The 112,210-nt window shown below is 73.4% G+C and carries 104 protein-coding genes and 2 pseudogenes (1 of these 106 cut by a window edge); 57 read left to right on the top strand and 49 right to left on the bottom strand.

The genetic code is table 11. From position 1 onward, the window contains the following. Positions 1-615: the 5' portion of an MFS transporter gene (locus tag ACWEPF_RS14855; protein ID WP_452172813.1), read on the bottom strand. It extends 660 nt beyond the left edge of the window; only the first 615 of its 1,275 coding nucleotides appear in the window; the start codon lies at positions 613-615; its stop codon lies off the left edge, out of view. A 64-nt stretch (positions 616-679) separates the two neighbouring features. On the opposite strand from ACWEPF_RS14855, the gene ACWEPF_RS14850 reads away from it, so the two are divergent. The 5 genes from ACWEPF_RS14850 (at position 680) to ACWEPF_RS14830 (ending at position 6,000) form a co-directional block, all read left to right on the top strand. After that, positions 680-1,636, top strand: a complete 957-nt coding sequence (locus tag ACWEPF_RS14850; protein WP_452172812.1) for a LysR family transcriptional regulator — start codon at positions 680-682, stop codon at positions 1,634-1,636. A gap of 331 nt (positions 1,637-1,967) precedes the next feature. Further along, positions 1,968-2,933 (top strand): polysaccharide deacetylase family protein, encoded by a 966-nt coding sequence (locus tag ACWEPF_RS14845; protein ID WP_452172811.1) that lies wholly within the window; start codon positions 1,968-1,970, stop codon positions 2,931-2,933. 29 nt (positions 2,934-2,962) lie between these two features. Next, on the top strand, positions 2,963-3,994 hold the full coding sequence (locus ACWEPF_RS14840; RefSeq protein WP_452172810.1) for a GNAT family N-acetyltransferase: 1,032 nt from the start codon (positions 2,963-2,965) through the stop codon (positions 3,992-3,994). Positions 3,995-4,180: 186 nt separating this feature from the next. After that, positions 4,181-5,326, top strand: coding sequence for an adenosine deaminase (locus ACWEPF_RS14835; RefSeq protein ID WP_345291051.1), 1,146 nt, complete (start codon positions 4,181-4,183; stop codon positions 5,324-5,326). Positions 5,327-5,538: 212 nt separating this feature from the next. Further along, positions 5,539-6,000 (top strand): hypothetical protein, encoded by a 462-nt coding sequence (locus ACWEPF_RS14830; RefSeq protein WP_345291050.1) that lies wholly within the window; start codon positions 5,539-5,541, stop codon positions 5,998-6,000. 230 nt (positions 6,001-6,230) lie between these two features. Here ACWEPF_RS14830 and ACWEPF_RS14825 read toward each other — a convergent pair whose 3' ends face one another. The 5 genes from ACWEPF_RS14825 to ACWEPF_RS14805 all read right to left on the bottom strand — a co-directional run bounded on the left by ACWEPF_RS14825 (position 6,231) and on the right by ACWEPF_RS14805 (position 9,916). After that, positions 6,231-6,410: a PspC domain-containing protein gene (locus ACWEPF_RS14825; protein ID WP_345291063.1), complete on the bottom strand. Its 180-nt coding sequence runs from the start codon at positions 6,408-6,410 to the stop codon at positions 6,231-6,233. 268 nt (positions 6,411-6,678) lie between these two features. Further along, positions 6,679-7,308 carry a VanZ family protein gene (locus tag ACWEPF_RS14820; protein WP_452172809.1) on the bottom strand — a complete coding sequence of 210 codons (630 nt, stop codon included), beginning with the start codon at positions 7,306-7,308 and terminating at the stop codon, positions 6,679-6,681. 58 nt (positions 7,309-7,366) lie between these two features. After that, positions 7,367-7,693: a hypothetical protein gene (locus tag ACWEPF_RS14815; RefSeq protein WP_452172808.1), complete on the bottom strand. Its 327-nt coding sequence runs from the start codon at positions 7,691-7,693 to the stop codon at positions 7,367-7,369. Further along, positions 7,690-9,171, bottom strand: coding sequence for a HAMP domain-containing sensor histidine kinase (locus tag ACWEPF_RS14810; RefSeq protein WP_345291047.1), 1,482 nt, complete (start codon positions 9,169-9,171; stop codon positions 7,690-7,692). Before ACWEPF_RS14810 ends, ACWEPF_RS14815 begins: the two co-directional genes overlap by 4 nt. A gap of 61 nt (positions 9,172-9,232) precedes the next feature. Then, on the bottom strand, positions 9,233-9,916 hold the full coding sequence (locus ACWEPF_RS14805; RefSeq protein ID WP_345291046.1) for a response regulator transcription factor: 684 nt from the start codon (positions 9,914-9,916) through the stop codon (positions 9,233-9,235). Positions 9,917-10,150: 234 nt separating this feature from the next. Between ACWEPF_RS14805 and ACWEPF_RS14800 the strand changes: the two genes are divergently transcribed. Continuing rightward, positions 10,151-11,047, top strand: coding sequence for a SigE family RNA polymerase sigma factor (locus ACWEPF_RS14800; protein WP_345291045.1), 897 nt, complete (start codon positions 10,151-10,153; stop codon positions 11,045-11,047). A gap of 477 nt (positions 11,048-11,524) precedes the next feature. Here ACWEPF_RS14800 and ACWEPF_RS14795 read toward each other — a convergent pair whose 3' ends face one another. From ACWEPF_RS14795 to deoC, 5 genes are all read right to left on the bottom strand, one after another. Next, entirely contained in the window at positions 11,525-12,160 is a 636-nt protein-coding gene (locus ACWEPF_RS14795) for an ATP-binding protein (protein ID WP_452172830.1), read from the bottom strand. 64 nt (positions 12,161-12,224) lie between these two features. Continuing rightward, on the bottom strand, positions 12,225-12,626 hold the full coding sequence (locus ACWEPF_RS14790; RefSeq protein WP_452172807.1) for a hypothetical protein: 402 nt from the start codon (positions 12,624-12,626) through the stop codon (positions 12,225-12,227). A gap of 266 nt (positions 12,627-12,892) precedes the next feature. Further along, a complete protein-coding gene (locus ACWEPF_RS14785; RefSeq protein WP_452172806.1) occupies positions 12,893-13,789 on the bottom strand; it encodes an aldehyde dehydrogenase family protein in 897 nt (298 codons plus the stop codon). Next, positions 13,782-15,269: an aldehyde dehydrogenase family protein gene (locus ACWEPF_RS14780; protein ID WP_345291042.1), complete on the bottom strand. Its 1,488-nt coding sequence runs from the start codon at positions 15,267-15,269 to the stop codon at positions 13,782-13,784. The genes ACWEPF_RS14785 and ACWEPF_RS14780 overlap by 8 nt, the downstream gene beginning before the upstream one ends. 5 nt (positions 15,270-15,274) lie before the next feature. After that, positions 15,275-16,261 carry a deoxyribose-phosphate aldolase gene (gene deoC / locus ACWEPF_RS14775; protein WP_345291041.1) on the bottom strand — a complete coding sequence of 329 codons (987 nt, stop codon included), beginning with the start codon at positions 16,259-16,261 and terminating at the stop codon, positions 15,275-15,277. A gap of 125 nt (positions 16,262-16,386) precedes the next feature. Between deoC and ACWEPF_RS14770 the strand changes: the two genes are divergently transcribed. The 9 genes and pseudogenes from ACWEPF_RS14770 to ACWEPF_RS14730 form a co-directional block, all read left to right on the top strand. Next, positions 16,387-16,767 (top strand): hypothetical protein, encoded by a 381-nt coding sequence (locus ACWEPF_RS14770; protein WP_452172805.1) that lies wholly within the window; start codon positions 16,387-16,389, stop codon positions 16,765-16,767. Then, positions 16,761-17,102: a type II toxin-antitoxin system PemK/MazF family toxin gene (locus ACWEPF_RS14765; RefSeq protein ID WP_452172804.1), complete on the top strand. Its 342-nt coding sequence runs from the start codon at positions 16,761-16,763 to the stop codon at positions 17,100-17,102. The genes ACWEPF_RS14770 and ACWEPF_RS14765 overlap by 7 nt, the downstream gene beginning before the upstream one ends. Before the next feature lie 56 nt (positions 17,103-17,158). Further along, complete coding sequence (locus ACWEPF_RS14760; protein WP_452172803.1) at positions 17,159-17,761, top strand: TetR/AcrR family transcriptional regulator; 603 nt, start codon at positions 17,159-17,161, stop codon at positions 17,759-17,761. Then, complete coding sequence (locus ACWEPF_RS14755; RefSeq protein ID WP_452172802.1) at positions 17,758-18,489, top strand: leucine-rich repeat domain-containing protein; 732 nt, start codon at positions 17,758-17,760, stop codon at positions 18,487-18,489. Before ACWEPF_RS14760 ends, ACWEPF_RS14755 begins: the two co-directional genes overlap by 4 nt. A 98-nt stretch (positions 18,490-18,587) precedes the next feature. Then, entirely contained in the window at positions 18,588-19,301 is a 714-nt protein-coding gene (locus ACWEPF_RS14750) for an ABC transporter ATP-binding protein (RefSeq protein WP_452172801.1), read from the top strand. After that, positions 19,298-20,035 (top strand): ABC transporter permease, encoded by a 738-nt coding sequence (locus ACWEPF_RS14745; protein ID WP_449797000.1) that lies wholly within the window; start codon positions 19,298-19,300, stop codon positions 20,033-20,035. The genes ACWEPF_RS14750 and ACWEPF_RS14745 overlap by 4 nt, the downstream gene beginning before the upstream one ends. A gap of 184 nt (positions 20,036-20,219) precedes the next feature. Continuing rightward, the gene (locus ACWEPF_RS14740; RefSeq protein ID WP_452172800.1) at positions 20,220-20,423 is read left to right on the top strand and encodes a hypothetical protein; all 204 of its coding nucleotides are present in this window, start codon (positions 20,220-20,222) and stop codon (positions 20,421-20,423) included. A gap of 211 nt (positions 20,424-20,634) precedes the next feature. Next, positions 20,635-21,033, top strand: a complete 399-nt coding sequence (locus ACWEPF_RS14735; RefSeq protein WP_452172799.1) for a hypothetical protein — start codon at positions 20,635-20,637, stop codon at positions 21,031-21,033. Positions 21,034-21,048: 15 nt separating this feature from the next. Continuing rightward, positions 21,049-23,337 (top strand): annotated as a pseudogene (locus tag ACWEPF_RS14730) (MXAN_6230/SCO0854 family RING domain-containing protein); the annotation flags it as partial. Here ACWEPF_RS14730 and ACWEPF_RS14725 read toward each other — a convergent pair. Next, positions 23,314-23,523 carry a hypothetical protein gene (locus tag ACWEPF_RS14725; RefSeq protein ID WP_452172798.1) on the bottom strand — a complete coding sequence of 70 codons (210 nt, stop codon included), beginning with the start codon at positions 23,521-23,523 and terminating at the stop codon, positions 23,314-23,316. The pseudogene ACWEPF_RS14730 and the gene ACWEPF_RS14725 sit on opposite strands and share 24 nt — an antisense overlap. 20 nt (positions 23,524-23,543) lie before the next feature. Beyond that, positions 23,544-24,308 carry a MerR family transcriptional regulator gene (locus tag ACWEPF_RS14720; protein ID WP_449797004.1) on the bottom strand — a complete coding sequence of 255 codons (765 nt, stop codon included), beginning with the start codon at positions 24,306-24,308 and terminating at the stop codon, positions 23,544-23,546. Between the two features lie 113 nt (positions 24,309-24,421). Between ACWEPF_RS14720 and ACWEPF_RS14715 the strand changes: the two genes are divergently transcribed. From ACWEPF_RS14715 to ACWEPF_RS14705, 3 genes are read left to right on the top strand one after another with little or no spacing between them, the layout of a single operon-like run. Then, positions 24,422-25,099 carry a PH domain-containing protein gene (locus tag ACWEPF_RS14715; protein WP_452172797.1) on the top strand — a complete coding sequence of 226 codons (678 nt, stop codon included), beginning with the start codon at positions 24,422-24,424 and terminating at the stop codon, positions 25,097-25,099. Beyond that, positions 25,099-25,770: a class I SAM-dependent methyltransferase gene (locus ACWEPF_RS14710; protein WP_452172796.1), complete on the top strand. Its 672-nt coding sequence runs from the start codon at positions 25,099-25,101 to the stop codon at positions 25,768-25,770. Before ACWEPF_RS14715 ends, ACWEPF_RS14710 begins: the two co-directional genes overlap by 1 nt. Further along, a complete protein-coding gene (locus tag ACWEPF_RS14705) occupies positions 25,767-26,258 on the top strand; it encodes a hypothetical protein (RefSeq protein ID WP_449797006.1) in 492 nt (163 codons plus the stop codon). Before ACWEPF_RS14710 ends, ACWEPF_RS14705 begins: the two co-directional genes overlap by 4 nt. Before the next feature lie 62 nt (positions 26,259-26,320). Here the strand turns inward: ACWEPF_RS14705 and ACWEPF_RS14700 are convergent, their stop codons facing one another. From ACWEPF_RS14700 to ACWEPF_RS14690, 3 genes are all read right to left on the bottom strand, one after another. Further along, positions 26,321-28,027, bottom strand: a complete 1,707-nt coding sequence (locus ACWEPF_RS14700; protein ID WP_452172795.1) for a phospho-sugar mutase — start codon at positions 28,025-28,027, stop codon at positions 26,321-26,323. 151 nt (positions 28,028-28,178) lie between these two features. Then, positions 28,179-29,000, bottom strand: a complete 822-nt coding sequence (locus ACWEPF_RS14695; RefSeq protein ID WP_345289419.1) for a purine-nucleoside phosphorylase — start codon at positions 28,998-29,000, stop codon at positions 28,179-28,181. Positions 29,001-29,148: 148 nt separating this feature from the next. Continuing rightward, entirely contained in the window at positions 29,149-29,586 is a 438-nt protein-coding gene (locus ACWEPF_RS14690; protein ID WP_345289418.1) for a gamma-glutamylcyclotransferase, read from the bottom strand. 193 nt (positions 29,587-29,779) lie between these two features. On the opposite strand from ACWEPF_RS14690, the gene ACWEPF_RS14685 reads away from it, so the two are divergent. Together ACWEPF_RS14685 and ACWEPF_RS14680 are read left to right on the top strand one after the other, a co-directional pair. Next, the gene (locus tag ACWEPF_RS14685; RefSeq protein WP_452172794.1) at positions 29,780-31,234 is read left to right on the top strand and encodes an NAD(P)H-quinone dehydrogenase; all 1,455 of its coding nucleotides are present in this window, start codon (positions 29,780-29,782) and stop codon (positions 31,232-31,234) included. Positions 31,235-31,457: 223 nt separating this feature from the next. Further along, positions 31,458-32,348 carry a DeoR/GlpR family DNA-binding transcription regulator gene (locus tag ACWEPF_RS14680; RefSeq protein ID WP_452172793.1) on the top strand — a complete coding sequence of 297 codons (891 nt, stop codon included), beginning with the start codon at positions 31,458-31,460 and terminating at the stop codon, positions 32,346-32,348. A gap of 141 nt (positions 32,349-32,489) precedes the next feature. On the opposite strand, the gene ACWEPF_RS14675 is transcribed toward ACWEPF_RS14680, so the two are convergent. Both ACWEPF_RS14675 and ACWEPF_RS14670 read right to left on the bottom strand, forming a co-directional pair. Continuing rightward, positions 32,490-34,265, bottom strand: a complete 1,776-nt coding sequence (locus ACWEPF_RS14675) for an acetyl/propionyl/methylcrotonyl-CoA carboxylase subunit alpha (RefSeq protein ID WP_452172792.1) — start codon at positions 34,263-34,265, stop codon at positions 32,490-32,492. A 234-nt stretch (positions 34,266-34,499) separates the two neighbouring features. Further along, positions 34,500-35,228 carry a hypothetical protein gene (locus tag ACWEPF_RS14670; RefSeq protein WP_452172791.1) on the bottom strand — a complete coding sequence of 243 codons (729 nt, stop codon included), beginning with the start codon at positions 35,226-35,228 and terminating at the stop codon, positions 34,500-34,502. A gap of 268 nt (positions 35,229-35,496) precedes the next feature. Between ACWEPF_RS14670 and ACWEPF_RS14665 the strand changes: the two genes are divergently transcribed. Beyond that, a complete protein-coding gene (locus ACWEPF_RS14665) occupies positions 35,497-36,240 on the top strand; it encodes an alpha/beta hydrolase (RefSeq protein ID WP_452172790.1) in 744 nt (247 codons plus the stop codon). 7 nt (positions 36,241-36,247) lie between these two features. Here ACWEPF_RS14665 and ACWEPF_RS14660 read toward each other — a convergent pair whose 3' ends face one another. From ACWEPF_RS14660 to ACWEPF_RS14645, 4 genes are all read right to left on the bottom strand, one after another. Further along, positions 36,248-36,847 (bottom strand): Maf family protein, encoded by a 600-nt coding sequence (locus ACWEPF_RS14660; RefSeq protein ID WP_452172789.1) that lies wholly within the window; start codon positions 36,845-36,847, stop codon positions 36,248-36,250. A 156-nt stretch (positions 36,848-37,003) separates the two neighbouring features. Beyond that, complete coding sequence (mmpB, locus tag ACWEPF_RS14655; protein ID WP_452172788.1) at positions 37,004-37,129, bottom strand: morphogenic membrane protein MmpB; 126 nt, start codon at positions 37,127-37,129, stop codon at positions 37,004-37,006. A gap of 53 nt (positions 37,130-37,182) precedes the next feature. Then, positions 37,183-37,404 (bottom strand): acyl-CoA carboxylase subunit epsilon, encoded by a 222-nt coding sequence (locus ACWEPF_RS14650; protein WP_452172787.1) that lies wholly within the window; start codon positions 37,402-37,404, stop codon positions 37,183-37,185. A gap of 32 nt (positions 37,405-37,436) precedes the next feature. Continuing rightward, positions 37,437-39,029: an acyl-CoA carboxylase subunit beta gene (locus ACWEPF_RS14645; protein WP_345289410.1), complete on the bottom strand. Its 1,593-nt coding sequence runs from the start codon at positions 39,027-39,029 to the stop codon at positions 37,437-37,439. Positions 39,030-39,368: 339 nt separating this feature from the next. Here ACWEPF_RS14645 and ACWEPF_RS14640 point away from each other — a divergent pair, with 339 nt between their 5' ends. The 4 genes and pseudogenes from ACWEPF_RS14640 to ACWEPF_RS14625 all read left to right on the top strand — a co-directional run bounded on the left by ACWEPF_RS14640 (position 39,369) and on the right by ACWEPF_RS14625 (position 44,047). Beyond that, complete coding sequence (locus ACWEPF_RS14640) at positions 39,369-40,229, top strand: biotin--[acetyl-CoA-carboxylase] ligase (protein ID WP_452172829.1); 861 nt, start codon at positions 39,369-39,371, stop codon at positions 40,227-40,229. Between the two features lie 179 nt (positions 40,230-40,408). Further along, positions 40,409-41,512, top strand: a complete 1,104-nt coding sequence (locus tag ACWEPF_RS14635; RefSeq protein WP_380150592.1) for an adenylate/guanylate cyclase domain-containing protein — start codon at positions 40,409-40,411, stop codon at positions 41,510-41,512. 277 nt (positions 41,513-41,789) lie between these two features. Next, positions 41,790-42,995, top strand: a pseudogene (locus ACWEPF_RS14630) (diguanylate cyclase domain-containing protein); the annotation flags it as partial. A gap of 710 nt (positions 42,996-43,705) precedes the next feature. Continuing rightward, complete coding sequence (locus tag ACWEPF_RS14625; RefSeq protein ID WP_452172786.1) at positions 43,706-44,047, top strand: hypothetical protein; 342 nt, start codon at positions 43,706-43,708, stop codon at positions 44,045-44,047. 49 nt (positions 44,048-44,096) lie between these two features. On the opposite strand, the gene ACWEPF_RS14620 is transcribed toward ACWEPF_RS14625, so the two are convergent. Beyond that, positions 44,097-44,690, bottom strand: a complete 594-nt coding sequence (locus ACWEPF_RS14620; RefSeq protein ID WP_452172785.1) for a TetR/AcrR family transcriptional regulator — start codon at positions 44,688-44,690, stop codon at positions 44,097-44,099. 105 nt (positions 44,691-44,795) lie between these two features. Here ACWEPF_RS14620 and ACWEPF_RS14615 point away from each other — a divergent pair, with 105 nt between their 5' ends. Continuing rightward, complete coding sequence (locus tag ACWEPF_RS14615; protein ID WP_452172784.1) at positions 44,796-46,004, top strand: macrolide family glycosyltransferase; 1,209 nt, start codon at positions 44,796-44,798, stop codon at positions 46,002-46,004. Positions 46,005-46,056: 52 nt separating this feature from the next. On the opposite strand, the gene ACWEPF_RS14610 is transcribed toward ACWEPF_RS14615, so the two are convergent. Next, the gene (locus tag ACWEPF_RS14610) at positions 46,057-46,926 is read right to left on the bottom strand and encodes a MurR/RpiR family transcriptional regulator (protein ID WP_345289405.1); all 870 of its coding nucleotides are present in this window, start codon (positions 46,924-46,926) and stop codon (positions 46,057-46,059) included. Between the two features lie 191 nt (positions 46,927-47,117). Between ACWEPF_RS14610 and ACWEPF_RS14605 the strand changes: the two genes are divergently transcribed. After that, positions 47,118-47,492: a hypothetical protein gene (locus ACWEPF_RS14605; RefSeq protein ID WP_452172783.1), complete on the top strand. Its 375-nt coding sequence runs from the start codon at positions 47,118-47,120 to the stop codon at positions 47,490-47,492. 167 nt (positions 47,493-47,659) lie between these two features. On the opposite strand, the gene hutH is transcribed toward ACWEPF_RS14605, so the two are convergent. Continuing rightward, on the bottom strand, positions 47,660-49,240 hold the full coding sequence (gene hutH, locus ACWEPF_RS14600) for a histidine ammonia-lyase (RefSeq protein WP_452172782.1): 1,581 nt from the start codon (positions 49,238-49,240) through the stop codon (positions 47,660-47,662). Between the two features lie 94 nt (positions 49,241-49,334). Between hutH and fdhD the strand changes: the two genes are divergently transcribed. From fdhD to hutI, 6 genes are all read left to right on the top strand, one after another. Next, positions 49,335-50,153 (top strand): formate dehydrogenase accessory sulfurtransferase FdhD, encoded by an 819-nt coding sequence (gene fdhD, locus ACWEPF_RS14595; protein ID WP_452172781.1) that lies wholly within the window; start codon positions 49,335-49,337, stop codon positions 50,151-50,153. A 96-nt stretch (positions 50,154-50,249) separates the two neighbouring features. Then, positions 50,250-50,588 (top strand): hypothetical protein, encoded by a 339-nt coding sequence (locus tag ACWEPF_RS14590; protein WP_449797013.1) that lies wholly within the window; start codon positions 50,250-50,252, stop codon positions 50,586-50,588. 121 nt (positions 50,589-50,709) lie between these two features. Then, positions 50,710-52,365 (top strand): urocanate hydratase, encoded by a 1,656-nt coding sequence (gene hutU / locus ACWEPF_RS14585; RefSeq protein ID WP_452172828.1) that lies wholly within the window; start codon positions 50,710-50,712, stop codon positions 52,363-52,365. Positions 52,366-52,382: 17 nt separating this feature from the next. Further along, positions 52,383-53,567 carry an allantoate amidohydrolase gene (locus ACWEPF_RS14580; RefSeq protein WP_452172827.1) on the top strand — a complete coding sequence of 395 codons (1,185 nt, stop codon included), beginning with the start codon at positions 52,383-52,385 and terminating at the stop codon, positions 53,565-53,567. Beyond that, on the top strand, positions 53,558-54,919 hold the full coding sequence (locus tag ACWEPF_RS14575; RefSeq protein ID WP_452172780.1) for a formimidoylglutamate deiminase: 1,362 nt from the start codon (positions 53,558-53,560) through the stop codon (positions 54,917-54,919). The genes ACWEPF_RS14580 and ACWEPF_RS14575 overlap by 10 nt, the downstream gene beginning before the upstream one ends. 87 nt (positions 54,920-55,006) lie before the next feature. Further along, complete coding sequence (hutI, locus tag ACWEPF_RS14570; RefSeq protein WP_452172779.1) at positions 55,007-56,173, top strand: imidazolonepropionase; 1,167 nt, start codon at positions 55,007-55,009, stop codon at positions 56,171-56,173. 71 nt (positions 56,174-56,244) lie between these two features. On the opposite strand, the gene ACWEPF_RS14565 is transcribed toward hutI, so the two are convergent. After that, entirely contained in the window at positions 56,245-57,753 is a 1,509-nt protein-coding gene (locus ACWEPF_RS14565; protein ID WP_452172778.1) for a peptide MFS transporter, read from the bottom strand. A 223-nt stretch (positions 57,754-57,976) separates the two neighbouring features. After that, positions 57,977-59,497 carry a peptide MFS transporter gene (locus tag ACWEPF_RS14560; protein ID WP_452172777.1) on the bottom strand — a complete coding sequence of 507 codons (1,521 nt, stop codon included), beginning with the start codon at positions 59,495-59,497 and terminating at the stop codon, positions 57,977-57,979. A gap of 153 nt (positions 59,498-59,650) precedes the next feature. On the opposite strand from ACWEPF_RS14560, the gene ACWEPF_RS14555 reads away from it, so the two are divergent. Together ACWEPF_RS14555 and ACWEPF_RS14550 are read left to right on the top strand one after the other, a co-directional pair. Further along, on the top strand, positions 59,651-60,325 hold the full coding sequence (locus ACWEPF_RS14555) for a response regulator transcription factor (protein WP_345289390.1): 675 nt from the start codon (positions 59,651-59,653) through the stop codon (positions 60,323-60,325). Positions 60,326-60,356: 31 nt separating this feature from the next. Further along, positions 60,357-61,604: an ATP-binding protein gene (locus ACWEPF_RS14550; RefSeq protein WP_345289389.1), complete on the top strand. Its 1,248-nt coding sequence runs from the start codon at positions 60,357-60,359 to the stop codon at positions 61,602-61,604. Between the two features lie 35 nt (positions 61,605-61,639). On the opposite strand, the gene ACWEPF_RS14545 is transcribed toward ACWEPF_RS14550, so the two are convergent. After that, positions 61,640-62,146: a GtrA family protein gene (locus tag ACWEPF_RS14545; protein ID WP_345289388.1), complete on the bottom strand. Its 507-nt coding sequence runs from the start codon at positions 62,144-62,146 to the stop codon at positions 61,640-61,642. Positions 62,147-62,347: 201 nt separating this feature from the next. Here ACWEPF_RS14545 and ACWEPF_RS14540 point away from each other — a divergent pair, with 201 nt between their 5' ends. From ACWEPF_RS14540 to ACWEPF_RS14530, 3 genes are read left to right on the top strand one after another with little or no spacing between them, the layout of a single operon-like run. Further along, positions 62,348-63,505 carry a 5-(carboxyamino)imidazole ribonucleotide synthase gene (locus tag ACWEPF_RS14540; protein ID WP_380150600.1) on the top strand — a complete coding sequence of 386 codons (1,158 nt, stop codon included), beginning with the start codon at positions 62,348-62,350 and terminating at the stop codon, positions 63,503-63,505. Continuing rightward, positions 63,502-64,026 carry a 5-(carboxyamino)imidazole ribonucleotide mutase gene (purE, locus tag ACWEPF_RS14535; protein ID WP_345289386.1) on the top strand — a complete coding sequence of 175 codons (525 nt, stop codon included), beginning with the start codon at positions 63,502-63,504 and terminating at the stop codon, positions 64,024-64,026. Before ACWEPF_RS14540 ends, purE begins: the two co-directional genes overlap by 4 nt. Positions 64,027-64,034: 8 nt before the next feature. Further along, on the top strand, positions 64,035-64,967 hold the full coding sequence (locus tag ACWEPF_RS14530; RefSeq protein ID WP_452172776.1) for a TAXI family TRAP transporter solute-binding subunit: 933 nt from the start codon (positions 64,035-64,037) through the stop codon (positions 64,965-64,967). Here ACWEPF_RS14530 and ACWEPF_RS14525 read toward each other — a convergent pair. From ACWEPF_RS14525 to ACWEPF_RS14515, 3 genes are read right to left on the bottom strand one after another with little or no spacing between them, the layout of a single operon-like run. Beyond that, on the bottom strand, positions 64,949-66,280 hold the full coding sequence (locus ACWEPF_RS14525; protein WP_452172775.1) for an ATP-binding protein: 1,332 nt from the start codon (positions 66,278-66,280) through the stop codon (positions 64,949-64,951). The two genes, ACWEPF_RS14530 and ACWEPF_RS14525, sit on opposite strands and share 19 nt — an antisense overlap. After that, positions 66,280-66,942 carry a response regulator gene (locus ACWEPF_RS14520; protein ID WP_452172774.1) on the bottom strand — a complete coding sequence of 221 codons (663 nt, stop codon included), beginning with the start codon at positions 66,940-66,942 and terminating at the stop codon, positions 66,280-66,282. Before ACWEPF_RS14520 ends, ACWEPF_RS14525 begins: the two co-directional genes overlap by 1 nt. A gap of 11 nt (positions 66,943-66,953) precedes the next feature. After that, the gene (locus tag ACWEPF_RS14515) at positions 66,954-68,249 is read right to left on the bottom strand and encodes an MFS transporter (RefSeq protein WP_452172773.1); all 1,296 of its coding nucleotides are present in this window, start codon (positions 68,247-68,249) and stop codon (positions 66,954-66,956) included. A 134-nt stretch (positions 68,250-68,383) separates the two neighbouring features. Between ACWEPF_RS14515 and ACWEPF_RS14510 the strand changes: the two genes are divergently transcribed. Beyond that, complete coding sequence (locus ACWEPF_RS14510) at positions 68,384-69,583, top strand: dipeptidase (protein ID WP_452172772.1); 1,200 nt, start codon at positions 68,384-68,386, stop codon at positions 69,581-69,583. A 268-nt stretch (positions 69,584-69,851) separates the two neighbouring features. Next, positions 69,852-70,661: a DUF1028 domain-containing protein gene (locus ACWEPF_RS14505; RefSeq protein ID WP_452172771.1), complete on the top strand. Its 810-nt coding sequence runs from the start codon at positions 69,852-69,854 to the stop codon at positions 70,659-70,661. Here ACWEPF_RS14505 and ACWEPF_RS14500 read toward each other — a convergent pair. Both ACWEPF_RS14500 and ACWEPF_RS14495 read right to left on the bottom strand, forming a co-directional pair. Beyond that, complete coding sequence (locus ACWEPF_RS14500) at positions 70,658-71,059, bottom strand: CoA-binding protein (protein ID WP_345289378.1); 402 nt, start codon at positions 71,057-71,059, stop codon at positions 70,658-70,660. The genes ACWEPF_RS14505 and ACWEPF_RS14500 overlap by 4 nt on opposite strands. Before the next feature lie 29 nt (positions 71,060-71,088). Then, the gene (locus ACWEPF_RS14495) at positions 71,089-72,432 is read right to left on the bottom strand and encodes a UDP-glucose dehydrogenase family protein (RefSeq protein WP_345289377.1); all 1,344 of its coding nucleotides are present in this window, start codon (positions 72,430-72,432) and stop codon (positions 71,089-71,091) included. 139 nt (positions 72,433-72,571) lie between these two features. Here ACWEPF_RS14495 and ACWEPF_RS14490 point away from each other — a divergent pair, with 139 nt between their 5' ends. The 4 genes from ACWEPF_RS14490 to ACWEPF_RS14475 all read left to right on the top strand — a co-directional run bounded on the left by ACWEPF_RS14490 (position 72,572) and on the right by ACWEPF_RS14475 (position 77,337). Beyond that, on the top strand, positions 72,572-73,675 hold the full coding sequence (locus ACWEPF_RS14490) for an LCP family protein (RefSeq protein WP_452172770.1): 1,104 nt from the start codon (positions 72,572-72,574) through the stop codon (positions 73,673-73,675). Between the two features lie 103 nt (positions 73,676-73,778). Beyond that, a complete protein-coding gene (locus ACWEPF_RS14485) occupies positions 73,779-74,942 on the top strand; it encodes an acyl-CoA dehydrogenase family protein (RefSeq protein WP_345289374.1) in 1,164 nt (387 codons plus the stop codon). 203 nt (positions 74,943-75,145) lie between these two features. Continuing rightward, a complete protein-coding gene (locus ACWEPF_RS14480; RefSeq protein WP_452172769.1) occupies positions 75,146-76,390 on the top strand; it encodes a transglycosylase family protein in 1,245 nt (414 codons plus the stop codon). Between the two features lie 71 nt (positions 76,391-76,461). Then, positions 76,462-77,337 carry a DMT family transporter gene (locus ACWEPF_RS14475; RefSeq protein ID WP_452172768.1) on the top strand — a complete coding sequence of 292 codons (876 nt, stop codon included), beginning with the start codon at positions 76,462-76,464 and terminating at the stop codon, positions 77,335-77,337. Positions 77,338-77,344: 7 nt separating this feature from the next. Here ACWEPF_RS14475 and ACWEPF_RS14470 read toward each other — a convergent pair whose 3' ends face one another. Both ACWEPF_RS14470 and ACWEPF_RS14465 read right to left on the bottom strand, forming a co-directional pair. Further along, positions 77,345-77,890 (bottom strand): Uma2 family endonuclease, encoded by a 546-nt coding sequence (locus tag ACWEPF_RS14470; protein ID WP_452172767.1) that lies wholly within the window; start codon positions 77,888-77,890, stop codon positions 77,345-77,347. Positions 77,891-77,900: 10 nt separating this feature from the next. After that, positions 77,901-78,929 (bottom strand): hypothetical protein, encoded by a 1,029-nt coding sequence (locus ACWEPF_RS14465; RefSeq protein ID WP_452172766.1) that lies wholly within the window; start codon positions 78,927-78,929, stop codon positions 77,901-77,903. 139 nt (positions 78,930-79,068) lie between these two features. On the opposite strand from ACWEPF_RS14465, the gene ACWEPF_RS14460 reads away from it, so the two are divergent. Beyond that, positions 79,069-79,632, top strand: coding sequence for an EF-hand domain-containing protein (locus tag ACWEPF_RS14460; protein ID WP_345289369.1), 564 nt, complete (start codon positions 79,069-79,071; stop codon positions 79,630-79,632). A gap of 70 nt (positions 79,633-79,702) precedes the next feature. On the opposite strand, the gene ACWEPF_RS14455 is transcribed toward ACWEPF_RS14460, so the two are convergent. The 4 genes from ACWEPF_RS14455 to ACWEPF_RS14440 all read right to left on the bottom strand — a co-directional run bounded on the left by ACWEPF_RS14455 (position 79,703) and on the right by ACWEPF_RS14440 (position 84,162). After that, positions 79,703-82,270 carry an ABC transporter permease gene (locus ACWEPF_RS14455; RefSeq protein ID WP_452172765.1) on the bottom strand — a complete coding sequence of 856 codons (2,568 nt, stop codon included), beginning with the start codon at positions 82,268-82,270 and terminating at the stop codon, positions 79,703-79,705. A gap of 17 nt (positions 82,271-82,287) precedes the next feature. Continuing rightward, complete coding sequence (locus ACWEPF_RS14450) at positions 82,288-83,019, bottom strand: ABC transporter ATP-binding protein (protein ID WP_380150605.1); 732 nt, start codon at positions 83,017-83,019, stop codon at positions 82,288-82,290. Positions 83,020-83,446: 427 nt separating this feature from the next. Next, positions 83,447-84,004, bottom strand: coding sequence for an NADPH-dependent FMN reductase (ssuE, locus tag ACWEPF_RS14445; RefSeq protein ID WP_452172764.1), 558 nt, complete (start codon positions 84,002-84,004; stop codon positions 83,447-83,449). 80 nt (positions 84,005-84,084) lie between these two features. Then, positions 84,085-84,162 (bottom strand): putative leader peptide, encoded by a 78-nt coding sequence (locus ACWEPF_RS14440; RefSeq protein WP_452172826.1) that lies wholly within the window; start codon positions 84,160-84,162, stop codon positions 84,085-84,087. Positions 84,163-84,344: 182 nt separating this feature from the next. On the opposite strand from ACWEPF_RS14440, the gene ACWEPF_RS14435 reads away from it, so the two are divergent. The 5 genes from ACWEPF_RS14435 to ACWEPF_RS14415 all read left to right on the top strand — a co-directional run bounded on the left by ACWEPF_RS14435 (position 84,345) and on the right by ACWEPF_RS14415 (position 90,855). Next, entirely contained in the window at positions 84,345-85,760 is a 1,416-nt protein-coding gene (locus ACWEPF_RS14435; protein ID WP_449797024.1) for an LCP family protein, read from the top strand. A 50-nt stretch (positions 85,761-85,810) separates the two neighbouring features. Beyond that, complete coding sequence (locus ACWEPF_RS14430) at positions 85,811-86,785, top strand: LCP family protein (RefSeq protein WP_452172763.1); 975 nt, start codon at positions 85,811-85,813, stop codon at positions 86,783-86,785. 47 nt (positions 86,786-86,832) lie between these two features. Next, positions 86,833-87,291, top strand: a complete 459-nt coding sequence (locus ACWEPF_RS14425) for a hypothetical protein (RefSeq protein WP_345284909.1) — start codon at positions 86,833-86,835, stop codon at positions 87,289-87,291. Positions 87,292-87,528: 237 nt separating this feature from the next. Continuing rightward, entirely contained in the window at positions 87,529-88,983 is a 1,455-nt protein-coding gene (locus ACWEPF_RS14420; RefSeq protein ID WP_452172762.1) for a CHAP domain-containing protein, read from the top strand. A 93-nt stretch (positions 88,984-89,076) separates the two neighbouring features. Then, complete coding sequence (locus tag ACWEPF_RS14415) at positions 89,077-90,855, top strand: hypothetical protein (RefSeq protein WP_452172761.1); 1,779 nt, start codon at positions 89,077-89,079, stop codon at positions 90,853-90,855. Positions 90,856-91,025: 170 nt separating this feature from the next. Here the strand turns inward: ACWEPF_RS14415 and ACWEPF_RS14410 are convergent, their stop codons facing one another. Then, positions 91,026-92,495: an LCP family protein gene (locus ACWEPF_RS14410; protein WP_452172760.1), complete on the bottom strand. Its 1,470-nt coding sequence runs from the start codon at positions 92,493-92,495 to the stop codon at positions 91,026-91,028. Positions 92,496-92,666: 171 nt separating this feature from the next. Between ACWEPF_RS14410 and ACWEPF_RS14405 the strand changes: the two genes are divergently transcribed. After that, positions 92,667-93,287 carry an acyltransferase gene (locus tag ACWEPF_RS14405; RefSeq protein ID WP_452172759.1) on the top strand — a complete coding sequence of 207 codons (621 nt, stop codon included), beginning with the start codon at positions 92,667-92,669 and terminating at the stop codon, positions 93,285-93,287. Here ACWEPF_RS14405 and ACWEPF_RS14400 read toward each other — a convergent pair. The 4 genes from ACWEPF_RS14400 to ACWEPF_RS14385 form a co-directional block, all read right to left on the bottom strand. After that, positions 93,275-94,822: an LCP family glycopolymer transferase gene (locus ACWEPF_RS14400; RefSeq protein ID WP_452172758.1), complete on the bottom strand. Its 1,548-nt coding sequence runs from the start codon at positions 94,820-94,822 to the stop codon at positions 93,275-93,277. The two genes, ACWEPF_RS14405 and ACWEPF_RS14400, sit on opposite strands and share 13 nt — an antisense overlap. A 134-nt stretch (positions 94,823-94,956) precedes the next feature. Continuing rightward, positions 94,957-96,603: an LCP family protein gene (locus ACWEPF_RS14395; RefSeq protein ID WP_452172757.1), complete on the bottom strand. Its 1,647-nt coding sequence runs from the start codon at positions 96,601-96,603 to the stop codon at positions 94,957-94,959. A gap of 132 nt (positions 96,604-96,735) precedes the next feature. Next, the gene (locus ACWEPF_RS14390) at positions 96,736-98,016 is read right to left on the bottom strand and encodes an LCP family protein (protein ID WP_452172756.1); all 1,281 of its coding nucleotides are present in this window, start codon (positions 98,014-98,016) and stop codon (positions 96,736-96,738) included. Between the two features lie 36 nt (positions 98,017-98,052). After that, positions 98,053-98,847 (bottom strand): TIGR03089 family protein, encoded by a 795-nt coding sequence (locus tag ACWEPF_RS14385; protein WP_449797029.1) that lies wholly within the window; start codon positions 98,845-98,847, stop codon positions 98,053-98,055. A gap of 101 nt (positions 98,848-98,948) precedes the next feature. Between ACWEPF_RS14385 and ACWEPF_RS14380 the strand changes: the two genes are divergently transcribed. Continuing rightward, complete coding sequence (locus ACWEPF_RS14380) at positions 98,949-100,013, top strand: peptidoglycan recognition protein family protein (protein ID WP_452172755.1); 1,065 nt, start codon at positions 98,949-98,951, stop codon at positions 100,011-100,013. A gap of 156 nt (positions 100,014-100,169) precedes the next feature. Continuing rightward, complete coding sequence (locus ACWEPF_RS14375) at positions 100,170-101,105, top strand: DNA-3-methyladenine glycosylase family protein (RefSeq protein ID WP_452172825.1); 936 nt, start codon at positions 100,170-100,172, stop codon at positions 101,103-101,105. Here ACWEPF_RS14375 and ACWEPF_RS14370 read toward each other — a convergent pair. The 4 genes from ACWEPF_RS14370 to ACWEPF_RS14355 are packed head-to-tail and all read right to left on the bottom strand — an operon-like array spanning position 101,077 to position 104,310. Next, positions 101,077-101,382, bottom strand: a complete 306-nt coding sequence (locus ACWEPF_RS14370) for a VOC family protein (protein ID WP_452172754.1) — start codon at positions 101,380-101,382, stop codon at positions 101,077-101,079. The genes ACWEPF_RS14375 and ACWEPF_RS14370 overlap by 29 nt on opposite strands. Next, on the bottom strand, positions 101,379-102,701 hold the full coding sequence (locus ACWEPF_RS14365) for a coenzyme F420-0:L-glutamate ligase (protein WP_452172753.1): 1,323 nt from the start codon (positions 102,699-102,701) through the stop codon (positions 101,379-101,381). Before ACWEPF_RS14365 ends, ACWEPF_RS14370 begins: the two co-directional genes overlap by 4 nt. After that, positions 102,698-103,657, bottom strand: a complete 960-nt coding sequence (gene cofD, locus ACWEPF_RS14360) for a 2-phospho-L-lactate transferase (RefSeq protein ID WP_449797033.1) — start codon at positions 103,655-103,657, stop codon at positions 102,698-102,700. Before cofD ends, ACWEPF_RS14365 begins: the two co-directional genes overlap by 4 nt. Positions 103,658-103,701: 44 nt before the next feature. After that, complete coding sequence (locus ACWEPF_RS14355; protein WP_452172752.1) at positions 103,702-104,310, bottom strand: cysteine dioxygenase; 609 nt, start codon at positions 104,308-104,310, stop codon at positions 103,702-103,704. 674 nt (positions 104,311-104,984) lie between these two features. Here ACWEPF_RS14355 and ACWEPF_RS14350 point away from each other — a divergent pair. The 3 genes from ACWEPF_RS14350 to ACWEPF_RS14340 all read left to right on the top strand — a co-directional run bounded on the left by ACWEPF_RS14350 (position 104,985) and on the right by ACWEPF_RS14340 (position 110,990). Further along, positions 104,985-105,257, top strand: coding sequence for a WhiB family transcriptional regulator (locus ACWEPF_RS14350; RefSeq protein ID WP_145790473.1), 273 nt, complete (start codon positions 104,985-104,987; stop codon positions 105,255-105,257). 258 nt (positions 105,258-105,515) lie between these two features. After that, a complete protein-coding gene (locus tag ACWEPF_RS14345; protein WP_452172751.1) occupies positions 105,516-109,277 on the top strand; it encodes a glycosyltransferase in 3,762 nt (1,253 codons plus the stop codon). Between the two features lie 9 nt (positions 109,278-109,286). After that, a complete protein-coding gene (locus ACWEPF_RS14340) occupies positions 109,287-110,990 on the top strand; it encodes a DUF5719 family protein (protein WP_452172750.1) in 1,704 nt (567 codons plus the stop codon). Positions 110,991-111,061: 71 nt separating this feature from the next. Here the strand turns inward: ACWEPF_RS14340 and ACWEPF_RS14335 are convergent, their stop codons facing one another. Beyond that, positions 111,062-111,511 carry a metallopeptidase family protein gene (locus ACWEPF_RS14335; RefSeq protein ID WP_452172749.1) on the bottom strand — a complete coding sequence of 150 codons (450 nt, stop codon included), beginning with the start codon at positions 111,509-111,511 and terminating at the stop codon, positions 111,062-111,064. 79 nt (positions 111,512-111,590) lie between these two features. Between ACWEPF_RS14335 and ACWEPF_RS14330 the strand changes: the two genes are divergently transcribed. Next, positions 111,591-112,007 (top strand): DUF3499 domain-containing protein, encoded by a 417-nt coding sequence (locus ACWEPF_RS14330; RefSeq protein WP_345284874.1) that lies wholly within the window; start codon positions 111,591-111,593, stop codon positions 112,005-112,007. Positions 112,008-112,210: the final 203 nt, after the last annotated feature.

The raw sequence follows: 112,210 nt of genomic DNA, 5'->3' as shown, positions 1-112,210 counted from the left end.
CACGGCCAGCAGGGCCAGGACGGCCGAGACGGCCAGCCCCCAGCGCCAGCCCCAGGCGGCGGCCGCCCAGCCGGAGACCAGCCGCCCGCCCATCCCGCCGATGCTGTTGCCCGCCACGTACAGGCCCATCGCGGAGCCCAGCGCGCTCGGGTGCACCTCCTCCGCGAGGTACGCCATCGCGGTGGCCGGCAGCCCGGCGAGCGCGGCGCCCTGCAGTCCGCGCAGCACCACCAGGGTGGTGAGGTCGGGGGCGAAGGGCAGCGCCACCGCGAGGAGGGTGGCGGCCAGCACCGAGCCGGTCATCACGGCGGTCCGCCCGTACCGGTCGGAGAGGACGCTGGCCGGGAGCAGCGCCAGCGCGAGCCCGAGGGTGGCCACCGAGGCGGTCCAGCTGGCCTGACCGGGCGTCAGGTCGAGGTCGGCGGAGAGGATCGGCAGCAGGCCCTGGGTGGAGTACAGCAGCACGAAGGTGGCGACCCCGGCGGCGAACAGCGCGAGGTTGGCCCGGCGCAGCGTGCGGTCGCCGGGGAGCAGGCGGGTGTCGGCGGTGGGGGACGGCTGGGGGAGGGCACCCGGCAGCTCGGCTGCGGATGCCCCGGTACTGGCAGGCGGCATGACGACGACGCTAGACCCGCCCCGTCTGATGCGTCCAATGCATGGAACGGCGAGAATCGATGCCATGGAGCATGAGCGCAGTTCACCGCCCACGGCCCTCGCCGAACTCGGCCCGGAGAGCGATGTCGCGTCGCTGGCACCGCAGTTGACCCAGTTCGCGGCGGTGGCCCGGCTGGAGCACGTGACCAGGGCGGCCGAGCTGCTCGGCATGCCGCAGCCCACCCTGTCCCGTTCGGTGGCCCGGCTGGAGGCCGAGCTCGGGGTGCGGCTGCTGGCCCGGCAGGGCCGGACGGTCCGGCTGACCAGGGCGGGCAGGCTGCTGCTGAGCTCGGTGGAGCGGGCGCTGGCCGAGCTGGAGCGCGGCGCCGAGGCGGCCCGGGCCGAGGCCGATCCGGCGGCCGGGCGGGTGGCGTTCGGCTTCCTGCACACCATGGGTTCGGACGCGGTGCCCGCGCTGCTGCGCGGCTTCCGGGCCGGGCATCCGCAGGTCCGCTTCCAGCTGGTGCAGGACTACGGTGCGGCGATGCTGGAGCGGCTGCGGGCGGGCGAGCTGGACCTCTGCCTGGTCTCCCCGCTGCCGGAGGCCCCGGACCTGACGGCCCGTCCGCTGGACGAGCAGCGGCTGCACCTGGTGGTCCCGGCCGACCACCGGCTGGCCGGACGGTGGCGGATCCGGCTGGCCGAGGCGGCGGAGGACCCGTTCGTGGTGGTGGAGCAGGGGTACGGCCTGCGGGTGATCACCGAGGGGTTCTGCGCCGAGGCGGGCTTCGCGCCCAGGATCGCCTTCGAGGGCGAGGAGGCGGAGACCCTGCGCGGCCTGGTCGCGGCCGGCCTCGGGGTCGCGCTGCTGCCGCCGGCCCTGGTCCCGAGGCCGGGCGTGGTCGAGCTGGAGGTCAGCTCGCCGCGCACCCGCCGCGCGATCGGCCTGGCCTGGGTGACGGGCCGTCCGCTGACCCCGCCGGTGGCCGCCTTCCGTGACTTCGTGCTCTCCCGCCGGGGCAGGCTGCTCGACCACGACTGACGGCCGGTCCGATCCGGCCGCGCGGCGGGGCCGGCGGCTACCCTGGGGGCCGGGGGTGGTGGGGGTGTCCCAAAGCTGGCCGGGGCAGGGCGAGTTGACGGACGGGCTCCGTTTACCGTGGCCGTTCCGTCGCACGGTCGTCACCAGGTCTTCACCGATCCGGTCCAGCCTGATCAGGCCCGGCCCGGATCGTTCCCGCACCTCAGTGCGGCGGCATCGGATTTCGGTCAGGAGCGATTGAAGTTCCCGAACTTATACCGCTCTTTACCAAACTGAGGGATATTGATGGGGGGAGGCAGCCATGCCCGCGGGGAACGGATCAGGGGGAAACGTGTCGGAGCAGGACACGGCCACGCGCCTCGGCGCCAAGGTCGAGCCGGGCGAGGCCCGGCGGCAGCGGATCGACACCGTGCTGCGGCGCTCGCCGCTGCAGCCGCTGTTCCGCGCGCGGGCCGCGCAGCGGCTCTCCGTCCTCGCCTACCACGGCGTGGACGACCTGCCGAGCTTCACCGCCCAGATGGAGCGCCTGGTGCGGACGTCCGTGCCGGTCTCGCTGGCCACCGTCGAACGGGCGGTCCGGGAGCGGCGCCCGCTCCCGCCGCGCAGCGTGCTGGTCACCTTCGACGACGGCGACCGCACCCTGCTCACCCGCGGAGCCCCGGTGCTCGCCCGGCTGGGCATCCCGGCCGCCGCCTTCGTGGTGGCCGAACTCATCGACGGGGACCAGCCGTTCTGGTGGATCGAGGCCCCCGCGCTGGCCGCCCGCGGCGGCACCGCCGAGGCGCTGGCCGGCCTGGCCCCCGGGGCCGTCGTCCGCCACCTCAAGACCCTGCCCGACGTCGAGCGGCGGCGCAGCATCGAGGAGCTGCGCGACACCGCGGCCGTCCAGGCGCCGCGCCAGCCCCAGCTGAGCTCGCTGGAGCTGCTCGACCTGCTGGCCGCCGGGATCGCCGTCGGCAACCACACCCTCGGGCACCCCTGCCTGGACCGCTGCGAGGAGCCGGTGGTCCGGGTCGAGCTGATCCGCGCGCACCAGCTGCTCACCGGCTGGCTCGGCAGCGAACCGACCGCCTTCGCCTACCCCAACGGCAACTTCGACCCCCGGGCCGACGCCGTGCTGCGCGAGCTCGGCTACCGGCTGGGCTTCCTCTTCGACCACCGGCAGGACCAGCTGCTCCCCGCGAACCCGCTGCGGATCAGCCGACTTCGGGTGAACTCCGACACCAGCCCGGCCCGGTTCGACACAATCCTCTCGGGGCTGCACCCGGCGGTGCACCGGCTGCGCGGCGGCTGCTGACGCCCCGGGGGTTCGGAGGGATCGTGGGGGTGGGGCTGGTGCCGGAGCTGTACGCGCCGGGGGATCTGTCGGGTGAACTGATCGACGGCTGGCGGGAGTTGGCCGAGGAGGATCCGGGGGCCTCGTGGTTCGCCACCCCGGACTGGGTGCTCGCCTGGTGGGAGACCCTCGGGCGTCGCGGCCCGGCCGAGATCGCCGTCTGGCGGGCCGCCGACGGCACCGTCGAGGCCGTCGCCCCGCTGCACCGCACCAGTCTGCGCCTGCACCCCCGGCTCCCCGCCGCCGTCCGCTGCCTCACCCCGCTGGGCAGCGGGCCCGGGGCGGCGGACCACGGCACCTTCGCCTGCCGGCCCGGGCGGCGGGCCGAACTGCGCGCCTGGCTGGGCGGGCTGGCCCGCCGCGAGACGCTGTGGCTGCCCGACCTCGACCCCGGCGCGGCCGACCTGCTGCCCGGCGGGGCCCGGCGGGTCGCCGGGCAGTCCTGCCCCCGGGTGGGGCTGGCGGACGGCTTCGAGGTGCTCGGGTCCAAGCAGTTCCGCTCCGATCTGCGGCGGTACGGGCGGAAGTTGGCGGCCGCCGGGGTGACGTTCCGCTGGGTGGCGCCGGGCGAGGCCGACGCTGGGCTGCTGCCCGCGATCGTGCGGCTGCACCGGCTGCGTCGCGACGCCCTCGGCAAGGGCACCACCTTCGACGAGGACCGGCTGCCACTGCACCGGCTCCTGGTCTCCCGGGCCCGCCCCGGGGCCGGGCCGGCCTTCCTGGTCGCCGAGCACGAGGGCACGGTGATCGGCGGGCTCTACGGCTTCCTCTGGCGCGACACCTTCGCCTACTACCAGATCGGCTGGGACCCGTCCTGGGCCCCGCTGCGGCTCGGCACCGCGATCATCGCGGAGGCGGTCCGCGCCTGCGCCGACCAGAAGCTCGCCGTCTTCGACTTCCTCCGCGGCACCGAGCCCTACAAGTACCGCTTCGACGCCACCGACCGCGAGGACACCACCTGGCTCGCCCCCCACGGCCCCACCGGCGCCCTGCTCACCCTGAAGCACCGCCTCAAGGGCTGACCACCCGCAGCGGGCCGGGGCGGCTCCGCGGACCCCGGAGCCGCCCTCCGGTCCGGCCGGGCGGCCCGTCGGTGTGCGGTGTCCGGTCCGGTACGGGCTCACCGCCAGGCGCTCCGCGCTGCGCCGTTCGATGGAATCCGGGATTCTGCGTGGTGAATCTACGCGCGTAGGGGCTACACTCCCGCAATGGAGAAGCAGACTGCCATCACGGGCACCACAGGCCCCCGCATCCCCACCGCCGACCAGATCGCCCGCGCACCGAAGGTGCTGCTGCACGACCACCTGGACGGCGGTCTGCGCCCCGAGACCATCGTCGAGCTGGCCGCAGCCGTCGGGTACGAGGGGCTCCCGACCACCGACCCCAAGGAGCTGGGAGTGTGGTTCCGCGAGGCGGCCGACTCCGGTTCGCTGGTGCGGTACCTGGAGACCTTCGCGCACACCTGCGCGGTGATGCAGACCCGCGAGGCGCTGGTGAAGGTCGCCGCCGACTGTGCGGAGGACCTGGCCGCCGACGGCGTCGTCTACGCCGAGGTGCGCTACGCGCCGGAGCAGCACCTGGAGAAGGGCCTGACCCTCGACGAGGTCGTGGAGGCGGTCAACGAGGGCTTCCGCCTCGGCGAGGCGAACGCCCGCGAGAAGGGTCACCGGATCCGGGTGGGCACGCTGCTGACGGCCATGCGGCACGCCGCCCGTTCGCAGGAGATCGCCGAGCTGGCCAACCGCTACCGGGACCAGGGCGTGGTCGGCTTCGACATCGCCGGCGCCGAGGCGGGCCACCCGCCGACCCGGCACCAGGGCGCCTTCGACTACCTCAAGGGCGAGAACAACCACTTCACCATCCACGCCGGCGAGGCCTTCGGCCTGCCGTCGATCTGGGAGGCGCTGCAGTGCTGCGGCGCGGACCGCCTCGGCCACGGCGTCCGGATCATCGACGACATCACCGTCAACGAGGACGGCTCCGTGGAGCTGGGCCGGCTGGCCGCCTACGTGCGCGACAAGCGCGTCCCGCTGGAGATGTGCCCGACCTCCAACCTCCAGACGGCGGCGGCGAGTTCCTACGCCGAGCACCCGATCGGCCTGCTCAGCCGGCTGAAGTTCCGGGTCACCGTCAACACCGACAACCGCCTGATGAGCGGGACGTCGATGAGCCAGGAGTTCGGCCACCTGGTGGACGCCTTCGGCTACACCCTGGCGGACATGGAGTGGTTCACCGTCAACGCGATGAAGTCCGCGTTCCTGCCCTTCGACGAGCGGCTGGCGATGATCAACGACGTGATCAAGCCGGGCTACGCCGAGCTCAAGGCCGAGTGGCTGTTCAGCGCCAAGGCCTGACATCTGCTCGGATGGCCGAACGGATGAGCGCGGAACCGTGACCACTGGTTCCGCGCTCATCTGACAAATGGGCCAAGTGAGTTACGCGTCTTTGATCCGCGTGCGACGCAGTCACTACGGTGTGCCAGTCACAGCTGACACGGCGTAGCGGTGGGCACTCCATGGGTGCGTGCCGTCGCGTCGGCCACCGACGAGGACACGAGGACCAACTCATGAAGCAGGCCACTCTGAAGGCTGCCGGGACCGCTGCGCTCGGCGTCGCGATCGCGGCCGTTGCTGCCGGTTCCGCCTCCGCTGCCGCCCCGGGCGGGCTCGGGGGCCCGACCAGCTTGCTCACCAACTCCGGTGCGCTGACCGGTGCCGCGACCAGCACCGTCGGCAAGCTGCCCGCCACCGCCCCGGTCACCGAGGCCGTCGGCAACCTCAACCCGGACGTGGCCGGCCCGGTCGCGCAGGCCCCGGAGTCGGCCCAGCCGATGACCGCCCCGGTCACCGACCAGACCGCCCCGATGGTGGACGGCGCCGCCGCGCCGGTCGCCGACGCCGCCGCGCCGCGCGCCCTCCCGGTCCCGCTTCCCGGCGCGGAGGGCCTCGACAAGACGCCCGTCGGCAGCGTGACCGGCCTCGTCGGCGGCGGTCTGCCCGGCGGCGGCCTCCCGGGCATCGGCGGCTGACCCACTCCGTCCGGCTTCCGGGCCGTCGTCCGCACCTCGCGTGCGGGTGGCGGCCTCCGGTCCGGCCCGCTCCCCGTCCGGGGCGGGCCGTTCCCCGTTTCCGAGCCCCGGCCACCGCCTGACGCCCCGTCGCACACAGGGCCCCGTCACGAGGGGAGCCCCCGGCCGGCCCGCGAAGGGCCGACCGGGGGCTCCCGGCGTTCGGTGGACGGTCGGTGCGGGGCGGGTGCTCACGGCTCCTGGGGGAGCAGCAGCCAGAGCGCCAGGTAGATCAGGAACTGCGGGCCGGGGAGCAGGCAGGAGGCGATGGCGATGATCCGGACCGTCCAGGGGGCCAGCCCGAAACGCTTGGCGAGCCCGGCGCAGACGCCGGCGATGACGCGGTTGTGGCGGGGGCGGGCGAGGGCCATTCTGATCAGCTCCGTCTGACTGGCGCCCGGTCCGGCCTCTCCGGCGGGCATGACTCCATACTCCCGTCCCGATCCCGCCGGGCCGTCCGTCTGGATGCCGATCCCCGACCCCGCCTTCTCACCGGGCAGGAGTACTCCCCGGGTCAGGGTTCCCCTCGGGGTTACCCCGAGTGCACCGGCCGCACGGCCGGGCGTCAGCAGCGCGTCGCCGTCCTCGATGGTCCGTCAGCCGAAGGCGAAGCCCGGCGGGAAGCTCCGACGAACAGGCCTAGCGGGAGGGCTGAGCCCCCGTCAGGCCGCCGCGCCGGCCGGCCTCCAGCGGCCGCAGCGGGCGCTGGCCCTGGAAAGGCGCCTGGAACGGGGTCTGGAGCGGTGCCGGCTCCGCCGCCGGGTCCGGAGCGGCGTCGGACGGGCGGCCGGGGCGGCCGAGCGCGAGGGTCCAGGCCCGGGCGGCCGGGACGACGGCCAGGTGGAGCACGCCGGCGCCGAGGGTACCGAGCATCAGGTCGTCCACGTTCAGCACGTGGCCGGGCGCCCAGCCCTTGAGGATCTCCAGCGCGGTGGCGATCAGCGCCGTGGTGCCCGCGGTCCGCAGCAGCGAGGGCAGCCAGCGGGCCCGTACCCGGCCGCCGGCCAGCGGCAGCAGCACCCCGAGCGGGGCCAGCGGCAGCAGCCCGCCGGCCAACTGCCGGGCGCCCTCGGGCCAGCCGAGTTCGAAGGCGTACCGGACCGAGCCGAAGGGCGTCAGGTTGGCCGGGCTGGTCCAGCCGACGTCCACCGGCCGCAGCACCACCCACCCGACCAGTCCGAGGTACGCCGCCAGCAGCAGCACGCCCACCAGCCGCAGCCGGGCCGACACCGCCGGCCCGCCACGTCCCGTCTCCGCCTGATCGGTCACACCCCCCACGACGTGGCCGCCGGACCGAACGGTTCCACGGCCGGCCGGGTGACGCCCGTTACGGGCAGCGCGAGGGATTCGCGGTCGGTGTGGGCGTGGGCGTCGGGGTCGGCGTCTGGCTGACGCTGAACAGCGGGGCCGGGGTCGGCGAGACCGCCGGTGCCTTGGCCGCCCCTGAGCCGGAACCGGAGCCCGAGTCGGACTCGGACCCGGCGGAGGAGACGGAGGGCCTCGGGGCGGGGGCCTCCGGGATGTGCACCGGGCTCGGGCAGGCGGTGCGGACGGCCGGGGCGCCCGCGTCGACCGGGACGGCGGTGGGGCGGATGCCGCAGCCGGTCAGGGCGAGGGCGAGGAGGGCGCCCGCCAGGAGCTGACGGGGGGTCACTGGGTGGCCTCCTCGGGACGGATCGGGAGGGTGAGGGTGAAGACGGCGCCGCCGTCGGGGGAGTTGGCGGCGGTGATGGTGCCGCCGTGGATCTGCGCGTTGGCCATCGCGATGGACAGCCCCAGACCGCTGCCCTCGGACCGGGCGCGGCCCTTGTCGGCCTTGTAGAAGCGGTCGAAGACGTGCGGCAGCACGTCCTCCGGGATGCCCGGGCCGCTGTCGGAGACGTCGATGACCACCTTCTCGCCGTCCTGGCGGACCTTCACCCGCACCGGCGAGCCGCCGTGCTTGAGGGCGTTGCCGATCAGGTTGGCGAAGACCACGTCCAGGCGCCGGGGGTCCACCACCGCGAGGATGCCGCGCGGCGCGTCCACCTCCACCGCGTCGTACCAGGCGCGGCCGTCGATGCAGGACATGATCAGATCCGCCACGTCCACCTCGTCGGCGACCAGCTTGGCGGTGCCCGCGTCGAAGCGGGTCACCTCCATCAGGTTCTCCACCAGGTCGGACAGGCGCCTGGTCTCGCTGACCACCAGCCGGACGGCGGGCTCGATCATCGGGTCCAGCGACTCGGCCTCGTCCTCCAGGATGTCCGTGACGGCGGTCATCGCGGTGAGCGGGGTGCGCAGCTCGTGCGACATGTCGGCGACGAACCGGCGGCTCTGCGCCTCCCGGGCGCTGAGCTCGGCGACCTGCTCGGAGAGCGCCTCGGCGGTGCTGTTGAACGTCCGCGCCAGGTCCGAGAGTTCGTCCGCCCCCTCGATCTCCAGGCGGGTGTCCAGGTGGCCCTCGCCGAGCCGGCGGGCGGCCTCGCCGAGGTGGCGCACCGGCCGCAGCACGGTGGCGGCGGCCGCCTGGGCGATCAGGGCCGAGCCGATCAGCGCCAGCAGGGTGGCGATCGCCAGCGACCAGCCCAGGGTGTTGAGGTCGGTCCGCTCGTTGGCCAGCGACTTGAACATGTAGGCGGTCAGATCGGTGTTCACCACCCGGCTGCCGCCGACCAGGTACGGGCCGTCCAGGTTCAACCGCTGCCAGTACAGGTGGTACTCGTACGGCTGGGCGGCGCTGACCTGGCGCGGCGTGTCGACGATCGACCGCAGTGAGGCCGGCACCTGCGCCTCGGTGAACCGGGTCGGGTTGGAGGAGGCGACGCAGCCGGTCACCTTCGGGTCGACCACCACCACGTCGTAGTTGAGCCCCGAGGCGGCCACCTGTTGGGCGAGGTAGGTGAGTTCGGCACAGGCCGGACTGCCGGAGACGGAGCCGACGTTCCGCGAGACCGATCCCCGGAAGTCGTTGAGCGCGGTGTTCTGGGCGCGCTTGAGCACGCCGTCGCGGTTCAGCCAGTAGGCGATGCCGGAGGCCGAGCAGGCGGTGGTCAGCGCCACCACGGCGAACACCGCGACCAGCCGCACCCGGAGCGAGCGCAGGTGGAGGCTGCGCCCCGGGCGGCGGGGCGCGGTCTGGGGGTCGGTCACGTCGGCTGGTCTCCGGTCGGTTCCGGTCCGGTCAGGGGGAGGAGCGGGTGCTGAGCGGCCGTCAGGGCTGGGACGGCGGGTCGAGCCGGTAGCCCACCCCGCGGACGGTGCGGATCAGGGTCGGGGCGGACGGGACGTCCTCCACCTTGGCCCGCAGCCGCTGCACGCAGGCGTCCACCAGCCGGGAGTCGCCCAGGTAGTCGTGCTCCCAGACCAGCCGCAGCAGCTGCTGGCGGGACAGCGCCTGGCCCGGCCGGCGGCTCAGCTCCAGCAGCAAGCGCAGCTCGGTGGGCGTCAGTTGGAGGTCCGCGCCGTCCTTGGTGACGGTCATCGCGGAGCGGTCGATGACCACGCTGCCGTAGGTGGAGGAGTCCGAGCTCTCGCGCTCGCCCCGGCGCAGCACCGCCCTGATCCGGGCGTCCAGCACCCGGGGCTGCACCGGCTTGACCACGTAGTCGTCCGCGCCGGACTCCAGGCCGACCACCACGTCGATGTCGTCGGAGCGTGCGGTGAGCAGGATGATCGGCAGCTGGTCGGTGCGCCGGATCCGGCGGCAGACCTCGAAGCCGTCGATCCCGGGGAGCATGACGTCGAGCACGATCAGGTCCGGACGCTGCTCCTTGAACAGCTTGAGGCCGTCCTCGCCCGAGGCGGCGGCGGCCACACGGTGACCCTGGCGGGTGAGGGCGAGTTCGAGGCCGGTCCGGATGGCGTCGTCGTCCTCGATCAGAAGGAGGAAAGGCACGGGCTCATTCTGGACCACGGGGCGCCGGGCTTCACCCACCAGGGGAGGTCGTGCAACTCCTCTGCAACCGGAACCTCCGCTTCTGGCGTCCCCCTCCGACGGGCCGAAGGTCCCGGCGGCTGTGACAGCCCTGTGACAGTCGGCGGACACCCCCATCACAACGGGACGGCAGGATTTTCCATGTCGCCGCAGTTCCCGGGCGGCAGGAACCGTACCGACCCACGGGGGTGCACGATGAACGCCACGCTCAAGACCCGCAGCAACGCGGCAGTCAACCACGCGCGTTCGTCCCGCACGCACTTCGAGGTGAGGACGGACGAGAACTCCGGTGCCGTGATCGTACGGGGGTGCGCACACAGCACCGGGTCCCGCCGCCTCGGCGGGACGAGGGGGGAGCTGTACGGAATCGGTCGCATGGGGAGTGCGACCGAGTCCGCGCAGACCCTGACGCTGCGCGGGGTGCTCCCCGTCGTCGGCGGACAGGGGCGCGAGAGCGCCGGTGCCACGCTGCTGCGGCTCGCGCCGCAGCCCGTGGCGCCCGCCCGGCCGGCCGAGGAGCCGGCGGCCCCGGCCGCCGCGTTCGAGCCGGCGAAGGCCGAACCCGGCGACAACATCGCCGAGTTCACCGCCTACGTGCAGGCCCGCCGGGCCTCGCTGTTCGCCACCGCGTACCACCTGACCGGCGACCGGTACGAGGCCGAGGACCTGCTGCAGAGCGCGCTGTTCTCCACCTACCGCGCCTGGGACCGGATCACCGACAAGGCCGCGGTCGGCGGGTACCTGCGCCGCACCATGACCAACCTGCACATCTCCGCCTGGCGCCGCCGCAAGGTCGCCGAGTACCCGACCGAGGAGCTGCCGGAGACCGCCGGCGACACCGACGCGATGGGCGGCACCGAGCTGCGCGCCGTGCTCTGGCAGGCGCTGGCGAAGCTGCCGGAGAACCAGCGCACCATGCTGGTGCTCCGCTACTACGAGGGCCGCACCGACCCGGAGATCGCCGGCATCCTCGGCATCAGCGTCGGCACCGTCAAGAGCAGCATCTGGCGCGCGCTGCGCCGCCTGCGCGACGACGAGCAGCTCAACCGCAACGGCGACACCGTGCACGCCTTCGGCGAGCTGGTGGCGTGACGCCGTAACGAGACTCCCGTCGGGGGACGGGAAAGGTCACGTCAGGGAACCGGTAGCCGACTCGGGGGAGCGGTGGCCGGAAGGAACGTGGCCGTAACGGAAGGGCCCGGTGCCGGGGAGCGGCACCGGGCCCTTCTGCATGCACGCGTACCGCGTCGTCCCGAGCGGGGCGGAGCTGACGGAGCGCCACCGCTCGGCCCGGTGCAGGGCAGCCCGCTCCGGGCGGCGCGGGGTTCGGACTTCGGACGTCGGACGTCGGTCGTCGGACGGTGGCGGGAGCCGGGCTGCGGGCGGCCTTCGTCGTGCGGCCCGCCGAGAGTCCGGCCTTCTCGGATGTTCGGGGCCCACGGGCGTGCCGTCAGGTCGTGGAGGGTGCCGGTCGGCAGGCGGCTGCCAGGGCTCGGCCCGGTGCCGGTCCGGCCGTCCCGGGTGTCGGGAGGTTCGTGTGGCCGGGCGGCCAGGGCCTCGGATCCGCCGTCAGACCGTCGCGGGAGCCGGGCTGCGGGTGGCCACCGCGCGGACCCGCTGCTCGGCCTCCGGGCCGGCGCAGGCCAGGGCGCCGAGCTCGACCTGGCGGGCGACGATGCCGCGCTCGGCGCGCATCAGGCGCCAGCCGCGCCGGATCAGCATCGGCACGGACTTGCGGCCCTCGCGGACGTCGCGGCGGAAGCGCCGCCAGGCGGTGGTGGTCGGGCGGTTGCGCAGGCAGATCGCCTCGCCGAGCAGGCCCTGGTCCGCGCAGAGGTTCGCCAGCTCGGCCGCGAATATCCCCTCGGCGATGAAGGCCGGGGCCCCGTTCAGGTCCAACTCCCGGCTGCCGGCCCGTCCGTTGGCCGGGATCGAGTACACCGGGACCTCGGCCCGCCCGGTCTCCGCCAGCCGGCGGACCGCCTCCAGGGCCTGGTCCAGGTGCCAGGAGAGCGGCGAGTCCCAGTCGGTCCCGCCGCCGGCCTCGGCCGGGAGGCGGGGCAGCGTCGGGTCGTCGCCGTCCTTGTAGAAGTCGTCGAGCTGGAGCACCGGCAGTCCGGTCCGCTCGGCCAGCGAGGACTTGCCCGATCCGGAGGGCCCGGACAGCAGGACGACCAGCGCACGCGCCGTCGGGGCGGGGTTCATGGGGGAGTCACTCACGAGACACCAGTCTGACGCACTCCCGGGCGATCCCGAAACCGACGGGACGTCAGTTCTTCGACGGGGGCGAGACGAGCGCCACACCCAGCGCGGGCAGGTACCGGCTGTGCACCTGGACGTACACCGGGCCGCCGTCGGCGGGCTCGTACCGCTTGGCCGCCCAGTCCTCGTCGTGCCAGACCCCCGGCTCCGGGTCCAGCAGCTCCCCGCCGACCGGGAACTCCAGGTACGGGTACGCCCGGGACCCGAACGCCGCCTCCGCCCGCCCGGGGGTGAACAGCAGGCTCCCGTTGGTGTACTCGGCCGGCCATCCCGGGCGTCCGGAGCGCACCGCGCAGGGCAGCCTGGTCTGCTTCCCGGCCCGCAGCCGGCGCATCGCCCGCCGCGCGCGCAGCGCCCGCAGCGGCCCGTCCCCCATCAGCACGGCCAGCTCGCCGAGGATCTCCCACATCCCGAACCCCCCAAGATCGTTTCCCTTCGACGACCCTACGACGCAGCTCAGCGCGGGTGCACCCCCGTGCGGAGGGTCCCGCCCCTAGGGGATGACAGGCAGGGATGCGACCACGGGCGGAGGAAGGACGGGGCCGGCCCGGGAAAGGGCGACGGGCCCGCGCAAGGGGGGGAGATGCGCGGGCCCGTCCGTGGCCCGTCCGGGCCCTGGGGGGGTGAGGGCACGGGGGACGGGCCAGTCTGTGTGGAGTTGTCCCTGACGGAAGGTCAGATACCCATCGGGTGCCAGACCGTCTTGGTCTCCAGGAAGGAGAGTAGCCGCTCGGTTCCGGGCGCATTGGTCCAGGCCAAGTCGGTCTCGCCGAGCTCCGGGCGGAGCACTCGCTTCAGGGTATCCGCGGCCAGCACCTCCAGCTCGGTCGCCGCGCCGGGCCCGTCCGAGGCGATCGCCCCGGCCAGGTCCAGCCCGTTGACGTCCTGGTGCGAGGCCAGCGTCGGCGCGATGTCGGCGGTCCGGCCCGAGATGACGTTGACCACGCCGCCCGGCAGGTCCGAGGTGGCGAGCACCTCGCCCAGCGAGAGCGCGGGCAGCGGGGCCTCGGCGGCGGCCGCGACCACCACGGTGTTGCCCGCCGCGATCGCCGGGGCGATCACCGAGATCAGGCCGAGGAAGGAGAAGCCCGTCCCGGACTGCGGGGCGACCACGCCGATGACGCCCGAGGGCTCCGGGGTGGAGATGTTGAAGAACGGCCCGGCCACCGGGTTGGTGTTGCCCGCGATCTGGGCGATCTTGTCGGTCCAGCCCGCGTACCAGACCCAGCGGTCGATCGCGGCGTCCACCAGGGCGGCGGCCTTCTTGGTGCCGATGCCCTCGGCGGCGGCCACCTCGGCGGCGAACTGCTCGCGGCGGCCCTGGAGCATCTCGGCGATCCGGTACAGCACCTGGCCGCGGTTGTACGCGGTGGTGCCGGCCCAGCCCTTCACGGCGCCGCGGGCGGCCTGCACCGCGTCACGGGTGTCCTTGCGGGTGCCGAGCGGGGCGTTGGCGAGCCACTGGCCCTTGGAGTCGGTCACCTCGTACACCCGCCCGCTCTCGGAGCGCGGGAACTTCCCGCCGACGTACAGCTTGTAGGTCTTGAAGACGCTCAGGGTGGTCTCAGACATCGAGGTACGCCTCCAGGCCGTGGCGGCCGCCCTCGCGGCCGTAGCCCGACTCCTTGTAGCCGCCGAACGGCGAGGTCGGGTCGAACTTGTTGAAGGTGTTGGCCCAGACCACACCGGCCTTGAGCTGGTTCGCCATCCAGAGGATGCGCGAGCCCTTCTCGGTCCAGATGCCCGCCGACAGGCCGTACGGGGTGTTGTTGGCCTTCTCGACCGCCTCGGTCGGGGTGCGGAAGGTCAGCACCGAGAGCACCGGGCCGAAGACCTCCTCGCGGGCGATCCGGTGCGCCTGGGTGACGCCGGTGAACAGCGTCGGGCGGAACCAGTAACCGGCGCCCGGGAGTTCGCACTCCGGGGCCCAGCGCTCGGCGCCCTCCAGCTCGCCGATCTCCGAGAGCTCGGTGATCCGGGCCAGCTGGGCGGCCGAGTTGATGGCGCCGATGTCGGTGTTCTTGTCCAGCGGGTCGCCGACCCGCAGGGTGGCCATCCGGCGCTTGAGGGCGTCCAGCAGCTCGTCCTGGATCGACTCCTGGACCAGCAGGCGCGAGCCCGCGCAGCAGACGTGGCCCTGGTTGAAGAAGATGCCGTTGACGATGCCCTCGACCGCCTGGTCGATCGGCGCGTCGTCGAAGACGATGTTGGCGGCCTTGCCGCCGAGCTCCAGCGAGAGCTTCTTGCGGGTGCCCGCGACCTGCTTGGCGATCGCCCGGCCGACGGGGGTGGAGCCGGTGAAGGCCACCTTGTTGACGTCCGGGTGGGAGGTCAGCGCGGCGCCGGTGCGGCCGTCGCCGGTGACGATGTTGACGACGCCCTTGGGCAGACCGGCCTGGCGGCAGATCTCGGCGAACCGCAGCGCGGTCAGCGGGGTGGTCTGGGCCGGCTTGAGCACGACCGTGTTGCCGGTGGCCAGCGCGGGGGCGATCTTCCAGGCCAGCATCAGCAGCGGGAAGTTCCACGGGATGACCTGGCCGGCCACGCCGAGCGGCTTCGGGTTCGGCCCGTAGCCGGCGTAGTCGAGCTTGTCGGCCCAGCCCGCGTAGTAGAAGAAGTGCGCGGCGACCAGCGGCAGGTCGACGTCCCGGGTCTCCCGGATCGGCTTGCCGTTGTCGATCGACTCCAGCACCGCCAGCTCGCGCGAGCGCTCCTGGACGATCCGGGCGATCCGGAAGAGGTACTTGGCCCGCTCGCTGCCCGGCAGCGCCGACCAGTCGGCGAAGGCCCGGCGGGCGGCGGCGACGGCGCGGTCCACGTCCTCGTCGGTGCCCTGGGCGAACTCGGCCAGCACCTGCTCGGTGGCCGGGTTGACGGTCTTCAGCGCCTCGCTGCCGGAGGAGTCGACGAAGGCGCCGTCGATGAAGTGCCCGTAGGAGGTGGCGATGTCACCGGCGGCGGCCGGGGACTCGGGCGCCGGGGCGTACGTGAACAGGCCGCCCTTGGGGGCCTCGGCCTGCTGCGGCTGGGGGGTGTTCTTGTTCTTGGCCACGAGGATCAGTCCACCGTCACGTAGTCGGGACCGGAGTACCGGCCGGTGGTCAGCTTCTGACGCTGCATCAGCAGGTCGTTGAGCAGGCTGGAGGCGCCGAAGCGGAACCAGTGCGGGGTCAGCCAGTCGTCGCCCAGCGTCTCGTTCACCATGACCAGGTACTTCATGGCGTCCTTGGTGGTCTTGATGCCACCGGCGGGCTTCACGCCGACCTGGATGCCGGTCGCCTGCTTGAAGTCCCGGACGGCCTCCAGCATCAGCAGGGTGACCGGGGGAGTGGCGTTGACCGTCACCTTGCCGGTGGAGGTCTTGATGAAGTCGGCGCCGGCCAGCATGGCCAGCCAGGAGGCGCGGCGGACGTTGTCGTACGTCTGCAGCTCGCCGGTCTCGAAGATCACCTTGAGGTGGGCGGCGGTGCCGTCGGGGCGCTTGCACGCCTCCTTGACCGCGACGATCTCCTGGAAGACGTCCATGTAGCGGCCGGAGAGGAAGGCCCCCCGGTCGATCACCATGTCGATCTCGTCGGCGCCGGCGGCCACCGCGTCGGCGGTGTCGGCCAGCTTCACCGGCAGCGCGGCGCGGCCGGCCGGGAAGGCGGTGGCCACCGAGGCCACCTGGATGTCGGTACCGGCCAGGGCGGCCTTCGCGGTGGCGACCATGTCCGGGTAGACGCAGATCGCGGCGACCCGGGGGGCGGTCGGGTCGCTCGGGTCGGGGTTCCGGCCCTTGGTGCACAGGGCGCGCACCTTGCCGACCGTGTCCGCGCCTTCCAGCGTGGTCAGGTCGATCATCGAGATCGCCAGGTCGATGGCGTACGCCTTCGCCGTGGTCTTGATCGAACGGGTGCCGAGGGTGGCGGCGCGGGCTTCCAGGCCGACGGCGTCGACGCCGGGCAGGCCGTGCAGGAAACGGCGGAGCGAGGCCTCGGACGCCGCAACGTCCTGAAGGCCGCCGCCCGCAGCGCCGGGGGCATTGGCTGCAACAGTGGACATGGTCACAAGAGCAGCATATCTACGCGCGTAGCAACGCGCCAGACCCAGCCACGTTCGATGCACGACCGATATCTCCCGCCAGTTCTTGCTTGACGGTGCGCGAAGGCGGCCGGGAGACTTGCTGTATGACATCTGTACGACATGATCGTGGTCCGGCGGTTGGGTCGGACAAGAAGCGGGCGAAGAAGGCGGTCGCCAAGAAGGGTGCGTCCGCCAAGGCCAAGCGCGGTCCGGTCGCGGCCGGTCCGGCCGGCAGTCAGGTGGCGCAGGTACGCCTTCGGGGTGACGAGGTGAGGGCCCTGCGGGAGGTGATGTCCGCCCTGCAGCTGGAGTCGACCTCGGATGCCCTCAGGGAGGGGCTGCGCCTCCTGGCCCGGGAGGCCGCGGAGGTGACCGCGGCCGAGGAGATCCGCGCCTTCCACGGTGGGTACCCGGCTCCCCTGCCCGATGGCGTGTCCGAGCCGACCGAGGCCGAGCTGGCGGCCGTGGACGAGATGCAGTGGTGAGCCGGGGTGCGGCACTCCGTGGCGAGGTGTGGGCCTGTGCGTTGCCGCAGCCGTTGGGGCCCCACCCCGTGGTGGTCCTGACGGTGAACCGGATCGCGGAGCCACTGGCTGCGGTGACGGTCGTGCTGATCACCGGTACCTCCGGCCCGGAGTCCACGCACGTCCCGGTCGGGCCGGAGTCGGGTCTGACCAAGTACGACGAGTCGTACGTGAACTGTGCGGACCTGCACACCGTGGCCAAGGCGCGGCTCCGCAAGAGGCTCGGGCTGCTGGCTCCGGCCGAGCTGCGCCGGGTGGAGGACGCGATTCGCCTGGTCCTGGGCCTGCGCAACTGAGCCGCCCGGTCGCGGGGCTGCGCCCGGGTCTGCGGGTGCGTGCATAGAGTTGGGCGGTGACCTCCTCAGAGAAGCCGGCGAAGCGGACCGGGCGGCGGCCCGGTGGGGCCGACACCCGGCGGACGGTGTTGGAAGCCGCGCGGGCCGAGTTCGCCGCGCGCGGGTACGAGAAGGCGAGCATGCGGGCGATCGCCCGGGCCGCCGGGGTGGATGCGGCGTTGCTGCACCACTACTTCGGCACCAAGGACCAACTCTTCCTCGCCGCCCTGGAGTTGCCCGTCGATCCACGGGCCGTGGTGGAGCTGGCGCTGGCCGGCGACCAGGCCGGCGTCGGCGGCCGGGTGGCCGATTTCCTGCTGACGCTCTGGGAGCAGCCCGGCGTGCTGGACCGTCTGCTGGCGCTGATCCGGGCGGCCGCCACCACCGAGCAGGTGGCGGCGCTGATGCGGGGCTTCGTCGCGGCCGAGCTGATCGACCGGATCGCCTCCCGGCTGGAGGTCGAACAGCCCGAGCTGCGCGCCGAGTTGATGTTCTCCCAGATCGTCGGACTGGCGATGGCCCGCTACGTGGTGAAGGTCGAGCCGCTCGCCTCCGCCACCCGCGACGAGCTGCACCCGCTGATCGCCCGCACCTTCCAGAACTACCTGGTGACGCCGTGACCGGGACGGACGAGCCGACCCTCGACCTCTGGAAGCAGCGCCTGGGTCACGTCCCCGAGGAGGTCTGGCGTCGCACCGAGCTGCGCGTCCTGATCCTCGCCGACAACGAGCTCACCGAGCTGTCGCCCGCCGTCGCCGCCCTCCGGCGGCTCCGCACCCTCGACCTCGGCCACAACCGCCTCACCGAAGTCCCGCCCGAGCTGGGCGAGTTGACGGACCTCTCGGACTTCCTCTACCTGCACGACAATCACCTCACCGCCCTCCCCGATGCCCTCGGCCGCCTTGCCGCGCTGCGCTACCTCAACATCGGCGAGAACCGCCTCTCCCGCCTCCCGGACGCCCTCGCCGGCCTCGCCTCCCTCCGCGAACTCCGCGCCGAGCACAACCGCCTGGCCGCCCTCCCCGCCACCCTCGGCCGGCTCCGCTCCCTCCGCGAACTCCATCTGCGCGGCAACGCCATCACCGAACTCCCCTCCTCCACCGCCGCGTTGGCCGACCTCCGGTACCTCGACCTGCGGGACAACCGGCTGACCGCCGTCCCGGAGCCGCTCGCCGCCCTGCCCCGGCTGCGCCACCTCGACCTGCGCTCCAACCAGCTGGCCACCCTTCCCGACTGGGTCGCCGAACTCCCCGCCCTGGAGAAGCTCGACCTGCGCTGGAACGCGGCCCGCCCCTCCCCGGCCGCCCTGGCCGAGCTCACCCGCCGCGGTTGCGCCGTCCTGTACTGACGGCCCGCCACCAAAGGGCCCGCCGCCACAAGGCCCGCCGCCACCGAAAGCCCGCCGCGCTCCTTGACGGCACCCGCCTGCGGCGCAAAACTCATCACATGATGAATTCAGCGGTCCGGGTCGCCGGACTGACCGTCGTCCGAGGCGGGCACACCGTGCTGCACGGTCTGGACCTGGACGTCCCGGCCGGGAGCATCACCGGCCTGCTCGGCCCCAGCGGCTGCGGCAAGACCACCCTGCTGCGCTCGATCGTCGGGGTGCAGAAGACCGCCGGCGGCCGGGTCGAGGTGCTCGGCCGGGAGGCCGGGGCGGCCGAGCTGCGCCACCGGATCGGCTACGTCACCCAGGCCCCGGCCGTCTACGACGACCTCACCGTGGCCGAGAACCTCCGCTACTTCGCCGCCGTGCTCGGCGCCCCGCCCACCGACCCGGCCCGGGTGATCGAGGCCGTAGGCCTCACCGGGCACCGCGACGCCCGCACCGCGCACCTCTCCGGCGGCCAGCGGGCCCGGGTCTCGCTCGCCACGGCGCTGCTCGGCAGCCCCGAACTCCTGGTCCTGGACGAGCCCACCGTCGGGCTGGACCCGGTGCTCCGGCAGGAGCTCTGGCAGCTGTTCCGCGGCCTGGCCGACGGCGGTGCCACCCTCCTCGTCTCCAGCCACGTGATGGACGAGGCGGTCCGCTGCGACCGGCTGCTGCTGATGCGCGAGGGCCGCCTGCTCGCCTCCGACACCCCCGACGGACTGCTCCGCCGCACCGGTGCCGCCGACGTCGACGCCGCCTTCCTGACCCTGGTGGGGAGCACCTCGTGAACACTGCCCGGACCTTGGCCACCGCCCGCCGCGTCCTCGCCCAACTCCGGCACGATCCACGGACCTTGGCGATGCTGCTGGTGGTGCCCTGCCTCTTGCTCACCCTGCTGCGCTACATGTTCGACGACCAGCCGCAGCAGTTCGACCGGGTCGGTGCCGCCCTGCTCGGGATCTTCCCGCTGCTGGTGATGTTCCTGGTCACCTCGGTCGCGATGCTGCGCGAGCGGACCTCCGGCACCCTGGAGCGCCTGCTCACCATGCCGCTCGGAAAGCTCGATCTCCTCCTCGGCTACGCCCTCGCCTTCGGCCTGGTCGCCCTGGTCCAGGCCGCCCTCGCGGCCGGCCTCACCCTCGGCCTGCTCGGCCTCGACGTCCAGGGCCCCACCTGGCTGCTCTTCGCGGTCGCCCTCGGCGACGGCCTGCTCGGCATGGCGCTCGGCCTGCTGGTCTCGGCCTTCGCCCGCACCGAGTTCCAGGCCGTCCAGTTCCTCCCGGCGGTGATCCTCCCCCAACTCCTGCTCTGCGGCCTCTTCGTGCCCCGTGACGCGATGGCCGCCCCGCTCCGCTGGGCCTCCGACGTCCTCCCGCTCTCCTACGCGGTGGACGCCATGAACCGCCTCACCACCACCGCCGGCACCAGCGGCGCACTCCTCACGGACCTGGCCGTGATCGCCGGCTGCACCCTGCTGGCCCTCACCCTCGGCGCGGCCACCCTCCGCCGTCGCACCGACTGACGCCCCGTTACGGTGGGCCGGTGACCGACGACGCCGCGTCGAAGACCCGCTTCCTCGTGCTGCACGACTACGGCATGGGCGGCAGCTGGTGGTGGGTCCGCGCCCGCTCCGAACGCGAGTTGGTGGAGACCTTCGCCCAGGTCGAGGTGGTCCACGCCCCGTCCACCCGAGCCGAGGCCGAGGAGTGGGACCTGGCCGAGGCCGACGTCGACGGCTGCGTCAGGTCGAGCTGGAGGAGGACGGCCGGGCCTTCCGGAGCACCCCGGACGACTGGCCGTTCAACACCCCGTGGCTGGACCGGTACTCGCCCGAGTGGCTGCCGTTCGTGATCGCCGCACCGGAGTTCGAACACGAGTGGACCCGCGCGGTGCACGACCCGGACCGCTGAGCGGGCCCGTCGCCAGGCCCGGAACCGGAGCCGCAGCCGACCCGCCGGGCCGCCGCCGTTAAATCGCTGGGCATCCACCGGGCGGCTGGTCTACGGTGGCCCGGCGGGCGGCTCCGCGGCGTGCTTCCTTCTCCACCACCCTTCGAACCCCGTAGCGCGCCCCCTCTCCGCCCGATCCCCTTCTGTCGCCTCCGTAGAGGGATCACTCCGCATGCCCCGAGCCACTACGGCTCCCTTCGACGTCCGCGTCGACCTCGATCTCGGTTCCTTCCTGCTCCGCCGGCGCGGTGGCGTCTGCGTGGCCCCCGGTGACCTGCTGGCCGCTCCCGATCCGTGGAGCCTTCGCGGCCTGGTGGCGCTCGATGCCGACCTGGCCCTGCGCGGCTACCTGCTCACCGGCGAACTACGCGCAGCCCTGGCCACGTTGGCCCCCGCCCGGCTCGCCGAGACGGGCGACGGACTGCTCGCCCGGATCGACCACCTGCTCGGAGCGGACCGCGAGCACACCCCCTTGTTCCGCCGTTTCCCGGACGCCGTGCCCGACCACGCGCACGTCCTGTACTCCCGGCAGATCCGGGCCTTCCTGCTCAACCAGCCCAACCAGCCGTGAGCCCACTGCGGCCGCCGTGGCGCCGAGGCGGGCGTCGGAGCCCTCGCGCCCTGCGCGCACCTGCTCTGCGCGGGCTGCCTGGACGGGCTGACGGCGCGGGGCCGCGGCGACCGGTGCCCGGTCTGCGCCACGCCCCTGGGGCCGAGCGGCTACCTGCCGGAGGACAGCCGGCTCGGCCGGAAGGCCGCCGAGGAGTACGGCGGCGAACGGGTGATGCGGCCGCTGCGGCTGCTCTCCGGCAGTCAACTCGACGTCGCCATGGCGGAGTTCGGCAGGCTGCTGGCCCGCCGCACCCCGCTCTCCCCGCAGGACCGCGAGGACCTGGCCGCGCTGCTGGCGCACGCTCCGGCGGACCTCGCGCGGTGGCTCCCGGAGCGGATCCAGCTGCGCGAGACCAAGGCCACCGTGCTGGCCGAGCTGCTCCGGCGGGACGGCGTGGACGCCCTCCCGGTGCTCGCCGAGCGGATCGACACCGCGACCGACGTGCTCCGGCTGCTCTGGGCCAGGTCCGGCGCCGAGCCGGACCTGCTGCGCGGCACCGCCCGCCGGCTCCGGCTGCGCAACCTCTCCCGGCCGCTCCGCAAGGGCCTGTTGGCGATCCTGGAGGGCCTGCCGCCGACGGCCCTGGCCGAGGACCTGCGCCGCCACCGCTCGGCCTGGCTGCGGGCGGGCGAACTGCTCCACCCGTACGAGCACCGGCAGCGCTTCCCGAACGTCACCACCGCCTTCCTGCTGCTCCGGGAGACCGACCTGACGGCGCACGGGCTCGCGCCGGAGGAGGTCGGGGAGCCGCTGCGGGTGGTACGGGCGGGCGGACGTACCAAGCTGGCCTTCACCGGCTTCGCCGGGCGGGTCGAGACCCTGCTCGCGGCCGGTGACGTCATGGCGGCCACGGTCGAACTGGCGTCACGACCGGGCGAGTTGGTCCGCAGGCTGCACCACGTCCTGCGGGTGCACGCCACCACCGCTCCCGGTGCGCCGCTGCCCGGTCCGCTGCTGGGGACGGTGGCGGCCGCGCTGCTCCGGGTCGCTCCCGGCCCGCTGCTCGGCGCGTACGGGCGGCTGCGCGGCAGCCGGACGGCGGGCGAGCGCCGCCTCTACTTCCCGCGCGGCACGGTCTCGCTGGCCCACGCCCGGGAGGACCACGGCACCGCCGTCCCCGCCGAACTCTCGGCGCCGGTCTGCGCGTTGATCGAGGCGGAACTGGTACGCCGCGGCGCCGACGGCGGCGAGCGGTACCAACTCGCGCTGCTGGACGAGGCCTTGGTGGACCTGATCGCACCGTTCGCCGAGCGGGCCGCCGCCCGCACCCTGGTCTCCGTCCCGCGCGGGAGCCGTCAGCCGCTGCCCGCGGGGGACCGGTTGCGGCTGTTCCTGCACTGGATGCAGCCCGAGCACCTGCGGGTCGACCTCGACCTCTCGGTCGCGCTGTACGACGAGCGGTGGCGCTTCACCGGGCTGTGCGACTACACCAACCTGGTGCACGGCGACCGGGCCGCCGTGCACTCGGGCGACTTCGTGTCGGCACCGCCGCCGGACGGCGTCAGCGAGTTCGTCGACCTCGACCTGGAGCGGCTGCGGGCGGGCGGCTCGCGGTACGCGGTGATGATCGTCTTCAGCTACAACGACGTGTCCTTCGAGCAGTTGACGGACGCCTTCACCGGCTTCATGGACCTCGGTGGCACGCCGTCGGGCGGACGGCACTACCACCCCCGGGAGGTCCGCCAGCGGATGGACCTGGTCGGCGACGCCAAGGTCAGTGTCCCGATGATCGTGGACCTGGCCGACCGCCGCTACACCTGGACCGACCTCAACACCGGTGCCGAGGGCGGCTTCCACAGCGTGTACCGCCACCACGAGGAGGTCGGCGCGCTCAGCCGCGACGTGCTCGCCCACTTCTCCCCGGACCAGCGGGCCACCCTCTGGGACGTGGCCTGCGCCCGCGCGGCGGCCACCGCGGCCGAGGTGCTGGTGCGCGGCTGCGACGGCGGCGTCCGGCCGTGGCGGCGCGGTGCGGACGAGGACCGGGAGGCCTTCGCCGCCCGACTGCGGGCCCGGCGCGATGCCGACGGCCCGTCGGCGGCGGCCGCCGCTCTCCCCGGGCAGCTCGCCGGGAAGCGGGTGTTCGCCGCCCTGGTCGACGGCGACGTCCCCGCTCCGGAAGGGCTCTCCGGGGCGCTCTACCGCCTCTACCCGGGCCCGGTCGACGCGGCACCCGAAGCGGTGGAACGTCTGACGGCCGGTGACCTGGTGGCCGCCCTGGCCCCCCGGACGGCGCGGTCAGCGGCGGAACCGCGTCCGTGAGCGGGGCCGCGCACCGGTGCGGAGGAAGGCGACGCCCCCCAGCACGGCGACGGCGAGCAGGACGGACGGGAGCACCGTCCACCGCACCGCCCCGGCCGCGGTCAGGGCGGTGAGGCCGACCACGGCGGTGAGCAGGACGGGCAGCACGGCGCACAGCGCGAGGGCGATGCGGGGGCGACGGTTCACGGGGACTCCTCCGGGGCCGGTCATGCGACGGAACGGGCGTGGTCGAGGTACGTGGTGAGGTCGTGCCAGGCGTCGGCCGGGGCGGTCGGGTCGCCGGACAGGGCGGCCGGCTCCGCCTGCCAGGCGGATTTCACCGCGCCGGACAGGGCGCCGTCCCCGCCGGTGAAGAGCGCGCCCAGCTCGTCCATCCGCGTCACCAGCTTCCGCACCCGGGGATCGGCGGGCTCGACCCCGGCGGCCCGCAGAGCCTCCGCCCGGCGGTAGAGCTCGGGCCACTCGACGCCGAGCAGGTAGTGGGCTGCGGGGCCCAGGGCCGAGGCCCGGTCCCGCAGGGTCGCCACCTGGTCCTCGTCCAGGTGGCGGCGGAGCGCCGCCCCGCCCTCCGGGCCGGCGCCGCCCATACCCCGGAGCACCTCGATCAGGGCCGCCGTGTCCGGCGCCCGCTCGGCCGACAACTCGGCGTGGATGTAGGTCAGTTGACGCTGAAGGAGCTCCAGCGAGGCGAGCGCGGCGGTCACCCCCGCCAGGTGCTCGCCGACCAGCCGGACCGGGTCGACCCCCGCGTCGAGGCAGGTGGCGATGGTCTCCAGGCCCAGCCCGAGCCGACGGAGCGCGAGCACCTGGTAGAGCCGGGCCACGTCCTGTTCGGTGTACTCGCGGTGCCCGGAGGAGGTCCGCCGGGACGGGCTGAGCAGCCCGAGCCGGTCCCAGTGGTGCAGGGTACGGACGGTCAGCCCGCTCGCCTCCGCGAGTGCGCCGACCTTCCACGTCTGGTCGATGGTCATGGGCCCAACGATCCCCCCTGACGTCGCGTGAGGTGCAAGCCCTCGCGCCGCCCGGCCGAGGACGGCCCGGTGGCGCGGACACCGGCCGGGGCGGATGGGGCAGAATCGGCCCCATGACCGAATCCGACGGCAAGCCCGACCCGGGCAGAGCCGCCTCCGAGCCCCAGTACGCGGACCGCGTCTACCGCTCCGTCCCCGGCGTGATCTCCGGGATCATGCTGCTGGCCGTGGCCGGGTGGCTGATCATCGACGCCGCGCTCAACGGCGGTGGCCGCACCCCCTGGATCGCGCTGGCCTGCGCCCCGGTCTTCTGCCTGCCGGTGGTCGCGTACACGCTTCGCCCCGCCGTGCTGGCCAACGACCGGCGGCTGCTGGTGCGCAACCCCTTCCGCACGGTGCACGCCCCCTGGGTGTCCGTAGAGGGCCTGCGCGCCGGGTACTCGGTCGAGCTGTTCGCGGGCGGCAAGAAGTACCAGGTCTGGGCCGTCCCGGTCTCGCTGCGGGCCCGCAAGAAGGCCGGCCGGGCCGCCGCCCGGGCCGCCGCCGGCGGCGACCCGCGCGCCTCCCGGACCGCCTCGCTGACCAACCCGCTGCGCAGCGGCAACGCCGGCGAGGTCGACCCGACCAAGGCCTGGTCCGACCAGGTGGTGATCACCCTCCAGGAGATCGCCGAGCGCAACGCCGCCCGTCCGGAGGCGGCGGGCGAGGTGACGGTCCGTTGGTGCTGGTGGATCATCGCCCCGGCGGTGGTCGGACTGATCACCCTCGTCACCCTGATCGCGGTCACCTGATGGACGCCACGGGGGGAGCGGCGGAAGCCGGCCAGGGCCCGGACCAGGACCCGATCCGCCGCAGCTACGACACGGTCGCGCAGGAGTACGCCGACCGCATCGGCGACGAGCTGGCCGGCAAGCCGCTGGACCGGGCCCTGCTGACCGCCCTGCTGGAGCAGCTGACGGACCCGCAGGCCCCGGTCGCCGACCTGGGCTGCGGGCCCGGCCACGTCACCGGCTGGCTGGCCGACCACGGCGCCCGGGCGGTCGGCATCGACCTCTCCCCGGCGATGGTCGAGCTGGCCCGCCGGGACCACCCGTCCGCCGAGTTCCGCGAGGGCGACCTGCGCGGCCTGCCGGCCGCCGACGGCGAGTTCGGCGGCGCCGTCGCCCTGTACTCGCTGATCCACCTGCCCCCGGCCGAGCACCGCGCCGTCCTCACCGAGGTCGCCCGCACCCTCCGCCCGGGCGCCCCGCTGCTGCTCGCCTTCCACCGCGGCAGCGAGGCCCGCCACCTCACCGACTGGTGGGGCCACCAGGTGGACGTGACCTTCCACTTCCTCGACCCCGACACGGTGACCGCCGACCTCACCGCCGCCGGCTTCACCCTCCGCGCCCGCCTCGACCGCGCCCCGCACCCCCACGAGGCCGAGACCGACCGCAGCTACCTGCTGGCCGTGCGGTCGTGACCACCGCGGTCCATCCGGAGTCGGGCCTGGAGAAGAGCGTCTGGAGCGACGCGGACTTCGAGTCGATGGGCTGGCACGACGCGACGGTCCACGGGCTGACGGTCCAGCAGGCCGAGGTGTCCCCGCGCCTGCTGCTGGACCTCGACCACATCGTCCGCTGGGTGCACCCGGTGCGGCCGGCCAAGACCTTCTCGTTCTGGGTGGCCCCGGCCACCCTGGTCTTCGAGGAGGTCTGGGACGTCCAGGGCGGTCTCGACTTCAAGGACCTCTGGCTGGAGCTGGAGCTGGACGAGGTGCACCGGCTCCCGGCGCCGGACGGCCGCGCGCAGTGGCCGCAGTGGCACCTGCAGGGCCACTCCTTCGACCTGAGGTTCCGGGCGGCGGGCTTCCGGCAGTACGTCCGCCAGGCGCCCCGGCTCTCCCCGGGTCCGGCTCTCACCGCCGCCGAGCGCGGCGGCTGCGCCTTCACCGAGCTCGGCTTCGCCTGAGCGACGTCGCGAGCCCCGCCCCGGAGGACCGGGACGGGGCTCCGTCGTGCGCGGACGGTCCGTCAGATGCCGGCCGCTGCGGCGAGGTCGCGCTTGATCGCGTCGAGCAGGGCGGTGGCCCGGGTCCGGGTGTCGCCGAGGTCGGCGGCGGTGGCGACCGGGAGGACGACCTCCAGGTAGCACTTGAGCTTGGGCTCGGTGCCGGAGGGGCGGACCACGATGCGGGCGGCGGTGACGCCCTCGCCGGCCAGGTAGTAGCGCAGGCCGTCGGTCGGCGGCAGCTCCGGCGTGCCGGCGGCGAGGTCGTCGGCACGGGTGACCTTGAGGCCGGCCAGCACCGTCGGCGGCTGCTCGCGCAGCCGCTGCATCGCGGAGGAGATCACCGTCAGGTCGGAGACCCGCACCGAGAGCTGGTCGGTGGCGTGCAGGCCGTGCTCCAGCGCCAGGTCGTCGAGCAGGTCGGTCAGGGTGCGGCCGGAGCGCTTGAGCACGGCGGCGAGTTCGGCCACCAGCAGGGCTGCGGTGATGCCGTCCTTGTCGCGGACGCCCTCGGGGTCGACGGAGTAGCCGAGCGCCTCCTCGTAGCCGTAGCGCAGGCCCTCGGCGCGGGAGATCCACTTGAAGCCGGTGAGCGTCTCGGCGTAGCCGAGGCCCGCGGCCGCGGCGATCCGGCCGAGCAGGGTGGAGGAGACGATGGTGGTGGCGAAGGTGCCGCGGGCCCGCTTGGCCACCAGCGCGGAGCCGAGCAGTGCGCCGACCTCGTCGCCGCGCAGCATCCGCCAGCCGCCGTTGTCACTGCCGGTGCCGCCGGTGCCGCCGTCGCTGACGGCCACGGCGCAGCGGTCGGCGTCCGGGTCGTTGGCGATCACGATGTCGGGGCCGACCGAGGCGGCGGTGCGGAAGGCGAGGTCCATCGCCCCCGGCTCCTCCGGGTTGGGGAAGGAGACGGTCGGGAAGTCCGGGTCCGGCTCGGCCTGTTCGGCCACCACGGTCGGCGCGGGGAAGCCGGCCCGCTTGAAGGCGGCCACCAGCACGTCGCGGCCGACGCCGTGCATCGGGGTGTAGACCACGTCGAGGTCGCGCGGCCCGGCCGGGTCGACCACGGTGACGGCCCGGTCGAGGTAGGCCTCCAGGACCTCCTCGCCGAGCACCTCCCAGCCGCCCTCGGCCAGCGGCACCTCGGCCAGCGAGCCGATCGCGTCGATCTCGGCGGCGATGCCCGCGTCGGCCGGCGGCACGATCTGCGAGCCGTCGCCGAGGTAGACCTTGTAGCCGTTGTCCTGCGGCGGGTTGTGACTGGCCGTCACGGTGACGCCGGCCGCGGCGCCCAGGTGGCGGACGGCGAAGGCGAGCACGGGGGTGGGCAGCGCGCGGGGCAGCAGGGCGGCGCGCAGCCCTGCGCCGACCACCACGGCGGCGGTGTCGCGGGCGAAGTCGTACGACTTGTGGCGGGCGTCGTAGCCGACCACCACCAGGTCGCCGAGCCCCTCCTTCTTCACGTACGCGGCCAGCCCGGCGGCGGCCCGGATCACCACGGCGCGGTTCATCCGCATCGGGCCCGCGCCCAGCTCGCCGCGGAGCCCGGCGGTGCCGAACTGCAGCCGGTCGCTGAACCGCTCGGCCAGCCGGGACCAGGCGATCCGCTCGGCGCCCTCCGGCTCGCCCTCGGCGGCGGCCAGCAGCGCGGTCAGCTCCTCGCGGGTCTCCTGGTCCGGGTCCTCGGCGAGCCAGGCCCGGGCGCGCGCGAGCAGATCGGTGGTCTGGGACATTGCTGCCAGCTCCCTCTGAGGGTCGTACGAGCCGTACCGCCGGGTGGTCACGACGGCGGCACCCGGCCGGGCTCTGGATTGACGAAGCCGTCGCCCCGGCGTCACCGCCGGAGCAACGGCCCCTTCCTACTGATTCTGCGTCAGATCCGCGTCAGATCCGCTCAAGGACCTTCGCGAGCAGCGCGCCCATCCGCTCGGCGCTGGCCTTGCCGGCCTCCAGCACCTCTTCGTGGTTGAGCGGCTCGCCGGTGATGCCGGCGGCCAGGTTGGTGACCAGGGAGATGCCCAGCACCTCGGCGCCGGCCTCGCGGGCGGCGATGGCCTCCAGCGTGGTGGACATGCCGACCAGCTCGCCGCCGATCGCCCGGACCATGCCGATCTCGGCCGGGGTCTCGTAGTGCGGGCCGCGGAACTGCACGTACACGGCCTCGTCCAGCGAGGAGTCCACCTCGCGGCAGAGCTCGCGCAGGCGCTTGGAGTACAGGTCGGTGAGGTCGACGAAGTTGGCGCCGACGATCGGGGAGTCCGCGGTGAGGTTGATGTGGTCGCTGATCAGCACCGGCTGGCCGGGGGTCCAGCCCTCGCGCAGGCCGCCGCAGCCGTTGGTGAGCACGATGGTCTCGCAGCCCGCCGCGGCGGCGGTGCGCACGCCGTGCACCACGGTGGCCACGCCGTGGCCCTCGTAGTAGTGGTTGCGGCCCAGGAAGATGAGCGCGCGCTTGTCGCCGATCTTGACGGACCGGATCTTGCCGGAGTGGCCGGCCACGGCCGGAGCCGGGAAGCCGGGCAGCTCGGTGACCGGGAACTCAGCCACGGTCTCGCCGAGGGCGTCGGCGGCCGGCACCCAGCCGGAGCCCATGACGAGGGCGACGTCGTGGCGCTCGGCGCCGGTCAGCTCGCGCAGCTTGGCGGCGGCCTCCTGGGCGGCGGCGTACGGGTCGGCGGAGAGCTTGGACTGAGGAGATGCGTTCACGTGACCGAGGATAGACGGCAATCGCCTACGCGCGTAGACATATCGCCCCTGAACTGCCGGATCGTTACCCGGATGGGCGGTAGGTCCAAACGGCGGCGCACGGGAGAACGCGCTGTTCGGAGAGTCCTCCGAACCCCCTGGTGCCCCGTCAGCAGGGCCGGCGGCGCAGGTCCAGCACGTAGTCGTCCGGAGCGCCCGCGCTCTCCGCCGCGTCGGCGATCAGCCCGAGGTAGCGGGCGGCGGGCAGCCCGCCCTCCCAGTCGTTCAGCACGTACGTCCAGACCGGGATCTCCCCGTCCAGGGTGTGCGCGCGCAGCCGGACCTTCCGGTAGATGCCCAGCTGGACGCCCTCCCAGCGGTCCAGGCCGTCCTCGTCCATCGGCGCCACGTCGTAGAGCGAGACGAAGACCTGCTCCTTCTCGTCCTCCACCACCGTGGCCAGCGAGCCCTCCCAGCCCAGCTGCTCCCCGCCGAAGGTCAGCCGCCAGCCGGTCAGCCAGCCCGTCCCGCGCAGCGGGGAGTGCGGGGCCCGGCGGGTCATCTGCCGGGCGTCGAGGTTGGTGGCGTACGCGGCGTAGAGGGGCATGGTCGTCAGCCTACGGGAGAGCACCGGCCGCCAGGGTGCACCCGGGGATCTTCCTGACGGACCGTCGGACACCGCCGGACGGACCGTCGGACACCGCCGGACGGGGCCCGGACGCACCGGCGGGGCGGCCGCCCGTGGTCGCATGACACAGTGCGGAGCCCCCGGCGTGTCCTCGTTACCGGCGTACGGGACAATGGTGCGCGTGACTCGGATCGTGATCATCGGTGGCGGACCCGGCGGATACGAGGCGGCCCTGGTGGCCGCCCAACTCGGCGCGGAGGTGACCGTCGTCGACCGCGACGGTCTGGGCGGGTCGGCGGTGCTGACGGACTGCGTGCCGTCCAAGACCCTGATCGCCACGGCGGAGGTGATGACCACCTTCGACAGCTCGTACGAGGAGCTGGGCATCATCGTCGCCGACGACACCCCGCACGTGGACACCCCGGCCCGGGTGGTCGGCGTCGACCTCGGCAAGGTCAACCGACGGGTGAAGCGCCTGGCCATCGCGCAGTCCCACGACATCACCCAGTCCGTCACCCGGGCGGGCGTCACCGTGCTCCGCGGCAAGGGCCGGCTCGGCGCCGGCGGCCAGGCGGTGGACGGCTCCCGCGAGGTGATCGTGGAGGCGCCCGACGGCACCACCGAGTCGCTGCGCGCCGACGCCGTGCTGGTCGCCACCGGCGTGCACCCGCGCGAGCTCCCCGACGCCCAGCCGGACGGCGAGCGCATCCTGACCTGGACCCAGGTCTACGACCTGGAGGAGCTGCCCCGCGAGCTGATCGTGGTCGGCTCCGGCGTGACCGGCGCCGAGTTCGCCGGCGCCTACCAGGCGATCGGCTCCGAGGTCACCCTGGTCTCCTCGCGCGACCGGGTGCTGCCGGGCGAGGACCCGGACGCCGCCGAGGTGCTGGAGGAGGTCTTCCGCCGCCGCGGCATGAACGTGATGTCCCGCTCCCGCGCCGAGGGTGCCAAGCGCATCGGCGACCGGGTGGAGGTCACCCTCGCGGACGGCACCGTCATCTCCGGCACGCACTGCCTGATGGCGGTCGGCTCGATCCCCAACACCGCCGACCTCGGTCTGGAGGAGGCCGGCGTCCAGCTGAACGACTGGGGCCAGATCAAGGTCGACCGGGTCTCCCGCACCACCGCCCCCGGCGTCTACGCGGCCGGCGACTGCACCGGCGTCTTCATGCTCGCCTCGGTGGCGGCCATGCAGGGTCGGATCGCCATGTACCACGCGCTGGGCGACGCGGTACAGCCGCTGGACCTCAAGACGGTCGCCTCCAACGTCTTCACCGACCCGGAGATCGCCACCGTCGGGTACACCGCGGCCGACGTCTCCTGCGGCAAGATGGACGCCGTCGAGGTCAAGCTGCCGCTGCGCGGCAACCCCCGGGCCAAGATGCAGGGCATCCGGGACGGCTTCGTGAAGCTCTTCGCCCGCCCCGGCACCGGCATCGTGGTCGGTGGCGTGGTGGTCGCGCCGCGCGCCAGCGAACTCATCCATTCGATTTCGCTCGCCGTGGACAACAACTTGACGGTCGAACAGGTGGCCCGTGCGTTCACGGTCTACCCGTCACTCTCCGGCTCCACCGCCGAGGCCGCCCGCCAGCTGCACATCCGCAAGCGGGAGGGCTCGGACTCCTGAGCTGGGCAAAGGAGTTGAGGCGGTCGCCGGTGGCGGCCGCCTCTGTCGTCCCACTCCGACGGCGGAGCGTGACGAACCGTCAGCACTGGCGCGCATTGTACGGTCGCACGCCGCTCCGACGTGAGCATTTCCCGATACCAGCTGCAAACGCCTGAAAGCAGACGGTCATTCAGTTACCGTCGGTTCTGTGTTTGCTGCAGAACGTCGCCAGTTGATTCTCGAAATGGTGCGAGCCAACGGAGCCGTGTCGCTCCGCGAGTTGGCACGCGTCGTCCAGACCTCCGAGGTCACCGTCCGCCGGGACGTCCGCGCGCTGGAGGCCGAGGGGCTCCTCGACCGCCGGCACGGCGGTGCGGTGCTCCCCGGTGGCTTCAGCCGTGAGCCGGGCTACCCGCAGAAGACCCATCTGTCCGCCGCCGAGAAGAGCGCCATCGCCGACCTGGCCGCCGGCCTGGTCGAGGAGGGCGACGCGGTGGTGGTCGGAGCCGGGACCACCACCCAGGAGCTGGCCCGCCGGCTGGCCCGGGTGCCCGGGCTGACGGTGGTCACCAACTCGCTGCTGGTCGCCCAGGCCCTCGCGCACGCCAACCGGGTCGAGGTGGTGATGACCGGCGGCACCCTGCGCGGCTCCAACTACGCCCTGGTGGGCAGTGGGGCGGAGCAGTCGCTCCAGGGGCTGCGGGTCTCCAAGGCCTTCATCTCCGGCAGCGGTCTGACCGCCGAGCGCGGGCTCTCCACCACCAACATGCTCTCCGCGAGCGTGGACCGGGCACTGGTGCAGTCGGCCACCGAGGTCATCGTCCTCGCCGACCACACCAAGCTCGGCGCGGACACCATGTTCCAGACCGTGCCCACCGAGGCGATCACCCGGCTGGTGACGGACGAGCAGGCCGCCGCCACCGACCAGACCGCCCGCGAGCTGGACGCGCTGGCCGACTGCGGGGTGCAGATCTCGGTGGCCCCGGTCGGCCCGCCGATGGAGGCCCAGGTGCACCCGCACCCGGCCCCCTCGGGCGCCGCCCCCCGCCGCCCGGCCCCGCTCCCCGGCCAGCGCCGCCCGAACCACCAACTCCCGGGCCGGATGCCCGAGCTGACGGTCACCCGGGCCCGCTGACGCCCCTGCGGGGCATGCTCCCGGCCCGGTCCGGGCGGCTGCCGCCGAGGCGCGTGCCGTCCCCGCCCCACCCTTCCGGCAGACACGGCCGGGGCCCCGCCGCAGCAGTGCGACGGGGCCCCTCTCCGGAGTCGTTCCGGGTCAGTCCTTGATCTCGCAGAGCGCGGCACCGCTGCTCACGCTGGCGCCCACCTCGGCCTTGAGGCCGGTGATGGTGCCCGCCTTGTGGGCGTTGAGCGGCTGCTCCATCTTCATCGCCTCCAGGACCACGATCAGCTCGCCCTCGGCGACGACCTGGCCCTCCTCGACGGCGACCTTGACGATGGTGCCCTGCATCGGCGAGGCCAGCGTGTCACCGCTGACCGCCGAACCGGCCTTCTTGCTGCCGACCCGCCGCTTGGCCTTGCCGGTCGCCGAGGCGCCCGCCGCCGGGGCCGCCGCCACACCGAGCGAGGAGGGCAGCGAGACCTCGATCCGCTTGCCGCCGACCTCGACCACCACGGTCTCCCGCTGGTCGGCCTCCTCGCCCTCCACGCCACCGCCGGTGAAGGCCGGGATGGTGTTGTCGAACTCGGTCTCGATCCAGCGGGTGTAGACCGTGAACGGGCCCTCGCCGCCGTGCACCTCCGGCGCGAACGCCGGGTCGGTGACGACCACCTGGTGGAACGGGATGGCGGTGGCCATGCCCTCCACCTTGAACTCCGCCAGCGCCCGCGCGGCGCGCTGCAGCGCCTGCTTGCGGGTGGCGCCGGTGACGATCAGCTTGGCCAGCAGGGAGTCCCAGGCCGGGCCGATGACCGAGCCGGACTCCACGCCCGCGTCCAGGCGGACACCGGGGCCGGACGGCGGGGCGAACAGCGTCACCGTGCCGGGGGCCGGCAGGAAGTTGCGGCCCGGGTCCTCGCCGTTGATCCGGAACTCGATGGAGTGGCCGCGGACCTCGGGGTCGTCGTAGCCGAGCTCCTCGCCGTCCGCGATCCGGAACATCTCGCGGACCAGGTCGATCCCGGTGACCTCCTCGGAGACCGGGTGCTCCACCTGGAGGCGGGTGTTGACCTCCAGGAAGGAGATCAGCCCGTCCTGGGAGACCAGGAACTCGCAGGTGCCGGCGCCGACGTAGCCCGCCTCGCGCAGGATCGCCTTGGAGGCGCGGTACAGCTCCGCGTTCTGCTCGTCCGTGAGGAACGGCGCGGGCGCCTCCTCGACCAGCTTCTGGTGGCGGCGCTGGAGCGAGCAGTCACGGGTCGAGACGATCACCACGTTGCCGTGCTGGTCGGCCAGGCACTGGGTCTCGACGTGCCGCGGGTTGTCCAGGTACTGCTCGACGAAGCACTCGCCGCGGCCGAAGGCGGCGACCGCCTCGCGGACCGCCGACTCGTACAGCTCGGGGATCTCCTCCAGCGTGCGGGCCACCTTCAGACCGCGACCGCCACCGCCGAAGGCCGCCTTGATGGCGACCGGCAGACCGTGCTCGCTCGCGAAGGCGACCACCTCGTCGGAGCCCGAGACCGGGTCCGCGGTGCCGGCCACCAGCGGGGCGCCGGCGCGCTGCGCGACGTGACGGGCCGTCACCTTGTCGCCCAGGTCGCGGATGGCCTGCGGCGGCGGGCCGATCCAGATCAGCCCGGCGTCGATCACGGCCTGCGCGAACTCGGCGTTCTCCGACAGGAAGCCGTAGCCGGGGTGGACCGCGTCCGCGCCCGAGTCGGCCGCCGCCTTGAGCACCTTGGCGATGTCCAGGTAGCTGGTGGCCGGGGTGTCGCCGCCGAGGGCGTACGCCTCGTCGGCCGCGCGGACGTGCAGGGCGTCCCGGTCCGGCTCGGCGTAGACGGCGACGCTGGCGATACCGGCGTCCGAGCAGGCCCGGGCGACTCGGACGGCGATTTCGCCGCGGTTGGCGATGAGCACCTTGCGCACGTTTGGCTCCCTTCTTGAACCTCGTTGAGCTTAGGGTTTGCGGGGTCTTACCGGCGAGTAGCCCCAGGTGGTGAGCTTGCCCACACGGAGCGTGACGCGGATTCGTGACCGCCCGGCCACGGAGCGGGACACTCCGCTGGTCGCGACGTTACGCGGACCGGCTGGAGGCGGCCTCGAAGGCGGACGGCGGGCGCGCTGCGCGTCGTGGCCTTCGCCACACGGGCGGCGGGTGACTCATCCGGCCGCCACGAGTGCCAGGTCGGTGATGTCGGCGGCGAGTTCCACCACGTCAGGTCCGTAGGCCTTGGGGTTGACCACCCGGAGCACCAGGGCGAAGGTCGCGTCCCGGCCGTGGCTGCGGGCCAGCTGGGCCCGGTGGGCGATCAGGTAGCGGACCGCCGCATGGTTGGAGGTCGCGGTCTGACCGGCTATCAGGAAGACCGGGCGGCTCTCCTCGGCGGCCCGTATCCGGGCCAGCAGGACGTAGCTGCTCGACCGGTCGCCGGCCGCTTCGAAGTGGAACTCCCGGTCGCCGGCCGCGATGGCGGAGCCGTACGGTCCGCCCGGGACGGAGGTGAAGCTCACCCCGGGCAGCCAGTTGCGCAGGTGGGCGGCGGTGCGCTCGTTGCTCTCCGGGCCGCCGAGGCAGAACTCGGCCTTGTCGCCGAGCCCTTGGCGGACCTGGTCGTGCGCGGTGACGTCCGCCTGCGCCCCGCACTCCTTGATCAGTGCGGCCAGCTCCATCAGCGCGTACACGTCGCTGCGCGAGACGCTCTTCGAACTCGACGCCCCGGTGTGCCGGTTGACCACCAGGAGGCACTCCGAGCCGGCCGGCATGCCGAAGAACGCGCGGACCCGGCCGGTCCGCCGGCGCCGCCGCAGGGTGTGCGCGATCCAGCCGAGACCGGCGCTGATGGCACTGGCCAGCAGGCCGAGCACCACGTTGAGCAGGCTGTCGAGCACCGTACGCTCCCTCTCCGCTCGCCGTCCCGGCCCGATGACCGCGCCAGCCTAGCGGCCGGGTGCGGGCGGAGGCTTGGCCCTCAGTGACAGATGTGCGGGCCGCGATCTGTCCGGATCCGCAGGGCGGAATCGGAACGCGATGGTCCGGTTTCGGGTGTCGAACTGTAATGGTCTGGACCATTGACGGCTTTTCGGCCCGCTCCCTAGCGTGTCCGCCGACGGACGCCGCACGGCGCCCGTGGTCACCTCGACGGGGGAAGTCGAAGAGATGAAGCTGCGCACCGCCCTGCCCGTGTCCGTCTGCACCGCCCTGCTGCTCACCGGCTGCGGCTCCACCGGCTCCCCGGGCGGCACCGCCGCCGCCCCGAAGCCCAGTGCCTCCACCTACGGCTGCCTGGCCCAGGACCGCGCCGACAAGGGCTCCTTCGCCCTGGACAGCGTCGCCAAGCGGGACGCCTACTTCCAGGACTCCGACGCCGGGCACGCCAAGGTGGCGGTGGTCCTCTCGCACGAGAACGGGTCCTCGCTCTGCGACTGGATCCCCTTCGTCGAGGACTTCGCCAAGGCCGGCTACGCCAGCCTCGCCTTCACCTCCGCCGGGGACGTCGCCCAGGACGTCGAGGCCGCGGCGGCGTACCTCAAGGGCAAGGGCGTGCAGCGGACGGTGCTGATCGGCGCCTCCAAGGGCGGCACCGCCTCGCTGGCCGCCGCGGCCACCCCCGGCGCGCTCCCGGTGGCCGCCGTGGTGACCCTCAGCTCGCCGACGTACCACGGCAGTTGGGACGGCAAGGCGGCGATCGGCAAGCTCACGGTGCCGCTCCTCATCGCCGTCCAGGAGAACGACCAGCCGTTCGCCGAGAACGCCGCCGAACTGGCCGCCGCGGCCACCGCCGCCCCGGTCAAGGAGCTGAAGGTCTACCAGGGCGCCAGCCACGGAACCCGGCTGCTGGAGCAGGGCACCGCCAAGGCCGACCTGCTCGCCTTCCTGGCGAAGAACGCCCCCGCGGGTTGACGGCTGCTCAGGCGGCCCAGAGGTCGGTGATCCGGATGCCGAGGTCGGCCAGCAGCGTGCGCAGCAGCGGCAGCGAGAGGCCGATCACGTTGCCCGGGTCCCCGTCGATCCCGTCGATGAACGGCGCCGAGCGGCCGTCCAGGGTGAACGCCCCCGCGACGTACAGGGGTTCACCCGTCGCGATGTACGCGGCCAGCTCGGCGTCGTCCGGGTTCCCGAAGCGCACGGTGGTCGAGGCGGTCGCGGACGCCTCCTTGCCGGTCGCGGTGTCGATCACGCAGTGGCCCGTCCGCAGCACGCCCTCGCGGCCGCGCATCGCCTGCCAGCGGAGCAGCGCGTCGGCGGCGTCGTCCGGCTTCCCGAGCGCCTTCCCGTCCAGCTCCAGCACCGAGTCGCACCCGATCACCAGCTGACCGCCCGTGAGCTCCCCGGCCACCTTCCGCGCCTTGGCCTCCGCCAGCACCAACGCCAGCTCCCCGGGCGAGGCCGCACTCAACGCGTCCTCGTCCACCCCGCTGACCACGACCTCCGGCGCCAACCCCGCCTGCCGCAACAACCCCAACCGCGCCGGCGACTGCGACGCCAACACCACCACACGCTGACTCATACGGCCCAGCCTAGGGGAATCGGTTGCACCGGGGGCGCGGGGAACTGCGCGAGTGCGGAAGGCGGACCAGCGTGAGGTCGGGGCAGGCGAGCCAGTTGCCCGTGCTGCCGTTCCCCCGCGCGCAGTTCCCCGCGCCCCTGCGGGGCGCACCCGCAGTCACAGGACGAGGAGCAGCGCCATCACGAAGAGGAGAACCGCCAGCACCGGACCGGCGCGGCGGAGCATCCGTTGTGCCCGCCGCGCCTCGTCCGATTCCTCATCCCGCGGGTCCGACCAGAGCACCTCACCAGCCTGCGCCCCGCCCCGCCCGGAATGCCTGAGTACGGATACTCAACTCACCCGGCCCACCCGGAGGCTCGCCAGGCGTTCGGCCCCGGTGCGGGCGCGTGCCGCATCCGCCGGGCCCGGTCGTTCCACGCGGAGGCCGGGCCGACGCCAGCCCGCCGGGCCGCCTCCTCGGCGGCTGCGGCTGCGGCGGCCCGGGCTGAGACCACCGCCAGGACGGTGGCCAGCTCCTCGGGGGTCGGCTGCCCGTGCAGCACCTGAATGGGACTCATGTACAGATCCTCCTCCCGTACGGGCTCGGCGACTACAGCGGGATGTTGCCGTGCTTCTTGGGCGGCAGCACTTCCCGCTTGCCGCGCAGCGCCCGCAGGCCCCGCACGATGTGGCGCCGGGTCTCGCTGGGGGCGATGACCGCGTCCACGTAGCCGCGCTCGGCGGCCAGGTACGGGTTGAGCAGGGTGTCCTCGTACTCGGCGACCAGCTCCGCGCGCCGCGCGTCGACGTCCTCGCCGGCCTTCGCGGCCTCCTGGAGCTCGCGCCGGTAGACGATGTTGGCCGCGCCCTGCGCGCCCATGACGGCGATCTGCGCGGTCGGCCAGGCCAGGTTGAGGTCGGCGCCGAGGTGCTTGGAGCCCATGACGTCGTAGGCGCCGCCGAAGGCCTTGCGGGTGATGACGGTGATCAGCGGGACGGTGGCCTCGGCGTAGGCGTAGATCAGCTTGGCGCCGCGGCGGATGATGCCGTCCCACTCCTGCTCGGTGCCGGGCAGGAAGCCGGGCACGTCGACGAAGGTGAGGACCGGGATGTTGAAGGAGTCGCAGGTCCGGATGAACCGGGCGGCCTTCTCGCTGGCGTTGATGTCCAGGCAGCCTGCCAGGTCCATCGGCTGGTTGCCGACCACGCCGACCGGGTGACCCTCGACCCGGCCGAAGCCGGTGATGACGTTGCCGGCGTAGAGGGCCTGGGTCTCCAGGAACTCGCCGTCGTCCAGGACGTGCTCGATCACCTTGTGCATGTCGTACGGCTGGTTGGCCGAGTCCGGGACCAGGACGTCGAGCTCCAGGTCCTCCTCGGTGATCGAGAGGTCGGCCTGCTCGGGGAAGACCGGCGGCTCGGAGAGGTTGTTGGACGGCAGGTACGATAGCAGGTTCTTGACGTACTCCACCGCCTCCTTCTCGTCCGCGGCGAGGTGGTGGGCGTTGCCCGACTTGGTGTTGTGGGTGCGGGCGCCGCCCAGCTCCTCCATGCCGACGTCCTCGCCGGTGACGGTCTTGATCACGTCGGGGCCGGTGATGAACATGTGCGAGGTCTGGTCGGCCATCACCACGAAGTCGGTGATCGCGGGGGAGTAGACCGCGCCGCCCGCGCAGGGGCCCATGATCAGCGAGATCTGCGGGATCACGCCGGAGGCGTGCACGTTGCGGCGGAAGATCTCGCCGTACAGGCCGAGCGAGACCACGCCCTCCTGGATCCGGGCGCCGCCGGAGTCGTTGATGCCGATCACCGGGCAGCCGGTCTTCAGGGCGAAGTCCATCACCTTGACGATCTTCTCGCCGAAGACCTCGCCCAGCGAGCCGCCGAAGACGGTGAAGTCCTGGGCGAAGACCGCGACCTGACGGCCGTCCACGGTGCCGTAGCCGGTCACCACGCCGTCACCGTAGGGGCGGTTCTTCTCCTGCCCGAAGTTGGTGGAGCGGTGCCGGGCGAACTCGTCGAACTCCACGAACGAGTCCTCGTCCAGCAGCTCCTGCACCCGCTCACGGGCCGTCAGCTTGCCCTTGGCGTGCTGCTTCTCGACCGCCGCGGCCGAACCGGAGTGCACGGCCTCGTCGACCCTGCGGCGCAGGTCGGCCAGCTTTCCGGCGGTGGTGTGCGGGTCGTACGGCGCCTCGGTCATCCGGTCGGCTCTCCCTGATCCTCGGCCGCTCCCGGTGCGACGCGCACGAGGGCAGGGGCGGCACAGCGAACTACCGCTGGGTAGCGTAGCCAGCCCGGGGCCCTTCCGGTTATGGCCAGCAACACAGTGTCATTCGGCGTGTTTCTGCGGGACGATGTGGCGGCTTGCGACCATTCCCCGGCGGGCCGTGCGCGCGTCCGACCGGCACCGTCACCCTTCCGACCACCGTCGGCGCCGCCGTGGAGCCGGGTTGACGACCCGTCGGATCGGTACGCTGGCCCGGTGACCGAGAGCGCCGACGAGACCCCCCGCGAGCACCCCCGCCCCCGCCGCAGCGGACTGCGCGGCTTCGGCCACGACGGGCCGTCGCCCTGGACCGACCTGGAGCGGCCGCCGCTGGACCAGGCCGGGCTGCGGCGGGACCTGCTGGTCCCCGGCGGGCTCTGGACCGCACTGGACGTGGTGGCCGGGACCGGCTCCACCAACACCGACCTGGCGGCCCGCGCCAAGGAGGGCGCGCCGGAGGGCGCCGTGCTGATCGCCGAGGAGCAGACCGCCGGCCGCGGCCGGCTGGAGCGCCAGTGGTCCGCCCCCGCCCGCTCCGGCCTCTTCCTCTCGGTCCTGCTGCGGCCGAAGGACGTGCCGGTGGACCGGTACGGCTGGCTGCCGATCCTGGTCGGCGTGGCGGCGGCCGGCGCGCTGGGCCGGATCGCCGGCCTGGAGACCGGGCTGAAGTGGCCCAACGACCTGCAGACCGTGGTCGACGGCGAGGAGCGCAAGCTCGGCGGCATCCTGACCGAGCTGGCCGACGGCGCGGTGGTGGTGGGCCTCGGCCTCAACGTCTCGCTCCGCGAGGACGAGCTGCCCGTCCCGACCGCCACCTCGCTGGCCCTGGCCGGGGCCGCGGTGACCGACCGGGAGACCCTGGTGCGCGCCGTGCTGCGCGAGTTCGCCGAGCTGTACGGCGAGTGGGTGCACACCGCCGGCGACCCGCACGCCAGCGGCCTGCTGCCCGCGTACGCCGCCCGCTGCACCACCCTCGGCCGCCAGGTGAAGGTCCAACTCCCGGGCGACCGCGAGCTCCTGGGCGAGGCCGTGGCGGTGGACGGGGACGGCCGGCTGGTGGTCCGCACCCCCGACGGCACCCGCCACCCGGTGGCCGCCGGAGACGTCGTGCACGTCCGGCCGCAGCAGTCCTGACGGATCCCCAGGTCACCGCCCCGGGGCCGTCCGCACAGTGGACCCGGGGGCGTCCGTCCAGTGGTCGGCTTCGGGCGGATGCCCCGGATCGGGAAATTCCGTGCGACGATTCCCCCTGGCAGCGGTGTGAGGCGCACCACTACCCGCGTGGTGGTCGGTCGCCCCTGGACAGGCAGGACATGAGGCAAGTGCGGCACCCGCACGGGGACGGACCGGTGGTAGACGCAGACGGCGGGCAGGTCGGCGACGACGGGCAGACGGTCGCGCTGGACCTCGAGCGGCTGATCCTCGACGCACCGCGCCGGTACACGCCGTACCAGGCCGCCCGCGCCGCCGACGTGCCGATGGAGCTGGCCACCCGCTTCTGGCGGGCGATGGGATTCCCCGACATCGGACAGTCCCGGGCGCTCACCGACGGGGACGTGATCGCCCTGCGGCGCCTCGCCGGACTGGTCGAGTCCGGCCTGCTCAGCGAGTCGATGGCGATCCAGGTGGCCCGCTCCACCGGGCAGACCACCGCCCGGCTGGCCGGCTGGCAGATGGACACCTTCCTGGAGAACCTCACCCAGGCCGTCGAGCCGGGCCTCACCCGGGCCGAGGTCGCCTACCCCCTGGTCGAGTTGCTGCTGCCCGAACTGGAGCAGTTCCTGGTCTACGTGTGGCGCCGTCAGCTCGCCGCCGTCACCGGCCGCGTCGTGCAGGCGGCCGAGGACACCGAGATCACCAGCGGTCGCCTGGCGGTCGGCTTCGCCGACCTGGTCGGCTTCACCCGGCTCTCCCGGCGACTGGAGGAGGAGGAGCTCGGCGAACTGGTCGAGAGCTTCGAGAACACCTGCTCCGACCTGATCGCCGGTCACGGCGGCCGGGTGGTCAAGACCCTGGGCGACGAGATCCTCTTCGTCTCCGAGGACCCGGCCACCGCCGCCGAGATCGCCCTCTCGCTGATCGAGACGCTGGCCGACGCGGAGAACATCCCCGCCCTGCGGGTCGGCATGGCCTTCGGCACCGTCACCTCCCGGATGGGCGACGTCTTCGGCACCACCGTCAACCTCGCCAGCCGTCTCACCTCCATCGCTCCCAAGGACGCCGTCCTGCTCGACGGCGAGTTCGCCACCGCCCTGGAGAACTCCGGCGCCGCCGCCCCCTCCCCCCTGGAGCAGGAGCCCGTCACCGGCCCCCACCGCTTCCACCTCCAGCCCATGTGGCGCCGCCCCGTCCGCGGCCTCGGCCTCGTCGAGCCCTGGCTCCTCACCCGCCTGGGCCGCCTTCCCCAGCTGGGGTGAGCGGGAGCGCCCCGCAGGGGCGCGAGGAACTGCGCGAGTTCGGAAGGCGGACCAGCGTGAGATCGGGGCAGGCGAGCCAGTTGCACGTGTTGCCGTTCCCCCGCGCGCCCCGCGGCGGAGCCGCAAGTAAGCAGAGCCCCGCGCCCCTGCGGGGCACAGCCACCACAATTCCCTCACGACAAATCGGACAAAGTCTCCACGCGTGGCCATAACCTGGGTGCAGAACGGGCAGATCCCCCACCACCCAGGACGAGGCGAGCCGGTGAGCGAGGCGACCATGACCGAGTGCGTCCATGCACCGTCGGACCTGCGGCTGCGCGCGGTGGTCGAACTCGCCCAGGACATGGCCGGTGCCCTGACCCCGCTGGAAGCGGTCCGCGCGGCAGCCGTCCGCGCCACCACCGCCCTCGGCGCGACCATGGCCGCCGTCTCGGTCTGGGACCGCGAGTCCGGCCGCCTGCGGGTGCTGGTGAACCACGGCGACCTCGCCCCCGGCGAGGAGGAGCTGCCCGAGGACGAGTCGTACCCCGTGGCCGACTTCCCGGAGATCGTCACCTACCTGGAGGAGCACTGGACCACCGGCCGCCTCCCCCGCGCCTGGATCCAGACGGCTTCGAGCGACGAGCCGCACGCCCCCCACGCGCACCCGGGTGCCGGTGCGTTCTGCCAGCAGCGCGCCGCCGGCCTGCGCCGCCGCGGCCGCGAGTGCTGCCTGGTGGCCCCGATCGTGCTGCACGGCCAGGCCTGGGGCGAGCTCTACCTGGCCCGCACCGCCGGCCTCGCGGTCTTCTCCGACCCGGACGCCGAGTACGCCACCCTGCTGGCGGCCCAGATCTCGGCGGGCCTGGCCCAGACCGAGCGCCTCGCCGACCTGCGCCGCCTCGCCTTCACCGACCCGCTCACCGGCCTGGCCAACCGCCGTGCGGTGGACGCCCGCTTGGAGGCGGCGCTGGAGGAGCACAACCGGAGCGGTGCGGTGGTCTCGCTGGTGGTCTGCGACGTCAACGGGCTCAAGAGCGTCAACGACCGCCTCGGCCACGAGGTCGGTGACCGCCTGCTGGAACGCTTCGCCCACCAGCTCTCGCTCGCGGCCGCCAAACTGCCGGGGGCGCTGGCGGCCCGGCTCGGCGGGGACGAGTTCTGCCTGCTGGCGGAGGGTCAGAAGGCGGACGAGGTGGTCGCGGTGGCCGAGGAGCTCTCGGCCCGGGCGCTCCAGCTGGCCGACGGTGAAGGAGTGGCCTGCGGAGTGGCCTCCACCGGGGACTCGATCGGGCCGGTGACCACCCCCGACCGCCTGTTCCGGCTGGCCGACGCGGCCCAGTACCGGGCCAAGGCGTCCCGGGCGGCCCACCCGGTGGTGGCCGGCCGCAGTCACGGCCCCGGCTTCTCGCCCGACCCGACCGTCCTGCTGGCCGACGCGGCCGACCCGCACCACCGGGCCGACGGGCGCCGCACCGGCGGCCGGATCGGCGCCGTGGACCGCCGCCGCTTCCGCGGCGCCGCGCACAGCGCCGACCCGGGCCAGCTGCTCAACGTGGTGCTCGGCGCCCTCGACCGCACCGGCGCGGGCCGGGCCAGCCACCCCGCCGACACCATCAGCCGGCTCGCCGTGGTGGCCGAGAACTCCTCCCGGCTGCTGGACGCGGTCGGCTGGTGGATCTCGTACGTGCCGCCCGGCTCGCAGTTCATGCGCACCGCCCGGCACGCCGTCTACCGGATGACCAGCGGCCCGACCAGCTCCGGGGCCGAGACCCAGCGGGCCCGGATCGAGGCCCCCGACGCCGTCTTCGACCTCGGCCACTACCCGCTGACCAGGCGGGCGGTGCGCGGCGGTGGCTTCGCGCTGCGGGCCGGCGCGGCCGGGAACGACCCGGCGGAGGAGGCGATGATGATGGTCAGCGGCTACCGGGCCATGGTGGTGGCGGGTGGTCAGAACGCCGCCGGGGGCTGGCTGGTGGAGCTGTTCGCGGACGACGCGACCCTGCCGTTCGGCCAGATCGCCCCCGCGCTGCGCTCGCTGGTCGCGGTCGCGCTCTCCGGCCCGGCCTCGCCGCCGCCGTAGGGCCCGTGTCCCGGCCCGTGTCCCGGCTCTGTCACGCGGCCGTCCGCTCTCTGTCGCCCGCACCCGTGCCCGTGCCACAGTTAGGGCGACGTCCGCCGTAGGGGCAGGGCGGGAACGGGGTCACGGGGGACATGCACAGACGTATCGCCGCCACCATGCTCACGCTGGTGCTCGCCCTCGGCGGGCTCTCCACCACCACCGCCAGCGCGGTCGCCGCCGCGCCGCGCAGCGCCATCACCCTGACGGCCGTTCAGGGCACCCCGCCCGGCGAGGCCGTGGTGACCCTGGGCGGGCCGGCCGTCCGGGCCGAGGCGGTGCGGGAGCTGGCCAAGAGCAAGACGGCCAAGAGCAAGACCAAGAAAAAGAAGAAGGGCGTCTCCTTCATCGCGATCCTGCTGATCCTGCTGCTGGTCGGCCTGCTGGTCGCGGTGGTCGTCTGGGCCCTGCTGCGCCGCCGCGGCGACCGGCGCTGATCCGCGTGTGCTGAGCCGCATGCGCTGACCTGCGTGCGCTGACCCGCCGTCAGGGACGCAGCGCCCGGACCACCTGCTCGACCAGGACGTCGGCGTACGCCTGGTCGAGCGGCCCGAGCCGGTGCAGCCAGCGGTAGTACATCGGGCCGTAGAGCAGCTCGACGGCCACGTCCAGATCGGCGTCCTCGGCCACCTGCCCGGCCGCGCGGGCGCTGCGCAGCCGCTCCTTGGTGACCTCCAGCAGCGGGCCGAGCAGCCGCTCGCGGTACTCGCCGAGCAGCTGGTGGTCGGTCAGCACCTCGGCGGTGAGCGCCCGCCCGGCCCGGTCGTAGAACTCGGTGGACATCTCCTCGACGGTGCCGCGCACCACCACCCGCAGGTCGGCCGCCAGGTCCCCGGTGTCCGGGAGGGCCAGGCGGCCGTCCTCGTCCTCGTTGGTGGCCAGCAGGGCGTCGAAGACCACCGCGCCCTTGGAGGGCCACCAGCGGTAGATGGTCTGCTTGCCGACCCCGGCGCGGGCGGCGATCGCCTCGATCGTCAGCTTGGCGTAGCCGAGCTCGGTGACCAGCTCGGCGGCGGCGGTGAGGATGGCCTGCCGGGAGCGCTCGCTGCGACGGGTCGGGTCCGGGGTCCTGGGCGTCATGCCGAGGAGTCTACCAATCCAACGGTACGCAACGTCTCGTCTTGACGAACCGTCCGGCGGGCTCCATGCTGGTGGTCATCCGAGACGGACCGTCTCGTCTCATCAATGCCCCGAGGAGCCCGCATGACCCGCCGCCCCGCCCACATCGCCATGGTCTCGATCCCGGCCCACGGCCACGTCAACCCCAGCCTGGAGGTCATCCGCGAGCTGGTCGCCCGGGGCCACCGGGTCAGCTACGCCAACGACCCCGCCTTCGCCGAGCGCATCGAGGACACCGGCGCCGCGCTCGTCCCGTACCGCACCACCCTCCCGCTCACCGCCGAGTCCGGCGCGGAGGGCGACTGGCCGAGCGACCCGGTCGAGGTGCAGGAGTACTTCCTGCGGGACGCGCAGGCGATGCTCCCGGTCCTGCGGGAGGCCTTCGACCGGGACCGGCCCGACCTCTTCCTCTACGACATCGCCGCCTGCCCGGCCCGGGTGCTGGCCGAGAACTGGGACCTCCCGGTCCTCCAGCTCTCGCCGACCTTCGTCGCCTGGGAGGGCTTCGAGCAGGACGTGCCGGAGATGTTCGAGGCGATCCGGCGGGACGGCGCCGCGTACACCACCGCCTTCACCGCCTGGCTGGCGGAGAACGGCATCACCGGCATCGACCCGCTCGACTTCATGGGCCGGCCCGCCCGCTCGCTCGTCCTCATCCCGCGCGCCCTCCAGCCCCACGCCGACCGGGTCGACCCCGAGCGCTACACCTTCGTCGGCCCCGCGATCGGCGACCGCTCCCACCAAGGGAGTTGGACCCGTCCGGCCTCGGCCGAGAAGGTCCTGCTGGTCTCGCTCGGCTCCGCCTACACCGACCGGCCCGACTTCTACCGCAGCTGCCTGCAGGCCTTCGGCGACCTCCCGGGCTGGCACGTGGTCCTCCAGATCGGCGCCCACGTCGACCCCGCCGCCCTCGGCCCGCTCCCGGCCAATGTCGAGGTCCACCCCTGGATCCCCCAACTCGCCGTCCTGGAGCAGGCGGACGCCTTCGTCACCCACGCCGGCATGGGCGGCACGACCGAGGGCCTGTACTGCGGCGTCCCGATGATCGCCGTCCCCCAGGGCGCCGACCAGTACGCCAACGCCGACCGCCTGGTCGAACTCGGCGTCGGCCGCCGCCTCGACCCCGCGGACGTCACCCCCGAGCTGCTGCGCACCGCCCTGCTCACCCTCACCACCGACCCCGACGTGGCGGCCCGCCTCGCCGCGATCCGCCACGAGCTCCGCACCCTCGGCGGCGCCGCGTACACCGCCGACCTGATCGAGGCGGCGCTCTGAGGCGGCGTCAGTCCGGGCGGGGTCAGTCCAGGCCGGGTCAGTCCAGGCCGGGTCAGTCCAAGAACAGGCCGCGGGCGGCGGCGGACTGTTCGATGGACTCCAGGCGGGCCTCGGCGCCGGGGATGTCGTCGCACATGGTCTGGAGCAGGACGCGGCCGAGCATCATCGGGGCGCAGGCGGTGTCGAAGACCAGGCCGGTGCCGACGGCGGCGGGGAGCATCAGGTCGGAGAGCTTGGCGACCGGGGCGAAGGCGCTGTCGGCGACGGTGAGGACGGTCAGGCCGCAGTCGCGGGCGACCACCAGGGCGTCCATCAGTTCGCGGGGGTAGCGGGGGAGGGCGAAGCAGAGCAGGGCGGTGGCCCCGGCGGCGGCGGCCTGCTCCAGGCGGTCGGCGAGCATCGAGCCGCCCTCGTCCAGCAGGCGGATGTCCGGGTGCACCTTGGCCGCGAAGTACGCGAAGCCCCGGGCCTGCGCGGAGGCGGCCCGCAGGCCGAGAACCGGCAGTGGCCGGGAGGCGGCCAGCAGCCGGGCCGCCCGGACGATCGGCTCCGGATCGGCCAGCAGCTCGGCCAGGTGGCGCAGGTGCTCGATCTCGGCCAGCACCGCCTGCTGGTGCTCGTTGCGCACCACGTCGGCCGGGGACTCGGGCGTGGCCGACTCGCCGGCGCCGAGTTCGCGCAGCTGCTTGCGCAGCGCCGGGTACCCGTCGAAGCCGAGCGCCACCGCGAAGCGGGTGACGGAGGGCTGGCTCACCCCGGCCAGTTCGGCCACCTCGACGCTGGACAGGAACGGCGCCTCGGCCGCGTGCCGCACCAGCGAGTGGGCGATCCGCCGCTGAGTGGGCGTCAGCCGGTGACCCTCGAAGAGTTGCAGGAGCCGCGCGGAGGGGCCGACGGAACCGTTCTCGTCGGTGCTGGTCATCGGCGCTTCCTCCGGGGTGGTTCGGCGGCGGTCGGGACGACTGTGCAGCAGTGCCGAACGCCGGGCAACGAAGTATCGAACAGTGGGATCCGGCGTCCGACTCCGGGGTGTCCCTGATTTACCCCTGAGCCGCCCCCGAAACCGGTCCCGGGCGGTGGACCGGGCCTCCTGGAGGGGAGGAGTCTGATGCCATGAACTCTCGGCAGGACGAACTCAAGCGCGATCTCGACGCGGCCGTGCAGACCCGCAAGGAGCTCGGCAAGGAGTACGAGGCGGAGATCGTCGACTCCTTCCTGGCCCGGATCGACTCGCGACTGGACGCCCGGGTCGAGCAGCGGGTCTCCGAGCAGCTCGACGGCGGTCGCCGCCGCGGCGGTGGTGGCGGTGGCGCGTCGAAGCTCCCGATCGTCTCCCTCGTCATGGGGATCCCGCTCTCCGGCGTGGCCGCCGGCACCTCGGGCATCTGGGGCCTGATCGTCTGCTGGGCCGGCATCGTCGGCGTCAACATGGCCAACGCCCTCGCGAGCCACAAGCCGGAGCCCAAGGCCCGCCGCGACGACTGGTGACCCGGGGGCCGCGAGGGACGTACGTGGTGATCCCGGGGGCGCGGGGAACTGCGCGGGTCGGGAGGCGGCTCACCTGCAACTGATTCACCATCAGCCAGTTGCAGGTGCTGCCGTTCCCCCGCGCGCAGTTCCCCGCGCCCCTGCGGGGCGCAGCGATGTGCGCAGAGTTACGCGAGCGGTCCGGTGACGGCCTCGACGGCCGCGAGGAGTCCGCCGGAGGCGACCAGGGCGGCTGCCGCCTCCAGGTCCGGCGACAGGAAGCGGTCACGGCCCGCGCCACCGACCCCCGCCGCCCGCGCGGCGGCCACCGCGGCGGCCGTGGCCGGCGCCAGCGGCCCGCTGCCGTTGTCGGTGCGGATCTCCAGGGCCCGTGCGGAGGCGGTCAGTTCGACGGCCAGGATGCGGGCCAGGTTGTCCACCGACTGGCGGAGCTTGCGCGCGGCGGACCAGCCCATGGAGACGTGGTCCTCCTGCATGGCGGAGGAGGGGATGGAGTCCACCGAGGCCGGGACGGCGAGCCGCTTGTTCTCGCTGACCAGGGCGGCCTGGGTGTACTGGGCGATCATCAGGCCGGAGTCCACGCCCGGGTCGTCGGCCAGGAAGGCCGGCAGGCCGTGCGAGCGGGCCTTGTCGAGCAGCCGGTCGGTGCGGCGCTCGGAGATGGAGCCGAGGTCGGCGGCGGCGATGGCCAGGAAGTCGAGCACGTACGCGACCGGGGCGCCGTGGAAGTTGCCGTTGGACTCGACCCGGCCGTCGGGGAGGACCACCGGGTTGTCGACCGAGGCGGCCAGCTCGCGGGAGGCGACCAGCTGGGCGTGGGCCAGGGTGTCGCGGCCGGCGCCGGCCACCTGCGGGGCGCAGCGGATGGAGTAGGCGTCCTGGACCCGCGGGGCGTCGTCCTGGTGGTGGCCGGTCAGGGCCGAACCGGCCAGCACGGCCAGCATGTTGGCGGCGGAGAGGGCCTGGCCGGGGTGCGGGCGGATCGGGCCGTGCAGCTCGGGGGCCAGCACCTTGTCGGTGCCGAGCAGGGCCTCCAGCGACATGGCGGCGGTGATGTCGGCGGTGGTGAACAGGCGGGCCAGGTCGGCCAGCGCCATCACCAGCATGCCGAGCATGCCGTCGGTGCCGTTGATGAGGGCCAGGCCCTCCTTCTCCAGCAGCTCGACCGGCTCGATGCCGGCCTCGGCGAGCAGCTCGCCAGCCGGGCGCTCGACGCCCTCGGCGTCGTACGCGGTGCCCTCGCCCATCAGGGCGAGCGCGCAGTGCGAGAGCGGGGCGAGGTCACCGGAGCAGCCGAGGGAGCCGAACTCGCGGACCACGGGGGTGATGCCGGCGTTCAGCATGGCGGCCATGTTCTGCGCGACCAGCGGGCGGACGCCGGTGCGGCCGGAGGCCAGGGTCTTCATCCGCAGGAAGACCAGCGCGCGGACCACCTCGCGCTCCACCACGGGGCCCATGCCCGCGGCGTGCGAGCGCACCAGCGACCGCTGCAGCTGGGCCCGCAGCTCCGGGCTGATGTGCCGCACCGCGAGCGCACCGAAGCCGGTGGACACCCCGTAGACCGGCCGCGGCTCGGCCGCCAGCGCCTCGATCCGCTTGCGCGCGGTCGCCATCTCCTCCAGCGCGTCCGGGCCGATCTCGACCCGCGCGTTCCCGCGCGCGACGGCGATGACGTCCTCGGCGCTGACGTCGGCCTTGCCGACGACGATCACCGGAGCGGCCGGGTCCACAGCAGTGTGCATATCCATATACACCATCACAGCAGCTGAATGAAGATATGACAACCAGGTCCGGCCGAACAGGTCGTCCGACGTAACCTGGCCGGGACGGAAGGGGTCGGTCATGGCGCGGGCGACGGTGCGGCGGCGGGTGGTGCGGCTGCGCGGTGCGGAGCGGTCCGAGCGGGCGGACGTGCTGGCGGGGGAGGAACCGCTGGAGATCCGGGTCGGGGGCGAGGCGCTGACGGTGACCATGCGCACGCCCGGGAACGACTTCGACCTGGTGGCCGGGTTCCTGGTGGGGGAGGGGATGCTGCACGCGGCGGAGCAGCTGGCCGCGCTGCGGTACTGCGCCGGGACGGACGCCGACGGGCTGAACACCTACAACGTGGTCGACGCGACGGTGCGGGGCGGCGCGCTGCCCGCGCTGACGGCGCATCGGAACCTGCTCACCACCAGCGCCTGCGGCCTCTGCGGCCGCGACACGGTCGACGCCGTCCGCACCCACGTCCGCTGGCCGCTCGCCGCGGACCCGCTGCGGGTGGCGCCGGAGGTGCTGTACGGGCTGCCGGAGAAGCTGAGGGCGGCTCAGAAGGCCTTCGACTCCACCGGTGGGCTGCACGCGGCGGGGCTGTTCACGGCGGAGGGCGAGCTGCTCTGCGCCCGGGAGGACGTCGGGCGGCACAACGCGGTGGACAAGGTGGTGGGCTGGGCGCTGCGGGAGGGGCTGCTGCCGCTGACGGGGCACCTGCTGATGGTCAGCGGGCGGGCCTCCTTCGAGCTCACCCAGAAGGCGGCGCTGGCCGGGATCCCGCTGCTGGCCGCGGTCTCCGCACCCTCCTCGCTGGCGGTGGACCTGGCCGAGGAGCTGGGGCTGACGCTGGTCGGCTTCCTGCGCGGCGAGGGGGCCAACGTCTACACCAATCCCGCCCGCATCTCCTGAACAACGGCTCGGTCACACCTGGTTGCTGACGCACCACCAGCGGGCATCCCGTCACCAAGGCCCCACGCCGGGGCCGGACGGGGGTGCTGCTCAGCCATGCGCGTCATCCACGAGATGAAACTGGTCGGCCGGCTCGCCTCGGGCGCCGACGAGTGGTCCTGCCCCACCTGCGGTCGCCGGATCGCCCTCCGCCAACCGCCCGACCCCGACCTCACCGTCCTCGAAGCGGGCGACGAGTCCGCCGTCCACGTCGGCGTCATCGAACCGGGCGCCGCCGCCACCACCGCCGAGAAGTACGGCCTGGGCCCGGTCCAGGACATCCCCCGCCCCCGTCGCCAACAGCCCGACCGCCCCGCCCAGACCCCCGACGAGGCCGACCGCGCCTGGCTCGCCGCCCTCGGCATCGCCTGGGGCGACGACGGCGAGGCGGCCTGACCGAGTCGGAATCGCCGGGCCCGGCCTCTGGCCGCCATTCGAGTGATTGGATATATTCAGTCGAACAGAGACTGAATGAATCCATCCGCAAGGAGTCCGGGACATGGTGCAGCAGCAGGCGGTGAGCGGTCCGCGCGAGGTGCGCGCAGCGCGCGGGACGAAGCTGACGACGCAGGGGTGGCAGCAGGAGGCCGCCCTGCGGATGCTGATGAACAACCTGGACCCGGAGGTGGCGGAGCACCCGTCCAAGCTGGTGGTCTACGGCGGCACCGGCAAGGCGGCCCGCGACTGGCGCTCCTTCGACGCGATGGTGCGCACGCTGGAGAACCTGAAGCAGGACGAGACCATGCTGGTCCAGTCCGGCCGGCCGGTCGGCGTGATGCAGACCCACGAGTGGGCGCCGCGGGTGCTGATCGCCAACTCCAACCTGGTGGGCGACTGGGCGAACTGGGAGGAGTTCCGCCGGCTGGAGAGCCTCGGGCTCACCATGTACGGCCAGATGACCGCCGGTTCGTGGATCTACATCGGCACCCAGGGCATCCTCCAGGGCACCTACGAGACCTTCGGCGCGGTCGCGGCCAAGCGCTTCGACAACACCCTCGAAGGCACCATCACCCTCACCGCCGGTCTCGGCGGCATGGGCGGCGCCCAGCCGCTCGCCGTCACCATGAACGGCGGCGTGGCGATCTGCATCGACTGCGACCCGTCCCGGATCGCCCGCCGGATCGAGCACCGCTACCTGGACGTCGAGGCGAAGAACCTCGACCACGCGCTCCAGCTGGCCACCGAGGCCCGCGACAAGCGGCAGCCGCTCTCGATCGGCGTGCTGGGCAACGCCGCGGAGATGTTCCCGCAGCTGCTGGCGATGGACGCGCCGATCGACATCGTCACCGACCAGACCAGCGCCCACGACCCGCTGAGCTACCTCCCCGTCGGCGTGGCCTTCGAGGACATGGCGAGCTACGCGGCCGAGAAGCCGGCCGAGTTCACCCAGCGCTCGCGCGAGTCGATGGCCCGTCACGTCGAGGCGATGGTCGGTTTCCAGGACCGCGGCGCCGAGGTCTTCGACTACGGCAATTCGATCCGCGGCGAGGCCCAGCTCGCGGGCTACGACCGGGCGTTCGCGTTCCCGGGCTTCGTCCCGGCGTACATCCGCCCGCTGTTCTGCGAGGGCAAGGGCCCGTTCCGCTGGGCGGCGCTGTCCGGCGACGCGCAGGACATCTACAAGACCGACAAGGCCGTGCTCGACCTCTTCCCGGAGAACGAGTCGCTGCACCGCTGGATCAAGATGGCCCAGGAGAAGGTGCACTTCCAGGGCCTCCCGGCGCGCATCTGCTGGCTGGGCTACGGCGAGCGCGACAAGGCCGGCGAGCGCTTCAACGACATGGTCGCCTCCGGCGAGCTCTCCGCCCCCATCGTGATCGGCCGCGACCATCTGGACTGCGGCTCGGTGGCCTCGCCGTACCGCGAGACCGAGGCCATGCTGGACGGCTCGGACGCGATCGCCGACTGGCCGCTGCTGAACGCCATGGTGAACGTCGCCTCCGGCGCCTCCTGGGTCTCCATCCACCACGGCGGCGGCGTCGGCATCGGCCGCTCGATCCACGCCGGCCAGGTCACGGTGGCCGACGGCACCGCGCTGGCGGGCGAGAAGATCCGCCGGGTGCTCACCAACGACCCGGGCATGGGCGTCATCCGCCACGTGGACGCGGGCTACGACCGTGCCGTGGAGGTCGCGGCCGAGCGTGGCGTTCGCGTGCCCATGGGCGAGCTGTGAGCGACTCCTTCCTGGAGATGTGGGCGGAGCTGCTCCCCGTGGGCCGCTCCGCCTCCTCCGGCGGCTACCGCCGCTTCGCCTGGAACTCCGCCGACGCCGAGTGCCGCTCCTGGTTCGAGCAGCAGGCCCGCTCCCGCGGCCTGCACTACGAGCTGGACCGCAACGGCAACCAGTGGGCCTGGCTGGGCGACCTGCAGGGCGGGGGCGCGGTGGTCACCGGCTCGCACCTGGACTCCGTCCCGGACGGCGGCGCCTACGACGGCCCGCTCGGGGTGGTCTCCTCCTTCGCGGCGCTGGACGAACTCCGGTCCCGCAAGGCCGAGTTCAGCAAGCCGCTGGCGATCGTCAACTTCGGCGACGAGGAGGGCGCCCGGTTCGGCGTGGCCTGCATCGGCTCCCGGCTCACCGCCGGGGTGCTGGGCCGCGAGCAGGCGTACGAGCTGCGCGACGCGGACGGCGTCCGGCTGCCCGACGCGATGGAGAAGGCCGGCTACGACCCGGCGCAGATCGGCGCGGACCACGACCGGCTGAGCCGGATCGGGGCCTTCGTCGAGCTGCACGTCGAGCAGGGCCGGTACCTGACGGCGGACCAGCCGGTCGGCGTGGCCAGCGCGATCTGGCCGCACGGCCGTTGGCGCTTCGACTTCCACGGCGAGGCCAACCACGCCGGCACCACCCGGATCGAGGACCGCCGGGACCCGATGCTCACCTTCGCCGACACCGTGCTGACGGCCCGCCGGAAGGCCGAACTGGCAGGCGCGTTGGCCACCTTCGGCAAGGTCGCGGTGGAGCCCAACGGCACCAACGCCATCGCCTCGCTGATCCGGGGCTGGCTGGACTCCCGGGCCGCGGACGAGGCGACCCTGACCGCCCTGGTCGAGGAGATCCGGGAGGCGGCGTACGCGCGCGGCGGGCTGGACGGCGTCCGGGTCGAGCTGACCCGGGAGTCGTACACGCCCGTGGTGGACTTCGACGGCCCGCTGCGCGACCGGCTGGCCAAGCGACTCGGAGGGGTCCCGGTGCTGCCGACCGGCGCCGGACACGACGCCGGGATCCTGGCGTCCGAGATCCCGACCGCCATGCTGTTCGTGCGCAACCCCACCGGTGTCTCGCACTCCCCGGCCGAGCACGCCGAGGAGGCGGACTGCCTGACCGGGGTGACCGCGCTCGCCGACGTACTGGAGGACCTGGCGTGTCAGTGACCGAGGGGACCACGACGTACTGGGCCGAGCACGCCTGGCTGCCGAACCACAACGGCCCCGCCGTCGAGCGGGACGTGCTGATCACGGTGGCCGACGGGCGGTTCCGCGCGGTCGTCCCGGACAGCGGGCCCTGCCCGCCCGGGGCGGTCCGCCTCGCCGGGCTGCTGCTGCCGGGCCAGGCCAACGCCCACTCGCACGCCTTCCACCGCGCGCTGCGCGGCAGCGTGCAGATCGGCTCGGGCACCTTCTGGACCTGGCGGGACACCATGTACCGGTTCGCCGGTGCGCTGGACCCGGACAGCTACCTGGAGCTGGCCACCGCCGTCTACGCCGAGATGGCGCTGGCCGGGATCAGTGCGGTGGGCGAGTTCCACTACCTGCACCACGCGCCCGGCGGCGCCCGGTACGACGACCCGAACGCGATGGGCCACGCGCTGATCGAGGCCGCCGACCGGGCCGGCATCCGGATCACCCTGCTGGACACCTGCTACCTCTCCTCGGGCTTCGGTGCCGAGCCGACCGCGCCGCAGCTGCGGTTCAGCGACGGCGACGCCGAGGCCTGGGCCCAGCGGGTGGACGCGCTCAAGCCGGCCGGGCACGCCCGGATCGGCGCCGCGGTGCACTCCGTCCGGGCCGTCCCGGCCGGGCAGTTGGCCACCGTGGCCCAGTGGGGCGAGCGGGCGCAGGCGCCGCTGCACGTGCACCTCTCCGAGCAGACCGCGGAGAACGAGGCCTGCCTGGCCGCGCACGGCGTCACGCCGACCAGGCTGCTGGCCGACCACGGGGTGCTCGGCCCACGCACCTCGGCGGTGCACGCCACCCATCTGACGGACGATGACATCCGGCTGCTCGCCGAGTCCTCGACCGCCATCTGCATGTGTCCGACCACCGAGCGGGACCTGGCCGACGGCATCGGCCCCGCCCGGCGGCTGGCGAGCGCGGGCTGCCCGGTCACCCTGGGCAGCGACAGCCACGCGGTGATCGACCCGTGGGAGGAGGCCCGGGCGTTGGAGCTGGACGAGCGCCTGCGCACCCGCACCCGGGGCCACTGGACCGCCGCCGCGCTGCTGCGCGCGGGCGGCGAGGACGGCCACGCCTCGCTCGGCTGGCCGGAGGCCGGCCGGATCGAGGCCGGGGCGTTGGCCGACTTCACCGTGATCGCGCTGGACTCGGTCCGCACCGCCGGGCCGCCGCCGGAGCTGGGCGCCGAGACGGCGGTCTTCGCCGCCTCGGGCGCCGACGTCCGCCACCTGGTGGTCGGCGGCCGGCACGTGGTCAAGGACGGGCGGCACCAACTGGTCCCGGACGTCCCCCGTGCATTGAGCACGACAATCGCCGCCCTGCGGCGATAAACTGACCGGCGCGGGTCCGAGGGGGGCTGATCCCCTCGGGCCCGCGCCTTTCGGCGTTCACCCCAACTCCCCGAAAGGCCCAGCGACTTGAGCACCCTGATCGGCAACGTCGGCTCGCTCGTCACCAACGACCCGTCCCACGGCAGCGGCCCGCTCGGCCTGCTCACCGATGCCGCCGTGCTGATCGAGGACGGCCGGATCGCCTGGGTCGGCCCCGCCGGCGAGGCGCCCGCGGCCGACGGGCACGTCGACGCCGAGGGCCGGGCGCTGCTGCCCGGTTTCGTGGACTCGCACGCCCACCTGGTCTTCGCCGGGGACCGCACCGCCGAGTTCAACGCCCGGATGAGCGGCCAGTCCTACACCGCCGGCGGCATCCGCACCACGGTGGCCGCCACCCGGGCCGCCACCGACGCGCAGTTGGAGGCCAACCTCACCCGCTTCCTCACCGAGGCGCTGCGCCAGGGCACCACCACGGTCGAGTGCAAGTCCGGCTACGGCCTCACCGTGGAGGACGAGGCCCGCGCCCTGCGGATCGCGGCCAAGCACACCACCGAGACCACCTACCTGGGCGCGCACGTGGTGGCCCCCGAGTTCAAGGAGGACCCGGCCGCCTACGTGGCGCTGGTCACCGGCGAGATGCTGGACGCCTGCGCCCCGCACGCCCGTTGGGTGGACGTCTTCTGCGAGCAGGGCGCCTTCGACGGCGACCAGGCCCGGGAGATCCTCACCGCCGGCATGGCCCGCGGCCTGACCCCCCGGGTGCACGCCAACCAGCTGAACCACGGCCCGGGCGTGCAGCTCGCGGTGGAGCTCGGCGCGGCCTCGGCCGACCACTGCACCCACCTCACCGACGCCGACGTGGACGCGCTGGCGAGCGGCGACACGGTGGCCACCCTGCTCCCCGGCGCGGAGTTCTCCACCCGCGCCCCCTATCCGGACGCGCGCCGCCTGCTCGACGCGGGCGCCACCGTCGCGCTCTCGACGGACTGCAACCCGGGCTCCAGCTTCACCAGTTCGATGGCCTTCTGCATCGCCGTCGCGGTCCGCGAGATGGGCATGACGCCGGATCAGGCGGTCTGGGCCGCCACCGCCGGCGGCGCGCGGGCGCTGCGCCGCACCGACGTCGGCCTGATCGCCCCGGGCGCCCGGGCCGACCTGCTGCTGCTGGACGCCCCCTCGCACGTCCACCTGGCCTACCGCCCGGGCGTGCCGCTGACCGCCGCGGTCTGGCGGGACGGTGTCCGCGCGGTCTGAGGCGGGTACACGGATGCACGAGACCCCCGGAGGCGCGCGGCCTTCCGGGGGTCTCCCACGTGCGGGGTGCGTCAGCGGATGTCGCCCATCAGCCGGTTGACCTTCTTGCGGTACGTCATCAGCGCCACGCCGGCCAGCACGGCCAGCAGGCCCTGGGAGGCGAAGTACCAGGTGGAGCCGGTGGCGTCACCCACCAGCAGCTGCACCACGGCGGCGGTGCAGTCGCCGGCCGTGACGGCGAGGAACCAGATGCCCATCATCTGGCTGGCGTACTTGGCGGGCGCCAGCTTGGTGGTGACGGAGAGTCCGACGGGGGAGAGGGTGAGCTCGCCGACGGTCTGGATCAGGTAGACGGTGGCCAGCCAGAGCGGGGTGACCTTGGCACCGCCGTTCGCGGCGGCCATCGCCAGCATCATCACCAGGAAGGAGCCGCCGATCATCAGCAGGCCGAAGGCGAACTTCGCGGTGGTGGAGGGGTTCTGGCGGCGGCGGTCCAGCCAGACCCAGAGCCAGGCGAAGACCGGGGCCAGCGCCATGATGTAGAGCGGGTTCAGCGACTGGAACCAGCTGGACGGGAAGTCCCAGCCGAGGACGCTCAGCGAGGTGTTGTTCTCGGCGAACAGGTTCAGCGTGGAGCCGGACTGGTCGTAGATCATCCAGAAGATCGCGGCCGCGACGAAGAACCAGACGTAGCCGCTCATCTTGGACTTCTCGTCCGCGGTGAGGTCCTTGTCCCGGCGGATCTTGGAGAAGTAGACCACCGGGATGGCGATGCCGGCGATCGACAGCGGCCAGGTGACCCAGTTGACGGTCAGGTGGCCGGTGATCGCGACCACGGCGTAGAACACCACCGCGAGGGTGGCCCAGAAGCCGGCCTTGCGCAGCACGGCGCGCTTCTCGGCGGCGGGCATCGGGGAGGCCACCACGCTGCTCTTGTCGCTCAGGTGACGGCTGCCCAGCAGGTACTGGAGCAGGCCGAGCGCCATGCCGACGCCGGCCAGCGCGAAGCCCAGGTGCCAGTCGACCTTCTGGCCGACGGTGCCGATCACCAGCGGGGCGACGAAGGCACCGAGGTTGATGCCCATGTAGAAGATGGTGAAGCCGCCGTCCCGGCGCGGGTCGTTGGGCCCGTCGTAGAGGTGGCCGACCATGGTCGAGATGTTGGCCTTGAGCAGGCCGGAGCCGATCGCGATCAGGCCCAGGCCGGCGAAGAAGACCGCCTTGGAGGGCAGCGCCAGCGCGAAGTGGCCGGCCATGATGATCGCCCCGCCGAGCGCGACGGTCTTGCGGGCGCCCAGGAAGCGGTCGGCGATCCAGCCGCCGGGCAGCGCGAGCAGGTAGACCATGGCGTTGTAGACGCTGTAGACCGCGCCGGCCACCGCCGCCTTCATGCCGAGGCCGCCGTCGACGACCTCCGCCCCCATGTAGAGGACGAGCAGGGCGCGCATCCCGTAGAAGCTGAACCGCTCCCACATCTCGGTCATGAAGAGGGTGGCGAGTCCGCGGGGGTGCCCGAAGAAGGTCTTGCCGCTGCCGGTGGGGGTCGACGTTGCGCCGGCGGCCAGAGTGCTTGACGCCATGAGTGGGGTTCCTTGCTGACGTGCGATGGACCAGGCCACTGTACGTGGCGGTTTCTCCCACTATCAGACGAGAACCTGTCGGATGGACCCAATGTCCGAATAAAGAAGAGGTGGCGAATCCATGCTAACAACGGAAAACATCAACTGAATCCAAGGTGAACTGGTGGATCCTTCGATGAAACGGTGGGTCGGCGCTCCGGTTCCCGTGATCACCCTCTGTGAACTACTTCACAGCCCCCATCAGGGCGCGGATCCGCCCGGCGGCCGTCCACACCGCCGCCCCGCAGACCGCCGCCAGCGCCCCCTGCAGGTAGAAGTAGGTGTCCGCGCTGACCACCTGCTGGAGCCGGATGGTCCACCCCGCCACCGCGTCCCCGGTCGCGGTGGCCAGGAACCACAGGCCGAGCAGCTGGCTGACGTACTTCGCCGGGGCCAGCTTGGTGGTGAGCGACAGTCCGACCGGAGAGAGCGTCAACTCGGCCACCGTCTGCACGAAGTAGACCCCGACCAGCCAGAACGGCGAGACCTTCTGCCCGCCCGAGGCGGCCAGCTCGGCCAGGCCCATCAGACCGAAGGAGGCGCCGATCAGCAGCAGGCCCACGGCGAACTTCACCGGCGCGCTCGGATTGCGGTCACGGAGCGTCAGCCACTGCCAGAGCCAGGCGAAGACCGGCGCCAGCAGGATGATGAAGAGCGGGTTCACCGACTGGAACCAGCTGGACGGGAAGTGGAAGCCGAAGACCGACAGGTTCGTGTCGTCGGTGGCGAACTGGGTCAGCGTGGAGCCGGACTGGTCGTAGATCATCCAGAACACCGCGGCCGCGATGAAGAACCACATGAAGGCCGACATCCGGCTGCGCTCCAGCGCCGACAGCTCCCGGTCCCGGCGCAGCCGGGTGAAGTACCAGGCGGGCAGCGCGACCCCGACGATCCCCAGGATGTTGACGACCTGTCCGATCGAGAACCACCCGGCCCCCGCGTCCACCGCGAAGAACACCGCCGCGGCCCCCGCCCAGAGCGCCGCCAGCCGCAGCACCCGCCGCCGGACCGCCGGTTCGGCCGGCCGCCCGGGCGCCGCCCCGGCGTGGCCGAGGTGGCGCCGGCCCCAGACGTACTGGGCCAGGCCGAGCGCCATGCCGACCCCGGCCAGCGAGAAGCCCAGGTGCCAGCTGACGTTCTGTCCGACCGTGCCGACCACCAGCGGGGCGAAGAACGAGCCGATGTTGATCGCCATGTAGAAGACCGTGAAGCCGCCGTCCCGGCGCGGGTCGTCGGGGTGGTAGAGCTGCCCGACGATGGCCGAGACGTTCGGCTTCAGCAGCCCGGTGCCCACCGCGATCAGCAGCAGCCCGCACCAGAAGGTCGCGGTGAACGGCACCGCCAGCGAGAAGTGGCCGCCCATGATCACCAGCCCGCCGATCAGCACCGCCCGCCGCGCGCCCCACAGCCGGTCGGCGATCCAGCCGCCGGGGATGGCCAGCATGTAGACCAGCGAGTTGTAGACGCTGTAGACCGAGGCGGCCGTCACGGAGTCCAGGCCGATCCCGCCCTGGTCGGTGGGCAGCGCCAGGAAGAGCACCAGCAGCGAGCGCATCCCGTAGAAGCTGAAGCGCTCCCACAGCTCGGTCATGAAGAGCGTGGCCAGCCCGCGCGGGTGCCCGAAGAACGCGTGCTCGTCCTCCGGCGGGGCCCCCGAGGCCGAGACCGGCTCCGGCCCTCCGCGCAGCTGGGTCTCGCCCGCCATCCGCAACCTCCCGAGAGACAGTCCCCGACCTGCCCACGGTAGGAGCCGACGGCCCGTCAGGGGCGGCGGCGGGGCCGCGGTTGGTCCGACCGGGCGGAGCCGCCCCGGCAGAGCCCCTGATCTCCGCGTCCGGCTCGGACTACCATCTGCGTCATGACCTGTGTGCTGCTGGCCGAGGACGACCCGGCGATCTCCGAACCGCTGGCCCGAGCGTTGCGCCGTGAGGGGTACGAGGTCCTGGTCCGGGAGGAGGGCCCCGGCGCCCTCGCGGCCGGGCTGACCGAGGACGTCGACCTGATCGTGCTGGACCTGGGCCTGCCCGAGATGGACGGCCTGGAGGTGGCCCGCCGCCTGCGCGCCGAGGGCCGCACCTGCCCGGTGCTGGTGCTCACCGCCCGCGCCGACGAGGTGGACACCGTGGTCGGCCTGGACGCCGGGGCCGACGACTACGTGACCAAGCCGTTCCGCCTGGCCGAGCTGCTGGCCCGGGTCCGGGCCCTGCTCCGCCGCGGCAACGTGGACCAGCTGACCACCGGCGCGCACGGCGTGAAGATCGACGTCGAGTCGCACCGGGCCTGGCTGGGCGAGGAGGAGCTGACCCTCTCCGCCAAGGAGTTCGAGCTGCTCCGGGTGCTGGTCCGGGACGCCGGCCGGGTGGTCACCCGCGAGGAGATCATGCGTCAGGTCTGGGACACCACCTGGTGGACCTCGACCAAGACCCTGGACATGCACATCTCCTGGCTGCGCAAGAAGCTCGGGGACGACGCGGCCAACCCGCGCTACATCTCCACCGTCCGCGGCGTCGGTTTCCGCTTCGAGAAGAACTGACGCGTCCTGAACTGATCTGGAGTCGGCCCGCGTGAAGCGCCGGATGATCAACTCGCTGCTCGGCGTGGTGCTGGTGATGGTGGTGGTGTTCTGCGTCCCGATCGCCCTGGTCGAGAAGCAGAACATCGTCAACGCCGCGGACGCCCGGGTGGACGCCCAGGCCGTCCGGGTGCTCGGCCTGGTGGAGAGCCGGCTGGCCGCCGGCGAGCCGATCACCGGGGAGAAGTTCACCTCCCAGCTCACCGAGGGCGGCCACGTCTCCATCACCGTCCCCGGCCAGGAGACCTTCTCGGCCGGCAGCGCGCCCGAGGGCCCGGTGATCAGCGCCACCGAGTACGGCGCCAACGGCGAGTCCGTCACCGTGGTGCAGTCCCGCGACCAGGTGGACCACGAGATCGCCAACATGCTGCTGCTGCTCGGCGTGGTGGCGCTGCTCGCCGTCCAGGCGGCGGTGGCCCTCGCGGTCTGGCAGGCCAAGCGGCTGGCCCGCCCGCTCACCGACCTGGCCGAGACCGCCGAGCGCCTCGGCTCCGGCGACCCGCGCCCGCGCGACCGCCGCTACGGGGTGCCCGAGCTGGACCGGGTGGCCGAGGTGCTGGACGCCAGTGCCGAGCGGATCGCCCGGATGCTCACCGCCGAGCGCCGGCTCTCCGCCGACGCCTCGCACCAGCTGCGCACCCCGCTGACCGCGCTCTCCATGCGGCTGGAGGAGATCAACGCGCTGGCCGGGGAGCCGGAGACGGTCAAGGAGGAGTCCACCATCGCGCTCCAGCAGGTGGAGCGGCTCACCGACGTGGTGCAGCGGCTGCTCACCAACCAGCGCGACCCGCGCAGCCCCACCGCCGTGGTCTTCCGGCTGGACGAGGTGATCGCCCAGCAGCTGGCCGAGTGGAGCCCGACCATGCGCGGCAACGGCCGCACCCTGCGGATCGAGGGCCTGCGGGACGTGTCGGTGCTCGGCACCCCCGGCATGGTCGCCCAGGTGCTGGCCACCCTGATCGAGAACTCCCTGATGCACGGCGCCGGCACCGTCACCGTCCGGGTCCGCCCCTCCGGCCGCTCGGTGGTCGCCGAGGTCCAGGACGAGGGCCCGGGCGTCCCCACCGAGCTGGGCAACCGGGTCTTCGAACGCTCCGTCAGCGGCCGCAACTCCACCGGCATCGGCCTCGCCGTCGCCCGCGACCTCGCCGAGGCCGACGGCGCCCGCCTGGAGCTGCTCTCGCTCCAGCCCCCGGTCTTCGCGCTGTTCCTCACCCGCAACGAGGAAGGGGCCGCCTGACCCGTGGTCAGACGGCCCCTTCCCGGGACGCGTTCCTACTTGGCGGCCACCAGCACCGGCTCGGCCGCGACGGCGGTCTCCGGCTCGGCCAGCTCGGGCATCGCCTTGAAGACCCAGGTGCGGTAGGAGAAGAAGCGGAAGATCGTGCCGGCCACCAGGCCGACCACGTTCTTGGCTATCAGCTGCTGGGTCGGCGTGGTGTAGTCCAGCACGTGCACCGAGAAGGCCAGGATGCCGTTCTCGATCAGCATGCCGATGCCGCTGAAGATCAGGAAGAGCGTGATCTCGCGCTTGCGGGAGGCCGCGTCACGGTCCTTGTACAGCCAGAACCGGTAGCCCAGGTAGTTGGTGCCGATCGCCACCGCGGTCGCGATGAAGCCCGCCAGCGAGTGGACCAGGCCCGGCGCCTTGAGGCAGACCCAGAAGACCACGCCGTTCACGACGAAGCCCACCAGGCCGATCACCGCGAAACCGATCACCTCGATCGAGAGGCCGCCCAGCCTCTGCACCAGCGAAGGCTTGGGAGTGGTGGTGCTCGTCATCCAGGGTCTCCAGGGTCTGCGGAGGAGGTCGCACGCGGGCGCGGCTGGTCAAGGCCGCTCTGCATGCACATCATCCGACAGTGTGCTTCGGGCCCGGCCATCTAGGCTACTCGCTCACCCCTGATACACCGTCGCCACCCGTCCCCCCGCACCGGGGGCGGCCGGTACGACCCCCGTGACCGGCCCGGATATCCTGGGCGCGTGACTTCTGCGGCCAAGGCGAATTTTCCAGTGGTGGGCGTGATCGGCGGCGGCCAGCTGGCCCGGATGATGCACCAGGCGGGCATCCCGCTAGGCATCCGGTTCAAGCTCCTGGCGGACACCCCGCAGGACTCCGCCTCACAGGTGGTCTCCGACGTGGTCCTCGGCGACCACCGCGACCTGGAGACGCTGCGCCGCTTCGCCGCCGGCTGCGACGTGGTGACCTTCGACCACGAGCACGTGCCGACCGAGCACCTGCGCGCGCTCCAGGCCGAGGGCATCGCCGTCCGCCCGGACCCGTCCGCGCTGGTGAACGCCCAGGACAAGGGCGTGATGCGGGCCAAGCTGGACTCCATCGGCGCCCCCTGCCCCCGCCACCGCCTGGTCGCCGACCCGGCCGACGTGACCGCCTTCGCGAACGAGGGCGACGGCTACCCGGTGGTCCTCAAGACCGTCCGCGGCGGCTACGACGGCAAGGGCGTCTGGGTGGTCGACGACGAGACCGAGGCCGCCGCCCCGTTCCTGGCCGGCGTGCCGGTGCTGGCCGAGGAGAAGGTCGACTTCGTCCGCGAGCTGGCCGCCAACGTGGTCCGCTCGCCCAGCGGCCAGGCCGTCGCCTACCCGGTGGTGGAGAGCGTCCAGGAGAACGGCGTCTGCGCCGAGGTGACCGCCCCCGCCCCCGACCTCGACCCGGCGCTCTCCGACGAGGCCCAGCAGCTCGCGCTGCGGATCGCCGGCGAGCTCGGCATCACCGGCCACCTGGCGGTCGAGCTGTTCCAGACCCGGGACGGCCGCATCCTGGTCAACGAGCTGGCGATGCGCCCGCACAACTCCGGTCACTGGACCCAGGACGGCTCCGTCACCTCGCAGTTCGAGAACCACCTGCGCGCGGTGCTCGACCTCCCGCTCGGGGACCCGCGCCCGCGCGCCAAGTGGACCGTCATGGTCAACGTGCTCGGCGGCGACTACCCCGACATGTACCACGCCTTCCTGCACTGCATGGCCCGTGACCCCGGCCTGCGGATCCACATGTACGGGAAGGACGTGAAGCCCGGCCGCAAGGTCGGCCACGTCAACGTCTTCGGGGACGACCTCGAGGACGTCCGCGAGCGCGCCCGCCACGCGGCCGCCTACCTGCGAGGAACGATCACCGAATGACCCAGCCTCTTGTCGGCATCGTGATGGGCTCGGACTCCGACTGGCCCGTGATGGAGGCCGCCGCCCAGGCGCTCGACGAGTTCGAGATCCCCTACGAGGTCGACGTGGTCTCCGCGCACCGGATGCCGCGCGAGATGGTCACCTACGGCGAGCAGGCCCGGGCCCGCGGCCTGAAGGCGATCATCGCCGGCGCCGGCGGCGCCGCCCACCTGCCGGGCATGCTGGCCTCGGTCACCCCGCTGCCGGTCATCGGCGTCCCGGTGCCGCTGCGCTACCTGGACGGCATGGACAGCCTGATGTCCATCGTCCAGATGCCGGCGGGCGTGCCGGTCGCCACCGTCTCGATCGCCGGGGCGCGCAACGCGGGCCTGCTGGCGGTCCGGATGCTGGCCGCCTTCGACCAGGAACTCACCGAGAAGATGACCGAGTTCCAGGCCGACCTCAACCGCCAGGCCACCGAGAAGGGCCAGAAGCTCCGCGCCAAGGTCGCGGGCTCCACCTCCTTCGGCTTCGGCAAGTAGCACCACCCTTGCCCGCCGTCCCGCGCCGCGCGCTCCTGCTGGGAGCCGCGGCCGCGGTGACGGCGGGCTGTTCCGTCTCCGGGCCGCGGGGTGCGTTACGGCTGGCCGCCGGGCCCGAGGGCGGGCCGTACCGGGCCTTCGGGCAACGTCTCGCCGAGGAGGTCCACCGGGCCCACCCCGGGCTGACCGTCGAGGTGCTCGCCACCCCCGCCAGCGTGCGCAACCTCCGGCTGATCGACACCGGCGGCGCCGAACTCGGCCTGGCCCTGGCGGACAGCGCCACCGACGCGGTGGCCGGCCGCGGCGCCTTCGCCCGGCCGGTCGCGGTGGCCGCCCTCGCCCGGCTCTACCTCAACCACCTGCACCTGGTGGTCCCCGCGGCCTCGGCGGTCCTGACGGTCGCTCAGCTCACCGGCCTGCGGGTCTCGCTGGGTGCCGAGGAGTCCGGCACCTCGGTGGTCGCCGAGCGGGCCCTGGCCGCCGCCGGGGTGCGGGCCGCGGTGCGGCTGCTCGGCACCGCCGAGTCCGTCGCGGCGCTGCGGGCCGGGGAGTTGGACGCCTTCTTCTGGTCCGGCGGGGTGCCCACCCCGGCCATCACCGAACTCGCCGAGCGCACGCCCGTCCGGCTGGTCCGGCTGGAGGCGGCGGCGGTCGAGCTGCGCCGGGCCCACGGGCCGGTCTACGAGAGCGTGTCGATCCCGGCCGGCAGCTACCGCCAGCCCGCGCCCACCCCGACCGTCGGGACCCCCAGCCACCTGCTCTGCGCCGCCGGGCTGGACGCGGGGGTGGTGCGCGCCGTCACCGAGGTGCTGTTCCGCCGCCGGGACGACCTGCTGGCCCCGGACGCGCCCGGCAGCCGGCTGGACGAGCGCTACGCGATCGGGACGGGCGCCGTTCCGCTGCACCCGGGCGCGGCCGCCTACTACCGCTCGGTGTACTGACCCGTCCTCAACTCGACGGTCAGGCCGTGCGGTTCGGTCGGCTGCAGGACGAGCTCGGCGCCGCAGCCGCGGGCCAGTTCGGCGGCGATGGCCAGGCCCAGGCCACTGCCCGGGACGTTGCCCCGTCCGGGCGCGCGCCAGAACCGGCCGAGGGCCGCGACCCGCTCCTCCTCGGTCAGCCCCGGTCCGTCGTCGGCGATCCGCAGCACCCCGGCGGTCAGCGAGACCACCACCCGGCCGCCGGGCGGGACGAACTTGGCCGCGTTGTCGAGCGCGATGTCCGCGATCCGGCCGACGGCGGCGGGCAGCGGGGCCTCCTCCACCGCCGCCACGTCCAGGGCCAACCCCTGCGCCGCGTAGACCTCCTGCCACCCCGTCAACCGGGGGAGCAGCCCGCCCGCCGGGACGTCCTCCGGCAGTCCGGCGTCCGCCTCCACCCGGGCCAGCGTCAGCAGGTCCTCCAACAGGGCGGCCAGGCGGTCGAGTTCGGCCATCGCCTCCTCGTACTCGGGCTGCCCGTCGGCGGGCAGGTGCGGCTCCAGGTTCTCCAGCCGGAGGGAGAGCACGGTGAGCGGGGTGCGGAGCTCGTGCGAGGCGTCCGCGACGAAGGCGTGCTGGCGCTCCAGCGCGGCCGAGATGGCGTCCGCCATGGCGTTGAACCGCTCCTCCAGCCGCCGCAGCTCCACCGGGCCGCGGACGGTGGCGACCCGCGCCCCGAGCCGGCCCCCGGCGATCTCCCGCGTGGTGGCGTCGAGTTCGGCCACCGGGCGGAGCACCCAGCCGGCCAGCCGCCGGGCCGCCGCCAGCGACCCGAGCAGTGCCAGCACCGCCCCCACCGCCAGCGCCCCCCAGACGACGGCCACCTCCCGCCGGGCCGTCGCCGTCGGCACCCGGAGCACCACCGCCCCCGACACCTGCCCGTCCCGCCCGGCCGGCTCCGCCACCAGCACCGTCTCCGGTCCGCCCGGCGTCAGCAGCGGCAGCTCCGCCGTGGTCCGCCCCGACAGCGCCCGCCGCAGCGCGGCCCCGCCGCCGACCGGCCGCCCCGCGATCAGCACCCCGTCCCGGTCCCGCACCTCCACCGCCGTCCCGTACAGCTCCGCGTACCGGTCGACCTCCGCCCCCACCCCCGAAGGCCCGCCCTCCCGCAGCGCCCGGTCCGCCAGCTCCGCGAACCGCGTCGCGTCCGCCCGCCGCGCCAACAGCAACTGCCCCGTCCGGTGCGAGGCGTACGCGTACCCCAGCGGCACCGCCAGCGCCGCCACCAGACAGACGATCAGCAGCCCCTGGAGCAACAGCAGTCGACGCTGCATCAGGCGGTGGCCAGGCGGTAGCCGGTGGCGCGGAGGGTCTGGATCAGGTACGGCCGTCCGGTCTTGGCGCGGAGGCCGGCCACGTGGACGTCGAGCGAGCGGGAGGCCGACAGCTGCACGTCGCCCCAGAGTTCGTCGAGGATCTCCTCACGGCTGCGGACCACCCCCGGCTCCCTGGCCAGCACGGCGAGCACGTCGAACTCCCGCCGGGTGAGCGTGACCTCCGCCCCGGCCACCAGGACCCGACGGGCCGTCAGGTCGATCCGTACGTCGCCGACCTCCACCACCGACCCGGTGGCGGCCAGCGGGCGGCTGCCGCGCCGCACCACCGCCGCCATCCGGGCCGCCAGCTCCGCCGTGCGGAACGGCTTCACCAGGTAGTCGTCGGCCCCGGACCGCAGGCCGCGCAGCACGTCCCGCTCCTCCGACCGCGCGGTCAGCACGATCACCGGCACCGAGGAGACCCGCCGCAGCCGCCGCAGCGCCTCCAGCCCGTCCAGGTCGGGCAGCCCGAGGTCGAGGAGCACGAACTCGCAGGTGTCCTTGAGCCGCAGCGCGTCGTCCGCCCGGGCCGCCCGCACCACCTGATGGCCGTGCCGGGCCAGCGCCGGGATCAGCGCAGCCGCCAGCCGGTCGTCGTCCTCGACCAAGAGCACCCGCATGGGCCCACACCCTAGACGCGCACCGGCTCGGCCGGGGCGGCCTCCACCGTGAGCGCCGCGCCGCGGGTCTCACGCATCGTCAGGTAGACCACCAGTGAGACCGCCGCGAGCCCCGAGACGTACCAGTAGTACCCGGACTCGATCCCCTGGTCCTTGAACCAGAGGGCCACGTACTCCGCCGTCCCCCCGAACAGCGCGTTGGCCAGCGCGTACGGCAGCGCCACCCCGAGCGCCCGGACCTGGGTCGGGAAGAGCTCGGCCTTCACCACCGCGTTGATCGAGGTGTACCCGGTGACGATGACCAGCGCGGCCAGCGCCAGCAGCAGGGCCTCGCCGAAGCCGCCCGCGTGCGAGAGCGTGGTCATCAGCGGCACCGTCCCGAAGGTCGCCCCGATCCCGAAGGCGATCAGCAGCGGCCGCCGCCCGATCCGGTCGGAGAGCGCCCCGGCCAGTGGCTGGAGCAGCATGAAGACGGTCAGCGCGCAGAAGCTGACCAGCGCCGCGTCGCTCTTGCTCAGCCCCACCGTGTTCGACAGGTACTTCGTGAGGTACGTCGTGTAGGTGTAGTACGCCACCGTGCCGCCCATGGTGAGCGCCACTACCAGGACGAACTCCCGCTTGTGGTCCAGCAGCCGGCGCAGCGTGCCGCGCCCGTCGGCCCCCTCCGCCGCCTCGTACGCCTCGGTCTCCGGCAGGTTGCGCCGCAGCCAGAAGACCACCGCCGCGCCGACCGCCCCGACCACGAAGGGGATCCGCCACCCCCAGGAGTGCAGGTCCTCGGTGCTCATGGTCCGCTGGAGCACGATCTGCAGCCCCAGCCCGATCAGCTGACCGAAGGTCATCGAGACGTACTGGAAGCTGGAGACGAACCCGCGCCGCTTCGGCACCGAGGCCTCCGTCAGGTACGTCGCGCTGGCCGCGTACTCCCCGCCGACCGAGAGCCCCTGCAGCAGCCGGGCGATCAGCAGCACCACCGCCCCGGCGTAGCCGACCTGCGCGTACGTCGGCGCCACGGCGATCAGCAGGGCGCTGGCCGACATCATGGTGACGGTCAGGGTGAGCGCCGCCTTCCGCCCGCGCCGGTCGGCGTAGCGGCCGAGCAGCCAGCCGCCGACCGGGCGCATGAAGAAGCCCACCGCGAAGATCCCGGCGGTGTTGAGGAGTTGGGCGGTCGGGTTGCCGTGCGGGAAGAACGCGGCGGCGAAGTAGGTGGCGAAGCTGGCGTAGACGAACCAGTCGTACCACTCCACCAGGTTGCCGACCGAGCCGCCGAGCACGGCCTTCCACGGTGTACGGGCTGAGCTCACGAGGACCTCCCGGAACGGACGGGCGCGGCCGGGTGGGGCCGCCGTGCCTGGAAGGCTCCCCCGCCCCGGAACCCGGGGACAGGGCCGGGCGCAAGACCTAACCTCCGGTTAACAGAAGGAGTAGAAATGTTCGTATGACTTCTGAGCTGGTGGACCGCGCCCGAGCCCTCCTCCGCACCGCCCCTGTGGTGGACGGTCACAACGACCTGCCCTGGGCGATGCGCGCCCAGGCCGGCTACGACCTCGACGCCATCGACCTGACGGCCGACCAGAGCGGCCGCCTGCACACCGACTTCGCCCGCCTGCGCGGCGGCGGGGTCGGCGCGCAGTTCTGGTCGGTCTACGTGCGGTCGGACTTCGCGGGGGACCACGCGGTGAGCGCCACCCTGGAGCAGGTCGACTTCGTCCGGGAGATGACGGCCCGCCACCCCGAGGTGTTCCGCCTCGCGCTCACCGCGGACGAGATGGAGGCGGCCCGGGCCGAGGGCCGGATCGCCTCGCTGATGGGCGCCGAGGGCGGGCACTCCATCGACTGCTCGCTGGCCACCCTGCGGGCCCTGCACCAGCTGGGCGTGCGGTACATGACGCTCACCCACAACGACAACGTGCCGTGGGCCGACTCGGCCACCGACGAGCCGGTGCTCGGCGGCCTGTCCGCCTTCGGCGAGGAGGTGGTCCGGGAGATGAACCGCCTCGGCATGCTGGTCGACCTCTCGCACGTCTCGCCCGGCACCATGCGGGACGCGCTGCGGGTCTCCGAGGCGCCGGTGGTCTTCTCGCACTCCTCCGCCCGCGCGGTCTGCGACCACCCGCGCAACGTCCCGGACGACGTGCTGGCCCAGCTCCCGGCCAACGGCGGCCTCGCGATGGTCACCTTCGTGCCCAAGTTCATCCTGCCCGCCGCCATCGAGTGGACCAAGGCGGCCGACGCCAACATGCAGGCGCACGGCTTCCACCCGCTGGAGACCACCCCCGAGGCGATGGCCGTCCAGCACGCCCACGAGGCCGCGAACCCCCGGCCGGTGGCCACCGCCGCCACCGTCGCCGATCACCTCGACCACATGCGCGAGGTGGCGGGCGTCGACCACGTCGGCATCGGCGGTGACTTCGACGGCACCGCCTTCACCCCGGCCGGCCTGGACGACGTCTCCGGTTACCCCAACCTGATCGCCGAACTCCTCGGCCGCGGCTGGTCCGAGGCCGACCTCTCCAAGCTCACCTGGCACAACGCCGTCCGGGTCCTCCGCGACGCCGAGACGGTGGCCGCCCGGCTCCAGAAGGAGCGCCGCCCCTCCATCGCCACCATCGACGCCCTGGACGGCAAGCGCTCCTGACGCCGCCCGGCAGGCAGCGACCCCAGGGGCGCGAGTTGATCGGCAGGTGGTCACCCCAGGGACGCGAGGAACTGCGCGAATCGGAAGGCGGCCCAGTGCTAGGTCGGGGCAGGCGAGCCAGTTGCACCTGCTGCCGTTCCCCCGCGCGCAGTTCCTCGCGCCCCTGCGGGGCGCAACCCGGGGTGGTCCTTGCCGGATCTTGCCGACGGGCCTGACGGAGTCTCAGGGCATGGACGCGGCGAACCCGCCCCGATTAGGGTCCGTGCCCATGACCTTCTCTGTGGTGGCCCGCTCCGGCGACGCCTACGGCATCGCGGTGGCCAGCAAGTTCCTCGGCGTCGGCGCCGCCGTCCCGGCGGCCGAGGCCGGCGTCGGGGCGCTGGCCACCCAGGCGCTGGCCAACCTGGCCTACCGCCCGCAGGGCCTGGCCCTGCTGCGCACCGGCGTCGCCCCGGCGGACGTGGTGGCCGGGCTGACCGCCGCCGACCCGGAGCGGGCGCACCGTCAGCTCGGCGTGGTCGGCCCGGAGGGCGACGGCGCGACGTACACCGGCGCGGAGTGCCTCGACTGGGCGGGCGGCGCGAGCGGCCCGGGCTACGCGATCCAGGGCAACATCCTGACCGGGCCCGAGGTGGTCGAGGCGATGGAGCGCACGTGGCTGGCCGGTGCCGAACTCCCGTTCGCCGAGCGCCTGGTGGCCACCCTGGCGGCCGGTGACGAGGCGGGCGGCGACAGCCGGGGCCGGCAGAGCGCCGCACTCTGGATCGCCGAGGACGGCGCCGGCCTGGGCGCCCCGGGCGGCATCTCGCACGACCTGCGGGTGGACGACCACCCGGCCCCGGTCACCGAACTGCGCCGCCTGCTGACCATCCACGACACCCTCTTCGGCACCCCGGACCCGGCCGCCCTGCTCGACCTCACCGGTGAACTCGCCGCCGAGGTGGCCACCTTGGTCGCCACCACCGGCTACACCACCCTCGACCAGTGGGCGGGCGTCGAGAACCTGGAGGCCCGCCTCGTCCCCGGCCGCATCGACCCCCTGGTCCTCGCCCACCTCCGGGCCGTCACCCAGGACTAGAGCCGCGGCAGCTCGATCGCCGGGCAGCGGTCCATCACCATGTCGACACCGGCCTGCGTCGTCCTGGCGTAGGCCTCGCGGTCGATGACGTCCAGCTGGAACCAGACCGCCTTGGCGCCCTTGGCCACCGCCTGGTCGGCGACCGCGCCGGCCAGCGAGGAGTTCACGAAGACGTCCACCACGTCCACGTCGAAGGGGATCTCGGCGAGCGAGGCGTAGCCCTGCTCGCCGAGCACCGTCTCGGCCTTCGGGTGCACGGGGACGATCCGCTTGCCCGCGCGCTGCAGCACTCGGGCCACGCCGTAGGCGGCCCGTGCCGTGTTGTTGGAGAGCCCGACGACCGCCCAGGTGTCGCCGCTCTCGGTCAGGATCTTCCGCACCACCGGTTCCACGCTCATACCGGCTGCAACCCCGCCCGCCCGGAGGGCTATTCCACGGTCGGGCGGCCCATCGCGCGGTAGGTCCAGCCGGCCGCGCGCCAGCGCGCGCCGTCCAGCACGTTGCGCCCGTCGACCAGCCGGCGCTCGGCGACCACCGCGCCGACCTCCTCCGGGTCGAGCTCGCGGAACTCCTGCCACTCCGTCAGGTGGAGCACCACGTGGGCGCCTTCGACGGCCTCCAGCACCGAGTCGGCGTAGGTGATGCCGGGGAACATCTTCCGGGCGTTGTCCATGGCCTTGGGGTCGTAGACGGTGACCTGGGCGCCCTGGAGCTGGATCTGGGCCGCGACGTTCAGCGCGGGGGAGTCCCGGATGTCGTCCGAGTTGGGCTTGAAGGCGGCGCCGAGCACGGCCACCCGGCGGCCCAGGAAGCCGCCGCCGACCTGCTCGCGGGCCAGCTCCACCATCCGGGAGCGGCGCCGCATGTTGATCGAGTCCACCTCGCGCAGGAAGGTGAGCGCCTGGTCGGCGCCGAGCTCCCCGGCCCGGGCCATGAAGGCCCGGATGTCCTTGGGCAGGCAGCCGCCGCCGAAGCCGACCCCGGCGTTGAGGAACTTGCCGCCGATCCGCTCGTCGAAGGAGAGCGCCTTGCTGAGCTGCACCACGTCGGCGCCGGCGCTCTCGCAGACCTCGGCCATCGCGTTGATGAAGGAGATCTTGGTGGCCAGGAAGGAGTTGGCGGCCGCCTTGACCAGCTCGGAGGTGGCGAAGTCGGTGACCACGAAGGGCACGCCCTCCGCGATCGGGGTCGCGTAGACCTCGCGCAGCAGCTGCTCGGCCCGCTCGCTGCGCACGCCGACCACCAGCCGGTCCGGGTGCAGGGTGTCGCCGACGGCGTAGCCCTCGCGCAGGAACTCCGGGTTCCAGGCCAGCTCGGCGCCCTCGCCGACCGGGGCCAGCTCGGCCAGCCTGACGGCCAGTCGGCCGGCGCTGCCCACCGGGACGGTGGACTTGCCGACCACCAGCACGGGGCGGGTCAGCAGCGGGGCCAGCGCGTCCATCGCGGCGTCCACGTAGGACATGTCGGCCGCGAACTCGCCCTTGCGCTGGGGGGTGTTGGTGCAGATGAAGTGCACGTCGCCGAACTCGGCGACCTCCTCGTAGGAGGTGGTGAAGCGCAGCCGCCCGGTGGAGCCGGGGTGCCCGGGCACGTGCTTGACGAGCAGCTCGGCCAGGCCGGGCTCGTACATCGGCACCTGGCCGGCCGCCAGCATGGCGATCTTCTCCGGGTCGATGTCCAGGCCGAGCACCTCGAAGCCGAGCTCCGCCATGCAGGCGGCGTGCGTCGCGCCGAGGTATCCGGTGCCGATCACCGTGATGCGGAGGGTCACGCGGGTCCCCTTTGGTCGTGCTGCGCGGGCGCTGGACAGTCCCCGATGCTAGTCGCTCGCCAGGAGGCCGTGTAACGAGTTCGCCCTAGTCCAGACCGTTCCGTTCCGGCCACCCCGGGCCCGCCGCCAGAATGCCCGCATGACCACCGAGAACGGGCCGGACCCGGCCGGGCTGAGCATCTTCGACGACGCCGACGAGGCCGCGGACCGGCCGCCCGCGAAGCCCCGGCGGCGCCGCGGCCGGCGGTTGCTGCTGATCACCCTGGTCGCGCTGTTGCTGGTGGTCGGCGGTTGCACGGGCACGGTCTACTGGACCGCCGAGCACTACGCCTCCTCGGTGGCCCGGATCCCCGGCGCCTTCCCGACGGTGGCCGAATCCGCCCAGCCGAAGCCGGTGCCGAACAGCGGCCAGACCTTCCTGCTGGTCGGCCTGGACGCCCGCACCGACCCCACGGCCAAGGCCAAGGCGCCGGTCTGGAAGGCGGGCGCGGCCCGCAGCGACACCATGATGCTGCTGCACGTCTCGGCCGACCGGAAGGGCGCCTCGCTGGTCTCGCTGGCCCGCGACACCTGGGTGGACGTCCCCGGCCACGGCAAGGCCAAGCTCAACGCGGCCTACGCGTACGGCGGCCCGGCCCTGATGGTGGAGACCATCCAGAACCTCACCGGCATCCGGATCGACCACCTCGCGGTGATCGACTGGAACGGCTTCCGCTCGCTCACCGACGCCGTCGGCGGGGTGGACATCACCATTCCGCAGACCATCGAGGGCAAGGGCGAGGCCCGCCAGTGGGACGCCGGCACCCACCACATGGACGGGGCCACCGCCCTGCTCTACGTCCGCGAGCGCTACGGCCTGCCCGGCGGCGACCTGGACCGGACGCGCCGTCAGCAGTACTTCCTGCGCGCGCTGATGCAGCAGACCCTGGAGTCCGGCACCCTCGGCAACCCGGGCAAGCTGCGCGGCCTGCTCGGTGCGGTCGGCGAGGTGGTCAGCGTGGACGACCGGCTCTCCAACTCCGACCTCTACGAGCTGGCCTGGAGCATGCGCGGCCTGCGCGGGGACGGGGTCCGCTTCATGAACGCCCCCTTCGGCGGCTTCGGCGACGAGGGCGGCCAGTCGGTGGTCTACCTGGACCGGCGGGCCGCCGAACCGCTCTGGGAGGCGATGCGCAACGACCGGATGGCGGAGTACCTGGCCGAGCATCCCGGCTCCGGGGAGCTCGGTGACGTAGTCCGGTGAGAACGGTGTCGCGCATGTCACGTACGGGGTAGGCAGGGCGCGAGCCTAGAATTACGCTTACTTAACGGTAATTAACGTGGTCCGAGTTCAAGGGGCGAGGCACATGGCGGGCAACTCCGGGGCGGATTTCGACCTCTTCCGGCTCAGCGAGGAGCACGAGATGCTCCGTGAGGCGGTGCGGTCGCTCGCGGAGGCGAAGATCGCCCCGTACGCGGCCGAGGTGGACGAGCAGGGCCGCTTCCCGCAGGAGGCGCTGGACGCGCTCCAGGCCAACGACCTGCACGCGGTGCACGTCCCCGAGGAGTACGGCGGCGCCGGCGCGGACGCGCTGGCCACCGTCATCGTGATCGAGGAGATCGCGCGGGTCTGCGCGTCCTCCTCGCTGATCCCGGCGGTCAACAAGCTCGGCTCGCTGCCGGTGCAGCTCTCCGGCTCCGAGGAGCTGAAGGCCAAGTACCTGGGCGCGCTGGCCCGGGGCGAGGGCATGTTCTCCTACTGCCTCTCCGAGCCGGACGCCGGTTCGGACGCGGCGGGCATGAAGACCCGCGCGGTGCGCGACGGCGACTTCTGGGTGCTGAACGGCGTGAAGCGCTGGATCACCAACGCGGGCGTCTCCGAGTACTACACCGTGCTCGCGGTGACCGACCCCGAGAAGCGCTCCAAGGGCATCTCGGCGTTCGTGGTCGAGAAGAGCGACGAGGGCGTCTCCTTCGGCGCCCCGGAGAAGAAGCTCGGCATCAAGGGTTCGCCGACCCGCGAGGTCTACTTCGACAACGTGCGGATCCCGGCCGACCGCATGATCGGCGCCGAGGGCACCGGCTTCGCCACCGCGATGAAGACCCTGGACCACACCCGGGTCACCATCGCCGCCCAGGCGATCGGCATCGCCCAGGGCGCGCTGGACTACGCCAAGGGCTACGTCCAGGAGCGCAAGCAGTTCGGCAAGCCGATCGGCGACTTCCAGGGCGTCCAGTTCATGCTGGCCGACATGGCGATGAAGCTGGAGGCCGCGCGTCAGCTCACCTACGCCGCCGCCGCCAAGTCGCAGCGGATCGACTCCGACCTCACCTTCTTCGGCGCGGCCGCCAAGTGCTTCGCCTCGGACGTGGCGATGGAGATCACCGTGGACGCCGTCCAGCTGCTCGGCGGCTACGGCTACACCCGGGACTACCCGCTGGAGCGCATGATGCGCGACGCCAAGATCACCCAGATCTACGAGGGCACCAACCAGATCCAGCGCATCGTGATGTCGCGCAACCTGCCGTAACGTCAGGCGCCTTGCGCGAAGGGCCCCGTCGGGAGACCGGCGGGGCCCTTCGGCGTTCCCGGGTGGCGGCCGGCCCCGGGCGGTCGCCGCTGGACGCTTCCGGCCGGGGCCGTTTCGGTCCAGCCGGGAGCTCTTCTGCCCGGTCTGACCTGCGGAGATGCTTACCCATGTCGCCCTTCCGCCCCAGTAGTTGAGGAACCGTCATGGTCAAGCACCGCACCTCCGCCCTGATGCTCGCCGCCGCCACCCTGGCCGGGCTGGCCACGGCCGGGACCGCCGGGAGCGCCCAGGCTGCCTCGGTGGCGATGTGGGACAAGATGGCCCAGTGCGAGAGCACCGGCAACTGGGCCGCCAACACGGGCAACACGTACTTCGGCGGCCTGCAGTTCTCGCAGAGCACCTGGGTGGCCCAGGGCGGCACCGCCTACGCGGCCCGGGCCGACCTGGCCACCAAGGAGCAGCAGATCCGGATAGCCGAGAAGCTGCTGCGCGCGGCCGGCCCGGGCCAGTGGCCCGTCTGCTCCCAGCAGGTCGGGCTGACCAACGACGGCGTCGACCCGTACCCGGCCACCCCGCCGGTGACCTCGCCGGTGAACGTGCAGGTGGGTCTTGTGGGTGGTGACGGTGCGCTCTACAGCCAGTACGGGAACTACGCGGCGGGGCGGTTCAACCCGAGCTGGACGGGTGTGGGCGGTGTTTCGCTGTCGAAGGTGACGTCGGTGACGGTCGGGGACGTGACGCACTTCTACGCGGTGGCGGGTGGGCGGGTGTATGGCCGGGACCTGAACCCGGGCAACTCCTGGACCGCTTGGGCGGAGATTCCCGGTGGTGCGACGGGCGTTCGGGACATCACGGCCTCCACCAGTGGTGCCAACGTGATCCTGGGGATCGCGGGTGGGGACGGTTCGTTCTTCACCCAGTTCGGCAACTACGACCTGGGCCGGTTCGACGCGGACTGGGTGCGGCGTTCGGGTTCGGGGCTGACCAACATCACCTCGGTCACCTCCAAGAACGGTGGGACGGTGCGGTTCTACGGTGTCGCGGGTGGGCGGGTGTTCGGTTCGGACTTCACGTTGAGCAGCAACTCGACGGCGGAGTGGTCGGAGATCCCGGGCGGGGCGACGGACGTGCGTGACATCGCGGCGACGGCGGACGGCAACAACGTGGTGCTGGCGGTCGCCGGTTACGGTGGTTCCTTCCACACCCAGTACGGCAACTTCGACCAGGGTCACTTCGACGCCGCCTGGACCCAGCGGGCGGGTTCGGCGATCGACAGTGTCGCGGCGACCACGACGCCGGACGGCAGGACGGTGCACTTCTACGGCATCGCTCAGGGCCGGGCCTACGGTGCCGACTTCACGTTGGGCGCGAACGCGGTCTCCAACTGGAGCGAGATCACCGGTGGTGCGACCAGCGCCAAGGACATCACCGCCAGCCAGGCCAAGTAACCCCCGGGAGGTCGGGGCCGCCTCGGCGTGGCCCCGACCCGCGGCGTACCCGGCGGGCCTAGCGTGGGCAGGTGCGTGTTGCCGAGCGGGTGCCGCTCCTCTGCTTCGTGGGGTGCTTCGTGTTCGCCGGCGGGAACGCGGTGGGCATCCGGTTCAGCAACCGGGAGCTGGACCCGCTCTGGGGAGCGGCGGTCCGGTTCGGGGCGGCGGCGGTGGTGCTGCTGGCCGTGATGGCGGTGATGCGGCTGCCGCTCCCGCGCGGGCGGGCGCTGGCCGGGGCGGCCCTGTTCGGAGTGCTCAACTTCGGCGTCACCTTCGGGCTCGCCTACTACGCGCTCCAGCGGATCCACGCCGGACTGGGGCAGACCGTGCTGGCCCTGGTCCCGCTGGTCACCCTGCTGCTGGCCGCCGCCCAGGGGCGGGAGCGGCTGAGCGGGCGTGCGGTACTCGGCACCCTCTGCGCGGCGGCCGGGGTCGCGGTGGTCTCCCAGGCCTCGCTGGCCCGGGCCGTCCCGGTCCTCTCCCTGCTCGCGATCCTCGGCGCCGTCCTCTGCTTCTCCGAGGCCGCCGTCCTCGCCGACCGCCTCCCCCCGCTCCACCCCGTCACCACCAACGCCATCGGCATGACCGCCGCGGCCGCCGTCCTCTTCCCCGCCTCCCGCCTGGCCGGCGACACCTGGGCCCTCCCCACCCGCCCCGCGACCTGGTGGGCCGTCGGCTACCTGGTCCTGATCGGCTCGGTGCTGACCTTCGTCCTCTACCTGCTGGTCATCAAGGGCTGGGGCGCGGCCCGCGCGGCGTACGTCTTCGTCCTGATCCCGGTGGTGACGATCGTCCTCTCCGCCTGGCTCGACGACGAACCCCTCACCACCGCCCTCCTCCTCGGCACCCCCCTGATCATCGCGGGCGTCTACCTGGGAGCCCTCCGGCGAGGCACCCCGGACTGACCCGCCGTCAGTACGGCAGCAGCCCGGTGCTGTCCAGCTCGAAGCCGAACGGCTCCGGCAGCCACAGCGTCTCGCCGAAGTCGACGTCCTCCCGCCGGTGGTAGCGCGTCCCGTCGGGGCGGCTGAACAGGGTGACGGTCTTCTGGCGGGCGTCGACCAGGAGGTAGAGCGGGATGCCCATCAGCGGGTAGTCGCGGACCTTGCCGACCCAGTCGTTCTCGGGATTGGACGGCGAGACCAGCTCGACGGCGATGGCGGCGAGCTCGGCGGGCACCCGGTTGTCGGTGGTGGCCAGTGCCTCGTCGGGCAGGTAGGTCAAGTCCGGGTTGCGGCTCTTGCCGACGTTCGGCGAGACCAGGTCGGTGTTCTCGCTGGGCAGCAGGCCGTCCGGCGTGTGGGCGTCGAACTGCCGACGGACCGTCAGCAGGTTGCGCTGGTGGATGCCGGACGGGCTCACCATCATGACGATGGTGTCGCCGGAGAGCTCGACCTTGAATCCGTCGGGCAGGCTCCGGCGAGCCTCTTCCAGGAGCGCGTAGTGCTCGGGATTCATGGTCGCCAGCCTAGTCGGACCAGGTGCGGCCCGGGCGGACCTCGGGGGTGGCGAGGGATACCCAGTGTGCGGGGCCCTCGGGGGTGGGGCGGGAGGTGACCAGGAGCTGGGCGTGGCGGGTGTCCGGGCCCTGGTAGAGGAGGGCGGGCCGGGGTGGGCCGTAGTCCTGCCGCTCGTCGCAGTCGCAGTCCTCGTCGTCCTCGTCCTCCGGGCCGGGAGTCTCGATGGTCAGGGAGTCGGGCCAGGTCCGCCAGCGGCCGTCCGTCCAGGGGTGCTCCTCATGGAGCGTCAGTTCCCAGAGGGGGTCGCCGGAGAGCGGGCCGGCCTGGGGGCCGTATCCCGGCTGGAAGAGGACGCGCAGGGCCGGTGCCCCGGTGCGGTGGACCAGCGAGTGCCGGAGGCGAGTCGCCTTCGCGGCCGAGGCCAGCGAGACGAAGCCGAGCCCGGCCAGGCCGGTGGTCACCACCAGCAGGGCGGGGACGGCGAGTTGGAGCACCGCCGCGCCGACCAGCAGGACCGCGCCGAAGACCAGGCGTCCGAGGGGAGGGGAGCTGGTATCGGCGAACGGCGAGGGCTGCCCGGCCAGGGTCCAGGGGTACGGGACCTCGGGGCCCATCAGGGTGGCCAGCTGCCGAGGGGCCCGGCGGCGGCCGAGGGCGGCGACGGTCAGCAGTGCGGCCAGCGCCGCCTCGGTGAGCAATAGGATCCAGCGGACCGGCCCGTCCGGGGCGCCGGGGGCGTACCAGAGCAGCGGGAGCAGGGCGTACGCCGCGAGCGGGAGCCCGCGCGGACGGGCCGTCAGGGCCAGGGCCTGGAGCAGCAGGGCGGCGAGCACCGCGTCCGCCGAGTCGTACCAGTGCGGTGCGTCGGGCAGTTCGGCACCGTGGGGTCCGACGGCGACCAGGACGAGCAGCGCGAGCGGGAGCCAGGCGAGGCGGCGGGAGTCCCAGCGGTGGACGGGATGGGCGGCACGCCAGCGGGCGGCGGCCTCGGGGGTGAGCGGCGGTGCGTCGGGCAGGGGCGGTGCGGGGTGGTGCATGGCGGCGATGGTGTCACGGGGTGCGGCACCGGTGCGATCAGATTCCCAATCACGCGTACGTGGCGCCGCCTGTTGCACGGGGTGTGGCGGGCTCCCTAGGCTCGCCGGGCACTGAGCGCCCAGGGAACGAGGAACCGTCATGACCGTCGCCGCCAGCCGGGACCTGCTGGACCGGAAGATCGACCTCTGCTTCGGGCAGGCCGACCTGGACAAGGACGGGGTGATCGACGCGACGGACGTGCTGGGCCTGGCCTCGCGGATGATCGGGGCGTCCGGGGTGGCCTTCGACTCCCCGGACGCGACGGCGATGCTGACGGCGGCTCAGGGGTGGTGGAAGGCATTGGTGGCGGACCTGGACACCAACAAGGACCAGAAGATCCAGGAGCACGAGTACCGGGCCGGGATGCGGCTGCTGGCGCAGGCGCCGGGGGCCTTCGACGACGTGCTCGCCCCGGCCGCCCACGCGGTGTTCCGGCTGATGGACCGGGACGGCGACGGCCGGATCTCGGCGGCGGAGTTCTGGGACTTCCAGCGGGCCTTCGGGTCGAGCGAGCCGGCCGCCCGGTTCGCCTTCGAGAAGCTGGACACCGACCGGGACGGGGTGCTCTCGGAGGCCGAGGTGCTCTCGGCCTTCCGCGGCTTCTACACCTCCACCGACCCGGACCACGTCGGCAACTTCCTCTTCGGCGACGCGCTGAACTGAGCGACGGAACGGCGGAACGACCGAGGGGCCGCACCCCCGTGGCGGCCCCTCAGTCGTTCCTGACATCCGGTCAGTCGGTGGCGATGGCCGCCAGGACGTTCATCCGCCCGGCCCGGAAGGCCGGGAAGAGCGCGGCCAGCAGACCGATGACCGCCGAGGCGATCAGGATGCCGATGATGGTGCCGACCGGGACGTCCAGCAGGTTGAGGCCCTGACCGGCCAGCACCTGCTGGGAGGTGACGCCCCAGCCGAGGCCGAGGCCGGTGCCGAGGAGGGCGCCGAAGACGGCGATCACCACGGACTCCAGGCGGATCATCCGGCGGAGCTGACGGCGCGACAGGCCGATGGCGCGGAGCAGACCGATCTCCCGGGTGCGCTCGACCACCGAGAGGGCGAGGGTGTTCACCACACCCAGCACCGCGACCACGATGGCCAGGCCGAGCAGGCCGTAGACCATGTAGAGCAGGGTGTTGACCTGGCTCTGCACGAGGTCCTTGTAGCCGGCCTTGTCGGTGATGGTCAGCTGCGGGTACTCCTTGAGGGAGTCCTGCAGCGCGGCCAGCGACTTCGCCGGGTCGACGCCGTCGGCGGCCTTGGCGAAGGCCATCCGGTCCGCGGGGAGTTCGGCGGCCGGGATCACCTTGGCGACGGTCTCGGTGTTGAGGAAGATGCCGGACAGGATGTCGTTGCCGCCCTTGGCGATCAGGCCGACGGTGAGCTCCTGGGTGTGGCCCTGGCCGTAGTCCGCGGCGATCTTCGAACCGATCGAGAGGCCGCGCTCCTTGGCGAAGTCCTCGCCGACCACGACCCCGCCGGGGGCGAAGCCCGCCTCGGGGGTACCGGCCTTGGCCTCGAACTTGAAGTTCCTGATGAAGGAGGACGAGGCCGCGGCCAGGTGCTCGCTGGTCCGCTTGCCGTCGGGAGTGGTGAGCTTGGCCTCGACGTTCTTCTGGAGCGTCAGCTCCTTGAGCCCAGGCGTCTTCTCGATCGCCTGGACCATGGCCGGGGTGAGCTCCGCGGCCTGGCCGGCCACGATGTAGTCGGCGCCGACCGAGCTGTCGAGCTGGTCGTTGGCCGAGGTGACCATCGAGGAGGTGACCACCGAGGCCCCGGTGACCAGCGCGAGGCCGATCATCAGCGCGGCGGCGGTGGCACCGGTGCGGCGCGGGTTGCGGGTGGCGTTGCGCTGGGCCAGCTTGCCGGACGGGCCGAACAGGGCGGGCAGCACCGCACCGAGCACCCGGACCACGAAGGTGGAGAGCAGCGGGCCGACCACCACCAGGCCGACCAGGGTCAGCACCACGCCGCCGCCGAGCAGCATGCCCCCGGTCCCGGCCGAGGAGGCGCCCGAGGCCGCGCCCAGCAGGGCGGCGCCGCCGGCGGTGAGCACGATGCCGATCGCGGCCCGGATCCGGTTGGCCTTGGGCTCGGCGGGAGTGCCGTGGTCGCGCAGGGCGGCCATCGGGGAGATCTTGGAGGCCCGGCGGGCCGGGATCCAGGCGGCCAGCACGGTGATCACCACGCCGACCAGGTACGAGGCGATCGGCACGCTGGCGCCGATCTCCAGCTCGGCCGACGAGAGGTTCATCCCGGCGGCCTTCATCAGCTGGATCAGGCCCATGGCCAGACCGATCCCGGCCAGCAGGCCGAGGGTGGAGCCGAGCACGCCGAGGATCAGGGCCTCGACCAGCACCGAGCGGTTGACCTGGCTGCGGCTGCCGCCGATGGCCCGCATCAGGCCGATCTCGCGGGTGCGCTGGGCGACCAGCATGGAGAAGGTGTTGATGATCAGGAAGCCGCCGACCAGCAGCGAGATCCCGGCGAAGCCGAGCATGGCGTACTTCATGAAGTCCAGGAAGCCCATGTCCTTCTTGCCCTGGGCCTTCTGCTCCTCGGCGGTGAAGGCCTCGTAGCCGCTGCCGAGCGCGCCGAGGGCGGCGGTCTTCAGCTGTGCGTCGGTCTTCGAGCCGTCACCGGTCACCTCGACCGAGGTGAAGGCGGTTGCGCCGAGCAGCACCTTCTGTGCGGTGGGCACGTCCATGAAGGCCAGCGCCGCACCGGGGTTGGTGGTCTGGAAGGTGGCGATGGCGGAGATGGTGAAGTCGTGGTTGCCGGTGGCGGCGATCAACCGGAGCTTGGAGCCGAGGCCGAGCTTGGCCTTCTCCGCGGTGTCGGCGTCCAGCACGATCTGCTCGGGGCCGACCGGGGCCTTGCCCGAGGTGATCTTGAGCATCACCTGGTCGTCGTGCCAGGAGCCCGTGATGGTCGGGGCGCCCGAGGTCGGGCCGACCAGCTTGTTGGTGGCCGGGTCGACCAGCACCGCGCTCTGCGAATTGACCTCGCCGCGGGCGGACTTGACGCCCGGCAGGGCGGCGACCTTGGCCTGGACGTCGACCGGGACGGTGCGGGCCTTCTCGCCGATCATCCCCTCGCCGTCACCGTCCTCGTCCGGCACGGCCGGGCGGACGGAGAGGTTGGAGGCGGTGGTGGCGAAGAGCTTGTCGAAGGTGGCGGTCGCGGTGTTGGAGAACACCAGGGTGCCGGAGACGAACGCGACCGAGAGGACCACAGCGATGAGGGAGAGCGCCATCCGGCCCTTGTGGGCGAAGAAGCTCCGTAGTGAGGTCTTGAGCAGCATCGGAGTCTGATCCCGTCTCAGCTGGTGCGCTTGCCGTCGAAGCGGCGCATGCGCTCGAGGACGGAGTCGGCGGTCGGGGCGTACATCTCGTCGACGATCCGGCCGTCGGCCAGGAAGAGGACGCGGTCCGCGTAGGAGGCGGCGACCGGGTCGTGGGTCACCATGACGATGGTCTGGCCGAGCTCGTCCACCGAGCGGCGGAGGAAGGTGAGCACCTCGGCGCCGGAGCGGGAGTCGAGGTTGCCGGTGGGCTCGTCGCCGAAGATGATCTCGGGACGGGCGGCCAGGGCCCGGGCCACCGCGACGCGCTGCTGCTGGCCGCCGGAGAGCTGGGTCGGGCGGTGCTTGAGCCGGTCGGCCAGGCCGACGGTGGAGACCACCTGGTCCAGCCAGGCCTGGTCGGGCTTGCGGCCGGCGATGTCCATCGGCAGCGTGATGTTCTCCAGCGCGTTGAGCGTGGGGAGCAGGTTGAAGGCCTGGAAGATGAAGCCGATCTTGTCCCGGCGGAGCCGGGTCAGGTGCTTGTCCTTCAGGCCGGTGATCTCGCTGTCGCCGATCCAGATCCGTCCCTCGGAGACGGTGTCCAGCCCGGCCAGGCAGTGCATCAGGGTCGACTTGCCGGAGCCGGAGGGCCCCATGATCGCGGTGAACCGGCCCCGGTGGATGTCGACGTCGACGGCGTCGAGCGCGGTGACCCGGGTCTCGCCGTCCCCGTAGGCCTTGGTCACCTGCCGCGCTGCCGCGGCGATGGCGGCGTTGCCGCCCGAGAGCTGCGGGTCCTGCACGGCGTTCGCTGCCGTCGTCACTGGATACTCCTAGGTCGTGGTCCACCCGTGTGCCCCGCTCTCGGGGCCTTGGGAGCGGCCGGACCGGCGAGGTAAGAACCACGTTAGGAGCGGCGCCCGAACGGATCGTCATCCGCCGGGAGGAAGCCGCCCAACTCTCGATGTACGGGCTACCCCCCGGTTCCCCTAGGGGTTTTCGGGCACCTTCTCAGGGACTGGTGTCTCCCCCGGCAGGGTTTGCCCCGTCGCGCCGCCCGGCACGCACTCTCGCCGCACCGGCCAAAGGCCCAAGTAGCTCCGCTACGAGGGCCTTTCTCCGGCACGCCGAGAGCACGCACCGACCGACGCTCCTCATGGGGCAAACCCTGCCGGGGGAGGCACCGGGTCAGGGTCAGCAGGCCAGTGCGGGCACCAGGTGGCGCTCCAGGGCGGCCGCGAAGGCGTCCACCACCGGGGTGAGCTGGGCGGCGGCCTCCGGTTCGAGCACGGTGGACCCGTCGGGCGCGGCCCCGACCTGACGGTCGAGCAGGAACCAGCCCTGGGTGATGTGGGCCGCCCCCATGGAGGAGAGCACCGGCCGCAGGGCGTAGTCCACCGCGAGCACGTGGGCGGTGGAGCCGCCGGTGGCCAGCGGGAGCACGGTCTTGCCGGCCAGGCCGTGCTGCGGCAGGACGTCCAGCAGTGCCTTCAGCAGCCCGGAGTAGGCCGCCTTGTAGACCGGGGTGCCTATCACCACGCCGTCCGCCTCGGCGAACAGCCGTGCCGCCTCGATGAGTTGGGGGTCGGAGAAGTCCGCGGAGAGCAGCGCCGCGGCCGGCAGCGCGCGGGCGTCGAGCTCGACCACCCGGTGGCCGTGCTCGGCCAGCCTGGTGTCCACCACGTGGCGGAGCAGGCGGGTGGTGCGGGAGGTCGGCGACGGGGAGCCGGAGACGGACAGGACAGTGGCCATGGGGGCACCTCGGGGCGTGGAAGCGGCAGGGCTGAACGCGCGGCGGAGCGCGGAGAAGTGGAGAGAAGGGTGGCGAGCGGTCAGCCACTACACAGGGAGCAGGCCACGCGCAGCAGGTCGACGTGCCGCCTCCGCGTGAGGATCTTCTGCTGCTCCATGCGTTTCATGGGACCACGGGCACTTCGAAGGGGTCAAGGACGGTCCGGTCCGTGACCGGGGCTCCGTCCGGTCGGTGACCATGCTCCCGAGCCGTCCGCGGCGTGCATCAAAACGGATACAAGGGGCCCCGTGGGTGCCCCCGCCGTACTGAGCGCCCGCGGTTTCGGGCATCCTTCCCCCCATGAACACGTGGCAGGAGGGCCGCCAGGGCGGCGGCAACGGGTACGGCGGCTCGCCGGGCGGCTACGGCTCCGAGGGCGAGCCGAACCCGTACCGCGCCCAGAACGGGAGCGCCCCGGGCGAGAGCGCCCCGTACCCCGAGGAGCCGACGCTCCCCGCGGGGCTGAACCCGCGCGGCCCGAACGCGCCGAAGCCGCTCAAGCCCGGCCAGAGCCGGCCGGCGCCCCAGCCCGTGCCCCGGCAGGCCGACCGCGCGCCGCTGCCGGCCTCGCTCAACCCGCGCGGCCCCGGCGCCCCGGCCCCCGCCTTCACCCCGCCCGCCCCGGACGTCCCCGCAGCCCAGCCGGGTGGCTCCGGCGGCCCCGGTGCTCCGATACCGCCGGGCACCCCCGGCGCGCCCAGACCGCCCCGGCCGTCGAACTCCGCCTGGCCGCGCAAGCGCAAGATCAAGGTGGGCGTCTACGCCACCCTGGCCGCGCTCCTGCTGACCGCGACCGGCACCTACTTCTGGGCCGACTCCAAGCTCAACCACGAGAACGTGCTGGCCGACTACAAGGGCCGCCCGCCGGCCGGCAAGGGCACCAACTGGCTGATCGTCGGCTCCGACAGCCGACAGGGCCTCACGGACGCCCAGGAGGACTCGCTGCACACCGGCTCGGCGGTCGGCAAGCGCAGCGACTCGATGATGCTGCTGCACATCGGGGACAACGGGAACACCCTGATGAGCATCCCGCGCGACTCCTGGGTCAACATCCCCGAGCACCCCAACACCAACGGCAACGGCAAGACCGTCCCGGCGACCACCTCGAAGATCAACGCGGCCTTCAACGGCGGCGGCGGCCGTCTGCTGGTGCAGACCGTGGAGGCCAACACCGGCCTGCGGATCGACCACTACGCCGAGATCGGCTTCGCCGGCTTCGTCGGCCTGGTGGACGCGGTCGGCGGCGTCGAGATGAAGATCGACAAGGACATCAAGGACCGCGACTCGGGCCTCGACCTCAAGGCCGGCACCCAGACCCTGACCGGCAGTCAGGCGCTGGCCTTCGTCCGCCAGCGCCACCAGATGGCCGACCAGGACCTGGGCCGGATGCGCAACCAGCAGAAGTTCCTGGCCGCACTGGCCCACCAGGCCGCCTCGCCCGGCACCGTGCTCAACCCGTTCACCTTCTACCCGATGGTCAGCGCGGGCCTGGGCACCCTGATCGTGGACGAGGACGCCGGCCTCGGCGACATCGGCTCGCTCTTCCTCGCCATGCGCGCGGTGACCGGCGGCGACGGCCGGTCGATCACCGTGCCGATCTCCAACCCGGACTTCCGGACCAAGACCGGTGAGTCCGCGGTGAAGTGGGACGACGCCAAGTCGAAGCAGCTCTTCGAGGCCTTCAAGAACGACGCCAAGGTCCCCGAGTTCAAGTAGCCCCCGGGTGTCGCGCCGGGCCCGCGCGCCCGGCGCGACACACTCGGGGGATGGGCGGCAACGGCGGTGGTGGCAGGCGGAACTGGTGGCGCGTCATCCGGTGGACGGCGGGCCTGCTGCTGCTCGCCTTGGTCGGCACCGCGCTCGGGACGTACCTCTGGGCCGACGGCGAGCTGCGGCACGTCGACGCCGTCACCGACTGGGACGGCCGCCCGGGCGACGGCCCCGGCACCAACTGGCTGCTGGTCGGCTCCGACAGCCGGGCCGGCCTGACGCCCCAGCAGCAGCGCGAGCTGCACGTCGGCGGCGAGTCCGGCACCAACACCGACACCGTCATGGTGCTGCACCAGGGCGACAACGGTCCGGTGCTGATGAGCATCCCGCGCGACAGCTACGTCGCGATCCCCGGACACGGCAAGAACAAGATCAACGCGGCCTTCGCCCTCGGCGGCCCGGCCCTGCTGGTGCGCACCGTCGAGTCGAACACCGGCATCCGGATCGACCACTACGTGGAGGTCGGCTTCACCGGCATCGTGGACGTGGTGGACTCCCTCGGCGGGGTCGAGATGTGCCTGGACAAGCCGGTGAAGGACGCCAAGTCGGGGGCCGACCTCCCGGCGGGCTGCCAGAACCTGAACGGCACCCAGGCCCTGGCCCTGGTCCGCACCCGCTACTCGCTGCCCGACTCCGACCTCAGCCGGATCGGCAACCAGCAGGCCTTCCTCAAGGCCCTGGCCTCCGAGGTGCTCAGCCCGGCCACCCTGCTGAACCCCTTCGTCCTCTACCCGTTCCTCAGCGCCACCCTGGGCGCCCTGACGGTGGACCAGGACTCCTCGCTCTGGACCCTGGCCCGGTTCGCCCGGCAGATGGACCAGGTGTCGGGCTCCGGCGGCACCGCCCTCACCGTCCCGATCGCCGACCAGAACTACCAGACCCCGGCCGGCTCCTCGATCCTCTGGGCCCCGCAGGCCTCCAAGCGCCTGTTCGAGGCGATCCAGAACGACCGGCCGGTTCCGAACTCCTGACCGCGCCTCGGCTCACACTCCGTCACCACGGGTCCACAATGGGCTGCATGTCACTGGTGACCACCCTCATCGCCCACCGTCGCAGCCGGCTCTTCGGCCGCCTGGTCCAGGAGGCCCTGGCGCTCTACGGCGTCGAGGTCCCCGCCCCCGTCGAGATCGGCCCCGGACTGAAGGTCTACCACCGGGGCTTCGGCACCGTGCTGCACCCGTACACCACCCTCGGCGCCGACGTCACGCTCTACAACGGCGTCACCATCGGCCGGGCCGACCCGTGGGTGCCGCAGGAGCGCAGCGCGATGGAGCGGGTGGTGCTGGAGGACGGCGTGATGGTCTGCGCCGGCGCGAAGATCGTCTGCAAGCGCGGCGTGCTCACCGTCGGCGCGGGCACCATCGTCGGCGCCAACGCCGTCCTCACCACCTCCACCGGCCCCAACGAGATCTGGGCCGGAGCCCCCGCCCGCCGCATCGGCCTGCGCACCCCGGCCCCCCGCGTCCCCCAGCCCTGAGGCGGCCCCGCGGGCACGGCCCTGGACGCATCCGTCCGGGGCCGCTTCCGTCCCGCCGGAACCCCTTTCGGCACCGCTGAGCAGCGACGATGCTTGTCGTTGTCAGCAGGACGAACCCGCAAACCGGTACGGGAGAACCTCGCTGACGGTACGTCAATCACGCCGACCGCTGCGCCTGCAGGGCAGCCGTCCGCGTGACCACACCACCGTCACGTCTCTTCCTCCCGGAGCATCCCCATGTCTTCCAAGCTCGTCCAGCGTGCCCTGGCCACTTCGGTCGCCCTGCTCTCCACCGTCCCGGCGGTCGTGTTCCTCGGCGCCCCGACCGCCTCCGCCTCGGTCAGCTCCAGCATCGTCAACACCGCCCGGGCCAACCTCGGCGACGGCGCCTGCTCGACCAACAGCTCGGGCACCACCGGCTTCTACACCAGCTGCAGCGGCGGTCCGGAGGCGTGGTGCGCCGACTTCGCCAAGTGGGTCTGGGCCCAGAACGGTGTCAACGTCGCCGGCCTGACGAACGGCGCGGGCAGCTTCGCCAATTACAACGGTGGTCTGAAGCCCACCCCGCACGTCGGTGACGCCGTGGTCTACGAGTACAACGGGGTCGACTGGGCCGCACACGTCGCCATCGTCGCCTCGGTGGGCAACGGCACCATCACCACCATCGGCGGCAACGAGGGCAGCGGCGGTCGGGGCCCGTCCTACTCCTCGGTCAGGGAGTCCGCGCCGTTCAACTCGACCGTGGGCACCTCGGGCCACGGCCAGCGGATCAGCGGCTACGTGTCCCCGATCGGCGGCAACGACTCGACCCCGCCGCCCGCCGTGGTCCTGCCGGTGAACGTGCAGCTGGGGATCGTGGGTGCGCAGGGGTCGTTCTACAACCAGTACGGGAACTACGCCGCCGGCCGGTTCAACCCCAACTGGACCGACGTGGGCGGTACTTCGCTGACGAAGGTCACCTCGGTGACGGTCGGGGACGTGACGCACTTCTACGCGGTGGCGAACGGGCGGGTGTACGGACGCGACCTGTACCCGGGTGCGTCGTGGAGCAACTGGGGTGAGATCCCGGGTGGCGCGACGGGTGTGCGGGACCTGACGGCCTCGGTCAGCGGGAACAACGTGATCCTCGGGATCGCGGGCGGGGACGGCTCGTTCTTCACCCAGTTCGGCAACTACGACCTGGGCCACTTCGACCCGAGCTGGGTGAAGCGCGAGGGTTCGGGCCTGACCAACATCACCTCGGTCACCTCGGGCGACGGCGACACGATCCGCTTCTACGGTGTGGCCGGCGGGCGGGTCTTCGGCTCGGACTTCACGCTGAACACCAACTCGACCGCCAGCTGGTCCGAGATCCCCGGTGGCGCCACCGACGTCCGCGACATCGCGGCCACCCAGACCGGCAACAACGTGATCCTCGCCGTCGCCGGTTACGGCGGCTCCTTCCACACCCAGTACGGCAACTTCGACCAGGGCCACTTCGACGCCGCCTGGACCCAGCGTGCGGGCTCCGCGATCGACAACGTCGCGGCCACCACCACCCCCGACGGCAAGACCGTGCACTTCTACGGCCTGGCCCAGGGCCGCGCCTACGGTGCCGACTTCACCCTGAACACCAACGCCGTCTCCAACTGGAGCGAGATCCCCGGCGGCGCCCTCGGTGCCAAGGACATCACCGCCTCCCAGGCCAAGTAGCCGACCGACCCCGCAGGGCCCCGCCACCACGGCGGGGCCCTGCGCCGTACCCGGTGGACGGGCCCCGGGAGGGCGGATGGGACCATCGGGCGCATGTTCCATCCCGCACCGCCGCTCCCCGCCGCACCGCCGCCCCTGACCGACGACCTCGCCGAGCGGTGGCTGGCGGCCCGTACCGCACAGCGCTGGGACGTCCGCTGGCTGTGCGTGGTGCCGCTGCTGGTCTGTGTGGTGGCGATGGGTCAGGCCGCCCAGGACCCGGTGCTCTGCGGACCGGCCCACCCCTGTGGACAGAACTGGGCGGAGACCGTGACGGCCGCCGCGCTGCTCGCCGAGGCGGTCGCCCTGCTGTTCCGGCCGCGCGGCCTGGTGCTGCTGCCCGCCGCCCTGCTGCCGCTGATCTGGTACCTGCCGGACGGCCTGCCGGACGAGGTCAGCCGATGGACCGCGCTGGCCGCCCAGGCCGCACTCCTGGTGGTGCTGGCCCGGGCCGGGGCGGGCCGCCGGGCCGCCCGGCAGCGGCTGGCCGACCTGATGGGCGGTCAGCAGCCGTACCCCTGGACCTTGGCCGGTACCCCGGCCCCGGCCCTGCCGAGGCCGGTGGTCCGGCTGGTGGTCGGCGGTCTGCTGCTCGGCCTGGCCACCGTCTCGGTGCTCGCCGGCTTGGAGCGCCAGGAGGACGCCGACGCCCGGGCCGCCCGGTCCGAGGCCGTCGCCGGCCGGGTGATCTCCTCGGACGACCTCGGGGACACGAAGGTCGAGTACCGGTTCCCCGGCGAGGACCGCCACCGCACCGCCGAGGTCTCGGTCTGGTGGGACGCCTACCCCAAGGCGGGGGACACCCTCCCGCTGCTGGCCGACCGCGACGGCTGGGCCCGGCCGGCCGGTGACGCGTACGACCCCACCCCCTGGCTGCTGACCGCCACCGTCCTGACCGCCCTCGGCCTGGTCGTGCTCGGCTCCTCCACCCGCAGCGTCCGGCTGGTCCGCGACCTGGCCGGGCCGGGCGCCCCGGTCCTGACGGTGGTGCACCACCCGGACGGCGAGGAGGAGCTGGTCGGCCCCGAGGGCGGCGCCCCGCTCTGGCGGCTCTCCACCCGGCAGTACCTCGGCTGGAACGGCACCGCCTGGGTGCCGCTCGACGACTTCCCGCTGCACTGGGAGGGCGAGGCGGAGCGCCCGTCCGGTCTGCGGACGGCCCTGCTCTACCAGGGCCCTGACGGCGCGTCCGCCCCGGTCCTGGTGCGCCGATGGACGGCGCGGGACGACCGGGACGGCGTGCTGGAACTCGACTGGATCGCGGTGGTCTGCACCCCGCAGGTGAAGACGCTCCGGCACCCGAAGCCGACCGCCCCGCGCCTGACCGAGGACCAGGGCATGCCGGCCCGCCTCCGGCTGGCGGTCGGCCCGGCCGCCGCGCTGGTGCTGGGCGCGCTGGTGGTGCACCGTTCCGCCGACGGCTGGTGGAACGGCCTGCTCCAGCCCCTGCTCCTCGGGGGCTCCGCCCTCCCCGCCCTGGTGGCCGCCCTCGGCTGGCAGGCCCGCTTCGACCGGAACGGCCTGGTCACCAGCACCGGCCTGACGCGGCGTCGGACCGCCTGGCCGGAGATCACCGCGGCCACGGCCGAGAACGGCCGGGTGACGGTCCGCACCGGCGACCGGAAGGAACTCCACATCGGCCACCGTGCCACCGCCTGGCTGGGCCTCGGCGGCTACGACCCGCACGCCCTCGCCACCGCCGTCACCCGCGCCGCCCACGAGCCCGCCGCCCGCCCCACCACCGACACCCCCGACCACTTCCCCGAACTCCTCGTCAACCGCCTCTCCCTGACGGCCTACCTGGTCACCACGGTCACCGTCTGGCTCACTTGAGGAACGTGGTGATGCTTCGGGGGCGCGGGGAACTGCGCGAGTACGGAAGGCGGACCAGTGCTGGATCGAGGCAGGCGAGCCAGTTGCACGTGCTGGCGTTCCCCCGCGCGCCCCGCGGCGGAGCCGCACATCAGCAGGGCCCCGCGCCCCCGGAGGCGTAGCCACCAACCTCACGGGCAGCTGATCTCCGTGCCCGTGTTGGCCGTCACGGCCGGGGCGGCGGTCGGCGAGGCGGCGGCGGGGGTGCCCGGGGAGGCCTGGGCCGGGAGGGCACCGGTGTAGTCGGTCCCGGCGATCACCTGCATGGTGGCGCCCAGCCCCGGGGCCTGCACCAGCTCCGCGTACGGGAGGGCGGCGGCCAGCGTCTTCACCGACTCGTCCCACCGGGGGTCGTACCGCACCACCGTCCGCGCCGCGCTCCCCCCACCGGCGTTCGACGGAGCCCCCGTCGTGGCGAAGCCGGCCTTCCGCAGGTCCCCGTCCACCCGCGCGCCGAGCCCCGCCGTCCCGGCCCCGTTGAGCACCTGGATCCGGATCTGCCCCGGCGGCACCGCCCCGGGAGCGACCGGCGCCGCGGCCGGGGGAGGGGCGGAGCGCTCGGTCAGCGGCTGCCCGTTCCGGACGGCGTCGAACAGTGCCTTCGCCCCCGCCGGATCCCACAGCACCGTCGAACCCCAGCCCTCCACCTGGTGGTTGACGTCCTTGAGTGGCACCGTGGCGAAGTCCGCCGTGGCCGGCGAGAGGTCCTTGAGCTGGGTGGCAAGCGCCACCAGGTCCGCGCTGGACAGGTCCTGGTCGGCCTTGACCGACCGCAGCACCGTCTCCGTCACCCTGGAGAGCTTCACCGGGTTGAGCAGCGTCCCGCTCGCGGTGGCCTGCCGCAACAGCTGGGCCAGGAACTTCTGCTGACGCTGCATCCGGCCGAGGTCGGAGCTGCCGTCCACGTGCCTCGCCCGGACGTACCTGAGCGCGCCGGCCCCGTCCAGCCGGGTCGTCCCGGCGGGCAGGTCCAGCCCGGAGTACTGGTCCTTCAGGGGCTTGGCGGTGCAGACCTCGACCCCGCCGAGGGCGTCCACGGTGGAGACGAAGGAGAGGAAGTCGACCTGGAGGTAGTGGTCGATCCGCAGGCCGGTGTTGCGCTCCACGGTGCGGACGGTGAGGGCGGGGCCGCCCATCCCGTAGGCGGCGTTGACCTTGCCGTGGCCCTCGGGGACCTCCCGGCCGGTGGCCAGGTCGCGGTGGGCGGGGATCACCACGTAGGAGTCGCGCGGGACGGAGACCACGCTGGCCCGGCCGCCGTGCGCGGCCAGCTGGACGATCATCAGGGTGTCGGTGCAGTGGCAGGACTCGCCGCCGGCGTGCAGCACCCCCTTCAGGGTGTCGGCCGGGATCCCCTCCCGGTCGTCGGTGCCGGCCACCAGGAAGGTGGTCACCCCGTCGTCGGGCGGCCGGTCCCCGGCGGAGTCGAAGGCGTCCACCCGGCCGATCGCGTCCCCGACCCCGGCCAGCAGGGTCCGGCCGCCGCAGGCGGTGGCCAGTACGGCGAGCGAGACCGCGCCCGCCAGCCACCGGCCCCACCGGCGGCGCACCGGTGGGGTGCGCTGGGGGTCGGTCCCGTGACGGGCGGCAGTCGGCGGCACCCTCGGATGGTAGGCGCGCCGCGGGAGCACGGAAGCAGGACGCGCCGGGCGGGTACGCCGTACGCGGGCCCGCTCGCCGAAACGTTCATGCACCCGTTCGCCCCGGCCGGATGATGCCGGTCACCTCCAACCGGCCACCGGCAGGGGCCCCGTGACGCTATGTTCGGCGCCATGGGGAACCCAGTGCGAGTGGTGGAGAGCGCCGACGTCGACGAGCGGGCGCGGATCGGCGAGGGCAGTACGGTCTGGCACCTGGCCCAGGTCCGCGAGGACGCGGTGATCGGGTCGGAGTGCATCATCGGGCGCGGCGCGTACGTCGGCCCCGGCGTGGTGATCGGGGACCGGGTGAAGCTGCAGAACCACGCCCTGGTCTACGAGCCCGCGGTCCTGGAGGACGGCGTCTTCGTCGGTCCGGCGGCGGTGCTCACCAACGACGTGTACCCGCGCTCGGTGGATCCGGACGGCAAGCTCAAGCGCGGGGACGACTGGCACGCGCAGGGCGTGACGCTCCGTCAGGGCAGCTCGATCGGCGCCCGCGCGGTGATCACGCCCGGCGTCACCGTCGGCCGCTGGGCCCTGGTCGCGGCCGGCGCCGTGGTGCACCGGGACGTCCCCGACTTCGCCCTGGTGGCCGGCGTCCCGGCCCGCCGCCTCAAGTGGGTCGGCCGGGCCGGCGAGCCGCTCACCGAGACCGCCCCCGGCCGCTGGCTGTGCCCCCGCACCGGCGAGCGCTACACCGAGAGCGACGGCGTGCTGCGCGAGGACGCCGAGGGCGGGGCTCAGAAGGTGTAGAGCCCGCCCTGCGGGTTGACGTCCATGCAGTTCTTGTCGTTGTCGGCGGTGACGGCCTCGGCCGACTTGGGGAGCTGGGTCGGCGGGGCGGTCACCGGGAAGGCGGTGCCGCTCGGCCAGTCGGCGCCGACGGAGAGCAGCAGCTCGCTCTTGGCGGTGCCCTCGTGCAGGGCGGTGCGGGGCAGTCCGAGGGCGGCGGCGACCGCCTGGGCCTCGGCCGACTGCTGGGGCGGGTACTCGAGTTGGGTGGCCTTGCGGGCCGTCCCGTTGGCCGTGGTCGCGGCCTTGGTGAAGCCCTTGGCGACCAGTGCCGCCCTGACGTCGCCGGCCCGGCGCTCCACGCCGGAGGAGTTCTGCACGGTGACCGCCACGGTCGACGGCGCCACGGTGCTCGCCGACGGGGAGGGCGGCGGTGACGGGGCGGGGGAGGCGGCCGGGGCCGGGCCCTTGTCGTCCAGCGGGCGGTCGGCCAGCAGCATGTCCCAGATCTGCTTGGTGTCCGGCTCCTTGAGCTCCAGCCGGTTCTCGTCGCTGGTGGCCGTCACGGTCGGCACGGTGAGGGTGGTGATCCGCTCGGTCGGCACCTTGCGCAGGTCGGTGCCGAGGTCGAGCAACGCCTTGACGTCCGCCAGGTCCTTGTCGAGGCTGATCGACTTCGAGGCGGTCTCGGCCAGCTTCAGCAGCGCGCCCGGGTCGGTGAGCGTCCCCTTGGACTTCAGCTCCCGGATCATCGACGAGAGGTACAGGTGCTGGGCCTTGGTCCGGCCGATGTCGTCGCCCCAGGCGTCGCGGGTGCGCAGCCACTGCAGCGCCTGCTCGCCCTGGATCCGGTGGGTGCCCTTGGCGAGCTTGAGGTCGGTGCCGCCGTGCCCCTTTCGGTAGCGGTCGTAGAGGTTCATGTTGACGCAGACCGGCACGCCGCCGACCGCGTCGGCCATGTCCACCACGCCGGCGAAGTCGATCATCATGTAGTGGTCGACGTACAGGCCGGTGATGGCCTGCCAGGTCCCGAGCAGGCAGCCGGGGCCGCCGCGGGCCAGCGCCTCGTTGATCATCGTCCTGCGGACCGAGGGTTTGGTGGTCTTCCCGTCCTCGCTGCGGCAGGCCGGGATGGTCACCAGGGTGTCGCGGGGTATGGATATCAGCGAGGCGTTGGAGCGGTCGGCGGAGACGTGCAGCAGCATCTGGACGTCGGCCAGGCCGGGCCGCCCGGCGTCGTCGGCCGAGCCGCCGAGGGCGATGTTCTTGGCCGAGCCGCGGTTGTCGGTGCCGATCATCAGGATGTTGATCGGCGTCTGGCCGGCCGCGTTGGGGGCCGTCCTGGCGCCGGAGGCGTCGCTGAGGTTCCGCTCTCCGGAGTCGAAGTTGCCGTTCAGGTGCTGGTAGTACCAGTAGCCGCCGCCACAGGCGGCCACCAGCAGGAAGGCCAGGCCGAGGGCCAGCCACCGCAGCACGCGCCGTCCGCCCCGCCGCTGCTCGGCGGCCTGCCGGGAGGCGGCGCGCCCTCCGGACGGCCGTGTCCGGACGTTCGTCATCGGTAGCACCACCACTCGTCGTGAGCAGCCCCCCGTAGGCCACCCGTTCGGAACCTACCCGACGCCACCACGTCGATCGCGGATCTGTTACACAGTCAGAACGATTGTATGACCGTGAGTTTGACCATCTCCGCCTACTTCGCGCACACGTCGGCGTCGTCCGCCTGCACCCGCTGGAGGTCCTTGGGCGCCTCGGTCGGCACCGGCACGGCGGGCTTGCCGAGCTCGGTGAAGTCCTTGCCGAGCACCAGCAGCAGCGGCTCCCCGGCGGCGATCGCGGTGCTCTCCTTGGCGGCCTCGGCGGGCAGCCCGAGCGCGGCGGCCAGGGCGGCGCCCTGCTCGGCCCGACCCTTGGGGTAGGAGACCGTGGTGGTCGCGGCGGCGGCGGTGTCCTTGCCGGTGCCGGCCTGGGCGAAGCCCTTCCCCTTCAGGGCGGTGACGGCCTTGGTGGCCTGGCCGGGGGTGCCGGAGCCGTTCCGTACGGTGACCCGGACGGCGCCCGCGTCCACCGTGGCGGCCGGCGGGGCGGAGGGCTGGGCCGGGGACGGGTCGGCGGGGGGCGCCGACGTGGCCACCTCGGTCAGCGAACGGTCGGCCGCGACCAGCGCGAACAGCTGCTCGGCCGGCTTCTCGTTCAGGATGACCCGGCCCTTGTTCCTCGGGTCGTCCAGCACCGGCACGGTGGCGAAGGTGATGTGCTTGGTGTCCACCTTGGAGAGGTCCAGCGCCAGGTCCTTGAGCTTGTCCACGCTCTTCAGGCCCGCGTCCACGGTGAGCGCCTTGGTGGCGGCGTCGGCCAGGTTGAACAGCTTGGTCGGGCTGGTCAGGGTGTCGCCGCTCTTCATCTTGCGGATCATCGAGCTCAGGAACTGCTGCTGGAGCTCGATCCGGGACAGGTCGCTGCCCTGGCCGACGGCGTGCCGGGTGCGGACGAAGGCGAGCGCGTCCTCGCCCTGCACCACGTGCCGGCCCTTGGTCAGCTTCAGGTGCGACCCGGTGTCGTTGATGTCCTTGGCCACGCAGACCTCCACCCCGCCGACGGCGGTGGAGAGGGTCTTCACCGCCTCGAAGTTCACCATCAGGAAGTGGTCGATCCGGATGCCGGTCATCTTCTCGACGGTCCGCCAGGTGCAGCCCGGGTCGCGGCCCTCCTGCCCCAGGCTCTCGTTGAACAGCGTCCTGGCGGTGCCCGGGATCTTCTTCCCGTCCGTCTCGCACTCCGGGATGGTGACCATCAGGTCGCGCGGGATGCTCATCACCGTCGCGTTGCTGCGGTCCTTGGCCACGTGCATCAGCAGGGTGGTGTCGGCGTGGCCGGGGCTGCCCTCGTCGCCGTACTCGCGGCCCAGGCCCTTGCGGCTGTCGGTGCCGATCACCAGGATGTTCATCGCCCCGGCGGCGGCCTGCGGGCGCTCGGAGTCCGGGCCGACCTGGACGTTCACCGAGGAGATGTTGCCGTTCAGGCGCTGGTAGGCGTACAGCGCCCCGCCGCAGCCCGCCACCAGGACCAGCGCGGCCACCCCGGCGGTCCACTTGACGGCGCGTCGGCGACCGCCGCCGCCCGTGTGGCGGCGCGAGGCCCGTCGGCCGGCCGGCGGTGCGGCGGCTCCGGGCCGGGCGGCCCGCGGGCGGGGCACGGTGGCCGGGGCGGGGGCCGGTGCGGCGTCCAGGTCCAGCCGGAACTCCCCGGTGGCCGGGTCGAGCACCCACTGGTCGGCCGGGTCCACTGCGGCCGGGGTCTGGTCCGCGAGGTGTCCGTCGTGCCGGTTTCCGCTGTTCACCCCGGACACCCTAGACGAGCTCCGGTCATGATCCGGTCGTACTGTGACCGTTGCCACGGTGGTCAAACACCGTGAAAACGGGCAAAGTTCACGCCCCGTCGGACCGGGGCCGACCGCCCCCGACCGCCGCGGTCAGTGCATCGAGCAGACCTCCTGGTCGGCGGTCCGGCCCTCCAGGGTCGGTTCGGCGGTCGGCAGGGCGGTCGGGCCGGCCGACGGCGTCCAGCCGCCGAGGTCGTCCGGGGAGGGGCCGGCGGAGGCGCCCGGCGGGGGCTCGTGCGCGGTGGAGCCGTCCACCGAGGGGTCGCCCAGGAGCGGCGAGGGCGCCCCGTCGGCCAGCAGGGTGGGCGAGGGCGACGCGGGCACCTGGTAGGCCCGCACGCTCACCGCGCGGTCGGACCGCAGCGCGGCGAACAGCTGGTCGGTGTCCGGCTGGACCAGCTGGTCCCGGTCCCAGTTCCCCGGATAGGGGCGGCGCGGGGTGGTCAGGAAGACCACGTTCGAGGTCGGCATCGAGCGCAGGTCCTGGGCCAGGTCGTAGAGCGCGCCCAGCCGGCTGAGCCCCTCGTCCGCCGTGACCGCCCCGGTGGCGGCGTTCAGCAGCGGCCAGAGCCGGGTCGGGTTGAGCAGCACCCCGGTGGACTGCACCTTGCGCACCATGGAGGCCAGGAACTCCTGCTGACGCCCCATCCGCTGGGTGTCGCTGCCGTCCCCGAGGGTCTCCCGGGCCCGGACGTACCCGAGTGCCTGCTCCCCGCCCAGCACCTGCCGCCCGGCCGGCAGGTCCAGCTTGGCGTTGCGGTCGTGGATCGCCCGGGGCACGCACACCTCCACCCCGCCGACCGCGTCCACCATCTTCTTGAAGCCGGTGAAGTCCAGGATCAGGTGGTGGTCGATCCGGATGCCGCTGAGCCGCTCCACGGTCCGGATCGTGCAGGCCGGACCGCCCAGCTCGAAGGCCCAGTTGAACTGCACGAACCGGGGGGTCGAGCGCGTCCCGTCCGGGAGCTCGCAGGCCGGCACCCGGACCATCGCGTCCCGGGGGATGGAGACCGCGGTGGCGTGCTCCCCGTCCGCCGCCAGGTGCAGCAGGATCGTGGTGTCCGAGCGCTGCCCGCCCGCGAAGCCGTACTCGCCGTTGGCCCCGCTGCGGTCGTCGCTGCCGATCAGCAGGATGTTCCTGGCCTGCTGCGGCCCCCGCTCGGGCCGCTCCGACTCGTCGTGCCGCAGCAGCTCCCCGGTGGCGCTGTCGGTCCCGATGTTGCCGTCCAGCTTCCGGTAGCCGATCCAGGCCACCACGCCTCCGGCCACCAGCAGCAGCGCCAGCACCCCGGAGAGGATCAGCAGGATGCGGCGGCGCCCCCCGCCGCGGACGGTCGGGGGGCGCTCGCTCTGGTCATCGTCCTCGGCCATGACCGGGATTCCTACCCGGTCGCCGGTCCGGGCGGATCAGCCCAGACGCAGAGTCACTCGTTCGGATTCGATCCGCTTCGCCCACTGCTCCTCGGTCAGCCCGCCCGAGTTCCGGCAGAGCACCACCGAGGCACCGGCCGCCAGCGGGGCCAGCAGCCCGGCCTCCAGTCCGGCCCAGTCGTCGTACGAGAGCGTGCTGAGCACCCGGCTGGAGGTGTCGAGGCCGAGCCGGGCCGCGCCCTCCCGGGCCAGCGCCACGGTCTGTTCCCCCGTCAGCTTCAGCGGCAGCCCGTCCTCCACCACCGTCTCCAGCGCCATCGCCTGCGGGTGCACCGGCGAGTACGGGGCGAACCGGTCACCCTGCCCCGGCACCTCGGCGGCGTAGTCCAGGAAGCCGTCCGGCCGGGCCGGGAACCGCCCGCCGAGCGGACGCAGCGCGAGCGCCACCCGCTCGCCGGAACAGTCCTTGGCGGAGTCCAGCCCGTCCGGGCCGCTCACCACCAGGTCGGCGTCGGCCGGGGCGCCGCCGGGCACCGCGACCACGCCCACCGACCAGCAGGCGAGCAGCCAGACGGCGCTCTGCCAGTGGGCCGGCAGGAGCAGCGCGGCGCGGTCCTCCGGACCGGCGTTCAGCTCGTCCTGGAGCAGGTTGGCGGTCTTGGCGACCCAGTTGTCGAAGGTCTTGGCGGAGAGCTCCACCCGCTCGCCGGTCGCGTCGTCGTAGAACGTGACCAGCGGACGGGTCGGGTCCGCGTCGAGGGCCCCCGGGCGCAGGTAGGCGTGCAGCAGCTCGGCGGGGGTGCGGGCGTCGGCAGCGAATGGCGCAGTCATGGTGCGCCCCAGCCTACGACCTCCCCGTCCGGCGGGGGAGAGGCGGCCGCCCGGCGGAACCGACGTGGCGTCAGAACCGTTTTGCCCTCAATATCCCATTCATGCGCCTCGCTCTGCTCGCCGCCGCCACCACCGCCTCCGCCGCCCTCCTCCTGCTCCCCCCGCCCGCCCTCGCCGAGGGCCCCGCCGCGGGCTCCTCCGGAAGCGTCAGGACCGTCCCCCTGACGAACGGTCAGCGCGGACTGCCGCAGCAGGGCACCGCCCCGTTCTCCCTGGTCGGCGTCAGCTGGGACGACCCCGCCGCCACCCCGGACGGCACCGTCGAGGTCCGCACCCGCGCCGTCGGCGGCGACTGGAGCCCCTGGCACCCGCTGGCCGTCGAACCCGACGACCGCCCCGACCCCGAGGGCCCCGAGGCCGCCCGGCGCGGCGCCACCTCCCCGCTCTGGGTCGGCCCCAGCGACGGGGTCGAGGTCCGCTTCACCGGCACCGCCCCGCGCGGCCTGCGCGCGGAGCTGGTCGACCCCGGGCAGGACGTGCCGCTGCGCCGCGCGGGCGGGGCCGCACCCCGGCCGGGCATCGTCACCCGGGCGGGCTGGGGCGCCGACGAGTCCATCCGCGAGCCCGACTTCACCTACACCGGCCCGGTCCGCGCGGTCTTCGTCCACCACACCGACACCGCCAACGACTACGCCTGCTCCGACGCGCCCAAGGTCATCCGGTCGATCTACCAGTACCACGTCAAGAGCAACGGCTGGCGCGACCTCGGCTACAACTTCCTGGTCGACCGCTGCGGCACCGTCTACGAGGGCCGCGCCGGCGGAGTCGCCCAGGCCGTCCTCGGCGCCCACACCCTCGGCTTCAACACCGACACCGCCGGCGTCGCCGCCCTCGGCCGCTACACGGCCGACGCCGTCCCCCAACCCCAGATCGACGGCATCGCCAAACTCGCCGCCTGGAAGCTCGGCCTCACCGGCCAGCCCGCCAACGGCAAGACCCAACTCACCTCCGCCTCCGACGGCAGCCGCTACCCCAAGGGCACCACCGCCACCTTCGACACCGTCTCCGGCCACCGCGACGCCTTCAACACCGAATGCCCCGGCACCGCCCTCTACACCCGCCTCCCCGCCATCCGCACCTGGTCCACCCACCTCCAGGGAAGGTGACCCTGGGCGGAAGTGGTGACACCGGGGGCGCGAGGAACTGCGCGCGGGGGAACGGCAGCACGTGCAACTGGCTCGCGTGCCCCGATCTCACGCTGGTCCGCCTTCCGGTTCGCGCAGTTCCTCGCGCCCCCAAAGGCGTCACCACCTGCGCCGCGTATCCTCCGTGGCGGGAGGTGCGGCACGGTGTCGGAGGCGGTGCGTCGTTGGGAGCCCGGGTTCCCCCTGGACCTCGGGCGGACCTTGCTGCCGTTGCGCCGCGGTCCCGCCGACCCGGCGTACCGCACCAGCGGCGACGGCGCCGTCTGGCGGGCCTCCCGCACCCCCGCCGGCGTCGGCACCCTCCGTCTGGCCCAGAGCTCCGGAGTCGTCGAGGCCCACGCCTGGGGCCCCGGCGCCGAGTGGCTGCTGGACCGCGTCCCGCAACTCCTCGGTGCCTCCGACGACCCGTCAGGACTCCACCTGCCCCCCGGCCCGCTGCGCGAGGCCCAGCGCAACCACCCCGGCCTGCGCCTCACCCGCACCGGCCTGGTCCTGGAGTCCCTGATCCCGGCGATCCTCGAACAGAAGGTCACCACCGACGAGGCGTACCGCGCCTGGCGCACCCTCCTCAAGGACTTCGGCACCCCGGCCCCGGGTCCGGCCGAGGGCATGCGGGTCGCGCCCTCCGCCCGGGAGTGGGCCCTGCTGCCGTCCTGGGAGTGGCACCGCGCCGGCGTCGACCCCAAGCGCGCCGCGACCGTCGTCCGGGCGGTCCGTCTCGCACCCCGGCTCGAAGAGGCGTCAGCCCTGCCGCACGAGGCGGCGATCGCCCGCCTCACCACCGTCCCCGGCATCGGCCCGTGGACCGCCGCCGAGACCCTCCAGCGCAGCAACGGCGACGCGGACGCCGTCTCGGTCGGCGACTTCCACCTGCCGAACCTGGTCGGCTGGGCCCTCGCGGGGCGCCCCCGCAGCGACGACGCCCAGATGCTCGCGCTGCTGGCCCCGTACGCGGGCCACCGCCACCGGGTCTGCCGCCTGATCGGTCTGACCGGCGCCCGTGCCCCCCGCTACGGACCCCGCCTCACCCCGAACGACCACCGCCACCGCTGAGCGGTCCCCGCACCTCCACCGTCCGGCCGTCCGGATCGGTCAACAGCCGTACCCCGTCCGCTCCTTCGACGGTCAGGCCGAGCCGGAGGGCGCCCGTCTCGCGACCGGCCCGGGCGGGGTAGAGCTCCAGGACGGTGCCGTCGGCCAGCTCCGCCGCGTAGTGCTCCGGCCCGGTGCCGTGCCGCTCCGCGGTGAACCGCAGCCCGAGCCCCCGGTAGAAGTCGACGCACTCCGCGAGCCGGGCCGTGTAGACGACCAGCAGTCCCAGCCCGCTCATCGCACCGTCAGGAAGGCGTCCGCCGAACGTGCCCGGCGCGCCCTCGGCTCCTCCGCCGGCCGCCCGACCGCCACCGCGCCCATCGGGTCCCACCCGTCCGGCAGGTCGAGCGCCTCCCGCACGGTGTCGCGGCAGAACATCGTCGAGGAGACCCAGGCCGAGCCGTAGCCCTCCCCGGCCAGCGTGACCAGCAGGTTCTGCACGGCGGCCCCCATCGCCACCACGAACATCTCCCGCTCCGCCGCGGCCCGCCGCGCGTCGGGGTAGTCGTGCGAGCCGTCCGTGACCAGGCACGGCACCACCAGGTACGGCGCGGCCCGCAGCACGTTGCCGCGCGCCGTCCGCCGGGCGATCTTCGCCTCGTCCCAGCCGTCGAGCTCGGCCAGGTCGCGCCGCCAGGCGGCGAGCATGGCGTCCAGCAGCCGCTCCCGGGCCTCCGCCGTCTCCACCAGCACGAAGCGCCACGGCGTGGTGTGGTGCGGGGCCGGGGCCGTCACGGCCGCCGCCACTGCCCGCCGCACGGCCTCCGGGTCCACCGGCTCGGCGGTGAAGGAGCGCACGGTCCGCCGCAGCGTGACGGCCTCCCGCAGCGCCTCCGAGGTCCCCATCCGGAACAGGTCGTCGACCACCGGCCGCAGCAGCGGCCGGATCCCGTCGCCGTCCTCCTCGGTGACCACGCCGCCGAGGCCCCGCACCACGGCGACCGGCACGCCGCTGGCCTTGCCCTTCACCAGGTCGCCGGCGGCGGCCAGTTCGTCGGCGGTGGCGGTCACCGTCAGGGTGAGCTCGTTGCCGTGGCTGTCCCGCCGGCCCCGGTGGTCCTCGACCACCGCGACCCCGGCCGCGCCGATCGCCACGTCGGTGAGCCCGTTGCGCCAGGGCCGCCCGAAGGTGTCGGTGACCAGCACGCCCAGCCGGCGGCCCGTCAGCTGCCGCAGCCGGGCCCGCAGGGCGCGGGCCGAGGCGTCGGGGTCGAGCGGGAGCAGCAGGACGGTGCCGGGTGCGGTGTTGGAGGCATCCACTCCGGCGGCGGCCATCACCAGGCCGTTGCGGTTCTCCACGATCCGGGAGCGGCCGCGCCGGGCCACCACCCGGACGGTCTCGGCGTCGATCGCGGCCTCCCGGTCGGCGGCCTCGACGATCCGGCCCTCCGCCTTGGAGACGATCTTCGAGGTGACCACCACCACGTCGCCGTCCTCGAACTCGCCCGCCTTGGCGATGAGTTCGGCCAGGTCCGTGCCGGGCTCGATCTCCGGCAGCCCGGCCACCGGCAGGACGGAGAACGCCCCCGGCCCAGCCCCCGGCCCCGCCGTGGTCACGCCCGCACCTGCTCGGCCAGCTCCAGCGCCGCCCGCGCCATCCCGGCCGTCGCGGCCACGTCGGTCATCAGCAGCGGCACCGCCCGGCAGGCGATCCCGGCCGCCTCCACCGTCTCGACGGCGGCCGCGTCGGCGGTGTCCACCAGCCAGCCGTCCAGCAGCTCGGAGCCGTAGTCCAGCGCCACCGCCTCGGCGCTCGCCTCCACGCCCACCGCCGCCAGCACCTTGTCGGCCATCCCGCGCACGGGGGCGCCGCCGATGATGGGGGAGAGCCCGACCACCGGGGCGGCGGCCGAGGCCACCGCCTGCCGGATGCCGGGCACGCCCAGGATGGTGCCGATCGAGACCACCGGGTTGGACGGCGGCAGCAGGATCACGTCGGCCGCCGCGATCGCCTCCAGCACGCCGGGGGCGGGCTTGGCCGTGTCGGCGCCGACCGCGATGATCGCCTCGGCGTCCACCGCCGCGTGCAGCCGCACCCAGTACTCCTGGAAGTGCACGACGCGGGGCGCACCGTCCTCGGTGATCCGCACGTGGGTCTCGACCCGGTCGTCGCTCATCGGCAGCAGCCGCACGCCGGGCTGCCAACGGGCGCAGAGCGCCTCGGTGACGGCGCTCAGCGGGTACCCGGCGGCGAGCATCTGGGTGCGCACGATGTGGGTGGCGAAGTCCCGGTCGCCCAGCCCGAACCAGTCCGGGCCGACCCCGTAGGCCTTCATCTCCTCCTTGACCGACCAGGTCTCGTCGGCCCGGCCCCAGCCCTGCTCCTCGTGGATGCCACCGCCCAGGGTGTACATCACGGTGTCCAGGTCGGGGCAGACCTTCAGCCCGAAGAGGTGGATGTCGTCCCCGGTGTTGCCGATGACGGTGATCTCGTCCTGAGGGCCGGTCAGTTCCCGGAGCCCGCGCAGGAAGCGCGCCCCACCGATGCCGCCTGCCAGTGCCACGATGCGCATGCGCCCATCCTGCCAGGCGGCACCGGCCCCGAGGTCACGGACCGTCAGTGCGCGTCGATCCGCCGCTCGGCGGTGGCGGTGGTGGGAGCGGCGCCGTACTGGTTCATCTCCACCAGGCCCGGCGAGTAGAGGTGGATGGAGACGGCGGGCTCCAGCGAGGCGTTCACCATCTCGTGCAGGTACCCGGAGGAGAACACCCGGCGGGTGCCCTCGGGGAGCGGCCGCTGCTGTTCGCCGTCCTGGGTCAGCGCCCGCTCGACCAGCTCGCCCCGGACCACCGTCATCACGCCGGAGGAGGCGCCGTGGTCGTGGAAGCCGCTGCCCTGGCCGGGCAGCCAGCTGAGCAGCCAGACCTCGTAGCCGGGGCCGGTCTCCAGCCGGGAGTACCAGCGGGTGAGGGCGTCGTACCGGACCAGCGGCTCCCAGCGGGAGCGGTCGGCGGCGATCTCGCGGACCAGGCGGGCGTAGCCGGCCACCGTGGTCGGGTGGGCGGGCAGGTCGGTGCGGGCCAGGTGCTGGAAGGCGGTCGGGTCACCGGCGATCGAGACGTCGCTCAGGCCGTCGGTCCAGCGCGGGGCGGGTGCGGTGGCGGCGAGCAGGCGCTGCTGCCGGGCGCGGTCACGGTTGCGCTTGCGGAGGCGGGGCATTCGCATGGGGCGGAATCCTCGGATGCGGAGATCGGCGGGTGTTCAGCCGGTCCGCGGGGATTCAGGGGGGACTGTCGCGCGGGCGGCCTCGGTGCTCCTGGGCGGCGCGCGGTGGGACGCGTGCGCCTAGATACAGGAACAGAGGCGACAACAGAGGGAGCTCGCGGCACGACGGAGCAGCGCCTGGCGGCGGCTCACGAGGGTGGCGAACTCTGACATGGGGGCAAGGAGACCGCAAGAGGGGCCCCAGTGTCAACCCGATCCCCCGGGCATTTGGGGAACTTCGAGCATCAACCACCGGATGGGGTGATAAATCACCCTCTATGTTTCGATGTGAAGATCGCCGGGAAGGCAGCCGGTGACCAGCGGCAACCGAGTGCGCCGCGGCCCGCGTCCACCCGTTCGGGGGGTGGTGGGGCTGAGGGGGCGTCAGGTTGACTGCGTGTCAGGCGGTGGGTGGTTCCGGCCGGTTGGTCCGATTAGGGCAGTAAAGCCATCATGTCCGGATATGTACACTTGCCGTAGTGCCTTGGTTCCGGGGAGTGAATCCTCGGCCCAATACCAGAGCTCGGCTTGACTGGGCCAGAGTGACGCACATGTAATTTCACTCGTGTCGTTCCGCCGCTCCAGGCAACGGCAACACCACGGGGACGCCAAAAGGGGCAGAGGAGGCGCCAGAGATGAGCGAGCTCTTTGAGCTGTTGATCGGTGAGGGCATCGAAGAGGACGAAGAGGAGCTCGGCTGGCAGGAGCGGGCGCTCTGCGCCCAGACCGACCCGGAGTCCTTCTTCCCGGAGAAGGGCGGCTCCACCCGCGAGGCCAAGAAGGTGTGCCTGGCCTGCGAGGTCCGCTCCGAGTGCCTGGAGTACGCCCTCGCCAACGACGAGCGGTTCGGCATCTGGGGCGGTCTCTCCGAGCGCGAGCGCCGTCGCCTCAAGAAGAGCGCGGTCTGACCGGCCGTTCTCGAGTTCGTGCAGCGCCTCACCGTGGACGGTGGGGCGCTTTCGCATTTCCGGCCCGATTCCCGCACGGCCCGTGAATGTGCCGACGGCACCTCGCTCCCGGGCCTTGCCGCACGGTCGCGCCGCCCCTTTTCCCCTGCTTCCGGACGTCCTCGGCGGTACACCGGGGACGAGGCCGCCACCCGGAGCCGTTAGTGTGGTGCGCCAACTCCCTTGGCCGCACCGAGAAGCTTGGGGCTCACGCACTCGATGACCGTCTACAGCCACCAGAGCGGCTTCTCCGCTGCCCGGCCTCCCGCATACCCGCGCCACCTGGTCACCGCCGTGATCGTCTCCCACGACGGTGCCCGGTGGCTCCCGCAGGCCCTGGCCGGCCTGCTCGGGCAGGACCGTCCGGTCCAGCGCATCCTCGCCGTCGACACCGGCTCCACCGACACCTCCCCCCAGCTGCTCCGGGACACCCTGGGCGACTGGCTGCCGGAGAGCGGTCCGCTGGTCCTCGGCCGCCGCTCCGGCTTCGGCAACGCCGTCGGCCAGGCCGTCTTCAACTCCCCGCCGCTGCGCCCCGAGGACCTCCCGTACAGCCTCGACCCCTCCGGGTACGACCCGGTGACCGGGGGCTGGGACGACTTCGGCGACCCGCTGGGCGCCGAGGACGAGCTCGGCCGCGGCGGCCCGCGGGAGACCGAGCCGGTCGAGTGGCTCTGGCTGCTGCACGACGACTGCGAGCCGCAGACCGACGCCCTGCGCCGGCTGCTCCAGGTCGCCGACTCCACCCCGACCGCCGCCGTGGTCGGCCCCAAGCTGCGCAGCTGGTACGACCGCCGCCAGCTGCTCGAAGTGGGCGTCACCATCGCCCGCTCCGGCCGCCGTTGGACCGGCCTGGACCGCCGCGAGCAGGACCAGGGCCAGCACGACCAGGTCCGTCCGGTGCTCGCCGTCTCCACCGCGGGCATGCTGGTCCGCCGGGACGTCTTCGAGGAGCTCGGCGGCTTCGACAAGGCCCTCCCGCTGATGCGGGACGACACCGACTTCTGCTGGCGGGTCAACGCCGCCGGCCACCGGGTCGTGGTGGCCCCCGACGCGGTGCTGCGGCACGCCGAGGCGGCCAGCCGCGAGCGCCGCCAGATCGACTGCGGCTCCGCCCACCCGCACCGGGTCGACAAGGCCGGCGCGGTCTACACCCTGCTGGCCAACTCCAAGGGCCTGCTGCTCCCGTACGTGCTGCTCCGGCTGGTGCTCGGCACCCTGCTCCGGATGCTGGTCAACGTGGTCGGCAAGGACCCCAAGCAGGCGTTCGACGAGCTGGCGGGCCTGGGCCACGAGCTGGTCCGGCTGCCCCGCCTGCTGGCCGCCCGCAAACGGCGGGCCAGGACCAGGTCCGGCGACCCGCTGGACGACCGCACGCTCTTCCCGGCCCCCGGCGCCACCACGCGCCTCGCGGTCGAGGGCATGATCGGCGCCCTCGGCATCGGCGGCGGCGAGGACCCGGGCGCCGGCCGGCACGGCTCGGCCGAGTCCGGCCCGGGCGACGAGGACGCCGACGACCTGGTGGTCGAGCAGTTCGCCCTGATCAAGAAGCTGGCCCGGCGCCCCGCCCCGCTGCTCTTCACCGCCCTGCTGGTGGTCTCCGTGATCGCCTGCCGCAACCTCTTCGGCAGCGGCGGCCTGCTGGGCGGCGCGCTGCTGCCCGCCGCTGACGGTGCGTCGGGCCTCTGGTCGATGTACGCGGACGCCTGGCACCCGGTCGGCGGCGGCTCCACCGCCACCGCCCCGCCCTACCTGGGCGTGCTCGCGGTGCTCTCCTGGCTGCTGCTCGGCAACGCCGACCTGATGGTCGCCCTGCTGCTGGTGCTGGCCATCCCGCTCGCCGCGGTCAGCGCCTACCTGGTCTCCCGCCCGCTGATCGAGTCCAAGCTGGTCCGCGCCTGGGCCAGCGCCGGGTACGCCCTGCTGCCCGCCGCCACCGGCGCGCTGGCCCAGGGTCGGATCGGCACCGCGGTGCTCGCCGTGCTGCTGCCGCCGCTGGCCCGCGCCGCCGCGATCAGCGCCGGCCTCGGCATCCGCGCCGAGACCGCCGCCAAGGGCGCCCGCCCCGGCTGGCGGTCCACCTGGATGACGGTGCTGATGCTCACCGTCTGCACCGCCTTCGTCCCGCTCACCTGGGCCATCGCCCTCCCGCTCTGCCTGGCGGCACTGGCCCACGCGGTGCTGCGCGGCGGCGCCTACGGCTCCGGCGGCGAGGCCGTCCGGCTGCTCGGCCTGCGCGTCCTGGTGATCCTCGGCGCCCCCGTGCTGGTGCTCGCCCCCTGGTCGCTGGGGGTGCTCGCGCACCCGTCCCGGCTGCTGCTGGAGGCCGGGCTGCCCGGCCTGGAGGGCCCGGCGGCCAGCCCGCTCGGCCTGGCCCTGGTCAACCCCGGCGGCGCCGGGGTGCCGCCGGTCTGGCTCTCCGCCGGCGTGGTGCTGGCAGCCCTCGCCGCACTGCTGCGCGCCGACCGCCGCCGCGCCGTACTGGCGGCCTGGGGCGCCGCCCTGGCCGGAATGATCTTCACCGTGGTGGTGGCCGGCACCAGCGTCACCCCGGCCTCCGGCGGAGTCCCGGTCGCCGCCTGGGCCGGCCCGGCCACCCTGCTGGCCGGCGTGGCCCTGCTGGCCGCCGCCGCGATCGGCGCCGACGGCGCCAACGCCCGCGTCTCCGGCATCGCCTTCGGCTGGCGCCAGCCGGTCGCCGCCCTGGTGCTGGCCACCGCCGTGCTGGCCCCGTTCGGCACCGCCGTCTGGTGGGCCGTCACCGGCGCCGACGGCCCGCTGCGCCGGGGCGACGCCGCCCAGGTGCCCGCCTTCATCGCGGAGGAGGCCGGCACCACCGACCGCGCCCGCACCCTGGTGGTCACCGGGGACGGCGACACCGTGCGCTACGCCCTGGTCCGCAGCTCCGGCCTGACGCTCGGTCAGGCCGAGGGCACCGTGGCCCTCGACGACGACCCGAAGGGCGCGCTGGACGGCCTGGTCGGCAAGCTGCTCGGCGGCTCCGGCGGCGAGCAGGCCAAGGCCCTGGCCGCCCGCGGCATCGGCTACGTCGAGCTCAAGCAGCCCCTCACCGGCAAGGCCCGGGACGTGCTGGACACCACCCCCGGCCTGACCAAGCTCAGCGAGGAGGACGGCATCGGCCTCTGGCAGGTCACCGGTGCCACGGCCACCCGCGCCGCGGTGGTGGACGCCAAGGGCACGGCCAAGCCGTTCCCGGCCGGGGTCCGCGAGGTCCACGGCAAGCTCCCGGCCGGGGAGGCCGGCCGCACCCTGCGGCTGGCCGAGGACGCCGCCCCCGAGTGGAAGGCCACCCTGGACGGCACCGAGCTGGAGCCGGTCACCCTGGACGGCTGGGCGCAGGGCTTCAAGCTCCCGGCCGGCGGCGGCACCCTGGACGTCACCCGCAGCGGCAGCCTGCTGCACACCGGCTGGATCTGGGCCCAGGTGCTGCTCGGCCTCACCGTCCTGGTGCTGGCGCTGCCCGGCCGCCGCAACCACAACGACGACGACCTGCCCGAGGAGGTGGTGGCCGCCGCCGCGCTGGCCGCCGCCGCCCAGGCGCAGGCCCCGGCCCCCGGCAGCCGCCGGGCCCGCCGGATGGCCGAGCGCGGCGAGGGCGAGGAGCAGTCCGCGGCCGAGGAGACCGGCGTCTACGCCGCCATCCCGGCCCAGACCGCCGCCGAACCCGAACCCGCCGCCCCGGACGGGCAGTACCAGGACCCGTACCAGCAGGCCGACCCGTACGGCTGGGACCAGTACGCCGTCCAGCAGCCCGCCGCCGTGCCCTACGGCTACGAGCAGCAGCAGTCCTACGGCTACGACCCCTACCAGCAGGGCTACGAGCAGCAGCCGCAGCCCGAGTACCCGGGCTACGACCAGCCGGAGCAGCAGCCCTGGGTGCCGGGGCAGCCGCAGCAGGAGCCCTACTACGACCCCAACGACCCCTACGGCCAGCACTACCGGCCCGGATCGGGGAGCTGACCCACCGTCATGAAGAAGCCCACTCTCAAGGCCCCCAAGCTCAAGGCCCCGGCCCTCAGGGCCCCCAAGCTCGGCAGGTCCGCCCCCGGGGCGGACGACCCGGGCGCCCCCGGCGACCCGCAGGCCTCCGGCCCGGGGGCGTCGGCCGGCAGCCGCACCGGCGTCTCGCTGCTGGCCGGCGCGGTGGCGATCGGCGTGGTCTTCGGCGTCGCCGAGCTGCGCCCGCCCGCCGATCCGGCGGCGGCCGCCCCGGCCGCCGCCGCCAGTGCCAAGGTCGAGCGCACCGCGCTGGTCTGCCCGCAGCCCCTGCACGGCCTGACCGGTTCGACCGCGCTCACGCTGTTCTCCCCGCAGGACACCGGGACGGGCGGCTACGGCGCGCTCTCCGACGTGGTCCCGCACGCCCCGGCGGCCGACGCCCCGTCAGCCGCTCCCTCGGCGGCCCCGTCAGCCGCCCCGTCCGCCGCCGCCTCCGGTGCTCCCGCCCCGGCCGACGCGGCCCCGGCGGACGCCCGGGTGGTGCTGGCCAAGCCCGGCGTCCCGGTCAGCGGCCCGGCCGCCAACGCCGACACCGCCCCCGGCAGCACCGCGGTGGCCACCGGCGGGTACGCCCCCGGCTTCACGGTCTCCCAGACCACCACCGTCACCGACGAGCAGGGCCGCGGCCTGTCCGGCTTCAGCTGCACGCCGACCGGCACCGGCTTCTGGTTCGCCGGCGCCAGCACGGCGGGGGACCGGGTGGACTACGTCAGCCTGGTCAACCCCGACCCGGTGGTCCCGGCCGTGGTCGACCTCAAGCTCTTCGGGGACAAGGGCGCGATCGACAACCCGGCGGCCGAGGGCATCGCGCTCGGCCCCGGCACCTCGCAGGCGATCCGGCTGCCCTCCCTGACGAAGGACCAGAAGGACCTGGCCGTCCACGTGGTGGCCCGCAGCGGCCGGATCGGCGCGGCCGTGCACGCCGCCGACGGGAGCAAGGGCTCGGACTGGATCCCGCCCTCCGCCACCCCGGCCCCGACCCAGGTGCTGCCCGGCCTGGCGGCCGACACCTCGGCCGCCCGGCTGGTGGTCGCCGCCCCCGGCGAGGAGGACGCGGACCTGAAGATCCAGGTCTCCGGCCGCAACGGCTGGTTCACCCCGGCCGGCTTCGAGACCATCCACGTCAAGGCCGGCATGGTCAACGCGGTCGACCTCGGCCAGGTGACCCGGGGCGAGCCCGGCGCGCTGCGGCTCAGCCCGAGCGACCCGAGCCACCCCACCCCGGTGGTGGCCGCCCTGCGGCTGGACCGCGCCCAGAACGGCAAGTCGGACGCGGCCTGGATCACCGGCGCGGTGCCGGTCGGCCAGCGCGCCTCGATCGCCGACAACCGGGGCGGCAACGCCACCACGCTCTACCTGACCTCCACGGGCGAGCAGGAGGCCAAGGTGAAGGTCACCGCCTCGGCCGGCAGCGGCGGCGGCACCCCCGCCACCAAGGAGGTCTCGATCCCCGCCGGTGCCACGGTGGCCCTCCCGGCCCCCGAGCCGGCCGGGCTGAACGGGGTCTTCGGCCTGACCGTGGAGACGGTCTCCGGCGGTCCGGTGACGGCCGCGCGGATGCTCACGGCGACGGTGAAGGACGTCCCGGGCTTCACCGTCCAGGCCTTCCGCGACGACCACTCCACCGTCAGGATCCCGCAGTCCCAGCCCGATCCGGCGGTCCTGCTGCACTGATCCCGGCGCCTGACGCACCGACAGGAGCACGACGGAGCCCCCGGCCGGACCACCGGCCGGGGGCTCCGTCGTCACTCCTCGTCGTAGCGCGGATCGATCGCGTCGGGGGAGAGGCCGAGCAGGTCGGCCACCTGCTCGATCAGGATCTCGTGCACCAGCGCGGCCCGGTCGTCCCGGCTCTTGGCCCGGATCTCCACCGGCCGCCGGTAGATGACGATCCGGCTCTTGCGGCCCTGCCCGGCCGGCACCAGCCGCCCGAGCGGCACGCCGCCGTCCTCATCGTCCTCCTCGCCGGGGGTCGGCACCTCCTGCACGGCGAACTCGACGTCCATCAGCTGGGGCCAGCGCCGTTCCAGGCGCTCCACCGACTCGCGGACGTAGTCGTCGAACAACTCGGAGCGGGTGAGCGAGATGGGCACCTGGGGCGGTGCCAGGGGTCCGCGCAGGCCACGGCCGTGCCGGTCGCGGTGGCGCCGGAAGCGGGGCTGGTCCGCCGGAGGTCGGGGTGCGGAGCTGTCCATATCAGTGTCGAGCGTAGTCCTTGGAGCCCCGGAAGTGGACCACCCCGGCGACGCCCATGTCGGCGACACGTGACACTCGGTGGGGGCGGGTCTTCGCGGCCTGGTCAGGAGTGCGGTACCGTCCACCCTCGTGAGCTCTGTACGTCGTTGTTCGCGGACCGCGTGCGGCCGTCCGGCCGTCGCGACGCTGACGTACGTCTACGCGGACTCCACCGCCGTGCTGGGCCCGCTCGCGACCTACGCCGAGCCGCACTGCTACGACCTGTGCGCCGAGCACGCCGAGCGCCTCACCGCCCCGCGCGGCTGGGAGGTCGTCAGGCTGGCCGCCGACACCAATCCGCTCCGCCGCAGCAGCGACGACCTCGAGGCGCTGGCCAACGCCGTCCGCGAGGCCGCCCGCCCCCAGACGCCCCGTCAGGCCCCCTCCAGGGAGCCGGAGTCCACCGAGGCCGGCCGCCGCGGCCACCTGAGGGTCCTGCGCTCGCCGGAGAGCTGACGGCCCGCGTTCGCCGAGCTGACGTACGTCGCCGTGTTCACCGACCGTCCATCACCTCCCGGTACGCTGCCCTGGTCTGAGTACCCAACAACTGGAGCGGTTGTGCGTGACCTGAAGCAGCTGGTGAAGGCGTACGACGTCCGGGGTGTGGTGCCGGACCAGTGGGACGAGGTGCTGTCGCGGGCGTTCGGTGCGGCGTTCGT

Source organism: Kitasatospora sp. NPDC004289 (genome assembly GCF_053602875.1).
Note: the sequence above shows the minus strand (reverse complement) of the source record. Positions and strands in the feature narration are given on the sequence as shown.

Coding starts and splice junctions, on each gene's coding strand:
- ACWEPF_RS14850 (WP_452172812.1), top strand. CDS start 680: ATGGAGCATGAGCGCAGTTCACCGCCCACGGCCCTCGCCGAACTCGGC.
- ACWEPF_RS14835 (WP_345291051.1), top strand. CDS start 4,181: ATGGAGAAGCAGACTGCCATCACGGGCACCACAGGCCCCCGCATCCCC.
- ACWEPF_RS14830 (WP_345291050.1), top strand. CDS start 5,539: ATGAAGCAGGCCACTCTGAAGGCTGCCGGGACCGCTGCGCTCGGCGTC.
- ACWEPF_RS14825 (WP_345291063.1), bottom strand. CDS start 6,410: ATGGCCCTCGCCCGCCCCCGCCACAACCGCGTCATCGCCGGCGTCTGC.
- ACWEPF_RS14800 (WP_345291045.1), top strand. CDS start 10,151: ATGAACGCCACGCTCAAGACCCGCAGCAACGCGGCAGTCAACCACGCG.
- ACWEPF_RS14795 (WP_452172830.1), bottom strand. CDS start 12,160: ATGAACCCCGCCCCGACGGCGCGTGCGCTGGTCGTCCTGCTGTCCGGG.
- ACWEPF_RS14790 (WP_452172807.1), bottom strand. CDS start 12,626: ATGTGGGAGATCCTCGGCGAGCTGGCCGTGCTGATGGGGGACGGGCCG.
- ACWEPF_RS14785 (WP_452172806.1), bottom strand. CDS start 13,789: ATGTCTGAGACCACCCTGAGCGTCTTCAAGACCTACAAGCTGTACGTC.
- deoC (WP_345291041.1), bottom strand. CDS start 16,261: ATGTCCACTGTTGCAGCCAATGCCCCCGGCGCTGCGGGCGGCGGCCTT.
- ACWEPF_RS14770 (WP_452172805.1), top strand. CDS start 16,387: ATGACATCTGTACGACATGATCGTGGTCCGGCGGTTGGGTCGGACAAG.
- ACWEPF_RS14750 (WP_452172801.1), top strand. CDS start 18,588: ATGATGAATTCAGCGGTCCGGGTCGCCGGACTGACCGTCGTCCGAGGC.
- ACWEPF_RS14735 (WP_452172799.1), top strand. CDS start 20,635: ATGCCCCGAGCCACTACGGCTCCCTTCGACGTCCGCGTCGACCTCGAT.
- ACWEPF_RS14720 (WP_449797004.1), bottom strand. CDS start 24,308: ATGACCATCGACCAGACGTGGAAGGTCGGCGCACTCGCGGAGGCGAGC.
- ACWEPF_RS14715 (WP_452172797.1), top strand. CDS start 24,422: ATGACCGAATCCGACGGCAAGCCCGACCCGGGCAGAGCCGCCTCCGAG.
- ACWEPF_RS14710 (WP_452172796.1), top strand. CDS start 25,099: ATGGACGCCACGGGGGGAGCGGCGGAAGCCGGCCAGGGCCCGGACCAG.
- ACWEPF_RS14700 (WP_452172795.1), bottom strand. CDS start 28,027: ATGTCCCAGACCACCGATCTGCTCGCGCGCGCCCGGGCCTGGCTCGCC.
- ACWEPF_RS14690 (WP_345289418.1), bottom strand. CDS start 29,586: ATGCCCCTCTACGCCGCGTACGCCACCAACCTCGACGCCCGGCAGATG.
- ACWEPF_RS14685 (WP_452172794.1), top strand. CDS start 29,780: ATGGTGCGCGTGACTCGGATCGTGATCATCGGTGGCGGACCCGGCGGA.
- ACWEPF_RS14680 (WP_452172793.1), top strand. CDS start 31,458: ATGGTGCGAGCCAACGGAGCCGTGTCGCTCCGCGAGTTGGCACGCGTC.
- ACWEPF_RS14665 (WP_452172790.1), top strand. CDS start 35,497: ATGAAGCTGCGCACCGCCCTGCCCGTGTCCGTCTGCACCGCCCTGCTG.
- ACWEPF_RS14660 (WP_452172789.1), bottom strand. CDS start 36,847: ATGAGTCAGCGTGTGGTGGTGTTGGCGTCGCAGTCGCCGGCGCGGTTG.
- ACWEPF_RS14650 (WP_452172787.1), bottom strand. CDS start 37,404: ATGAGTCCCATTCAGGTGCTGCACGGGCAGCCGACCCCCGAGGAGCTG.
- ACWEPF_RS14645 (WP_345289410.1), bottom strand. CDS start 39,029: ATGACCGAGGCGCCGTACGACCCGCACACCACCGCCGGAAAGCTGGCC.
- ACWEPF_RS14635 (WP_380150592.1), top strand. CDS start 40,409: ATGAGGCAAGTGCGGCACCCGCACGGGGACGGACCGGTGGTAGACGCA.
- ACWEPF_RS14625 (WP_452172786.1), top strand. CDS start 43,706: ATGCACAGACGTATCGCCGCCACCATGCTCACGCTGGTGCTCGCCCTC.
- ACWEPF_RS14620 (WP_452172785.1), bottom strand. CDS start 44,690: ATGACGCCCAGGACCCCGGACCCGACCCGTCGCAGCGAGCGCTCCCGG.
- ACWEPF_RS14615 (WP_452172784.1), top strand. CDS start 44,796: ATGCCCCGAGGAGCCCGCATGACCCGCCGCCCCGCCCACATCGCCATG.
- ACWEPF_RS14610 (WP_345289405.1), bottom strand. CDS start 46,926: ATGACCAGCACCGACGAGAACGGTTCCGTCGGCCCCTCCGCGCGGCTC.
- ACWEPF_RS14605 (WP_452172783.1), top strand. CDS start 47,118: ATGAACTCTCGGCAGGACGAACTCAAGCGCGATCTCGACGCGGCCGTG.
- hutH (WP_452172782.1), bottom strand. CDS start 49,240: ATGGATATGCACACTGCTGTGGACCCGGCCGCTCCGGTGATCGTCGTC.
- fdhD (WP_452172781.1), top strand. CDS start 49,335: ATGGCGCGGGCGACGGTGCGGCGGCGGGTGGTGCGGCTGCGCGGTGCG.
- ACWEPF_RS14590 (WP_449797013.1), top strand. CDS start 50,250: ATGCGCGTCATCCACGAGATGAAACTGGTCGGCCGGCTCGCCTCGGGC.
- ACWEPF_RS14580 (WP_452172827.1), top strand. CDS start 52,383: ATGTGGGCGGAGCTGCTCCCCGTGGGCCGCTCCGCCTCCTCCGGCGGC.
- ACWEPF_RS14565 (WP_452172778.1), bottom strand. CDS start 57,753: ATGGCGTCAAGCACTCTGGCCGCCGGCGCAACGTCGACCCCCACCGGC.
- ACWEPF_RS14560 (WP_452172777.1), bottom strand. CDS start 59,497: ATGGCGGGCGAGACCCAGCTGCGCGGAGGGCCGGAGCCGGTCTCGGCC.
- ACWEPF_RS14555 (WP_345289390.1), top strand. CDS start 59,651: ATGACCTGTGTGCTGCTGGCCGAGGACGACCCGGCGATCTCCGAACCG.
- ACWEPF_RS14545 (WP_345289388.1), bottom strand. CDS start 62,146: ATGACGAGCACCACCACTCCCAAGCCTTCGCTGGTGCAGAGGCTGGGC.
- purE (WP_345289386.1), top strand. CDS start 63,502: ATGACCCAGCCTCTTGTCGGCATCGTGATGGGCTCGGACTCCGACTGG.
- ACWEPF_RS14525 (WP_452172775.1), bottom strand. CDS start 66,280: ATGCAGCGTCGACTGCTGTTGCTCCAGGGGCTGCTGATCGTCTGTCTG.
- ACWEPF_RS14520 (WP_452172774.1), bottom strand. CDS start 66,942: ATGCGGGTGCTCTTGGTCGAGGACGACGACCGGCTGGCGGCTGCGCTG.
- ACWEPF_RS14510 (WP_452172772.1), top strand. CDS start 68,384: ATGACTTCTGAGCTGGTGGACCGCGCCCGAGCCCTCCTCCGCACCGCC.
- ACWEPF_RS14505 (WP_452172771.1), top strand. CDS start 69,852: ATGACCTTCTCTGTGGTGGCCCGCTCCGGCGACGCCTACGGCATCGCG.
- ACWEPF_RS14500 (WP_345289378.1), bottom strand. CDS start 71,059: ATGAGCGTGGAACCGGTGGTGCGGAAGATCCTGACCGAGAGCGGCGAC.
- ACWEPF_RS14490 (WP_452172770.1), top strand. CDS start 72,572: ATGACCACCGAGAACGGGCCGGACCCGGCCGGGCTGAGCATCTTCGAC.
- ACWEPF_RS14485 (WP_345289374.1), top strand. CDS start 73,779: ATGGCGGGCAACTCCGGGGCGGATTTCGACCTCTTCCGGCTCAGCGAG.
- ACWEPF_RS14480 (WP_452172769.1), top strand. CDS start 75,146: ATGGTCAAGCACCGCACCTCCGCCCTGATGCTCGCCGCCGCCACCCTG.
- ACWEPF_RS14470 (WP_452172767.1), bottom strand. CDS start 77,890: ATGAATCCCGAGCACTACGCGCTCCTGGAAGAGGCTCGCCGGAGCCTG.
- ACWEPF_RS14465 (WP_452172766.1), bottom strand. CDS start 78,929: ATGCACCACCCCGCACCGCCCCTGCCCGACGCACCGCCGCTCACCCCC.
- ACWEPF_RS14460 (WP_345289369.1), top strand. CDS start 79,069: ATGACCGTCGCCGCCAGCCGGGACCTGCTGGACCGGAAGATCGACCTC.
- ACWEPF_RS14455 (WP_452172765.1), bottom strand. CDS start 82,270: ATGCTGCTCAAGACCTCACTACGGAGCTTCTTCGCCCACAAGGGCCGG.
- ssuE (WP_452172764.1), bottom strand. CDS start 84,004: ATGGCCACTGTCCTGTCCGTCTCCGGCTCCCCGTCGCCGACCTCCCGC.
- ACWEPF_RS14440 (WP_452172826.1), bottom strand. CDS start 84,162: ATGGAGCAGCAGAAGATCCTCACGCGGAGGCGGCACGTCGACCTGCTG.
- ACWEPF_RS14435 (WP_449797024.1), top strand. CDS start 84,345: ATGAACACGTGGCAGGAGGGCCGCCAGGGCGGCGGCAACGGGTACGGC.
- ACWEPF_RS14430 (WP_452172763.1), top strand. CDS start 85,811: ATGGGCGGCAACGGCGGTGGTGGCAGGCGGAACTGGTGGCGCGTCATC.
- ACWEPF_RS14425 (WP_345284909.1), top strand. CDS start 86,833: ATGTCACTGGTGACCACCCTCATCGCCCACCGTCGCAGCCGGCTCTTC.
- ACWEPF_RS14420 (WP_452172762.1), top strand. CDS start 87,529: ATGTCTTCCAAGCTCGTCCAGCGTGCCCTGGCCACTTCGGTCGCCCTG.
- ACWEPF_RS14415 (WP_452172761.1), top strand. CDS start 89,077: ATGTTCCATCCCGCACCGCCGCTCCCCGCCGCACCGCCGCCCCTGACC.
- ACWEPF_RS14405 (WP_452172759.1), top strand. CDS start 92,667: ATGGGGAACCCAGTGCGAGTGGTGGAGAGCGCCGACGTCGACGAGCGG.
- ACWEPF_RS14400 (WP_452172758.1), bottom strand. CDS start 94,822: ATGACGAACGTCCGGACACGGCCGTCCGGAGGGCGCGCCGCCTCCCGG.
- ACWEPF_RS14390 (WP_452172756.1), bottom strand. CDS start 98,016: ATGGCCGAGGACGATGACCAGAGCGAGCGCCCCCCGACCGTCCGCGGC.
- ACWEPF_RS14385 (WP_449797029.1), bottom strand. CDS start 98,847: ATGACTGCGCCATTCGCTGCCGACGCCCGCACCCCCGCCGAGCTGCTG.
- ACWEPF_RS14380 (WP_452172755.1), top strand. CDS start 98,949: ATGCGCCTCGCTCTGCTCGCCGCCGCCACCACCGCCTCCGCCGCCCTC.
- ACWEPF_RS14370 (WP_452172754.1), bottom strand. CDS start 101,382: ATGAGCGGGCTGGGACTGCTGGTCGTCTACACGGCCCGGCTCGCGGAG.
- cofD (WP_449797033.1), bottom strand. CDS start 103,657: ATGCGCATCGTGGCACTGGCAGGCGGCATCGGTGGGGCGCGCTTCCTG.
- ACWEPF_RS14355 (WP_452172752.1), bottom strand. CDS start 104,310: ATGCGAATGCCCCGCCTCCGCAAGCGCAACCGTGACCGCGCCCGGCAG.
- ACWEPF_RS14350 (WP_145790473.1), top strand. CDS start 104,985: ATGAGCGAGCTCTTTGAGCTGTTGATCGGTGAGGGCATCGAAGAGGAC.
- ACWEPF_RS14345 (WP_452172751.1), top strand. CDS start 105,516: ATGACCGTCTACAGCCACCAGAGCGGCTTCTCCGCTGCCCGGCCTCCC.
- ACWEPF_RS14340 (WP_452172750.1), top strand. CDS start 109,287: ATGAAGAAGCCCACTCTCAAGGCCCCCAAGCTCAAGGCCCCGGCCCTC.
- ACWEPF_RS14335 (WP_452172749.1), bottom strand. CDS start 111,511: ATGGACAGCTCCGCACCCCGACCTCCGGCGGACCAGCCCCGCTTCCGG.